The following is an 89,926-nucleotide window of genomic DNA, read 5'->3' as shown; positions in this document are numbered from 1 at the left end:
CGTCTTTTGGGTTGGTAGCGGGGAGGGGGGGAGGGGAAGGGGTGGTGGAGGGGGAGTTTGGTTGGCGGCCCCACAGGAGAAAAGGGGGCCCCCCCCCCCCCGCGGGGTGGCCCGAGCCTCGTTTCGTCATGCCCTCTGCTTGCTGCGTACGCGTCTGCCGAGCCGTGTGGGGATGCTTCAGGAACCTGCCCCGCCTCGGAGTTCCACAGTCGTTTCCTCTGCAACGGGAGGGCGGAGCGGAAATAACGCAGGCCCCCTCGGTGTTGTGAGGCCGGTTGCCGAGGAAGGGATGTGTCGGAGCTGAGGCTGTTCCGTACGGACACTTTGAATAGCGGCATGACTGAGGTCGTGCCGCGTCTTGCTGCGGTCGAGGCAGATGTGCAGGGCCTGGTCGAGGCGCATATGGAGACGCTGCTGGGGGTTCGGTTCCTGGCGAGCGAGTACAGCACCGGGCCGGTGCACGGCGGTCGGATCGATTCGCTGGGCATCGATGAGAACGGATCACCGGTCGTCGTGGAGTACAAGCGGGGCGTTGACGCCGGGGTCATCAACCAGGGCCTTTTCTATCTCAGTTGGCTGGTGGATCACCGGGCGGAGTTCGAGCACCTGGTCCGCGACCGGCTCGGGGGAACGGCCGCGTCCCAGGTGCTGTGGAGTGGCCCGCGCCTGATCTGTGTCGCCGGTGGCTTCTCGCGCTACGACGTGCATGCCGTGCGCGAGCACCGGCGGGCGATCGACTTGGTCCGCTACCGGTTCTTCGGCAGGGAGTTGCTCGGCCTTGAGACGGTGGCCTCCGTCAGCGGTGGCGTGAAGGTGGCACGTCGGGCGCGCCGCCGGGCGGTGACACGGGCAGCAGCCGATGCCGAGGACACGTCGATGATGGCGCTGGCGAGTGCGGTGGACGAGGTCCTGCTCGGGCTCGGGGACGGCGTGCACCGCGTCCAGCGCAAGCAGTACGCCGCCTACCAGCGGCTGCGGAACTTCGCCTGCCTCATCCCGCCCCAGCGCAGCAAGCTGCTGCTCTACCTGAAGGTGGATCCGAAGGACGTCGACCTGGTCCCGGGGTTCACCCGCAACGTGAGCGGACTTGGCCATCACGGTACCGGTGACCTGGAGGTGCAGCTGCGGTCCGAGGCGGACCTGGAGCGCGCCCTCGACCTGCTCCGGCTTTCCTACGCCGCGGCGTGAAGGGCGCAGCCCCCGTGGGGTGACCGGTCATGGCGCATCGGCGTGTGCTTGCCCCGCCCGCCATGTCAGGCCGAGCACGACCAGGCGCTCGCGCAGGGCGTCGCGCCGTTCCTCCAGGTCCGGTGCGGCGGGCGAGAGCAGGTACACCCCACCGCGGTAGGGACGGAATCCGATGTCCTGCCACCCGCGGGCGATTTTGGCGTTCACGCGGTTCCATTCGGCCTGGCTTCGGAGTTGGGGGCCGCTGAGGTCGCTGACTCCGGGGGCCACGGCCACCGCCCGGCAGCCGGGCATCAGCCGGTGCAGGGCCTCGGCGGCGAGAACAGGGCCCAGACCATGGCCTCGCCAGGGTGGGGACAGGTGCACGGTGTCCATGACGAGCAGCGCGGTGCCGGCGTACGGCAGCAGGTCGCTGACCTCGTCGGTGAGGTTTCCGGTCGCCGGGTCGACCAGCGTCTGGGCGATCTCGTACAGGTCCTCGGACTCTTCCTCCATGGCGGTGTAGGCGGACTGGGCCCGGTCGACGTGCACCCGGTAGAAGGTCATCGACCCGACCAGGAGCTCCGCGCTATCCGCGGCGCAGCCCGCGTCCGCGCACTCGTGGGCAGCCTGCGGGTGCTGGCTGCCGTCGTGCATCTGTTGGTGGTGGAGGACGGAGACGTTCCAACGCTCCAAGGTGTCGCCCTGGGGGCTGCTGCCGAGGCCGTCGTCGTAGGTGATGCGCAGGCGGAGACCGAAGGGGTCACCGGGCGGCTCGGGAGCAGGTGAGTCGATCACCGTGGCAGCCTAGCGACGCCCCGAGGGGAAGCCGGGCATCGGCTGCCAGCCGGTCCATCCGCAGGCGCGCGACGCCACGGAGACTGGCCAGCACGGCACGGGTGACCTGCAAGTGCGGCCCGGTAAGGGCCTGGCGTGCGCCGCCCGGGACTGCTGCACCTCAGCTTCGCCGCTGCGTGCCCAGACCGGCCTCGGCTCCCTGTACCCATGCCCAGTAGTGGGCGAACTGCTCATGGGGGCACTTTCGGGTGTGGAGGCGTGGCCGATGCCCGTCGGACGGCTGGGTGGGTGTCGGCAAGCGGGTAACGGGGATGAGCTTTTGGGTGGGGTGGCGCTCTCTTCTCGGTCGGTGGACAGGAGGTGGCGGTGGAACATCCATGGTCTGGAAATCCGCCGGTTTGGCGAACCGGCGATCCTCGCCTATATTCCGCCTCCCGCCCGGGACGCGACGGAACGGGCATTGACCATGGTGTTGTTGTGGTCCTGTCCGCGTCCGTGGTGCGGTGTGGTGTGACCCGTACGCGCATGTACGGGAGTTGACTTCTGGCGGCCGGTCCCTTGGGTCCCTCAGCGGCCTGCGCCACGGTGCCCGCAACTACTACTGTCGGTTGTTGTTGGCCCCACCCGGTCGAGAACGGAACGTGCACGATGGAAGACGAGCCCTTGGCAGAGTGGGCGAAGCGACGGCACGCCAGGATCGGCCGCCTGCGTGCGGTGGTCGCCGACGACACCGGCCGGCGGGCCACGCACCTCTACCCGGACCGGCCGCGCGCCATCGAGCGGTGGAACGGCCACGCATGGGAGTTGGTCACGGTCGTGCCGAACCTGGCCGAGGCCAAGGGGGTCATGTATCCGGACGTGGCGAAGCCTGCTGCGGCCCAGGCGCCTGCACATCCGGGCGAGGGCACCGGCAGGCACCGGAAACCCCCTGCCGGCTGAGACCGTCAGGCCCCCGAGCGCCGAAGTTCGTACGTGCGAAGCTCCCCCAGCGGCGGACCGCGGTGGGGGAGCTTCTCTGGTTGGCCCGTCCAGCACCCCACACTCACTGGCGGCAGTGGTCTGCTCCGCTTGTACGGGGGCGCTGCCTTATGGGGAGGCTGCCCGGGGCAGGTCAGTGGCGTGCGGGCGTGCGTGTGGTGGGCGCGGGGGGTGGAGCCGGGGCTGGAGCGGGCTGTCTGCTGGGTTCCTTGGTGGGCTGCGGCGTCTGGCGGGTGCCGGTTCCTGTGACGAGTTCTTCGGCGAGGGCGGTGAGGATTTCCGTGGGGGTGGTGCGAGAGGCGGTGAGCGTCCAGGTGGGGTAACGGATGCTGGGGCCGCCCCACAACGTCCAGATGTCGGCTTCGAGGTGCCAGCTGGTGGAGCGGTTGAGCTGGAGGCCCGCTGCGCCGGTGATCTCCCAGGAGTGGCGGTGTTCGTCCGCCGTGTGCTCCCATCCCGCTTGCAGGAGGGGGGAGGTGATGTCGTGGACGGCTTCCTCGTTCACCGGCCGGGGGTCGAGGTCGTTGTCGGCGAGGGCGTCGAGCACGGTGCGCAGGATCGGCTCGGGGGTGTCGGTGGAGAGCGAGAGGCGCCAGAGGCGGTCGGAGACGGGGCTTTCGTAGGCGGCGATGGTCCAGGCGGTGTCGCCCCGGGTGGTTTCGTGTTCGCGTTCGATGCGCAGCGTCTGCTCGTCGTGGACGAGGTGGGTGGTGTTGTCGGACCAGGTGCGCGACTTCGACCACGTGTCGTGCGTGTTGAGGAACTCGTCGAGTGCGTCGTCGTGGTTGCCCGGGTCGGCCGCGTAGGCGGGCACGGCCTCCGGGGCCGGGGCCGGCAGGGAGACCGGGGGCAGCAGAGGGGCTTCCGCGAGGGCCGTCGCTGCTGCCTTCTCTGTGCTGGTGAGTGGGGCGGGGCCGGGCCGGACGGCGTCCTCGTAGAGGCGTAGGAATTCCGTCAGTGCCTCGCGGGGGGTCTCGTAGGTCGCGGTGACGGTACGCAGATGGTTCTGGCCGTGGAGGTGGATGCTCTCGCCGTCGCGGTAGGTACCGGCGGCAACGGTGGTCCATCCGTCGTCGGCGTGGGCGTGGATGATGAGGCGGCCGTCACGGATGTCGTCGTGGATCTTCTGGGCGTCGGCGGAGACCTCTCGTATTTCCTCGCGGTCCAGCCAGCGCATGGGGTGGTCGTGCCAGGTCCATTCGGTATCGATCTCCTCCTGCAGTTCGGAAGTGATCGTCACGCCGAGGTTCTCACCGCGGAGGGCTCGGGCGGCCCGGCTGGCGTAGTGGGCCTCCTCGCTGTCGATGCGGGCCAGGACCATCGTCTGCGCGGCGGCGGCCACGAAGCCGTACTGGTACAGGATCGCGCGGGCGAGGCTGCTGTCGGCACTGGTGGGATCGATGAGGGTGGCGATCACCGCGCTGGAGTGCGTGGGGTGCTTGCTGAGGAGGATGCGGGCTGTCGGGGCGTTGGAGGCCATGCGCTGCTCGATTCGTGGCTGGTGGGCTAGTTGATGTGGTGGTGCCGCATGAAGGCCGCCGGGTCAGTGGAGGGAGGAGGAGTTCCAGGACCGGACGGCTGAGTCCGGCGGCGTGGACGGGCAGCACGGCCGACCAGGGTGAGACCGATGGCGCCAAGGATGGCCAGGGCGATCACTTTGACGGGAGCGGGCAGCTGGGTGGGGAGCAGGACCACGGCGAGGGGCACGAGTGCGCAGGCGAGCGCGATGCGCTGCCGTCGGGGGGCGTGGAAGGGAGTGTGCAGAGGAAGTCTCCCGGGAGGGCTGGGTCATCGGGCGGTGCGGGCGGTGGGCGGTCGTGCCGGGCGGGCGACGGGAGCGCGTGCGGGGGCAGGGCCGGGCGGCGGGGGTGGGTGGTGCAGGTACTGCCAGCGGCGGTGGGTGGCCGTGACGGGGGCGAGGGCGCGGCGGCTGCCGATCAGGAGCTGGTGCACGGTGTTGACCGGGTCACTCGCGTACACGCGGATGTGGTGGGCGGCCAGGCGCGCGGAACGCAGCAGGGACTGCTGGAGGATCTGTTCCGCGCAGTAGACGGGGTCGTCGGGGCTGGGCTGGACCAGGGCCAGCACCGTCTGCGGGGTGACATGGCCGGTGAGGAGGCCCTGGTGTTCGGCCTCGCCGAGTACGGTGATGGGGTCGAGGGGATCGCCCCGGTGGGCCATGGCGGTCAGGCACCGGTACAGCCCACCGTGCAGCGGGTCCGCGAAGTCCTCGGGCCGCAGCGCCCGCAGAGCGGGGAACGCGTCGGGCAGGCGCACCAGTCCCGCCAACAGGCCCTGTTCGTCGGCTAGTTCCTGGTCCGAGGGTGCGTTCTGAGGTGCCCCGGGGAGGGGGGTGCGCGGTGCGGTGCCGGTCGGGGAGCCGATCTGCTGTTGCAGGGCATCCACGTGCACCAGCAGGCGTGCGCACTGCTCCGCGACCGTGGTGGCCGGGGCGGGCAGGCGGGTGTCGGCGGCCGTCTGGGCGAGCTGGTCGGCGTGGGCGTGGAGGCTGCGGCGGACGTGTCCGGTCTGGATCATCCGTGCGTACGCGGCGGCATGGGCGGGTTCGGGGCAGGAGCTGACGAGCCGGTGGAGGTAGGGCAAGGTCAGACCGCGGGCCTGCGCGGCGGCGGTGGTGAACACCTGATTGATCCAGTGCAGGCTCGGCAGCAACGGCGGCGACTCCCCCGCCTGGTGCGGAACGTGGGGGGCGAGTTGCTGGATTGCGGCGAAGAGACTGCCGTGCATGTGGGTGGTGAAGTGCTCGGGGGTGAGGTGGATGCCGGGGGTGAGCGCGGGTTGGATGAGGAGGGCGCCGAGCAGTGCCTGCTCGGCGAAGTCCACCGGCTGCGGGGGCGTTCCGGCGTACGGGACGTCCTCGTCCGGCAGGGGGCGGCTGTGGGGGCGTGCGGACATCAGGCCGCCAGGGTGAAGTCGTCAGCGGTCAAGGTCCGCTCCAGGAGCGGGGCCAGCAGGTGCAGGGCCAGGAGCGGGGGGACCGCGTTGCCGATCTGGCTGAACTGCTGGCCCTTGTTCCCGGCCCACGGGTAGGTGGCGGGGAAGGTCTGCAGGGTGCCGGCCTCGGCGGCGGTGATCCGGATGGGATCCGGCGGTGTGACCGGGTCCTGGTCCGGCTGCGCGGGGGCGGGCTCGGCGATCCAGACGCACTCGTTCGCGCGGTGTCCGAAGAAGAGGGTGCCGGCGGGCTCGTCGCTGCGGCGGGTGGTGGCGTTCGCCTGGTTGTTGCTGCGCAGGGCCCAGGCCCACCGGTGCGCTTCGGCGGTGAAGGTGGGCGCGGGGCGGTCGGCGGGACGGTTGTCGCGGGTGCCCTGCTGGGCGGCCCAGCCCGCCCCCTCCCGCCGTGACCGCAGCACGGCTCCGGAGGGGCGGGGCGTCCAGGTGCCGCGGTCGCGGGCGTCCGACAGCATCTTGCGGGAGCCCGAGGGGAAAGGCTCGGGCCCACCGCCGGGGCCGCCGCCAGCACACACCGTGGGGGTGGGCCGGTCTGTGGCACCCCAGCCCAGCGCCTCGGCCATGGACACCCACCGGGTCCGGCCCGGCCCGAACAGGCTCTCTGGCTCGGCCACCTTCGCGTGGGTGGGCGGCGGCGGCTCGGCGGTCCGGGTGCGCGAGGCGAGCAGGATCGCCCGCCTGCGCGTTTGCGGAACGCCGTAGTCCGCCGCGTTGAGGACGCCCGTCCATGCCGAGTACCCCCAAGAACGCAGGATCGCCGCGTACTGCTTCCACAGCGCGAGGACGTCGGGTACTTCCTCCATCGCCACCCAGTCGGGTTCGCCCTTCGTGTGCAGGGCGTGCAGGTAGCGCATCGGTTCGGCGGCGAGCAGGCTCCGCGGATCGCGGCAGGCGGCGAGGAGTTCGTCCCGGGTATCGCGTCCCTGAGCGAGGTCGGCGACCGCCTGGTGGACGAGCGGCTGGTCGAGCAGGCCGAGCCGCTTGCCAGCCATCGACCATGCCTGACACGGCGGGGACGCTATAAGGCCGTCCACTCGCCCGACGAACGGGTGTGTGGGGTACATCGCCACGTCGGTCCGCACGGTCAACTGGCCTGCTGCCGCACGTGTTTTGCAGGCCCACTGGTCCCATTCCAGGCCCACGTCCCGGATTCCCAGGGCGGACAGTGCGCAACTCCATCCACCGGGGCCCGCGAACAGGTCCAGGATCAAGAGGCCAGCCCGAAGTCCCCGTGCGTCGGCTCGGGGTCGGAGCCGCGGCAGGACCACGGCGAGCATCCGTCCGCGACGCCCAGCTCCAGTTCCCGGGCGTCGGGACGGTCCGGCAACTCCGTTTGCAGAGCGGCCCATTCGGCGGCGGTGACGTGATCGACCGGCGCCTGGTCGAGCGGTACCCGGGAGCGGTGCAGGAACGCCTGGCCCAGCAGAGGATTGCCCGTGGCATTCGCTCTGGCGTTACCGGAGCGGATCGCGGCATCGAAGGCGACGACGTCCTGCCATTCGTCCGGACTGGTGTCGCGGATATTCCGCCACTGCGCATTTCCGTGAAATGGACACCCAAGGCACGATGATTTCGGTGTTTCTGCTAGGCCGACCGAGGAGAGGTATCGGGTACAGTCGTTCCGCGACCAGTTCATATCGGTGATCAGTGGGTGCCGGTTGTGCATGTACTTGACGTCGGCGTCCTTCGCCCGGTGAAATTCGTCCGTGGAAATGCCGATCCACTGCTCGACCCAGATATCCTTCGGGATGCGGGCGGGGTAGGGGTATCCTAGAAGGTCGCGGATCGCCTTCTTGATGGGCTTGACCTTGTACTCGCCAGTACATTGACGCCTGGTCATCCCGGGTCTGCCGTCCTGGTTCAGAACGTAGAGCGGCATGGAAGCGAACCGCTTGTCCGGGTTCAGGGCGTCATCGCGGATGTTGCCTGCTGAGACGCGCAGGATGGGAATTCCGGCGGGCTTCGCTATTTCGCGCTCAAGGCGATCAAGGTGTGCGTAAACCGCTGCGGGTTCCCATCCTGTGTCGGCGAAAATTGCGTAATCGACCTTGGGGAGAATCCCCTCGGCGGACAGGGCGAGCATGGCGCTGGACTGGATACCGGCACCGAGGGATATGGCGCGGAACTGAGGAGAGGAGGGGATAGAGGGTCCTTGCGGTTTGGGCGGCAGCCGGGAAGGAGAGGGGGTTCAGCGCCGTACGGGGGCGGCGCGGGGTGTGGCGGGGGCGGGCAGGGAGCGGGCCTGCGGGGCGCGGTTGGGCGGCGCGGTGGCGGGGCTTGGCCGGCGCACGGTGAGGAGCTGTTGGTCGGTGCCGGAGGGGTCCAGGTCAAGGACGTGGTCGCCCGGCCGCAGTTCGGCGGCGGTGATGCGCAGGAGGTCCTGGGGGAGCGGCGGACCAGTGCGCGGTGTCCAGCCCAGGCTTGTGAGCGTGGCTTCCAGCGAGAGCTGGTGGGCGTTCATCTGGTGGCGCAGGTTGCCGGCCGGGATCTGTGTGTAACGTCCCCAGTCCTCCAGCCCCATGCTCAACCCGAAGGCGTGGTAGGGGACTCCGGCACCGAGGGTGGAGCGCTGCTGGGGTTCTTCGGTGATGGCGCGTTCCGGTTCCCAGCCCTCGGCGATGCGGCGTCGCATCGTGGCGACGGCACAGCCCGCCCGGGGGTCAACTGCCCAGTGGGCGAGCGTCTTTGTTTCCCCGAACGCGGTGACCGGCAGGGCGAAGTGGGGCCCGTCGCCACCCTTTTCCAGGGCTTCTTCGAACGTCAGCTTCGACTTGGTGAGCCGGTTGTAGAGCGTGTGGTACTTGATGCCGCTCTGTTCGGCCCACCCGCGCAGTGTCAGCGTCCGGGCGTTGTAGGTGAACTCCAGGTCCGGCTTGTCGTGCCGGGCCCTGGTGAGGGCGTCCTCGGGATCCCACCCCAGGGCCAGCCGGGTACGCACTGCTTCCCGTTTGACTGCGCACCGTTCGTCTCTGGCCCAGTCCTGGAGGGATTTCGATTCGCCGAAAGCGGTGATCTGCCCGCGGGCGAGTTCCCAGTTGTAGCGGTCGGTCCGCCGCTTCTCGGACCAGGGTTCCCGGCCCTTGGCGCTCAGGGGTGTGGGTGTGGTCATCGGGCACCGGTCCGGTGGGGTGCGGCCGGTACGGGGCGTAGCGGCTGTCCTGGGAGCGGGGCGAGGGGTGCCGGTGGCAGGGTGGCCAGGAGGGAGCGGCCGAGGCTGGTGGCCGCAACGGGCTGTCCGAGGAAGAGGGGGAAGCGGGTGTCGGGGGCGATCAGTCGTTGCCGGGCGAGAACCTCGTAGGCCCTCAGCAGGATCTGCCCGCCGTCCGGTGTGCGGAGGTATCGCCGCCCGGCCGGGTTGTGGTGCAGCGAGGCGCCGCTCTGGGCGATCAGCCGCAGGGCCGCGTGCTGGTAGGGCGTGAGGTGCGGGCTGTTGCCGGTGGCCGGCGCCGATGCGACGAGACGCAGCGGTGCTGCCGCAGAGCGGGCCGGGCCGGTGAGGAGACGGGCGGTGACCCGGCATCCCTCGGCGCAGCCCTCCAGGTGGTCGAGGACCGCCTCGATGCGTCCGTCGAACGGCGGTGCAGTGCTCAGGGGATTGCCGTGGGTCCGGGAGTGCGTGAGCGGGGTGGTGGCGACGTCGACCAGGTGACTGCTGAGGGAGGCCGCTGTGGTGGCCACGATGCTCAGCGCACCCACTGCTCCCTTCTCCTGCACGGTGAGGGCGTCGGGGGCGGGGGCGGCGTGGTGGAGGTCGTGCAGCAGGGTCAGCGTCTCGTCGGTCAGCGCGTGGGCGCCGGTGAGGTGGCGGCGCAGGTCGCCGAGGTACTCCGCGGCATGCGCGGGCGGCAGGTCGTCGAGGAGGGAGTGCAGGGTCTCGAAGCGGAGCGCGAGGTCATGCAGACGCTCAGGTAGGTCAGGGGGCAGGGGCATGGCGGATTCTGTGCGGGGGTGAGGTCAGCGGCGTGGGACGGCGGCCTCGGCTGCCGGTGCGGTGGCGGGCCTGGCGGCGAGGGGTCGCGTCGGCGCCGGTGCGGTCGAGGCCGGGTGGCTGGCCAGTCCGACGAGGTGGGCGCGGCCGGTGCCGGTGACGTGGAGGCGGGTCTGGTCGAGCCAGTCGTACGCGCGGGGGATCGGGAGGGACTCGATGAGCCCTTGTTCGGTGAGCGCGCGGAAGGTCTCGATGGTTATCGGCGTGCGGGAGTCGATGCGCGGGGTGGTACGCGGGTCGCTCAGGGCGACGTGCCCGCGGGCGACGGCCGTCAGGGCGCCGTTCTCCCTCGCGGACAGCGGCAGCGTCTGGGGGCTGAGGTCCTGGATGCCGCGCAGGCGCAGTTCGTGAGCGACAGCGAAGGCGGTCGTGGCGAGGTCTTCGGCGCCGAGCCGGGTCAGCGCGCGGGCAGTGCTGATCGCGGTGCTGTGCGTGGGGGGAGTGCCGGTGGCTTCCAGGGTGCGCTGCAGCCCGTCGAGTTGAGCGGCGGCGAGCTCGGCAAGGTGGGTGAGCTGGCGCAGGCGGGCTGCGGCGTCGCGCGGCACCGTCCGGTGACGGGGCAGGGCGCTCGTGACCTCGTGGAGCAGGTCACGGGTCAGGTGCACGAGGCGTTCGGCGGAGTGGCGGGGGGCGGTCAACTGGTCGGCCCCGTCGGGGGAGGTCAGACGGTGGTCGGCGAGCAGGTCGTTGTGGCGGGTGTAGTCGGCGGCCAGGGCCAGGATGCGCTCGGGCAGGCTCGGCTGCGGCGTCATGTCGAAGAGCTGATGCTCGTCCGGGGCAGTGTCCAAAGGGGCCTTTTCATGAGTGGCGTCAGGGGGGTGCGCGGGGCTGTGGAGGTGGTCAGCGGGCGCGGCTGGCGGCTGGCGCTGGCAGGGGCGCGGCAGGCCGTGTGGCGCTCAGGGAGGTGGTGCGTGTCCGTGCGAAGGAGGCGGCGAGGTCGCGGCGTCCTGCTGCGGTGAGGTGGACACGCTCGTCGCGGAACCAGTCCGGGCAGTCCTCACGCATCACCAGGCCCCGGCTTTCCAGAGCACGGATGGTGCTGATGCTCACCCGGATGTCTTCGCGACGCAGGTAGGGCTTGCCGCTGGTGATGGCGACGTCTCCCCGGGCCACCGCGCGCAGGGTGATGCTCTGGGTGGGAGTGAGGCCGGGCGGCTGGTATCCGGGGACGAAGCCTCGGTTGCGGCGCTCGACGACGTACTGCTCGGCAGCTTCCAGAGCGTCCGGGGCGCCGAGCGCGGTGAGGCTGCCGGCCAGGGTGAAGCGCCTGCCGGCCTCCAGGCGGGCGTCCTTGTGGGTCAGGACGGTCAGGAAGCCGTCGCCGAGTTCGACCGGGAGGCCCTCGACGGTGTGGTCGATGATATCGACGGCGTCGATGAGATGGTCGCCTGCGTCGGTCGCGAGCTGGGCCAGCTGACGCACCCGGGCGTAGACCGCGCGGATCTCGGGACTGTGGTACATCGGCTGGGCGTTGAGGGTGTCCACGATCGCGAGGGCGGATGCCGCCATGTGCTGGGCGGACAGGGCCTGCGCGTTCAGCAGGACGGTGGGAGTGGGCCCGTTGAGGTGGTGGCGCGCGTGGGCGTCGGTGAAGCGGGTGAAGTCGGCTGCCAGGGAGAGGAGTTGTTCGGCTGCTGCAAGGGAGGCGGTGTGCTCAGTCAGCGGGTGGCTCCAGGGCGGGGGCCGGGGTCGGCGGAGCGGGGGAGCTGCGCGAGGGCGTGCTGCAGGTGAGGGTTGAGAGCGGCTCCGCGGACCGGGGTGATCAGGGCGCTGTGCTGGTCCCGTGTGCTGAAGGGGAGGTCACTGAAGGTTCGCTCCACCGGCAGGGTCGAGGCCAGGTGGGAGAAGTAGTTCTGGACGAGACGCTTGGGGGTGTCCTGGGTGAAGGTGGCCAGCGGTGCGTGCTCGAAGTAGACGTGCTCGACCTGCCAGGCGATCTCCTGGTCGGGTGTGTGCTCCAGTCGGCAGTACAGGTCGGGCGAGGTGAGAGTGCCGTTGTCGGCCGACCAGCCGTTCAGGTGGGCGAGCTGGTCCAACGGCAGGTCCGTGATCGGGATGCGCTCGGCGTGACGGGTATCGCCGAGCATCTGAGGTAGCGCTTGGGTGAAGGCGGCGACCGCCTCCAGGGGCGACTGCCTGCTGAACGTCGCTTCCCAGTAGGGCTCGTGGTGGGCCACGTTGACCAGATGGCCGAGATCGTGCAGCGGCGTGACGTCGACGAAGAGGCTGCCGTCCGGGCTGTCGATCTTTACGTGCCCGGTGGCGGCGTCGTACTCGTAGTTCCAGCCGAAGAGGTGGATGAACGGGCCGACCACGTCGGTGAGCCGGTCTCCGGCTCCGGCCATGTACCGCGGCGAGATCAAGACCCGGTCGTTTGGTGCGTACTGGTTCATCGGCGAACTCCTCTAGAGAGTGCGGCCTCCACGGCCGGCAGCGGGGCGATGGCGCTCAGCGGGGAGCGGCGCTCCGTGACAGCGCCGGTGGAGGTGAGGGTGGTGAGGAAACGGGCGACGAGCGGGGCCGGGGTGCCTGCGGTGAAGCGGGCCTCCCAGGCAGGGGCTTGCCCGGTGGCGTCGCCCCGGAAGGCCCACTTGGTATGGATGCCGATCGCCTTTGGTGTGTACCGGAGCGAGGCGCGTTCATCGGGCGAGGTGTACTCGATGCCGTCCGGCGAGCGAGCGGCGGCCCACTGCGCGTCGGTGGCGGCCTCGGGGATGCTGGCGGGCAGGGCGCCGATGCGGTCGGCGAAGCGGCCGTCGCCCTGGAGCTGCGGCAGGGAATAGACCATCAGCCCGAGGGCCTCGACGGGGGTGTGGCGGCTGAACTCGCCGAACCAGTGCGGGATCTGGTGGCGCACCTCCCACCAGGCATGCTCCCTTCGGCGCAGGTCGAGGCGGAACTCCAGCGAACTCTGCGGGCGCAGGACAGACAGGAACCCCTCCGCCTGGGCGGGCTCCCAGCCGAAGTGCTCGATCATCGGGCCGAAGATCTCCCAGGCCCGCGGTACGCCGGCGAAGGAGTCCTCGGGTGCGGGCGGTGTCTGCTTCGGCGGCGCGCACGTCATCGGCGCGCTCCCCGGGGTGGTGCGGCTTTCAGGGCCGGTGGCCGTGTGGGCGCTGTGGTGCGGGTGGTGTGGTGCGCGAGGGCGCGCTCGCCCGCGGGGGTGGTCGTCAGCGTCTGCCCTTCGTACCGGGTGCCGGGGCCTGCGCTGATCAGCTTGCGGGTCAGCAGCTGGGAGACCGCCGCGTTGGTGACCTGGCTGCCGTCCTTGGTCGTGATGAGCATCCGGCCGGAGTCTTCGTCCGACATCTCCCACCGCCCCTCGCCGAGGGAGAGCGCCCGTAGCGCCTGGTGCTGCCCCGGCGTCAGCGACTCCGGAATCGCGGAGCGCGGCTTCGTGTGCGCAGGGTCGAGTTGTTCGATGTCCTGGGCGAGGGTCGAGGCGAGGTAGTGGAACGCGGTGGAGGCCACGTCGATGTGGGAGGCGGCGTTGGCGAGGTGATCGTGGAGCAGGGGTGCGGCGTGCTGGTGGCGGGCGAGGCGGATGGCTGCCTCTCTGCCGATGTTCTGGGGATGTGGCAGGGGTGTGCTGTCGTATGCGTTGTCGCTGATGGCGCGTGCGAGGTCGGTGCCGGCGGCGCTGGCACAGGCGACTCCTCCGGACAGCGCGTCCAGCGCCAGGTCGCTGCCGGGAACCGCTGGGTACGAGCTGCTGGCCAGGGCGGTCAGCGCGTCGAGGGCGCGGACCGTGAGCTGGTGGGAGGTCTGCAGCAGTTCCTCGAATTCCGCGAGCGCGTCGTTACCCGGACGGATGTCGATCTCTTCGAGGGTGATCTGGAAGGCAACCAAGTCGTCGCCGAGCGTGCGGAGTTGCGTGACATGGACGGTCAGTTCGTCGTGTGGCAGGAGGAATCGGTCCTAGGGTCTGGGCGGAGTCGGGGCCGGTCGCCAGCATGCGGAAAAGGGCCAAGCACCGTCGGCCGGCGAAGGGCGGTTCACCGGCGCGAAGGCGCGTTGCTCCTGGATGAGGAGGGGGCACCCGCTGCGAGCCCAGGGGAACGCGGAGCGGGTCGGGCAGGAGGCAGGGAAGCCGACCGCGGCGCGTGCAGGAGGATGCGGGCCTCGGTCAGTGCCGCGTGAGCGTTGGACAGGTGGGTACGCAGGCTGCGCTGCTGATCGATGGAGTCGACCTGCTCCTGGAGGGTGGTCCGGTTGCTGGTGGCCAGCGGCAGGAGTTCGTCGAGTGCCTGGGCATGGTGGGCAACCGCCCGCCCGAGGTGGACAGCTGTGCGGCTCAGCATGGCCGCGGGCGGAAGATCGGGAGTGCCCACGGTGAGCTGGTACTCGACGGCGGCGGCCAGCTGCGCGGTGAGGTGGCTGAGGAGCGCGGTGTGCCGGGTGGCGTGGAACAGCCCGGTGCGGTCGGCTGTCGCGGGGTGCTCGTTCATATCGGCGGTGACCGCATCCAGGGCCGCCCGCGGCAGCATGTCTTCAAGATCAACCGGTTCATACAGGGGCACGGGCACTCCGAGGAATTCTGGGCAGGGCGGGAAGGCCGGTAAGGAGGACGGTCAGGGGCCGGTCAGCTCAACGCCCCTGCACGGCCGGCGACCGGGCGAGCCGGTGGCATCGAGGTCGCCGGCGCAGCATGGTGGTGCTGCACCACGGGCCAGGCCGTGAAGGAAGCCAGCCGGCGGGAAAACTGCTGTGCGACGGAGCGGCAGGTGGTGGCGGCTCTGTGCATCTCCTCCTCGGCGCGCCGAAGTTGATCAGCGCTCGTGGCGGGAGTGGGGTCGGCGTCGTCGTACAGGTAGATCTCGGTGCGGTGGTGGATGGCGAGGTTGCACAGCGTGGCGGCGAGCGAGATCTGCGCGCAGGCACCGACCAGATGCGCCAGGGCCTGAGTGCCGCCCTCCCTCTCGGGAAGCTCGCTGACCGACAGCTCGTGGACCTGACTGGTGCACTGCACAGCCAGCTCATGCAGCCGCAGGCTCATGGGCGTGATCTCGCGCACGGGCTTGGCGATCTCACCCTCCCGGACACGCCGCGCCTCGGCGGACAACTCCTCCAGAGCGAGGACAGCGCCGGACAGCAGGCGCGTGTGTTCGGCCAAGTCGACCATGTGCGGGGACTACCTTCCTTCGGTTGCTCGGGGAGAGCGGATACGGGCGGGGAGGGGATCAGCTGCTGTGCGGGCTGTCGGTCTGCTCCGGGCCGGGGGCCTGCCAGAGGAAGCGGGCGACGTTGTCGTTGCCGTGGCCTGTCCGGGGCCTGGCGGGGGTGTGCCAGCCCCTCCGGGGCGGACGTCGCGCAATCAGCCGCCAGCCCGCGCCCCGCAAGGAGGAACCGCTCTCGCCTTCCTGGGTGAACGTGAGCAGACGCCGGTATCCGAGCGCCTTCGCCGCGCGCCACGAGGCACCGTAGAGAAGCGAGTTGGCGTTGCGTGTGCCATCGGATGCGGTCCGGGTGACTTCGAGGGTGCTTCCGTCGTCGAGGTGGCGTGCCACGGGGCGTCCGACAATGGCCACGGCCCGCAGCACCCCGGAGTCGTCGGCGGCACCGACCGCGAAGATCTGACCCGCGGGTGGCGGATGGTGGCGGTGCCAGGCCCGCACGAAGTCCTTCGCGTCCCGGGAGCGGACGGGCACCAGGTGCAGGCGGGCCTCGCTCATGCGGCCTTCGTGAAGTCGGTCTTCTTCGGCTGGTGTTTCGCCAGCGCCCGCTCGGTGATCGCCTGGGAGGCGCGGGCGGATGCCGCGGACAGTTCGGCGGCGTCCCCTTCGAGGTACCAGGGCCGCAGGTCGAGCATCGCGGCGCGCATACCGGTGGCGAAGGCGAGCGCGGTGCCCTTGGGCAGTGCGCGGATCGCGTCGGCGGGCAGGATCCGCTCCTGGCGCATGGAGATCGAGGTGGACTTCCCCGAGTCGGAGTGCGAGGTCGAGCGGGTCTCGACGTCATGGTCGCCGATCAGCCGGGACAGCTTGTCGGCGAAGTCGGGGTCGTCGATGCCGGAGCCGATGACCTTGATGGTGGAGGCGGACCACATGGCGTCCATGCCCGCGTCCCCCCACACCTTCTGCCCCTGTCGGTACGACTGGAGGATGGTGATCGGGATGATGCCGCGGGAGCCCAGGTGGGAGTAGAGGTCCGGCAGGTCGCTGATCTTGCACACGTTGGCGGCCTCGTCGAGGATCGCGAGCATCGGGGGGTCCAGGCGTCCGCCGGCGCGCTCGGCTTGAGCGGTCGCGGCTCGCATGACGGAGTCGGCGCATGCGGCGATCAGTGCGCTGGCGCCGCCTCCGCCGTCCTTGGAGAGCAGGTACAGCGAGTCGCGACTGGTGACGAAGTCGGCGGGCCGGAACTCCGGGATGCCCTCCTGCGGGGTGACCCAGGCGGCGATTTCGCTGTTGAGCAGGGCGGCGGCGTACTGGCGGGCGGTCTCGTAGATGCCGTCCCGTGTCTCCGGAGGCCCCTCCACGGTCCCCTTCAGCTGGGCTGCGACAGGGCCGAACTTGTGGTCGCGCAGGATGTCGAGCGGGGTGCGGTCGGCCGGGAAGGCGAGCCAGCCCATCACGTCGGTGATCGGGCGCTCGTCGAGCGCTGCGGCCAGGAACAGCTGGCTCAGGATGTTGCTGCCGGCCTTGGACCAGAAGTCCCCCTGCTGGGAGGCGTCCACGGACGCGGCGAGGAAGTGCCCGGCGAGCCGTCCGGCACCGTCGAGGGTCTTGGCGGAGGCGAGCGGATTCCACCACATCGCCCGTTCGGCGTGGGCGATCTGCTGCGGGTCCATGCTCCAGGTCCGTCCCTGGGCGGCACGGGCCTCCAGAGTGGCTGTGTAGGCATCCCCGGAGGCTTTATTGCTGGTCAGGAGCGTGGGTCCAGGGGCGGCGAGCAGGGCGGGGATGGCCAGACAGGTGGTCTTCCCGGACCGCGGCGCCATGATAGCGACCGCTACATCCTCGTAACCCATGCGGACCTCGTGGCGGGTGCCCTGCAGATTGCCCAGCAGGACTCCGGTGTCGGAGGGGGCGAGGTGCTTGGCGTCTTTCAGGCTCGGACGCAGGCTACGAGCCTTCGCGGTGATCTGCGTGGCGAGCAGCGGCCGGATGTCCTTCGCCTTCGCCATCCCGGAGATACGTTTCTGCTTTCCCCCGCCCGCGTTCCCCCGACGTCTCCAGAGCAGAGCACCGAGACCGGCCAGCGCGAGCAGCAAGGTGATCGGCACGATGCGGCCCCCGAACAGCAAGGCGGTGCTGCTGGCGTCAGGCCAGAGCCGATCGGGGTGCAGGAGGGCATCGGTGGGTGCGTACGGGGCGGTGGTGCGTCCGGTGAGCCAGGCGGCGGCGTTCCCGGCGAGCCAGGTGAGGTGGGCCAGGGGAACGGCGACGGCGGCAAGACCCAGGAGCGCCTTGAACGCGATGTCGTAGCCGTCATTGGAGTTGGGTGAGGTGGGCAAACGGGCGGGTCCAGAGGTGTGAAGGGGAGGGACGGGCGGCGGGGGTGGGCTGGTGCCCGGCGCTCAGCGGCGCGGCGTCGCGGGAGGCGGAGGTGGCTTCGGCAAACCCGGCACGGCGGGTGCTGGTGCTGGGGTGTGGAGTTCTCCGAGACGGCGGACGGCGTCTTCGAGTGCCTCGTTATGAGCGAAGAGGTCCTCTGCGGCAGCCAGGAACGTGTTGGTCACGTGCGGGGACGCGCCGTGGCGTTGGGCGTAGTGAGCGGCGGTATCGAGAAGGCCGGCGAGCCCAGCCAGAACGCTGGTGCCCGGGTCGGTGGCGTGACGGAGAAGGAGGGCCGCCTGTTCGGGGAGGACGCCGTCTTCCAGTAGTCGGATCACGGCTCCGACGGTCTGCGTCGCAGCGTCGAGGTCTATCGCGTCAACGGGGCGTGAATGCATGGAACTCCAGGAGCGGAAGTAGGTGGTGGCGGGGCGTTACGGTCGGACTGGGTGGTCGCGCGATGCCGCGATGCCTCGCGGAGGCAGTGAGTACCGCGGTGGGGGTTGCAGCGAAGCCCGTCGGCGCGCTGCAGGTAGGCGTCGTGCCATAGGTGCTTGTTGCTGACGACGTAGCCGATGTGCCCGGTGGTGTCCCAGAGGGCAAGCCCGACGGAGTGCTGGTCTTCTCCGGTCGCGGGGCGGGTATAGGTGCCGGACCAGGAGCCGGGTAGGCGGGTGGTGACCTGCTCGACGAATTCCAGGAGGCTGACGGTGGGGGGCGAGGCATCTGTTCCTTGCGCGGGCCCGGCGGGCCGTGCTGCCGGCCCCGTGCAGGAATGTTTCTGCACGGGACCTCGCAGGTTAGGAATCCGCAGGGCGTGCGACAGGTGGCGTGCTGGGTGGTGACATCAAGCCGGGGCTACCGGCCGGCCTGTGTGACCTTGCCCGTGGACGGTGGCGTGGGTGGTGCAGGTGCTGCAGCGCGCATGCGTGGAGCGGCGGGGACATCGCGGAACGCGGTGTCGATGTCGATGACGGCCTGACCACGGCAGGTCCATTCGTTCAGTGGGTGCCATGCTTCGTCGGTGAACGTGGTGAACCTGTCGTACGCCTGGGAGGCGGGCGGCGCCGAGCCGGGCAAGCCGTCCCGGGTTACGCCGGATTCGCGGTCCAGGAAATCGATCTCGTCCAGTGCCGTGGAGAGCGCGAGCAGGGGTGCGGCCCACCGGTCACAGGCGCGGGGAGGCAGGCGCAGACGCTGTGCCGCGGCTCGGGTGAGGAGCTGGCGGGCGAAGGGGCGGATCTGACAGAACGCGGACCAGGTATCCGTGTCCCGGCGATGGACGCGCCACCCGGTGGCCTCCGGGTCGTGCGGCCAGCCGTCGGGATCGCTGTGTGCGTCACGGTAGGCGTCGCACTGCCGGATGATCTCCTCGCTGCGGCCTAGGTACCAGGCGAGTTGCTGGAGCTGGTGGACATTCGGGCGGGTTGGTGACGTGGTGGTCCGGGGCGCGCCTTCCAGGGTGCTCACCTGGCCTTGACCGGAGAGACGGCGGCGGGGGCGGGCGCGGAGGCGGTGAGGCTGTGGCGGCGCGCGGCGCGCAACCGGGCCGCGGCGGCTTTGACGCGTTCACGGTGTGCGGCAACCGCATTTCTGCCGGTGAGAGCGCTGGGCTCCTTCTCTGCGGTGTAGTGCCCCATGGTGTCGGACCAGCCGCTGCGCAGAAGAGGTTCCGGATTGACCAGCGCGCTGGCGAACCCGGAGAGCAGATGAGCCGGGACGTTGCCGTGCAGCGAGGCCCTCCACACCGGTGGACGTTGCGGTACGTCGACCTCGAAGGACCAGATGACGTGATCGGGAAGGTCCGTAGCGGGATGGTGGCATTCCGCCATGGCCTTCCCGTCGGGCGAGGTGGCTGTGCCGGTTCCGTCGGGCTCTCTGGTGACGTTCCAGCCGGATTCGCTGAGGAGTGACCACACGTCGTGAACCTCATCCTCCGCTGGGGGAGAGACGAGCGCATCGGTGAAGCCGGCCAGGATTTCCGCGGGCACCATGCGGCCGAACGATGCGCTGACGTAGGCCCCTTCGCTGGTGCTGCCGGTGATTCTCCACCAGTCGCTGCTTCCGGAGTACGCGTTGCAGTGCACGTCCCACCGGTGGTCGGGACTTACCAGGTGGACGCTCGGGGCAGCGGGGTCAGAACGATTGGCCCAGCCTGCCGCGACCAGCGCGTGGGTGACGTGCCGGGGATCACCGGAACCTGCCAGGTAGCGGGGCCGGACTTCGTCCAGGACTCGGAAAGAGTGATCGGATTCGAATGCGGCGAGCTGCCGCTCACCTATGGGCATGGCATTCTCCCGCCGTCGGCGACGGTGCAGCGGCGAGGGCTTCGCCGAGAGTTCCGACGGTCCAGTGCAGGGCGTGCAGGTCTTGGAGCGCGATGGTGCCGCTGGAGGATGCCTCGATCGCAGAGGCGGTCTGCTCGTCCCGTGGCCAGGGGATTTGTTCGTGGGTGGCTCGGGCGAAGGCGCGCAGGAGTTCGAACAACCGGATCGGGGCGCCGTGGTCCTCGTCCAGGAGCTGGTCGAGCAGAGGGATCACGTCGCGGAGGTCAGGGCTGCTGCGCAGCTGTGCCGTCAGCCGGACCAGCGTGTCGGTGGTCTGACGGATTTCATCGAGTGTGGGTACGGGGGTGGTGATGGCGGGCCGGGTCATGAACCTCCATTAATTGGTGGTCGGTTGGGGTGCGTGGTTCAGCGGGTGCGCGGAGAGCCTGCTGTTGCCTGTGATGGGTGCGGGGAGCGGCTCTTGCCCGGCGTCGCGACGCCCCAGGCGCCACGGGCCCACGCGGTCGCGGTTCGGGCCGCGTTGATGCGTCGCTGCTGCCAGGCGCTGAGGTCGGCTGGGAGCACGGAGACGGACTGTGCCCGGATGCGGTTGGTGGGAGGAACGTGTCCCCGTGGGCGCATGACGGGCTCGTTGGACGCAAGTTGGGCGGTGAAGGCCGCCACCAGGTGCATGGGGGTGTTGGCGCTGAAGGCTGCGTCCCAGGTGCGGCCGTGCTCGGTCCGCGCGCCGGCCCACCAGTAGGCGTCACCTGGCCCGGTCTCACGCCACTGCAACCAGGCGTTCTTGTCCGGGCTGACTGCGGTGGGGTGCTTCTCCGGAGCGGCCTCCCAGCCCTGTTGTTCCAGAGGAGCCCAGACGTTGGGGGCGTGTGCGGACCGCGGCTGGGTGAGGGCGTCGGTCAGGCCGGCGACGATCTCCACCGGGGTCTGCGGGCTGAGAGCGACCCGCCAGTCCAACGGGCCGCCGGGTGCGTTGCGGCCGGCCACGGTCCATCCGGCGGGGGTGCCGAGCGGGTCGTACACGACGCGGAGGGTGCGTTCGGGGTTGTCGAAGACGAGGGCGTTGCTCTGCTGGGGGGAGGAGTTTGCCCAGCCGGAGACGCGCAGGTATTCCGTGATGTGTCGCAGGTCGCCGCCGCCGGCCAGGTAGCGCGGATGGATGGCGTAGTGCTGCTGGGGAGTCTGGTCAGCAGACCAGTGGGGCTGCTGATGCTTCTTGCTTTTCCTCAACGGGCCTTTCCTGGTGTGTTGTTGCCTGTCTGCCGCCGGACGGGAAGGGCGGTCGAGCGGGGAGTGGCCGGTTGGGTGAGCGACGCGAGCTTGGCGGGTTCGTCCATCAGAGCGACGGTGAGATCGCTGAGCTGCCCGGCCCCGCGGGCGAGGTTGCGCCACAACTCGGGGTGGGGGCCCGTGTCGGTGGTGCGCTCTTGTACGTAGCGGGAGCTGTGGGCGAGGAGTTCGGCGAGGCGCTGCATGATGCCGTCGTTGTCGAGGACCGCGTCCATGATCTGGGAGGCGTCGTCAGGGGAGGAGCGGTCGAGGTAGGTGGCCAGGAGGTCGATCCGCCGGGCGATCTCACGGGCGTGCTGCACGGGGTAGGGCGTGGAGGACGTCATCGGTTCTTTCAGATGAGTGCTGCGGGGACCGGTGCGGTGGCAGGGGGCCGCTGTTGTGGCGCTGCATCTCGTCGAGCACGACGTACGGGCCGGTCGCGAGGGGGATGTCGCGGGTTGTGCTGCCGACCGTGCAGGCACGTATGTAGCGACGGAGCAGGAAGCGTGCGAGGCGTGGGCCGCGGGAGGGCTTCATCGGCGGAGGCGGGGGACAGCGATACGGGCGGCCTTCAGCGTGAGCGGGGGACGGGGAGTGCACCGGGGGTACGGGCAACTCGTCTAGCGGGTGCGGGCGACGGCAGGGGCCGACGGTGCCACGCGGGAGGACGCGGTGGCGGTCAGCCCGGTGCGGGGTGCTGGGTGGCTCAGGGAGACCGAGATGCCGTGGGCGGCCAGTTGCGCTCCGGCTTTGCGCATGGCCCGTGCCTGCTGAAAGGTGTCGTCGCCGGACAGGGCATAGACGTCCTCGTCCTCGTTGTGCACGAAGCCGACACTCTCCAGGACGGCGGCGGCCTCGGCGCTGGTCACTGTCGCGGAGAGTTCGCCCGCGCTGCCCCAGGCCATTGCGACGTGCTCGGCTGTCGCGCCGGTGGGCGCGGCCAGGCGGTCGAGGTTGGCCCGGACCTGGGCGAGGGCGGTGTCGTACCGGGGCAGCAGATTGGTGAACAGCTCAACGGCCGCGCGGTAGGGGTGGTCGGGGACGGCGATCCCGTCCGGCTCGCGCACCCCGCGGAAGGCGGCCGGATCGAGGCCGTGGGGGGCCATCGCCGCGGCGAGGAACTCGTCCTGTTCGCCGGGGCGCTCGATGACGTACAGGCGGGCTTCGCCGTTGGTGAGGACGGCGCTGTGCTGCGGTGTCTGGCGGGCCAGAGCGTCGACAACCAGGTTCATGTCCCACACGTCGTCGGTGAGCGGTGTGTGGTCCGGGTGGGTGCTCAGGTACGGGTGGTACTCACTGGTCCAGTCGCCGGGCAGGGCGTCGGCGAGCGCAGTGGCGAAGCCTTCGAGGTCGCGGAAGTCGGAGTCGGGTTCGTGGGAGGCGGGCATGGGGTCCTTGGGTGAAGTCAGCGGCGGGGGCCGGGAGCGGGGAGGGGCGGCGGGCAGGGGCAGGCGGCGGACTTCTCCCGTTCGTGCGGGCCGACCTGCTCTGGGCATGTGCTGCGATGGGGATGCGCCTCGTGGCGGTCGGCGAGTTCGGTCCGCAGGCGCTGGAGGCCGGAGCGGATGAAACCGACGTGGTCTCGCAGGAGACGGAGCGAGTCTGCGCGGGTGGTGCTGCCGTCGAGGTCCTGGACGAAGTCGGCCGTGGCGGACAGGGCCTCGGTCACGCCGGAAAGGACGCCGTCGTGGGTGGCTACCAGCTCGGCGAGTGTGTCGGCTACGTCCTCAGTCTGGGGAGCGGTACGGATGTCCTGGGCCAGGTGCAGCACGGAGGCGCCGAGGGGCAAGTAATACGGTTCGCGGAACGCGGTGGCGAAGGGCTCGTCGCACGCGACGTGGTAGCCGACGGCCTGCAGTCGGGCCACCGCCCGTTGGGCGAGGCGGACCTCCTCGGCGAGGTCGAGCCCCGTAGGCAGGCGGTGATACAGGTCATGGGCCCGCGCGATGGGGAGGAACCCGGTGCGCTCCAGAATGCTGTGGGCTTCCGGATCACCGCCACGAGCGAGGACCTCGTCAGAGTGTGTGTCGCGGCGCAGTTCCAGGACGCGGTCGGCAAGTGGCACGGGGGCAGGGGGCTTTCTGGCTCAGCGTGTACGCCCGGCAGGCGCAGTGGGGGAAGAGGGGGGAAGCGCGTGGCGCGGCGCGGTGTTTGGCGCGGAGGGCTCCAAGGTTTCGGCGAGGTCGTCGAGGACCTGCTGGAGGCTGTGCAGGCGGCGGTCCACCCACTCCAGCCGGTCCCGCACGTCGGTCGACCGGTTCCCGACACGTGTGGCGACGTCGGTGAGGCAGGCGCGGGCCAGGGCCAGCGGGCCGCAGCCTTCCGCTGCCACCGAGCGCAGTTCGCGAGCCGCTTCGTGGAGGGGGGAAGGACCGTCGGCGGATGCGGTGCTCGGCACCGTCAGTGGAGTTCCGGGGGCGCGGCCAGTGGGCAGCAGGCCGAGGTCGACCTCGATTCGTCGTGCCTCGTTGGCCAGGTGCTTCGGGAGGGAGGCGTCCTGCTTCAGCCAGGTGCCGTCTGTGCGGATCAAGTTGGCGAGGAGATCGAGACTGTTGTGGCTCGTCTGCACAGCGACCCAGCGGCAGCTGCGCGAGACCTGGTCGGAGTGGAGGCCGGCGGCGCCGGCCATGCGGTGTGCGACCTGGACCCACTCGTCGGAGACCAGCGTTCGATCGCGCGGGTTGAGCTGGAGAGTCAGGTGGAAGAGCGGAGCGTACTCACCGGCATCAGCGGCGGCGAGTGGGAACTCCCAGTTCTGATCGTCCAGGTGCTCAGCCCACTGGGCGATGGTCCACAGCGCCGGATCTTCATCGAGGGATACCTCACGCGTGTACCGGTCCAAGTGGGGCCAGTAGGCCACCACGGCCTCGCCGGCCCGCAGATTCTTTGATGGAGGAGGACGGCGATCGAGAGGCAGGGCGGCCAGGCTGTCGGCCGCAAAAGAGCCTCGCGGACGTATGAGCGCGATCACGGCGTCTCCTTCCGCGGTCGGTCAGAGGTCCGTGTCCTTCGGGATGGGTACGGGGGCAGTTGGCATGAGCGTCCCGGGTGGTCGGGAGGGTGAGGAGGAACGGTTCTCCTAGCGAACAGGGCGTGCGGGCTGTGCGAGGGACGGGGGCGCTGCGGGGCGGCCGGGCGGTTGCACCGCTGGCCGGGCCTGTGGTGCGGCGATCTGTCCGGCGGCGGTGGCGAGCTCCTGCTGGATGTTGTGCAGGCGGCGGGCCAGCAGCTCCAACTGGTGTGCCGTGGCGTGACCATGGGCTCCAGGCTGGCGTGCCAGCCGGTGAGCGCTGTGCTCGATGAGACCGCGGACGGTAGCCAGGGGGCCGGCGTCCTCGTCGGCGAGCTGGGCCAGCACCCCGGCCACAGGCGGTACATCCGCCCTGGGCGGCGCCACGGACACGGCGGGCTCGGCCGCAACAACTTCCTGCTCAGCCAGCGGGGAGATGAGCCGCAGGTCGAGCTCGATCTGGCGTGCCTCGTCGCAGAGCCGCGGGCCGAGGTCGAGTGGCCGGTACTGCCAGGTGCCGTCCTCGCGAATCGCGTTGGCGATCAGGTCCAGGCGTCCGGGCTGGGCGGTGACGGCGATCCACCGGCAGCCGTCTTCGTCCCCGGGGGTCTCGATGTCGGCGGCGCGGGCCAAGCGGTGCCCGACCTCGGCCCACTGGGCGGCGGTGAGTTCACGGTCGTCGGCGTGGAGTTGGAACCGGTAGTGCAGAACGGCTCGCCGGTCCCCCTGGGGGCTGAAGGTGGCGCGGTGGGCGCGGAGCGGTTCGTTGAGATGCTCGGCCCACTGGACGGAGGTCCAGATCTCGTTCCAGTCGTCTGCGGCGAGGTGGCGGTCGAGTCCGGGCCAGTGCGCGACGACGGTGTCCTCGGTGGTCAGGCCCTCCCGATGGGACACGGGACGTCCCAGCGCCAGGCTGAGTGGGTGCGCAGCAGCACCGGACCGGTCGTGGATGTAGGAGATCACTGGGGCGCCCCTGTGGTGCCGGTGAGCTGGGCGACGGCCGTGATCAGGGTGCGTTCCCGGACGAGGTCGGTGTGCACGGCGACGTCGCCGGGCGGCAGTTCCTCCAGGGCACGGTCGATCGTGGCCAGCGCCTGGTCGTGGCGGCCCAGGTCCCGCAGCGCGCCGGCCTTGCGGAGTAGGGCGATGGGGTCGGTGTCGGCCTGGAACGGGGGTCGCTCCAGCAGGTCGAGCATGCGCTGTGCGCGATCCGGGAGGCCCTGGCCGAGCCATAGGCCGTGCAGCAGGACGTGCAGGGTCTTGGGGTGGTCGTCCGCTTCGTCCAGGACCTGCTGCATCAACTCCAGCCCGGACGTACGGGACTTGCCGATCTGGGCGAAGGCGTGCAGGGCCCGGCTGTAGCAGTCCAGCGTGCTGCTGACTTGCCGGGGCATGGCCCGGACCAGGGCATCGATGCTCAGGCACCGAAGATCGTAACGAAGGGTCCCCAGGTAGACGTGCCGGTACGTCCGGGCGGTCATCGGCGGAAGGTGGGGCAGGGTGAGCTGAGCCGAGGGCATGACGACCAGGGCGCTGCGCCCGCGCGCGCGGGCCTGCCAGGCGACGTCGGCGCACACCTCCGCCGATTCCCGCCAGGTGGCGCCGACTTCGGTCAGCAGACTCGCCAGGGTGCGCGGCCAGTGGGCCGATGCCACGTCCGCGAGGGTAGTGGTGCGTACCTGGTTCAGGACGGCGGCACGGGCGTTGGCGTGTTGCGCGGTGACGCTCATCGGCTGCTCCGCGCGTCGTCGACGTGGACGATCTGGTGGAGGTGGGTGAGGCTGTACCAGCCGCAGTCGAGCCAGGAGTTGTCGTCGACGAACTTCTTCGTCAGGTACTCCTCCATGCCGCGCAGGTAAGTGAGGCAGTCCGCGCAGCGCCGGGAGAGGTGGACCATGTAGCGGGGGTGGGCGGTGACGAAGGTGCGGTCGCCTCCGTTCGGATCGCGCAGCCGCCAGCCGTCCTCGTTGGTGGGGGTGTGCCAGGAGGGGACGACGACTCCGTACGCGTCGCCCCACACCTCCCCGCCGGCTATCCCCTTGAGGATCACGACCTGGTCGCCGGGACGGAAATGGCCGTGGGTGATGTCCCGGATCGGGGTGAGTACGTCGTCGGGGACGTACGGCGGGCGGGAGGGGGCGTCGGGTTCGGGCACAGCTTGGTCCTTCCTCGTACGGCGCCAGGTGGCGGCGGGGAGGGTCCAAGAGTCTGGAGAATTCCCTTTTTCGCGAACCGGGGATGATGGGGTATAAAGCGCCCGTCTACCGAACGGGTTCTCCGTTCCATGGTCGTCGTCGGTGGCCGCGTCGAGGAGTTCGGGGAGGTCGCTGCCCCCGGTTTCGCGCTGGTCGATCCACCATCCGGCCCGGGTGACGGTGCGGGCCTTTTCTTCCAGTGCCGCTCGGCCCACTCGGGGCCGGTCAGCTCTCGGTCGTCGGGGTGGAGTCGGACGTCAAGATGGAGGATCGCCCCCCCCGGTCATCCTTCGGGCTGGCCGGGAACGGATGCTGCAGCAGGGGGTCGACGAGGTGCCCGGCCCACTCGGCGGACGTCCAGGTCTCCTGCTCGTCATCCACGGTGAAGAGGCCGAGGCCCGGCCAGTGGGCGACGACGGTGTGCTCCGTCAGACCCTCGTCCGCCGATACCGAGCGGCCCAGGGCCTCGCCGAGCGGGTCGTGCGGGGCGTGGGTGCGGGGGTGAAGGCGCGGTATCACTTGCTGGTCCGGGTGTCGTCGACGTGGACGAGCTGGTCGAGGGCGGTCAGGCTGTACCAGCCGCAGTCGATCTGCTGGTCCCCGGTGAGGGGCGGCAGCAGCAGGTCCTCCAGGGCGCGCAGGTAGATCGTGCAGTCCGCGCATCTGCGGGGGGTGTGCACGAGGTAGCGGGGGTGCGCGGTGATGTAGGTGTGCTGGCCGCCGTCCGGGTTGCGCACCCGCCAGCCGTCCTCCTCTGTGGGCGTGTGCCAGGACGGGGTCACCACGGTCATCGGGTCGCCGTAGAGCTCTCCGCCGACGACGCCCTTGATGACGACGACCGTGTCGCGGGGCTTGAAGTACTCGTGGGTGACGCGGCGGGCGGGGGTGACGGTGTCCGTGGGAATGTACGGCGGACGGGAGCGGGGCGAGATTTCGGGCACAGCGGGACCTTCCACGAACGGGGCGCGGGACGTTGGGGGGATTACTTCAATCCTCCGGAGAATCCCTGCTTTCCGAAATCAGGGATTCCGCGCTATAAGGGGCGGACGTGGGAGTTCCACGAACTCCATACAGCAGGTCAGGGCAGCTGCATGGTCGAGGAGAGGAAGAATCTCGGTATCCGAGAGCGAGACCATTTTCACCGGTGGCTATGTCAGCGGTTCTTCGCAGTGGACGTGGCCACGTTGGGCAGCGCCGGGGGAAGAGGGGCTACGGGTGTGGAGCGTTGCCCGGGTCCGGGGGCGCTGGCTGATTTGGTGCTCACCGCAGTTTGCAGGCGAGCGCGGGGCATCAGTTTGGTTGCCTCCGAGTAGAGCTCAGTGGTAGTAGCTGCGAGTATCTCGTCGACGGCCTCACAGCAGCGGGAAAGGGAATCCCTGACCAGTTGTCCAGGCTGGTCCAAGTCCGCTCGCATTGCGCGGTACTGGGGGACGTCGATGCAGTGGTAGGACGCGACTTCGGCCTGCATCCGCCCGAATTCAGTCAAGGCTTCGCCCAATGGGGCAAGGGTGGCGCTGTACACCACGACGGTCTTCCGAGCGTCCGCGGTGACCACATCGGCTTCGAAGCAGCCGCGGATCTCGTCGCGGACGGTGGTGGTGATCTTGCTCAGGGTGGAGATGTGCCTGAGCAGTTCGGTTGTGCTGAGGCTGGTGGAACGATCAGTCAGGGAAGGAAGTTGAAATCGGAAACGATCGATCCTGGTTGCCAGGTCATACAGGGCCAGGGCGTGGCTTTTGGAGGTCATCGGAAGGGGTTCTCGTTCCCGAGGTCATTGACTGTTGTTGCATCGAGAAGTTCGGGCAGGTCAGTGCCTGCTGCCTCCCGCTGGTCGATCCACCATCCGGCACGCAGGACGGTGCGGATTCTCTCCTCGGTCAGCGCCCAGTCGCCGTCGTCCCAGGTTCCCTCGACGACGAGCGAGGTGTACGCCGCGACCACCAACTCGTGGCGGCACCGTTCGCCCCACGGGGCCGCCCGCGCCGACCCTTCGAGCGGCGGCATGTCGTACTGGACAGCCCAGTCGGCAGCGGCCTGCTGCTCTTCGGCGCGCTTGGCAGCCAGCCATTCCTGCGTGGGCACCGTGGTGCGCTCGCGGGAGGCCCGCCAGCAGTCGGTGCAGTCCTGAGTGGAGAGCCAGCGGGCAAAGGAGGCCCGCTTGTCGGCGGGGCGGCTTGAAAGATCACGCTCGTCGGCGTGCCCACATGCATGGTCGATAGACCAGACGGTCTGAACTGCCACGTGGTTGTTCCTGCTTTCTGTCTTCTGTGTTGTCTCAGCGTGTTCTGCGGATGGCGTCTGTGGCCGCCGTGGCGATGGCGGCGGGAGCGCTGGAGGGTTGGGGAAGGTGCAGCAAGGTGGTCCCCGGCAAGTGGCGGGACTCCGCGGTGAGGGTGAGCTGGAGTACGGCGCAGCCGGTGGTCGTGAGCTGCTTGACGCGGGTGACGGCTTGAGCGGTTTCGTAGCCGGTGTACCGGGCGTCGGTGACGATCACGAGGAGGCGGCCGGCGCCGGGGCGGCTGAGGTCGAGGCCGTGGTTGAGTGCGTCGATGGCGTCGGCCAAGTTGTGGCTGCCGCCGTTGGCAGCGAAAAGGGTCACTCGCTCGGGTGCTCGGTGGGTGGGTCGGGTCAATGAGGTCAGGTGCTCGTCGTAGGCGATGGTGGCAGTACGTGAGTCGGGGTCGGTCAGGGCGGCTGCGCGTGCCACGATCCAGGCAGCGGACGCGACGGGCGCGCAGGCGGCACGCATGGAGCCGGAGACGTCGACGGCGATACCCACACGCAGCGGTGGGGTGGGGGAGTTCCGGCGACGCACGGTGGTGAACGGTTCCGCGGTGGGGACCGACCCGGCCGCGCGCTGGGCATCGCGGGCGAGGGCCGCGCGCATGTTGAGGCGGCCGGGCGGGGTGGGGCTGGTGGTCCGCTCCTCGGTCCGCTCGCGGTAGGCGGCGGCACGCAGGGCACGGCTCAGGCGAGCTGCGGCACTCTGCTCGGCGGCGGTGGGCCTGCGGGTGCCGGTGACCGGGTTGTCGCGGGGTGCCGGTTTGCCGTCGGGGGTCACGGTGCCGCCGCTGGGGTTGAAGACAGACCTCGCGGTGGCGGCAGCCTGGCGTCGCCGACTAGCTTGCTGGGCACGGTCGTTGGCCTGTGTCCTTGACCGGGTGGCCAGGGCGCTTGCCGCTGCGGCCTGCGCCGCGAGGTCGGCGGCGTCGGTGGCTGCCGTACTGTCCATGACGACCTTCACGGCGCCGGACAGCAGATCGGTGAGGTTCTCCGGCACGGGCCGGGCAGGGGCCGCAGCGTCCAGAGCGTCGCACCAATTTTGGCCGTGCGCGAGCATGGTCGTGGTGTCGTGGTCGGCGCACTGGTGGGCTGCGGTCCAGATGCGGGTGAGCGTGCCGAACAGGTCTGCGCCCAGCACCTTTGCGCACAGATCGGCGACGGCCCGGGTCTCGCCGGCGTCCAGGATGCCGACGTCACGGCGGCCGAGGATCAGGGCCGCCACGGCGGCGGCCTGCTCGATGCCCTGAACGGTGGGGCGGGCGATGTCGGGCATGACCAGGGTGCGGGCACTGGTGCGCAGGTACGTGCGGTCCGTGGGCCGCCTGACCAGGTGTGCACCTTCGGCGCGGCTCTCCTCCAGCAGGAGCGCGGCCTCGACGGCACGGGGGTTCGCTCCGGCAGGCTCCGTCCAGATGGAGTGGGCCGCGTGCGCGGCCTCGTGGACGAACACCCCCCAGGCGGCGGGATACCGCTCCTCGTCGCCCACGATCCGTGGATGGATCTCGCGGGGCTTCAGCGGGGCGAAGAGTCGGGCGTCGAACTCGACCTCGCCCAGCATGGGGAAGTAAGCGGCCGGTGCGCCGCTGCGCGTGCCGGGGCGGCAGGTGACGACGAGGTCCTGGCGGCCGGAGAGGGCGACTAGTCGGTCGCCGAGTTCGGCTCCCACGCGCAGCCACGCGGCCGGGGAGGAACGGGGTTGCGCGGGCGGGGCGCCGTCGTCGTCCCAGCGCGCGAGGTCGGCGTCGTCGTCCGGCGCGGTGACGGGGGACTGGACGTGGTGGTGGGCGCTCATCGCGAGCGGCCCCGGTGTGCAGAGCCGGTGATGCCCAGGGGCTGCCGGACGGCCGAGGCCGAGGCGGAGAGCTGCTTCCCGAGCGTGAGAGGTGCGATCTTCTTGACGCCGACAGTCTTGATGACGGCGGCGGCGACGGCGTCGCGGTCCTCTTCAGGGGCGATGCCGACGAGGTTCGCGAGCGCGGCGTTGGTGCCGAGGACAGCCTCGGTCCGCTGGTAACTGAGCAGTTCCCGCAGTTGAGGGGCCCAACCCAGCTCGCCGAGTTCGACTTGGCGAGCAAGGTGCCGGGCGACCCGGACCACTCGGGCGTCGATCTTCAGCGCCAGGGCGAGGTCGTAGTCCGTGCCGATCTGGATCTGCACGCTGAACCGGGACGACAGCGCCTCCGTCAACACCGCCCCGTGGACGCCGGGATTGTGGCCCGCCACCACGTAGAAGCCCTCCTCAGCCTTGATCGTCTCGCCCTTGTGGGCCTTGACCTGGATCTGCCTGCGCCCGTCCATCGCGGGATACAGCGCCGCCAGCACCATCGGCGAGATCAGGGTCGCATCGTCGATCAGCAGGGCGCGGCCTTCGGTCATCGCGGTGACCAGCGGCCCGTACTGGAAGACGTAGCCTCCGCTGTCGGCCTGTGTGTACTCGCCGATCAGGTCGCCGACCGTGGTGTCGCCGTCACCGGCGACGGTGAGCAGGTCCGGGAACGCGGCCTCGACCAGACTCGTCTTGCCGGTGCCCGGAGGGCCGTAGAGCAGCACCGGCACGTCGGCGTCCCGCAAGCGGTTCAGCGCCTCGACGTCGGGCAGGTCGGCCAGCTCCCGGGGGTGGTAAAGCTGGCCTCCCGCGCGGCGGATCGGGCCGGTCTGCCGGGGCTGGGTCGCTGCGGGAATGGTCGTGCGGGCCTTGGCCGCCTGGGCACGGGGAGCGTGGGTGCCCGGCGGGCTGATCACAGCGGTCTGCGCGGCTGTGGCGGTCTTCGCGTTCGCACGGAACTCCGGTTGTCCAGATCCGTCTTGGTCGGCCTCGCCGCGTCGCACCAGGGTGTGGGCCGCGTTGCGGACGGCACCGTGGGAGTGGCCCAGCTGCCTGGCCATGTCCCCGATGGTGAGCGCGTCCGCCGGCCGGTCGGCCAGCAAGCGAGCGACCTTGGCCCGTAGTTCGCCGCCCTTGGTGCGCGCTGGATTTGCAGGCGTTGCGGGTGTGGGCAAAAACGAGGCCCCTTCAACAGGTTTGGGTGTGGGCGGGGTTGGTGACGCGCTGGAGAGACCGGCCGTTCTCGGAGCGGGTCACGGACTGTGCCGACATCGGCGACCGGGCCAACCGGGGCGTACCGTCGGCGCTCACCGGCCGACCGAAAGCCCGGTCCAGGTGCACGGGATGCCCGGCGACGAGCAGCTCGGTGGCTGCCGAGCAGGCCCGTGCGTCCGCTCCGCCCCGGGTTCCGTCGCTCGGCAGGCGCAGCCCGGCGTCTCGTCGAAGCCCGACTGGAGCAGGATCCGCCGGGCGGCGGCGTTGTAGCCGGTGGTGGTGATCTCGCCAGTGATGGTGTGCCGGATCGTCATGAACGGCTCTGCTGGTTCGGGCAAGACGGATCTCCTATCGGTGGTGGCGGGAAATCGGTGGTGTGTTGCCGACATGCTCCAGGGCAGGGTCAGCGCGCGTGGTGCGTCGTGCCCGTACCCAGAGCAAGGGATTCGCCGAGGTAGGTCAGCACCGCGTTCGGAGGGCGGTAGGTACGGGATCGGGCCTGGTCGCCATCGGCATCGTTGACGGGGTGCTGGTCCAGGGCGAGCAGGGCCGGGCCGGTGTGGGCGATCTGGAGCTCGACCATCCGAATCTCGTGGCCGAGGCGGCATAGCCGCTCGGCGAATGGGGCTGCCTGAGGGTCCTGCAAGTCGACGAGGCGGAAAGCGGCGGCCTCCAGGAGATCGGCGAGCGGATCGAGCACGCTCGCGTGATCGCCGACCAGGCCGGAGAGGGCGTGGCCCAACTCCTGCTGGTTCATGACACCGATGTCTTCCGCCCAGCCGGACATGTTGTCGGAGACGGTCTGCGCGGAGACGACCTGGTGAGTGGAGGTGGGGTTGGCCGAGTCGATCGAGATATCGAGGATGACGTCGTACCCGGCGTCGCGCAGGAGTCCGGCCACCTGGGTGGTGCGGGTCCTCTGGTCCTCGGGGTCGAGGTCGCTGGGCAGGATGGCGCTGTGAGGGCCGTGCAGGGCGAAGCCCGCCTCGGTGAGCAGGTGCTGGGCGAGCTCGGTGAGGTCACCGAATGCTGTGATGCCGCTGGTGGGACGGCGGAGGAGGGTCACGTGGGGCATGGGTTCCTAAAGGGACTGGGCGAGAACTAGAGGCAGGCGGTTCGGAGGGGGGTGGTGCGCCGATGGCGTCCGCGGCGACGGGAGGCTCCGGGTACTGCCACGGAGCGGCGGGAGCCGAGGAGGACAACGAGCGTGGCTGTCGCGCCCAGCGCCGGGAGAAACCCACCGAGGACGCCTTGTTGGGCCACGTTCCCGGCGACGGCGGTGCCGGCGGCCTGTCCCACGCCCACGGCGGCGATCAGCCAGGCGTATGCCTCGGTGAGGCTTCCGGCGTGTGCGAGCCCATCCACCGTCAGAAAGGCATTGGTGATCGTCGCGGTGAGGAACAGGCCGGGCAGTACGGTGAGAGCGACTGCAGCGGTGGGGCTGGCAGCCCAGGCCAACGGTGCCCAGCCAAGAGCGAAGGCCGTGGCCGCACAAAGAAGTTGGGCGGTGACGGACCCAGGCCAGGCGCGTCGTCCGTAGATGATGCCGCCCAGCAGGCTGCCCACAGACAGGGCGGCCGGGATCACTCCCGACAGCACGTCGATGCGGTAGTCGGCAGCCTGGGAGACGGCCCAGACGTTGAGCGTCCCCAGCGCCCATCCGGTGCCTGCCATGGCCACGAACAGGCGGCGCAGTCCCTGGTGGCGGAGTGGGCCGAGAAGCCCTGTGCGGGTGGCAGGTACGGGCTTCCACTGGCGTGAGGGGCGAGCGGTCACGACCAGGGCGGCGCCGAGGAGGCCGAGACCGGCGCTGGCGGCGACCGCGGTCTCCGGGCCGGTGGTGGCGCACAACACGGCGACGAGCGGTGGCCCGGCGACAAAGATCATCCCCTGGGAGCCGGTGTCCAGGGCGAGGGCTGCCCGCCGCTGTGCCGGGTCGGGGAGCACGACGGGCCACAGGGCACGAAGGTTGGCCTCCAGCGGCGGCGTACTCAAACCGGCAACCGCGACAGTGGCCACCGTCAGTACGGACGAGGTGGTGGCTGGGGCCAGGGGCAGAGTCAGTAGGCATCCCGTCGTCACCAGAACGGACAGGGTGGTGACGAGGCCCTGCCCGTGCCGGTCAACGAGCCGGCCGAGCAAGGGCTGGCCGATTGCCGAGGTGAGCCCGTACAGGGCGCACAGCATGCCGCCCTGGGCGAGAGTGCCGCCCCGTCCCGTGATCAGCAGCATGATGGCGACCGGCACCATGCCGGTGGGCAGCCGACCTATCAGGGTTCCGGCCAGCAGCCGGGCAACGTGCCGCTGGGCCAGCACCGGGCGGCGGCTGGGGGCTGGCGAGGGCAGGGAAGACGACACGAGAGGGGATCTTTCGAGACGGGGCGGCGCGCAGTGGGAGCTGTGAGGGGCAGGTGCTGGAGCCGGGTGGACGGGGCTGGGCTAGCGGTGTTGAGCGGGTGCTGAAGTACGGGGCGGAGCTGTGGCCGGAGGGGCGGTCGCGGCCGGGCGCTCGCGAGTCCGAGGCCGGGGGATGCGGTGTGGTGGCAGGACCGCGACGGTTCCTCCCAGGTCTTCGGCCGCCTCCTGGACCTCCTGGGTGAGGAAGTCGATCTGACGGCCGAGTGCGGTGAGCCTCCCGCCGATCTGCTGGCCCTGCACCGTCTCCAGCGCTGATGCGAACTTGCCTGCTGAGTCCAGCAGTTCACGGAGTCGAATCATGGGACCGGCGTCGTAGCCGCGATGGGTGGCATGGAGCAGGGCCTCGGAGACGTCGCCTGCGGCTCGGGCCTCGTACACGTCACGCAGCAGCTCCTGCAGCGCAATCTCGGGCGCTGGTTCCGGCCGGTTGAATCGAGAGGCATTCGGGTGGAACACGCCGGGTGGGACCGGCGGAGGCAGATCCTGCCCGGCGGCGTAGGCGTCTGTGTAGTGTCCGAGCACGTACCAGCCAGGGGCGTCCGGATCACCGGACAGGGCGACCACCGTCGAGTCATCGCCTTCGGCGAGATAGGCCAGGGTGATCGACCGGCCGTCGGCGGCGTACCACGATTCGATGAGGTCCAACTCGCCGCGCTGCTGGGCAGTCTGTGCTCTGTCCGTCCAGTCCAGGCGTTCATCGCCCGACAGTGGGATCCCCGGTCGGCGGTGTTGCGCGGCGAGGTCTGCCGCTATGTATCCGTGGTCCGCCCAAGCGGTGAGGTGAGGCCACAGCTCCTGGTGCCGCTCGTGTTCGGCGGTGGGTCCGGGGATGACGGGCAGGTCGAGGACCTGGCGGATCGCGGCGGCTGAGGAGGCGAGGTGGGCGAGCACCGCCCGCCAACCGGCGGCGAGCCGGGCGGGTGTCCGCTCGGTGATCGCCAGGTGCGCGGCGCCCAGCAACTCCTCGGCATACGGGGCGAGGTGTACGGCATAAGCCTCGACGGCCTCGGTCGTTCGACAGGCGTGGGCTGCTGCGGCGGCAGTCGGGTGCACGGTGCGCCCGTAGCGGTCGCGGGCGGCATCCAGCGCGGCTTCGGCCCGGCGATCGATGATCGCCATTTGCAACCGGAAGTCGCGTGCTGCGTCGGCGAGACCGGACGCTGTCCGTGCGCGGGTGCCGGGGATCTGGATCATGCCGGCATCGGAGTCGGCATCGTCGCTCATCGGGACCGTCCGGTTCCCGCAGCGGTGAGGTGAACGGTCGGTGCGTACGACGGCTTCGGCGGGATCGGCCGGACCGCGGTCGTGGCTGTTGTCCCGAGGGGGCGGTTGTGTTGGGGAGAGCGGACGGCAGCCGCACGGGCCGTACGTTGTCGCTCGTACGGCTGGCCGGCAGGGCCGAGGTGGGCTTCGAGGGCCAGGTCGGCCTGCACGGTCAGGCCCTGGCCGCGCAGATCGCGGATGGCCTGGCGGGCGCGGCGTGCGCCGTCCTGCGCGGGACTGGTGAGCCGGTAGAGGCCGGGTTCGTCCGGTACGGCCTCGAACCCCTCATTGCTCAGGTACCACTGGGCAAGGTGTGCAGAGATGCGGTGGGTGTGGGAGGCGACGTACCCGTGGCTGGGATGGCTGCCAAAGTGAAAGTGGGAGAGGGAAGGGCCGGACAGAGGGGAAAACCTTTCTGCCCATTCAAGGGCGGGTAGCGGGTGGGAGTGCCCCCGCCCGTGTCAGGGTCGGCGGGCTTGGCACGGGCGGGGGTGGGAACTCAGGCGCGGCGCGCTGGTGCCCGGCTGGGGGAGGGCGCGGCAGTGGCGGCGGCTGTCGCTGTGAGCGAGGTTGCGCGCGGAGGAGCTATGGCCGGCGGCGGGCCCTCGGGTGACCACAGCTGTGGCACGTCGATGATGCGAGAACGGGGATCGGTGTTCCAGTCCACCACCGGTCCGCGCTCGTACTCGGAGAGGGCGATCACTTCGAGGCCATGCGGGTGCAGCACATACGCCCACTCCAGCCCGCCTGCCGTCTGCTCCGTGAGCAGCTCGGGCTCTACAGGGGTGCCGTCGGAGTTGCGCAGGTAGTCGAACTGCCGACTGGGGTGCGGGTCGTCTCCGACCATCTCCTTACGCAAGGACTCGGGGGCACCGTCGAGGAGGTCGGTGCCCAGGGCGGACCAACCGAACGGAGCGTCGTCGACCAGATGCTTGGCGAGGGCATTGTGGTCTCGGTGGTAGGTGTGCTGGAAGGCGGCCAGAAGCAGTCGGGCGTGGTGGGAGGGGTAGCCGTCGAAGTGGACGTACACCCCGGCGAATCCGGTGTCGGTGGGGCGGGCGATGACAGAACGTGTGGACAGGGAGGTCCTCCGGTGGTTGAGGGGGTGGTGCGGGGTCACCGGGAACGGCCGTGCGTGGTTGCCGCCGGCGGGAGCGGCAGCACCTTCCCGGGTCGCTGAGGGCCGGTTGTTCGGGGAGGGGTATGGGGGCCGAGTCCGCGCATTCTTGCGGCGGCGGTATGTAGCTCTTCGTTGATCTCCCGGAGGGACACGGCGGCGGCTTCGAAGTCGGCGCCGAGGTCGAAGCCCTCGTCGTGCTCGGAGGCTTGGGCCTGCTCGCCTGCGGCTTCGAAGAAGTCGGCGAGCCGTTCCAGCAGGCCATCCGTGGGCTCGGTGACCTGGTCGGTGAGCACGGCGGCTTCTTCGTAGGAGGTACTGCCACGAAGGAGGTCGGCGAGAAGGAGGATCTGGCGGCCGTAGGCGTACCGTCCGGCGGGGTCGCTCGGGGTCAGGGGTGCGGCCTGCGGGCGGGAAGTCATCGTGGGCGGTTCTTCGCGGTGATGACCGGTGACTGGGGGACGTGGGCCGGCGTTGGCGTGGGGGAGACCGAAGGTGTCGTTGCGGCGCCGCGCCGGTGGTAGTTGTCTTGCAGGTGGGTGCGGGCTTGGTGGTAGAGGCGCCCGTCCAGGGAGAGCAGGGTTTGCGCGGCCTGCCGGTAGGTGTCTGCCGCGCCCTGGTCGCCGCGCGAGGCGCACCAGGCAGCGGAGGCGTCAAGGATTTCGGCGAGTTCGGAGAGCGTGCCCTGTTCGTACGGGCCGCCGAAGGTGCCTTCGAGGACAGAGAGGAACTGCGCCACGTCCTCGGCCTCCGTGAGGCGTTCGCGCCACGCGGCGAGGCTGGCGGCGGGACGGTCGAGATGGGTGGCGTCGCGGAACGCCTGTGCGTCACGGCGAGCGCAGCGCCACAGATCGTCCTCGGTCGTGCTGTTGGTCTTGTGGGCGTAGATCTGTTCGCCGCTGCGGCCGACGTTGTTGTAGAGCTCGAAGTCGGGGTGGGTGATGGGGTCCTCGAAGCCGTGGGGGAGGGGGTGGTCAGGGGCTAGGCACGGTGCGGGATGCTGCAAGGGGGCGCGGCGGCAGAGATCGGGCGGCGGTCGGGCGCGGGCGCGAAATGGCAGCAGCATCGACCTGACGGATGATTACGGGTTCAGCCACGGGGCAGGGCAGCTTGGCTCTGGAGTACGGAGCGCAGGCTGATCCCGTACTGCCAGGCATGCTCACGAGCCGCCCTTTCTAGCTGGTCGTACGTGGGCTCCCGCGTGAGCTGTCCTTGGTGCTTGCGGTATCGGTAGACCGGCACCGGCAGCAGGATGCCGGGGGCGAGACAGGTGACGGCGGTGGCCATGTAGTCCTCGCCCTGGACGAGGCCGCCCATCGGGGCTGCCCGGACGAGATCGGTGCGCGCGAGGATTGTGGTGGGCCCGATCGGGATGGTGTCGGTGGGCTTCGTCCAGTACGTCCACACGTTGCCGGCCTCGTGCCGACCGGGCGGCGTGGGACAGCGCCACAGGGTGGTCGAGCCGTCCGGGTGCAGGTCCTCGCTCCACCCCGCGCACCAGCCGACCCCGGTCAACTCCAGGGTGCTGAGCCGCAGGGACATGGCCTCGGGGGCGAACTCGTCGTCATCGTCGGCCCAGTTGACGAACTCGGTGCGTACCTCGTTCAAGCCGAGATTCCTGGCGCAGGCGGCGCCGACCGGGCGGGGCAGTGCGAGGACACGTACCCGCGGATCGCTGGCGAGCGGGGCGGGCAGGAGGGCGGGGTCGGCGCCGTCCAGGGCGATCACGATCTCGCAGGGAACGGACTGCTGGGTGAGGCTGGCGTGCATGGCGGTCAGGTAGTCGAGCCGGTCCTCGCGGAGGCGGGTGGCGATGACGACCGTGATCGGGGGCGTGCTGTGGAGAGACAGGGGGGCTCCGGAGAGTGGGCAGGGGACCTAGCGGCGGGTGGTGGACCGGGAGGGTTTCGCCTTCGCTGCGGGCGGTGTGGGGGACGTCTGCTGCGGGTTGGTGGGGGCGGGCGTGCTGGCGTGGGGGGTGAGGAGTGTGTGCCTGGGGTCGGGGGAGTCCGGGGGATTGAGCTGGCTGTAGGCGTGGATCAGGGATTCGAGGTGTTCGACGGCGTCGCCGTGGCGGGCGGCCAGGATGTCGATCTGCGTGCCCTGGTTCTGCAGAATGCCGAGGGAATTGATCGGTGCCTTGCTGGTGACGGCACGGGAGAGGCTGGTGGCCGCCTCCTGGGCATCCGAGACGAGCCGTTTGTGGATGAAGTCCAGGTTGCGTGCGGCGTTTACCACGAGTCGGGCGAGCAGGTCCTCGGCGCTGCTGGCGGGGTGCCGGAAGTAGATTTCCCGGGTGGGGACGCCGAGGAGATCCAACACCCTTTGGGATACGACCGCGTGGGGCGGAGGCGGGCTGGCGGAGGAGGTCATCGGGCACTTACAGAGGGCTGGGGAATCTGGGACCTTCCGGGATCAAGGACGGGGGCTGGGCTGCCTGTTCGTGTGCGGGATCTGCGGTGTGCACTGGACGGAGTAGCGGTGAGCGATCGGCCCCAGCGGGTCAGCGCAAGACACGGCTGGAAGCGGCGGTGGCGCTCATAGGTGAGCCGGTCAGGCGGGCGGCAGAAGGTGTGGCAGCGTGAGGTGTTGGGGTACGGGGAGCAAGCGTGGAGGATTGCGGTGCCGGCCAGGTGGCCAGGTAGGGACGTACCCAGGGAGTGATGTCACGGTGGTCGCGGACCAGCGGGGTGGGGGCGGTGACGGCACTGTGGAAGGCGTCCACCAGGACGTGCGGCACGGTGGCGCCGAAGGACGCGACCCAGCGCTCCCGGCCGGTCGGCTCGCCGGCCGTGAAGAACCAGCCTGGCGTGGACGCCGTCGGCTGTTCCGTCTGGTGCGATGCGGGGGCGGCGTAGTAGGCCAAGGCATCGGGGGAGAGTGCGGATGCGATGCCGGTGGCACGCCACCCGGGAGGGGCGGGGAGGTTGTTCACCGGGAACGGTCTGTCCGTAGAGGGGAACAGGCAGTCCGGCTTCTTCGCCAGGGTGCGCGCCAGCGTGGTGGTGAGCGAGGTCAGGAACTCGGTGGGGATTTGGCTGTGCAGTGCGACGCGCCATCGTGCCGGGGCAAGGGGATGCGAGCGGGCCGCGATCTGGATGCACTCCTCGGTGGGAGCGGCTTCGGGGAGCCAGCCGACCTGAACACGTAGACAGGGACTGGTGAAGAGGGTGATGTCGTATCCGTCGTCGGCCACGGTCCAGCCGTGGTCGGTCAACGGCGCCGTGAAGGCCCCGAAGTGGTCGTCGATCGTTCCGGCCAGGTAGCCAGGTGCGACCAGGACGTCGGGATTGGCAGGGGCGTCTATTCGGATCTCCATGGGGCCAGGAGGCCACTGTGTCTGGCCTGCGTGGGACCGGGTGTGGCCTGGGGGAGCACTTCATCACGCAGGCGGTGGCGCGGGGGTCAGTGGCGGCGTGAGGGTGCTGTCGTGGCCGGTGGCGCGGCGGGCACGAGCAGGCGTGCGGCGGCGGGTGGGAGCAGCCCGAGTTCGGTGAGCCGTTGGTCGAGGGCTGCGACCATGCGCCAGGCGATGCCGCCATTCCTTTCCTCGGGGCGCCAGGGTTCGTGGGGGTCCGCCGGGGGAGACGAGTCGTACAGCAGCTCGTACAGTTCGTGGTCGTCGTCGTGGAGGCGCGTGACGACCCACCCCTCCGGGTCCCCGATCACACGCTCGTCTTCCGGGGGCGTCTCCGACGGCGCGATGAACAGGTGGCTGCCATCGGGGAGCGAGACGCGCACGACGTATTCACTCAGCCCGAATTGGACGTTGCACACCAGGCCGCGCTGGCGCAGTGGCGTAGTGATGTGCGCGTGCCGACGCCACAGCTCCTGCCACCCCGGGTCGTGAACGTAGCGGTGGTCGGGGAGCGGTGCGAGGGGCAGCGGGGAAGTAGACGCAAGGGGCTCCCCGACCTTCTTCGGTGAGGGGGTTACCGCGGAGGTCAACGGCTGTGGGCGCGTGAGGGCGCGGTACGTTGCGGGTCTGGCGGTGGGGTGTGCTGTGGGGCGTGCTGCGCTGCCAGGCTTAGAGGCGTGGCCGAAGCGATGCCCCTGGCGAGGCCGAGGCCGGCGGCATGTTCGTTGAGGAAGCCGTCGAGTGCGTCGAAGACGCCGTCGACCTTGACGTATCCCCGGACGCCGAAGCCGTTGTTGTGGCGGGGAGAGCCGTTCGGGGCGAACTCGCCGTCGATGTACCAGCGGTACTCGCCAATGAGCCGGGACATGTGGTGCACGGTGGGTCGGTCGCCCGGCTGGGCGCGGGTTTCCAGGCGGGCGTACAGGCCTTCGCGGGTGTCGCCGAACAGCCCGGGGTCTTGGCGGTACTGCATGTCGTGGACGGATGCGAAGAGGGTGAAGGTCCACGTGCCTTCGTGTATTTCGATCTTGGCGGGTGTGGTGTCGGTCATGGGTCCTTGGGGTGGAGAGGGACGGCCTACGCCTCGTCGAAGGAGAGGTCGTCGAGCGTTCCCTGCTGGTAGTGGAAGACCACCTCTTCGAGCTGGGAGAGCCGCGCGCAGGAGGGGTTCTCGCGGAAGGCGTCGGTGCGGTCGAGGGCGTACTGCTGCTTGTCGGCTTCGGCGCTGATGACGCGGACGGTGTTCCGCGATGAGACGAGGGCCCACTGGGTTGTATCCGTTGGTGTGGCGTCCTTCATCCACACCCAGATCCCCTTGCCCAGCTTGAGCATGCTTCGGGGGTGGTAGAGCCCGCCGGTCTTGTGGTGACGGCGTGGGCTGCGGCGCTCGCCGAAGTCCCGGATCATGGCCTGGGCCGCCTTGTAGTTGGCGGCTTCGCGGAGGTCCTCGTCATGACGGAGGCGGTCGCAGACCGCGATACGCAGATCTGCCGTGTTGATGCGCCCGATGTCGGAGGTAACTTCCTCGGCGGCTTCGAGGACGATCTTCCGCAGTTCAGGATCAAAGGAGTTGCTCACGGAAGGTCGCGCTCCTTCCAGGCCACTGCCATTTCGGACAGTGCCGTTGTGGCGTGCTCGATGACCTCTCGCGTCACGGCACGGCCGGGCGGGGCGATGTCGGGGTCGTACTGGTCGAAGGTGCGGCTGCCCCGGATTTGGGCGAGCGATGGCAGGATCTCGCAGAGGAGCTGGGTGGCCACCCTGCGCTGGCGTAGGTCCTCCTCGACTCGGGCCTTCCGCTCGGCCCAGGCGCCCCGCAGGGTTAGTTCCCCTTCGATGACGCGGTCGGCGAGCTGGGGATCTTCTTCGCGCAGCCGGGTGAGCTGGACTTCTGCGGAATTGGCCTTGGCTTTGTTCTCCTTGGCCGTCTCGTAAGCCTCTTTGAGTCCCATGGCACCGCTGATGACCGGGTCGACCAGGTCGGGTGCGTGCTGTAGGACGGTGCTCGCGCGGCCCATCACGGCCAGGGCTACTCCGAGCTGTTCCCCGAGGGAACGCGCGGTGTGTTCCTCGGGGGAACAGCCTCCTTGTTCCCCGAGGGAACGGGCCTTGACGGTGATCATTGCGGCCTGGCCTTTGGTCAGGCTGCGTCGGCGGAGGTTGACGGATAGGACGTAGACGTCGGAAGCGGCACCTTCGTAGGTGACGAAGACGGGTTCGATGGCGGCGCGTTCGCATGCGCTGAGCCTGCCGCGGCCGTCGAGGATGCGGCCTTGCCGATCGAGAACGATGGGCTGCAGGAGCCCGTTCTCCTGTATGTCGCAAGTGAGGGCGTCCAGTTCCTCCTCGTCGAGCAGTGGGAGGAGCAGCGCTGTGGGATGGGATTCGATGGGTGGCTCCGGGGACGATTAGTGGGTGGCGGCCACTGATGTGGGGCGTTCGATGGTTAATGCATGCGGGCATCCGTGTCGAACAGCAGTGCCTCTTGCGAATGGAGGGTGTGCTGGACGATGAAAGAGCGACCCGCGACTTTCCACAGCCCTCTGCCGCGGTTGAGGTGGGAGATGGCCGAGGCTTCGACGCTGGTCAGGCCCAGGAGCGTTGACGCTGCGGTCAACTGGTCGGTCTCCTGGCGGTAGATGATGCGAGTGGAGCAGTCCGCGAGGAGACCTTCGGCGAGGGCCCGACTCCGGGACCCTTCGTCGCCTGCGGCGAGCAGGTCCGACAGGCGGTGGATCACCATCAGGTTCGCGATGCCCAGCCCGCGGCTCAGTTTCCATTGGGACTGCATGCGCTGAAGCAGTCCCGGGTGGCGCATGAGCCTCCATGCTTCGTCATAGATGATCCAGCGCCGCCCGCCGGCAGGGTCGGTGAGGGCCGACTCCATCCAGGCCGAGGCACAGGTCATGGCGAGGACCAGGCCCATGTCGTCGCCGGACCCGCCGAGGCGGGAGAGGTCGATGGTGAGCATCGGGGCGTGCGGGTCGAATGCGGCGGTGCTGGGGGCGTCGAACATTCCGGCGAGGTCCCCGTGGACAAGGCGGCGCAGGGCGTGGGCGAGGTCGCGCGCGGCGTCGCTGAGGAGTCCGGACATCGCACCGCCGGCGACGTTGAGCTGGTCCGGGTTGTTGAGGGTGGCGGCCACGTCGCCGAGCAGCGGGGGGCGGGCGGTGGCTGCGGCCCGGGTAACGGCCGCGTCCAGGGCGACGTCCAGGGCGGTGTGTTCCATCGGCAGCAGGTCCCGTCCGAGGACGGTGCGGGCCAGGGAGCCGAGCAAGAGCAAGCGACGCTTGCGGATCTCGCCCGCCCAGGCGTCTTCGGAGGCTGAGGCGGGACGGGGGGCGGCATCCAGGGGGTTCAGCCTTCCCGGCAGGCCGGGGCCCAGGGCGATGGAGGTACCGCCGAGGGCGGCGGCGACCGGAGTCCACTCGCCCTTGGGGTCGCACGGGACGTAGACGCGGTAATTGAAGGCCACCGACCGCAGCGCGAAGGACTTGGCCAACGCCGACTTGCCCTGCCCGATCACCCCGGCCAGCAGGACGTTCGGATTGGTGAAGCCTTCGATCTTTCCGTACAGCTCGAACGGGTCGAAGCAGAAGGACGCTTCGGCGTGGACGTCGCGGCCGATGTAGATGCCCTCGGCGCCGAGGCCACCCTCGGCGAGGAAGGGGTACGCGCCGGAAGCGGTGGCGGTGGTCATGCGGTGCGCGGGAAATTTGATCTTGTTGCCGCGTGCGGAGGCAGGTCCGGGGCGACCGGCCAGTGGGTATGCGGGGCGGGGCATTTCCGCTTCGGCCGCGTGGCCCTCCGCGTGGGAAGAGGTCGCTTCGGCGTGGGCCTTGGCGGTGGCCTCGGCGAGCTGTCGGCGGGCGGCCCGGCGGGACTCGCGGTCGGCACCGTGCGGGGTGAAAAGCGGGCTGGCGGACGCGCGGCGGGCGCGGCGGTTGGGTCGGCGGGTCATTGTGGGGGCTCGTTTCGGCGGTGTGTTCCTCTCACCGCGTGCAGCTGGTGGGGTGCCCGCCGTGGGGCGCGGAGTTCAGATCCGCGGGGGTGGTCTTGCGGCGGATGCTGTGGACGGCGGCGAGGTGGCGCTGGCAGATCGTCAGCATCGGTGGGCCCTCGGGGAGCCGCTCGGGGTGACAGTCCGAGTCGGCGGTCTGGGGCGAGGGGAGGCTGTGGAACGCGCTGTGTACGGCCTCGGCCGCCTGCCACGTCCGCATGTGCGCGGTGGCCAGCTGCCGTTCGGCGGCAGGATGCAGGGCCCTCGTCGTGTCCGCGAGCTGGTCGAGCAGCCGGTGCAGTCCCGTGAGGTGGGTGTGGAGGGTGTCGAGGTGGATGCGGTCGACGGTCCGGGGAGCGAGCGGTGCGCCGGCGGTGACAGCGGTGGTGTGGTGGCGCAGTCCTGCGGTGGCGGCGCGCAGGTAGGGGTACGCCTCGTCGGCGGGGGAAGGCGTGGGCAACGGGGCGGGAGTCCTTTCTGCCCTGGGGCAGACGGTGGGGTGGCCACGGGTCAGTGAGCGCGCCGGGGCGCGTTCGTGGAGGGAACTGCAGGGGGAATGCCGGGACTGGTGCGTGCTGGGGGCGGAGCGGGGGAGGAGCGGGCCTGCTCGTCGCGTAGGTCCCGGTACGTGCCGGGGGCTCGTGTGCCAGGGTGGCTCGTCCGCAGGTCCACGTACGGTTCGCGGTCGGACCCGTTCTCGCCGAACCGCTCGTCTCGCAACCATTGCCGGTACGAGGGAAGGGACACGAGGGTACGAACGGCGTCGTCGAGGCTGGTCGCATTGACGACGAACAGGTTCCAGTCGTCCACTTCGTCGTGCGCCGACCCCGCAACCATGAGGGTGTGGGCGCGGAGCGGGGGATCGGCGACGAGCTGCTCCAGCCGCTGTACCAGGGTGTCCAGTGCATCGCTGGCTTCGACAGCGGTTTCGCGGCGGGTCTCCTCGAAGTCCGCCATCTGTTCCCAGATCGGTTCGCCGTCGGCGTCGCGGTACTGATTGAGCCGACTGCGGTGGCTGCCCTGCATCTCCCGGAGGGGCGGGAGGAGCGCCAGCACTTCGTCGAAGAGCCGCGGGACGGCGGAGAGGGGCGGGTTGGGGGTCACAGGGCGGTCCTTGCGAGGGGCAGGGCGGCGAGGCCGAAGGCTTCGGCCTGCTGGTAGGTGAGGCGGCGCAGGTCGACCTGGGCGGTGCCGGCGGCGGTCTCGATCTGCGCGCACGCGGTGTCCAGGAGGGTGTCGGTCCCGGCGGAGACGGTGAGTAGGCCGGTCAGCGCGACGTCGGAGTGCCCGGAGATCAGCTGTCGCTCGCGGAGCTTGACGTCCGCGTACTCGACGCTGTCGGCCTCGGAGTCCACCTGTCCACGCCGGGCGCGCTCGCTGGCGTCGGCGATGATCGACGCCTTCTGCCGCTGCACGTCGCGCAGTGCCGCCTCGATGCCCTGGGGAACATAGATAAGGGAGAGGGAGCGTCTGACGCCCGGGGTGAACATCAGCCCGTGCAGGAACCCTGGGCTCGTTTCGGTGCGCGGCCAGTTCTCGATCCAGTAAGTGGCGTGCCGGGCGGAGTCGGTGACCACCCGGTCCGTCTCTTCGATCTGGACCACCGGGCCTGCGGCAGCAGGGTCGGCTTCCGCCCGTCCGTTCTGCGACCACTGCTGGAGATTGCCCAGGGCCTTGGGATCGTAGGCGGTGCGGATGACGGCGGCGATCTCGCGGGTGGTGAGCCAGCCAGTCACGGTCAGCCCGGCGCTGCGGGCGGCCTGGGTGACGGACGTCGTGGTCTGAGCCATGACGGTGAAGGCTCCGGGGAGGCCGCCGCCGGCCTGCTGGATGAGGCGCTTCGCTGCCTTCAGGTCCAGGGCAATGGCCAGGTAGGTCTCGTGGGGTGCGGCAGCCGGACCGGCGGAGGCGACGAGTTCGGTATAGATCTGTCCGGCGACCGGGGTCTCGGGCCGGCCGTGCTGGGCCCAGTGGCGGGCGAGGGTGTCGCCGTTGTCGGGGACGGTGCGCTCCAGGACCTGGACGGTGGCGACATGGCCGGTGCGGGCGATGCCCGCCAGGGCACGCCCCCACCCCGCGACGTTCTGGTTCTGGGTGTGCGGGTCGAGCAGGGCATACGCGCGGGCGGAGACGCGGGCGATGGCGGTCAGGGTCTGATTGTGCGGATCGTGGACGGCGGCGGCCACCGATCCGGCGGGGACGACGGCCCGCAGCGAGGCGGTGCTGCCCGGCAGGTGCAGCAGTCCGTCCTGGCGGGGGCGGGAGACGGGCCGGGCCAGCCACCGGGTCTGTCCGGTGCGGCGCCGGTGGGAGTGGCGCAGGGCGATGGGCGCCCAGTCGATCAGTGAGCGGCCCTGGCGGCGGATGGCCACGAGGGCGGCGACCGCCGCCCACAGCGGGGTCAGGAGGAGTGCGCCGAGGAGGCCGGTGCTGACGACCGTGGCCAGGAGAAGTGCCAGCGCGCCGGAGACAAGGAGGAGTTGGGGGAGGGAGAGGCCGAGGAGGATGCCGCGCCGTGAGCGGTGCGGGAATTTGACGGTGAGGGGGGCGACGGAGAGTTGGGACAAGGAACCGTTCCGGGGAGTGCGGGGCGGCGGGCGGGGCGGGGCACACCGGCGGGTACGTGGGGGTGTGCCCCGCCCCGGGGGAGGGGTGGATCAGTTGCCGGTCGGAGACGGCGGCTGCGTGGCGGGGCCGCTGGCATTGGCTGTGGGCTGGCCGGGCGGTGCACCCTGGGGCGGAGGAGTGGCGGTGTCGGCGGAGGACAGCCACTCGCTTCCCTGATCGGCGGAGCCGGTGGTGCCGCCGGGCTGGCCGCTGGTGTCCTGGCCGGTCTCGGTGGGCGGGGGCTGGACGGCCTGTTCGACTCCGTCCTTGCCCAGGGAGGGGAAGTTGCTGCCCTGGGGCGAGATGTCGCCGGGCAGACCGCCCTGTACCGAGTCGGTGCCTTCCATTGCGGCGCCTGCGGCAGGTGCTCCGGCGCCGCCGCTTCCGGCGGTCATCGCGGCGGAGGCGGCCTTGCGGGCGGCGGTTTCCGCGTGCTGCTTGACGATCTGTGCGCCCGCGCCACCGGCACGGTGCAGGGACTCACCGTCGGAGGACTCGCTAGCCCAGTGCACGAACTTGAACGCGGCGAAGGGACACAGCAACACCATCACCATGATCACGACACCGGCGAGGACGTCGGACAGGGCGCCGACTCCGTCCTTCACCTGGGTGTTGCTCAGGGCGGAGAGGCCGAGCACGAGGACGACGGTCATCAGGAGCTTGCTGGCCACCAGGACGGCAGTGGCTTCGATCCAGCCGCGCCGCCAGCGGCGGGTGGCTTCCCAGCCTCCGCCCGCCGCGGCGAAGATCGCGAGGGTGACGAGGATGACGATGCCGACCTTGCGCACCATCATCACGCACCAGTACAGGACGCCGCCGATGGTGGCTCCGAGGGCGGCGAGTACGGGGACCATCCAGCCGAGGGGGGCGAGGGCGCCGATCGCCCCGACCTTGATCATGCGGCGTACGGCGTCTTCGATGTTGGTTCCCGCGGCCTTGAACAAGCCTTCCGACAGTGCGTCGACGACTTCGACCGCGACGGTGGTCAGGGCGATGGCCGAGAACGCGAACAGGACGCCGGAGACGGTGCCGGTAAGGGCCTGGGAGAGTGCCTGGCCATCTCGGCGGATCGCGGCGCGGACCAACTGCGCGCAGAAGCTCGCGACGAGCAGGGTCAGTCCGATGGGCAGGAGCAGGTTGTAATTCTGGACGAACCAACCGGCGTTGAGGTCGACCTGGGTGGTCTTGTTGACCGCTTCGGCGGCGAGGTCGGCTGCCGCGGCGGCCAGTTCGCCGCACGACTTCACGATCCAGTTGCCGATGCCCTCGATGATCGTACCGCCGGGGTCCGTGGCGAAGTTGATGGCGTCGGCGGCGTCGCAGATCTGGCCCGCGACGGGGATGTCACAGAAGCCCACTGAAGGGGTACCTCCCTATCTGTTGTTCAGGGGCCGGATCACGGCGCGACACGGGGAGCGAGGGCGGCCAGGGTGCAGTCCTGGGAGGGCCGGCATTGCACGGCGAGGGTGACCGAGCGGTCTTCCGCCCCGCCTCCGCCGTTCGCCCAGGTGATTTCCTGCTTGCCGGTGACGGTGACGGCGTAGATGTACGCCTTGGTCAGCGCGGCCGGGTTGTCGGCCAGGGCGGTCTTGAACGCCGACGGGAAGTGCGACTCGGTGATCTTCGCGGTGGCGTGCTGCTGGTTGTCGGCGAGGCGCCCCCACAGCAGTGGGTCGGGGACCTGGGAGGAGACCGACGGCCAGTCGGCGTACTGGGCTTCCTTGGTCATCCACGCCTGCATCGCGGCGAGTTGCTGGTCGCGGGTGGTGCGGCGGGAGTCGTAGGACCACAACATCCCGGCGGCGGCCTTCGCGTAGGTGAGGGGGTCGGAGATCTGTGGCGGCGGGGCTACCGATCCGGCGCCCGGGGAGGGCTTCGGGGCGATCTGGGACGGAGCGGCACTGGCCGTGGCAGTGGGGGAAGCAGGGCTCCGGTCCTGTTCGCTTCGGCCGGTGAAGACGGCGGCCAGCGCCGCGAGTGCTACGAGGGCGGCCACGGTAAGCGCGACGACGAGGATGCGCCGGTTGGCCGACCAGTCGGCGCCGAAGCGGGATGGCTTCCTGCGGGAACGATTCATCAGGTCAGGTCACCTGGGTTCCCAGGTTGGAGAAGAACGCGACAATTCCATTCGCCGCGCCCAGGCCGAGCGCGGCGCCGGCGCTGACCATGAAGCCCTTCTTGCCGTTGGCCTCGGCCTGGTGGCCGCCACTGTGGTGGCCCCAGGCCCAGACACCGAGGGAGACGGCCATCGCGCCGACCACGGCCACGATGCCGAACAGATTGATGCTGTTGACGACCTTGGTCAGGACGCCCAGGCCGGGCAGGCCGCCCTCGGCAGGCTTGACCTGCGGGTCGTACGCGAGAACGGACAGGGGGATGAGTGACAGCAGGGGTATGGCGGAACTCCTAGCAGCCGCAGCCCGGTTGGGGTGCTGCGGAAGGAAGAGGGGAATCCGGGCGGTGTCCGGGGAGGGGAGCGGACGTGCCGGTAGAGGAAAGTGGCGTCAGAGGACGCGGCGGACGGCGAGAATGCGCCAGTCCTTGACCTGCTCGATGCGGGTGGGGCGCCCAGTGCGCGGCGAGTTGATCACCAGGCCGGCCCCCATGTAGAGGCCGACGTGTTCGGGCCGGGAGGCGGTGCCGCGGGAGAACAACAGGTCGCCGGGCTGGAGGTGCGCCGGGGAGACGGCCTTGCCCTCGTTGACCTGTGTGTACGTGGTGCGGGTGAGGGGGATTCCGGCGTGCGCGTATGCCTGCTGGACCAGCGAGGAGCAGTCGCAGCGGCCCATCGGGTCCGGGCCGCGCGGGTTGGTGCAGTGACCACCCCACTGGTACATGGTGCCGAGCTGGCCCATGGCCCACCGCAGCGCCGTACGAGCCGCCGCCGGGGCATCCGGGGGGATCTTGTACCCGGCCGGGACGGCTCCGTCGGGGATCTTCCCGGCGAACGTGCCGGCCTTCTTGCCGACCTTCCCCGTCGTGCCGGGCGCGCAGTCCGCGCCGTCAGCCGTGGTGTCGGACAGTGCGAGGGCCTTCTGCAGGGCCCTGGCCAGCGGCTCCCAGCGTGCGTACGCCGAGGGGTAGGCGGACTTCTGGACCGCCTGGGCGGCCTGGGCGACGGTGAGCTGTTCCCAGCCGGGCACCTTGAGGAGCGCGGCATAGAACCGCTTCGCTGCGTGGGCGGGGTCGCGGACCTGCTCGGCGGTGCCCCAGCCCTGGCTGGGGCGCTGCTGGAACAGGCCGAGCGAGTCCAGGTGCCCGGAGCCGAGGTTGCGCAGGCCGGACTCCTGCAATGCGGTGGCCAGTGCGACGGCTTGACCGCGGGCCGGGACCTTCATGGTGTTGCCGGTGGTGACGATGGTGCGGGCGTGCGGCAGCTGCTCGGCGGGCCGCTCCAGACCCGGCACGAGCCCGTCCGTAGCGGAGCGGCCGAGGGCCTTGGCGACCTGCGCGGTGAGGGCCTCGGAGTCGAGGTCACCCGGTGCGCAGGTCGCGGACGGGCCGCCCGAGGAGGAGACGCTGGCTGCAGCCATCACGGGGAGGCCGACGAGCAGGGCGAGGAACAGGCAGAGGACGCCGACGACTGCGGCGGCAACGGCCTTCACCCGCTATGGCCTCCCGGGCGGTGAAGCGGCGTCGGAGGCCGGGGCAGGGCTGGCGAAAGGTGCATGGGAGGTCCTTCGAAGTGCGTTCCGGCCGCGCGGTGCAGGGTGCGAAGGCTGCGGTGGCCGGTGGTGGGTGTGTGAATGCCGGGGAGCGAAAGACGGGTTGCCGCCCGTCTCCGTCCAGGGGGCAGGTGTGTCAGGACAGAGCGAACCTCCAGAGAGGCAAGGGGGAGGGATGAACCGTCGGCGAGGAGTGCCGTGCGGTTCCCAAACGGTAGGGCACGATCCCCGGTTGGCGAAATAGTTGGCTGCAGCCCAGTAATCCCAAGGGATTTGCTGGCTATGCGGGCCAACCGGGGATCGTGCCCTACAGTTTTGCCTTCCCCTCGCACACCTTTGGCCGTGCCGCCACCGGCTTTGCCCTGCCCGCATTCGGCCAGGTGTCTTTTCACCGTGTACGAGGCGGAGCGCAACCCACTCCCATTCCCGACCCGATCTGGGGACCCCTTTTGCCGTTTTCCCTCCACCAGGGCGACGCCCTGACCGTGCTGTCCGGACTGCCGGACAACTGCGTCGACACCGTCATCACCGACCCGCCGTACAACTCTGGCGGGCGGACCGCGAAGGAACGCACCAGCCGCAGCGCCAAGCAGAAATACACCTCCGCCGACGCCAACACCAAGAATGTTCTGCCGGACTTCACGGGCGAGAACATGGACCAGCGGTCGTACGGGTTCTGGCTGACACAGATCATGACCGAAGCCCACCGGGCCACGAAGACCGGCGGCATGGCGCTGCTGTTCACCGACTGGCGTCAGTTGCCTGTTACCTCGGATGCGATCCAGGCGGCCGGCTGGCTCTGGCGCGGCGTGCTCGCCTGGCACAAGCCGCAGGCCAGGCCGCAGAAGGGCCGGTTCACCCAGAACTGCGAGTTCATTGTCTGGGCCTCCAACGGGCCGATCGACGCCGCCCGCAACCCGGTCTATCTGCCGGGTCTTTACACCGCCTCGCAGCCCAGCGGCAAGGACCGCAAGCACATCACGCAGAAGCCCCTGTCGGTGATGCGGGAGCTGGTGCAGATCGCACCGCCGGGCGGCACTGTGCTCGACTTCTGCACCGGCAGCGGCAGTACCGGAGTTGCGGCGCTGCTGGAAGGCCGCGACTTCATCGGCATCGAGAAGACACCGGAGTACACGGAAGTCGCCGCCGACCGGCTTGCCGAAGCCCAGCAGCAGGTTCTCACTCAGGCGGACTTCACTCTGTCCGCCTGAACCCGCCTGCACACCGGATCGAACGAGCCGCTGCCATGAGCGGCCGTTGTGCGGTGCGCGGGTCTTTATAGCCGACGATCCCCGGTTCGCCAAACCGGGGATCGTACGGATTGTTGTCGTCGCATTCCTCATTCACTGTCTGCGGCTACAAGGAGACCTGCATGCCCGATCCCGCAAACCCCTATGACGAGGGCGAATTGGACCCAGTCCGTGTTCCGGATGCCGGATTGGAAAGTGTCGAGGCGACCGTCCGGAAGCTCCTCGACCGCTCCAAGGAACAGGCCCGTCAGCTCGACCACCTCTCCGCCCTGCCCGCAGCGCCGCTGTCTCCGTTCGCCGGCTTCCCGATGGCGGGACCGCCGCAGCCCGCTCCGCCGGAGCCGCGGCCCATCCTGGAACTGGAGGGCCAGGAGTACGAGTCCGAGCTGGATTCGCTTTCCGACTGGGTGGACGACTTCCTCATGGCGGTCTACGGCGCCGAGGTGACGACAGCGGCACCGTGGTGCGAGCAGTGGCAGGAGCACGACGATGTCGTGGCCTGGCTGCACGCCCTGTGGATGGCCTACCAGCAGCACAAAGACCCCGAAGCCGGGCTGTCGGGTCTGCTCGTGTGGCATCGCGACTGCTTGACCCACGCCATGGCCGCCGTGCGCGGACCGGGCGGCCCGTTGGCCGCGTGCATGACCGACCCGGACCGTCCCGCGCACCGCCTGCTGCCCGGCCCCAGGGGATCCACCCGTTCGACCTCCGCCGCGCCGTCGCCAACCGGCGCCGCCGGTGAACCAGAGGCGGCGGAGTGAGCGACATGCCGGCCTTCGGCCTCGCCTTCGACCCCAGGGCCCTCACCGATCTCCTCCAGGCCCCCTCCGACATCCGCGACCTGGCCCTCGCCCAACTCCAGGACGTCGTCCGCGCGGACCTCTCCGGCAGCAAGCTCACCGGCGACCTGACCGGGTTCCGCAAGCTCTACGTCGACCATCGCGCCGAATGGCGCACCGTCTACGCCCGGCGCCCGGCCCCGCCGACCTCCGTCCGCCCCGCCGAGATCTACGTGGTGGCGATGCGCCCGAAGGCCCGCAACGACGTCTACGAGACCGCCATGGCCCGGCTCGGCATGGCAACCCGTCCGGTCAGCGTCCGCACCCATGCCGCCCGCGCCGTCTCACCGCAACTGGCCGCACAGCGGCCCGTCCCGAGACCGGCACCGCCTGCCATCCGCTACGGCCTGCCCACTCCCGCCTCCCTTACCATCCCGCTGAAGGACCGTTCCCGATGACGATGTTCCCCACCTTCCTCGACCGCCTCGCCGCTGTGCTGCTGACCACCACGCCACAGCAGGAGAACCCCCGCCACCGGGCGCTGCTCGACACGTACATCAGCGTGCAGCTCCTCGACCAGGAGCTTCTCGGCCTGGCCGACCCCGGCCGGGCCCCGACAGACCCGGTGGACCACCTCGACGCCCTCATCGACCTGATTGAGGAGCGACTTGCCGCAGGCGGCGAACTGGCCCGGCTCCTGTCGACCGAGTGCTGCTGCGCGGAGGAAGTCGCCCAGGAACTGGACGAAGAAGAGGACCAGGAGGACTGCCGGTCCTGCCCCGGTGCGTACGCGGCGCCGACCACGATTGTCGACGCCGTGCTGGAAGCGTTCGCCGAGCGCGGCGACCCAGACGCCATGTCCTCCGCGGACCTCGTGGCGGCGCTGCGCGAACTGCCGGGAGTGGCCGAAGGGCGCTGGCGCTACAGCGATCTCACCCAGGCCCGCCTTGCCCAGCTCCTGGCCCCGTACGAGATCACCACCCGCGACACCACGCTCCCCGACGGTCGCCGCCGCAAGTCCTACCGCCGTGCCGCAGTGCACGCCACCCTCCAGGGCCGAGGCTGCTGAACTCCTCCTTCACGGACTGCACCCCGCGGTCAGGCGTCCTCCACTTCCTGCCCCCGCGCCCGCATCGCCCCGCCCAGGCCGACCGAGCCGCTGGCGCTAGCCCCCGCACCCCCACCTTCAGGAGCCTTCCCCATCCCTCCGATCAACGTTTCCCGGCTCGCTCTCCCGGCCGCCGTCGCCAGCCTGTGCGCAGTCCTCTCTGCCTGCGGCACCAACGCCCCCGAACCGGCCCCTAACCCGGCCCCCTCCAAGCCCGCGGCCCCGGTCATCCAGGAGCCGCCGGCCCTCAGCCCGGAACAGGCACGAAGCATCGTCGCCCGCCACACCGAGACCTCGCGCAAGGCGTACATGTCGCTCGACAAGGCCCTGGTCGACACCGTTGAGGACGGCCCGCTCCGCACGCAGTCGCTCGCGCGGATCAAGGGGAACCAGGGGGTGCCCGCGCTGGAACGCCCCCCGCATCCAATGCCGGTCAGCCCACCCGCCGCCCAGCTCTACATCCCGCGCATCGCCCCGCACACGGAATTCGCCACGAACGGCACGCCGCGCTGGTTCGCCGCCGCGACCACCGTAGGCACGGACGTGTGGTTCACGGTCTACGCAGAGCGGCCCGCGCAGCAGCAGTGGAAGGCTGTCAGCACCGTCCTGCTCGGCAACCAGCCACTGCCGACGATCGCCCTGGACGGGGACGGCTTCGTTACGGCTGTCAACGCAAATGGTTTGCCCACCAAGCCGGACACCCTGAAGGCCGCTGTGATCGACAACTACGCCACGGGCGGGCAGCAGAGCGCGAAGAAGGTCTTCTCTCCGACTGCCGCGAGCCAGCGCCAGGCCAAGATCCACGCGACTGCGGGCAAGGGCTACGGCGACAAGGCCCGCACCACCTTCGCGGGAGTCGCGTCCACCGATCCGACGTACGCGCTGCGCACCGCTGACGGCGGCACCCTCGTCCTCTTCTCCCACACCCATGCCCAGACCGACACGGTCACCCAGCCGGGGCTGGGGCTCATCCCCAAGAAGCGCGATTACCCGTGGATCGGGACCGCACCGCGTCCCGCTATCCAGTACACCTTCCTGTGCGCCGACGCGGCCACCGTGCCGCGCGGAAGCGGACCGGCCCAGCTCCTTGACACCAGCTGTGCCCGGACCGACGTATCCGGGCCCGGCACCCGGGTCTGAGCACCAGACCGAAATCCCAGCAGCAAGGAGCAGCACCCCTGCCCACACCGTCCTTCCTCGCCCGCCCCACCGGCACGTGGCGGGTGACCGAAGCCGACGGGCACCTCCTTCAGGCGCTGCACCGAGCATGTTCGCCCGCTGGCCTGCACCGCCGCTGGGGACGTACCCACGTCGCCTCCCGCGACGTCGCACAGCTGCTGGCGCACACGGACTGCTGGATCACCCGGGACACCGCCGACGGCACCCCCACCGCCCTCCTCTGCCTCGGGCCCGTCACTCGGGAGCCCGGCGTCGTCGATCTGGGACTCCAGGTCGCCGACGCCCGGCAGAGGCAAGGGATCGGGACCGCCCTCGTCCACTACGCCGCGGCCCGTGCCCACGCGCACGGCGCACACACCCTCACCGCTTACACCGAGGCATCGAACCGGCCGATGCTCCGCCTCCTGGCGAGCATCGGCCCCGCCCAGCACACCCGCCACGGCACCCACCTCGACGTCCGCGTCCCTCTCGGCGCCCCGGCCGCCAGGGGAGGAACGCCGCCCGCATAAGGAGCTCGTACTTGCCGCCCACCACTGAGCCGTCCCGCACAGCGCTGACCGGGCTCGATCACCGCATCGAGGCAGCCGCGAACCGTACCGTCGACCAGCTGTGGACCTACCGCGACAACGGGCTGCTCGATGAGGATCAGGCCCAACTGGTCGATGCCCACCGCCGTCTCGCCCAGGCTGAAAAGGAAGTGACCTTCTTCCGGACCCGGCTGCACACCCTTGCCTCCGGCGCCTACCCCGTGGACGAGGCCCTGTTCGCGGGGATCGGCCGCACGCTCACGGCGCTGGCGGAAGCCGCCGGTATCCGCGACGACCGCGTGGCTGAGGTGGTGGCACTGCTGGAACCAGTCGAGGCACATGCCCACGCCCGAACACCTCGTGGCGAGCCGGATCTGGACGCTCCGGACCTGGCCGTGCTCCTGGAGGTCAGCCGCGGGGCCAAGTTGTACGAGCACCTGCTCACCCAGCAGTTGTCCGTCGTGACCGGCTCGACCCGCATTCCCTACAGCAAGTTCCAGCGCCTTGAGGAGGCCGGGCTGCTTACCCGCGACACCTCCCACCCCGTCCACGCCGGGCAGCGGGTCACTGTCACAGACGCCGGCCGCAGGGCCTTGGCAGGCACTCGCAGCGACAGCCCCGCTGTCCCTCTGCCTGCCGCACGGCCGGGTGCCTGGCCCGGATCACCTCCCTCGCGGCGCTGACACCACACCCCCCGACTACCTGTCCACACGACTGAAAGCACCGATGCCCCGACACGAGGAAGTGAATTTCCGGCTCGACGGATACGAGGCCGTCACGCCGCAGATCGAAGACAGCTTCTGGACGCACATCGGCATTGAGCAGCCCGAGCTCACGATGCTGGCCGAACATCACACTGAGGACAACCGGCACAGCTACTACGTCCTCCACAACGAGGCGGTGACCTGGGGAATCCCAGGGCAGCCCCAGATCGTGGCGCTGCATCTGGAACGCGATGGTGTGGCAGGGACGTTCCGGTTCACGCACAAGGAATTGCCGCTGCCCGCCATGGCCCAGGCGTGGGTGATCGCCCGCGGCTGCCCGTCGGACGCCATCCGGTTGCGTCCCGACATGGGCACCGTCCCCGCCGACGAGGCGACCCGGTCTCTGGAACAGCGCCTGCTGTTCGACGCCAACCACTTCACGGTGCTGAACAGCTACACCCACGACGGTCTCGATCAGCCGCTGACTGTCGTGCTCCTGCGGGCGAAGGCCGCGCAGGTGTCCTTGCCTTTCCGGGTCCTGGTGGAGAACGTCGACATGTCCGCAGGGACGTACACGCTGCGGGAAGGCGGCTTCGACACCTGGGAAGCAGCCGCTGACTGGATGGACGAGCGTCTCGAAGGCGGCGACACGGTGCTGCCCCACTCGCCTCCGGTGGTCCGTCCCCCGGCCTCGCCGGTCGAACCGGCGCGCCCCGCCGGGAGTAAGCCCCCGGGCATCCGGCGGCGCTGAACTCCCTTTTAGAGGCCGCTGTATCGCCCGTGCGGCACGCCTCAAGGCGGCGGGCGGGGCGGGAATATAGCAGCCGATTCCCGGTTCGCGAAAAAGGGAAATCTCCGGAGTCTGGGAATCAGGCCGAACGCCCCCTGGGCGGGCTCTCCTTTGCATCCCCGCATTGCTGTTCCGGAGGACAACACCCGTGTACACCTCGCGTCTTGCCGCGTTTGCCGCGCTCCTGGCCACCCTGATCGCACCGGTCGTTCCAGCAGCTCAGCCGAGTTCGCTGCCCACTGCCACGGCAGCTCCGGCCCGGATCGCAGTTCCGGACCGCGAATGAGACCCCTTCGAGCGGCTCCTGCGGGGAGTGCAACCAGAACCCGGCACATGCGGCACAGCCGCCCCTCCCCGAATACATCGGCTGGAATCCAGCGGAAAGGAATTCCGACATGCCTGACGACGACATCGTGGGCGTCCTGACCCAACAGGTCGAGGCGCGGTTCGAGATGAGCATCGACGACCTGAGCCACGCCGTACAGGCGGCACCCCAGGCGCACCCCGAAGCCGAAGAGGTGGTCCGCTGGCACGGCCTTCTCGTCGCATCCCAGAAGGACTTGGAGACGGGCGAGGACGCCCTCATCGCAGTCCTTGGCCAGAGCCCTGGCGAGCTCGACGACCCGGCCATGCACCTCGCTCATCAGGTGAACGCATTGGTCGCCTCCCGGGACGGCAGGGCCCTGGTGCTGAAGTTCCTTCTTGACTCCGACGCGCCCGGAAAGGGTGCCCCGGGTGTCTGGCGCGGCGCCACTCCGCAGGCCCGGCGCTCCGTATCCGCCCAGTCCGGGCCGCTCACGCTGCCGAGCCTCCCGGCTGCGGCGGCCCGGGGGGCGGCCCGACAGTGAGGGCAGGTCAGAGCAGTTCGCGTGACCGGCAGATCGAAGTGGCCTTCGGCGCACCACTGCACACGCTGCACCAACGAGTCTGCCGGCTGCAGGTACCCGAGGGCCTGCCCCAGGCCCTGGAAGCCCGGCAGTTCCTGGCTTTCGTCGAGGAGCGCATCACCCTGGTGCGCGATCGGCTCCACCGGGCGACCGCGCCCGAGGCCGCCATCGGCGACCTCTCGTACGACGCCATGAGGTTCGACACCAGCCTCCTGGAAGCGCTGCTTGAGGCCCACGCGAAGGCGCTCTCCTCGCTCGACGAGCACCTGCCCCGCGCGCCTGGGCGCCCCGAAACGCCGGTAAGCCGGGTGCGGTTCTCCCAACCCCGGGCCATCGCCCGCTCCCCCCAGGAGGCGCCACCACGGACACGCTGACGACCCGAGGAACCTGATTGACCACCCCTGTGACCTCCCAGGAACTGGGCAACCGAATCGTCGACCTGTACGGGCAGCCGCTGCCCGTCCTCACCTCACACGCCGCCGCAGTCCCGCACAACACCATGCTGGGCGCCCTGCTCGCCGGACATGCGGAACTGCAACTCGCCGAGCGCAACATCGACTTCCAGCGTGACGCATTTCGCCGGCACACCGACCCGGAGCGCAGCACCGAAGCCGTTGACGCCCGCCACCTCTTCGACTGCGCCAGGCGCATCGGCGAATCCGTGGCCGTCCGCGACACCCTCTGCACCCTCCTGAGCGCCGTTCTGCAGAGCCTGCACCGCACACCTGCACCCGACGTTCCGACGGCGGCTCCCGCTCTGTCGTCCCTACCGGCTGCCCCGGCCCCGCCCGCTGCCCGTACGCGCTGAATCCCGCTTCCCCCCTCGTTATCCCTGTTGAGGAGACATCCCCTTGGCCACCACCGGTCCGACCAGCACCACCGATCTGTCCCGCGTCTGCGAGAGCCTCGACATGATCAAGGCCCGCTGGAGCGTGTGGGTCCTGATGACGCTCGCAGCCCAGCCGCTGCGCTACACGGAGATCAAGCCGCGCCTGCCGTGGCTGAACGACGGAACCCTCCACCCCCGCCTGCGCCACCTCACCGAGGACGGTCTCGTCGAGCGCACCTCCTACGGGCGCCGTCACGTCACCTACGGGCTCACCACGCGCGGCAGGGAGCTGATGCCGGTCCTGAAGATGATCGCCGCCTGGGGTGACACGCATCTGGAGAAGGACTTCGTCCGTTCCCCGGCCACCGGACTGGACGAACCGGTACCCATGGCACCGGCGCAGAACATCGAGGACACCCTGCTCCTGATCACGCCGCGCCACGCCACTCCCCTCCTGTGGGCGCTGCGCGAACGGGGGGCCTCCAGCGCCAAGTCCCTGGCTGCCGTGGCCATGCCGGGCCTGACCTGGCACAACGTCTACCCGCTGCTGGACCGCCTGCGCAACGACGGCCTCGTCACGGCCCAGGGCTCCGAGTTCACCCTGTCCACCAGCGGCAGTTCGTTGGCCCCGGCGTACCGGGCGCTGTCGGCCTGGGCGAACGCCCGCCCGCCCGCGGAAGCCGCCACCCACCGCGTCTGGGGAGAAGCACAGGCACTCCCCCCGTCGCAGGCGGAGCCCGGCACCTGGCTCACCAACCCGACCAAGGCGGCACCCACCCCCCTCACGCCCCAGGACCACGCCCAGTCGGCCCAATGGCGGGGATCGGAGATCTTCTCGCACCAGATACCGGCCCGCCCGCTCGCCGCCCCTGCAGCAGGGCCCCGCCGATGAACACCCCCCTTGCCACAGGCCAGTTCGTCCGCACCGTCACCACGCTTTCCCACGCCGGACTGATCCGCCTGGTCAGCGAAATCGACGACAACGGACCGCTGCCCCGACGCGGTCTCACTCGTACCTTCCCCGATCTCGCCCGGCATCTGACAGGGCACGCCGTACGCACCGCCCACCGCCAGCACCTGGTGGAAGACGCAGTCCACGACGAGCGCCCCAGCCACCAGCTCACCGCCGCAGGGGCCGAACTGGCGGACCTCTACGACGCCGCCGCCCGCTGGGCACGCACCCACCACTATCCCCAGCGCGGCAGTTCTTTCGTGCTGCGTGTCCAGGCGGCCCTCGCGCTCCTGGCCCAGCAGCAGGTGCGCGACGTCCTGGCCTCGGCCTCCCACGGCCCTGACGCCGCGGCCCAACGCTTGGTGGACCTCGGGATCCTGCCGAACCGCGCCGCGCTCGCCCAGCTGTCGGAACCATGGACCCTGCTCTCCCGGTGGCTTCGCACCTACACCGATGCGCTCGCCGCGAGGACACGATCCGGCACGGCAAGCCGGTCCACAGGTAAGGAGGCGCGGGCGGCGTGAGATCCCGCACCGGGCCTCTGCATGCCCGACGCCCGGCTCTGAGCCCGCTGCGCGGGGTTTACCTCCCCCGTACTGCGGACGCAGTCGCTTTCTCGCTCACCACGTACGGCATCCCGCTGTTGGTGCTCGCCCTCACCCGCTCCGCCAGCCTGACCGGGCTCGCGTTCGTTTTGGAGTGGGTACCGCGGCTGTGTGCGTTCGGGGCTGCGGGTGCCATGGTCGACCGCTACGGGGCCAACCGTGTGTTCCGCTGGGCGTCGGTCGCGCGAGCGGTGGTCACCCTGGCCGCTGCAGGGGTCCTGCCCAGCCTGCCGGACGGCCCGACCATGACCGTCGCGGTCATGATCCTCGCCGCCAGCACGGGCATGCTGACCGAGTTCAGCTTCATCGCGGCCGAGACGGCGGGAGCCACAGTCAGCCGCTCTGTCGGCGGCACAGCCCACCGGGTGCAGTCGGTGCTGCTCGGCATCGACCAGACAGCCACCCTGGCCGGCCCTGCTCTGGGCGGGCTGCTCCTCGAAGGGGTGGGCCCGTCCGGAATGCTGGCCGCCATCGCCTTCTTCTCGCTGCTCGGCGCCGCCATCGCACCGTGGCACCGCGAGTATCTCGGCACGGAGAAGCCGGTACCGGCCCTGCAGAGCCTGCGTGTTGGCTGGGCCACCGTGCGCGCCCTGCCGACCCTGTCCTGGCTGGTGGCCGGCCTCGCGGTCAGCAACCTCGCGATCGGCACCCTCCAGGCGGCCACCCCCGTCATCGTCGTGCAGACCCTGGGCCACTCCAGTGCCTCGGTAGGACTCATCTGGTCGGTCGCCGCCGCGGCCTCCCTGCTCGCCGTTGCCGTCTGCCGCCTCGCGATCGACAGGTTCGGCATGTGGCCAGTTGGTGCCGTCGCCGCGACCGTCGCCTGCGCGGCCTGCCTAGCCGTCGCCGGAGCCGACACCTACTCCACCTACCTCACGCTCGTCGCCGTACTGCTGGCGGGCGAGGGCGGCTTGACGGTCGTGTTGCGCACCCTGCGCTCCCAGCTCATCCCCGCAGGTGTCTTAGGCAGCACTCTTTCCCTGACCATCCTGCTGCTCCTCCTGCCCTTCCCAGCGGCCGGAGCCGTGGTGGCCCTCACTCCACCGGAATCCCTCGGCCACGTCCTGCTCGGACTCGCAGTCCTTCAGGCCCTGGCTCTGGCTACGACCTTCAGCAAGATCCGCAGCCACCCCCTCGTACGCCGTACCTCCGAGGCAGCCGTCGCCTGACGCGCCGCTCACCTCTGTTTCGTCCTCATTCCCCCCTTCTAGGAGTTCTGTTGTCCGCACGCCGTGTCGTTCTGGTCATCTCGCCGTCCGAGGAGGGCGTTGAGGGATACAGGTCGTATTGCATGGCCCACGTCGCCGACGCCTACGACGTCGTTCTGATCACTGGTGAACAGCCCACCTGGGAGCAGGAGTTCATCTCCGACTTCGAAATCGCGGACCCTCTCGACGAGCAGGCCCTCGCCGTGGCCGGGCAGGCGCTTGCCGCACGCCACCAGGTCGCAGGAGTGATCACCTGGACCGAGGACTACCTCGTCCAGACCGCCCGCCTCGCTGCCGTACTCGGCCTGCCGACCAGCAGGCCGGAGTCGATGCTTGCCGCCCGTGACAAGGCCACTGCCCGCCGCCTGTTCGCGCGCCACCAGGTGCCCTCGGCCGATTTCGCGGCGGCTACCTCTCTGGTGGAAGCCGCAGTCGCCGCCGAGACGATCGGCTACCCAGTCGTTCTCAAGCCCGCGGCGGGCATGGCCAGCATCGGAGTGATCCGCGTCAACGCGGCGGAGGAACTCCCCAGCGCCTTCGAGACCGCTTTCGCCGAGGCCGGCCACGCCGTCGAGAGCACCAAGGTCTTGATCGAGGCGTACTTGGACGGGCCGGAAGTCTCGGTCGAGTGCGTCACCCACCACGGCCGCACCACCGTGATTGCCGTGACCCGCAAGGAACTGGGGGCCGAGCCGCACTTCGAGGAGGTGGCGCACTCCGTCGATGCCGGTGACCCGCTGCTCGCCACGGTGGCGCCGGTGGCCACGGCGGCGGTCAAGGCCCTGGGCATTGACGAGGGAATCCAGCATGTGGAGATGCGGCTGGTCAACGGTCGACCGCACCTGATCGAGGTCAACGGCCGGGTCGGCGGCGACATGATCGGCCACCTGGTGCACCTGGCCACCGGCGTTTCCCTGCCCCGCGCCGCCGCGGACATCGCCTGCGGATTCGCCCCTGAGCTCACCGCTACCCGCGCCGAGGCCGCCGCGATCCGCCTGCTCTACCCGGACACCAGTGGCACCCTCAGCATCCGCGAGCTTCCTGGTCGGCCGACCGACCGCGCTCCCTGGCTCGACCGCCTCCACTGGCAGCGCCAGGTCGGCGACCAGATGCTGCTCCCGCAGGACGGGGGCACGCTGGACACCGCCCGCATCGGCTTCGTGATCGCTATCGGCTCCACCGGAGCTCAGGCCCAGGCCCGCGCGAGCGAGGCACAGCGCAGCCTCGCCATCCACGTCACCCCCGCGCCCGACCACTCGGCGTCCGTCACCACGGCCTCTTCGTCCTAGCCCTAGGCATGTCCCGTTCCTTGATCCTTTTCCCCATCATGGAGCCCGCATGACCGACGCCCCATCCACAATGAACGCGGACACGAACGTCTACGTCTCCCCCCGCTATCTCGCGGGCGAAGGTGACCCCGCTTCGGCTCTCCGCAACGCCTGGCAGCCCCTGCTCGACGCCGAGTGGGCTTTCTACGAGAAGCCCGACGGGCCTCAGCGGCTGTGCTCCAGCCCGTGCCAGCGTGTCCGTACCGGCCACCAGTACCCGGCGACCGGCCCATGGTTCACCACCGTGCAAAGCGATCCTTTCGCTCCTTCCCTCTGGACCGCACGCTGGAGCACAGGCACCCCTCAAGAACTGCTCCACGCCTTCCATCAGGCACTCCTGACCTCTTACGGCGCGGACAGCTTCCTCTTTCCCGCCAAGCCGGCCGACTGGTCAAAGGAGATTTACCTTCCCCTCCTGAACAGCGGCTGGGCACACGATGCCAAGTGGTGGGAGCAGAAGTTCACCTCCCCCGACGGCGAGGCCGTGTTGAGGAATGGGACCGGCAACCTGACGCAGTGGGAGCTGAATGTCGGTCCGTCACGCTCCGGATGGTCGGCCGTCTTCGACCGCACTCCCGTGCACCTCATCGCGGCGTTCACCACCGCCGTCGCCGATACCGCCCCGCTGCTGCGTACTGCAGGCCAGGTGCCGGGGCAGTACCACCCGCACGTCACCGCAACACTCGCCTCGGCAGCCTCACACCCCACACCGAGCCGACCCGCCTTGCCGCCGTCCACCCCTCGGCCGGGTGTGAGCCGCTCACGTTGACCTCACCCCAGGAAGTCCCCCTGTCTATGACAGAACCCGACACGATCGACGGCGACGTCTACGTTTCCCCGCGCCACCTGGCCGGAACCACCGGCACCGGCGACCCGGCTCTCGTCCCCCTCCGCGCCCTGGGCTGGGAACTGACCCGCGACGAGGCCGCCAACGTCTACCTCGCCTCCCCCGACAACAAGGTCCGCGTGGGCTACCTCCCCGAGGGTGACGACGACGGCCTCTGGCGCATCAACGCCTACGAGGATGCGTTCGCCGAGCCGGTCTGGGGCGTCTGCTTTAACGACCAGGCGCCCACAGAGTTCGTCACGGCCTTCACCACCGCCCTCGCCCAGGCGTACACCGACGGCCCCGGCGCCTACCTCTACCGTCGGCACCAGCCGGCGCGTACCGCACTGACGCCGCTACGTGACCAGGGGTGGACGGAGGAGCGTGGCTGGTCGGAGTCATTCGACTCCACCGGCTTCGTCTTCACCTCGCCCGACGGCAGAGCACGGCTGGACCACCCCGTCGGCTACCTGAGCCACCATCACGAGCTGACCACCCTCGACGCCCGCTGGTGCCTGACAGGCGGCGCCGGGTATGCCCGTTGGTACGCCACCGCATCCACCAACACCCCCATCCCCCTGGTCACCGCCATCACGGAAGCCGTCGCCGACCCTGCACCCCTGCCCCGATGGCGGGAGAGCATGTCGCCCTACCTGCGCGCCGCCGCTCACCTCACCCCCGTAACCCCGCCGGCCCCCACCCCGCTCGACCTACGCCGACTCACCGCCCGCAGACCTCCGTCGCTCGCCGCACGCAGCATCCCCCGCTGGAGCACCAGCAGCCTTCCACGCCCTGCAGCCGCCGTCCCGGCCGGGCCACGCAGGTAACTCAACCACCCCCTCGATTCCGGAGCCGCCGTGCCGTTGCACGCCCAGCAGTTCTTCACCGACCACCTCACGCTCCCCTTCGAGACCACCGTCGTCGGTGACACCTGCTACGCCGTCCCCGAGCCCGCCTCGCCCCTGCGTCTGCGCATCGACTTCGCCCCCTCCATCCGCCAGAACGAGTACGACGGGCTGCGCCTCCGGGTCATCCACCCCGACCAAGGCACCCTCGATACCGCCCTGCTGCCCTTCGCCGAACACGGCACCTTCACCCGCCGCGACGCGGCCCGCGAGCTCCGACCTGGCCAGGACGGATACGCCCGCATCCGAGACTGGCATCCCCAGAGGGCCGAACCGCCGTGGCAGGGAGCCGAGGTCAGCGGGCTACGTCGCTCCGTCGAGCAGTACGCCCGCATCTGGTTCCCCAGCCCGAACGCCACGGCCGCACCGCCGCTCACCGCTCGTCAAGCCGCAGCGGTGTACGCCAACGGCGCACGCCTCCGCACCCGCTGACCTCGTACCAAGCCCAGCGGGAGCCCTGATCGTGCAGGCCGCCGGCCTCCCGTCCTACGACTAAGCCCTCTGCCAGGGCGTGGCCACCATTGGCCCAATGCCCCTCGACACCCAGGCACGCCACCTACGGGTGGCTGTCTGCCGTGATGCCGCAACCGTCCCGCCCCGCCCTTCACGAACCCGGCGCTCGAAGACCGCGGTGCCGTCATCCCGGTCGGCGCCACGGCGTAGTCGGTGATCCCGCTCTTCCACTTATCGCTCACCTTCCCGGCACGACCGCCCCGTTCAGTTGCTCCAGGAGTTCTCATTTCTCTGTGTCCCCGCCCGGCCCGTCGTACGTCGACGACCGCCTTGACCGTCCTTGCCGCAGTCACCGGCGCCCTGGCCTGGGCGCCTGCGGCCTCGGCCAGTGCGCCGGACCCCGTGACCCCCACTCCCGCCCCGCCGGCCCTGCGCACGATGCCGGAGTCCGGCAGCCTGAAGATCCTCAAGAAGGACCCGAGCGGGGCCACCCTCGCCGGAGCGTCCTTCAGTGTGCTCGACATGAACGGGAAGCTGATCGCGTCCGGCAGGACCGGTGCGGACGGCTACCTACTCTTCCCAGATCTGTCTGCCGGTATCTACCGGCTGAAGGAAATCGCCAGCGGCAGCACGGTGCACGACGTCGTCGCCGACCAGGACGTGGTTATCACCTCAGCCAAGGAACTACCCCTGACGATCGTCGACCCCTTCAAGCCGGGCGAGGTCATCGTGAAGAAGACCGACAAACGCACCGGCGCACCACTGGCCGGAGCCGTCATCAACCTCGTGCCGAAGAACGGTAAGGGCAACCCGCTCACCCTGACCACCGGCAAGGACGGCACGGCCAAGGCCCAGCTCCCCGTTGCCGCCCGCACCGGCAACACATACACCGCCACCGAGACCAAGGCGCCCGCCGGCTACGAACGCGACGCTAAGCCGGTCACACTCACCGTCAAGCCAGGCGTGTCCGTCACGGCCACCTTCGCCAACACGGCCACGGAGAAGCCAACGCCCACACCGGAGCCGACAAAGCCCGGCACAACCACACCGATCAAGCCCCCGGTGCAGCCCACCGAAACCCCGGACACTCATCCGCCGGCCACGCCTGCGCCGACCACGAAGAAGACCGTGCCGGACAAGCCCGCCCCGGCGCCGGAGGGTGCCCTCGCACATACCGGCGCGGATGCAACCGTGTGGATCGCCGGTGGGGCCGGACTCCTGCTCGCCGCAGGTGGCGGAGCGGTGATCGCCGCACGCCGTCGCACCACCGGCGCAACCGAGCCCGACCAGACCGAAGCGAACTAACCCCCGCCCGCCCCCATCGACCCCCAAGCCCCCGAACTCCCCACGGAGTTCGGGGGCTTCTTGCGTTCATAGCCTGAGATCGCGCGGCCGGGCCCTCCTGGCGGTGCGTACAAAACGGCGAGAAGGCGTCACCTTTCCGCCAGTTCGCCCGGGGCAGACAGGAAAGATCCCCAAAGGACTGGCCAAGGGGGGCGAGAGCATGTCAACGTAAACGCCTTCCCGGAAAACACCAGGTCAGAGAGGTGATGCCTGTGACCGTGGAGGTCGCTCCCTACGGATTCGCTACAACCACCGAGGCGCGCGAGGCGCATACATGGCAGCTCGGCAGCGGTGAACCCACCCACGTCACCGACCTGTTCAGCGCCAAGTTGTTCCACATGATCGTGGACGACCGCCGAGACGTGCACATCAGCTCCCACGACGGCCGGCTCTACGTCGGCTACTACCCGCACGGCCGCTACGGAGCACACAACGAAGGCTGGAAAATCGTGGTCACCGGCACCGTGCACTTGCAGGGCTACAGCATCACCTTCGGCACCGCGACCCCCGCATCGGTCGTCGCAGCAGCCGTGACTGCAGTGCTCGACGGCGCGCGGCCCGCGTGAACGCCTGCCCATCGAAACACCACGGCGCCTCCCGCCCGTGAGTAGTCGCCCCGACGCAAGGAGAACCTCATGGATGATCCGCTTCTCTCGGAGATGACCGTCGGTGACGCGCTCGACCAGCTCTCCGTTTACGACCGCGATGCCCCGTTTCGGATGGCCATCAACCCGTTCTTTCCCATGGCCCACCGCCCTGCCGAAGTTGTCGCCGCACCGGACGAGACGGGGCGGCTGGTGGTCTTCCTGGCGGAGGCTGCCGACGGGGAGCAGCTTGGATATCTGCCTCCCAGTGTTGCCGTCCAGCTCACGTGGCAGCGTCCGGTCGAACCGCCCACGCCTCCGCGCACCCGCCGACGTGCAACCTAGGCCCACCCGCACAAGCACCCCCACCACGCCAACGGAGGCGACCTGAACTTCCACCACTCCTTCGAACCTCCCGCCCCCAACTCCCGGCCGTCCGCATTTCCTGTGGTGCCACGGCACTTGGCCGGTGACGACGGCACTTCCGCCGACCAGGTCGCCGACAGGCTCTCCTCGGTCGGCTGGATGAACTGGACGATCGCCCGCGGAACCGAGGGCGCCGCCCGCAGCTCCGTGATCTACATCAGCGCCAGCGCACTGTGCGCAGCGGAGTGGGTCCTGGCCGACGCCCCTTTGGGGCTGGGTGAACTGCCGGTAGCCTGGCAGGTATCGGCCCGTTCCGACGTCTTCAGTTCGGCACCCGAGTGGACCGCCTACTTCACCACGGGTGTGCCGTACGAGGCGGTCGCGGACTTCCTTCTCGCGCTCGATGCCCGGCCCGATCCCGTGACCGGCTTCGACGACCCGGAGGCAGTGCTCACCGCGCTGACCGGAAACGGCTGGATACGCGACATCGACCAGCCACGTACGAGTGCCACTGATACGTCGTTCGTCGCCCGGTTCGCCCTGGCCCCACTGCCGGACCTTCTCCAGGGCACCGACCCCGAGCCGGGGCAGCCGGGGTGGCAGGCGTGGGCGGAGCCGGTGCTCGGCGCCCCGTACGTATGGTGCGCGGCCTTCACTACCGCCACACCGCACGACTTGGTCGCCGCCTTCGCATCCGCTCTCGCCTCGCCGGCCCCGGTCTGGCGGCGAGCGCTCCCCGAGGGGGTCGAGGGCTGGCTCACCCTGGGGCCGCCGCGTTGATGTCCGCGCGTCCGGCTGCGGGACACAGCGCCGAGCACCTGCCGACTGCCCTGTTCGACTTCCCTGTTGCCCCTGGCCCCTCACCGAGTCCTGGTGGCCGGACTGGACCGGCAGCCTCGTCCAGCGACCCGGGACGACCCATCGATGACGACATCGACCGCTGGACATACCTGGGCACCCACCAGCCGAGCTGGCTGGCGCGGGACGAATTCGCCCAACAGTGTGTCCCGCTCTGTGTCTCGCATCGCCGGCTCGTCACCCGCAGGACCCTGCCGCGCGCCCGGACCCCATGGATGCTCGACTCCGGGGCATTCACCGAATTGAACCTGTACGGGCAGTGGACGGTCGCACCACAGGCGTACGCGATGGCCGTGCGCCGGTACCACGACGAGATCGGGCTGATGGATGTCGCAGCGATCCAGGACTGGATGTGCGAGGACGAGATCTTGCGCAGCACTGGCCTGACCGTCCGCGACCACCAGGTCAAGACCGTCGCGAGCTTCCTGAATCTCCTGCATCTCGACGCGGACCTGCCATGGATGCCGGTCCTCCAGGGCCACACGCTCGACGACTACCAGCGTTGCGCGGACCTTTACGCTGACGTGGGCGTCGACCTCACGCTGGAAAAGGTGGTCGGCCTCGGCTCGGTGTGCCGCCGCCAGCGCACCGCCGAGGTGGTACGCATCGTCGAAGCCCTGTCGGCCAGGGGCATTCGACTCCACGGGTTCGGGGTCAAGACGACCGGGCTGCGCCAGATCGGCCACCGGCTCTACAGCTCCGACTCCCTCGCCTGGTCCCTCAACGCAACCAAGCAACCACCCATGCCCGGGTGCACCACCCACCAGACCTGCAGCAACTGCCCACGCTTCGCACTGTCATGGCGTCACCGGATGCTCAACTCCCTTCGGGACTGGCAGCAGCTGCTCGTCCCCGCCGGGGTGACGGATATCCGGCATGAGCCTGTCTGACTCCATGGCCGGACTCCCGCCGAGTACGTAGAAGGCCCCGCCCCCATCCGCTTGTATGCGGGTGGGGGCGGGGCCTTCGTGCGTGGAAGCGGGGTGTCCTCAGTGCCCGACGCGCTTGAGGCTTTCGGAGAGGGTGGCATCACGGTGGATCATGGGTCCGGAGTGCCGGTTGAACCACGCGGTATCCAGTTCGGGTTGCACGGCTTCGTGGCCTGCCGGGCAGCGAAGCCACACCGCATCGCGGTAGTGCATGACGACCCAGCCTCGGTACGAGCCGCACTGGGCGCACGCGTGGACGTCGCCGTCGAGGACGAGCGGCCCCTTCCAGGCGAACAGCATCCCCGCGATCTTGGTGCGGGAGGGGGCAATCAGGTCGGGAGGAAGGAAGTCGTCGACCACCGGTGCCGTCGGCAGCTCGGCCGGAACCGGCGCAGCCTGGGCGGGCAGGAAATCGGGCAGGGGCGGCGCCTGGTTCCGCAGCTCCTGGACCTGTGCCGCCCAACCGTCCTGGAGGCGCTGGTCTTCGCGGGCCTGTCTGCGTGCACGTATCGGGTGGAACACGTTCGTCTCCCTCTCCTTGGCCTTGGGTGCCACCATGACAGTGCCGCAACCGGTTGACCAGCGGCAACTTGCGAACTTCAGAGTGCCTTTGGCGTCTGGTGCCGCCCGTGCGGCCGGTCGGGCGAGGCCGCAGAACGGGCGTTTGGACGAATGGCGGTGAGCGGTTCGGCGGGTGCGTCCGCGGGCAGATCGGCGAGGCGGCGCAGCCGCCATACCAGGACGTCGCTGACTGAATCCGCGCTCGCCAACTCCCGCCGGCCGACAGCTTCGGCCAGCAGGGCGGCGGGTTCGAGCCCGGCGGCCTCGACTTCGGCGAGCGTGGCGGCCAGAGCTGCCCAGCCGGACTCGCGCAGGATTGCCTCGGCCAACTCCGGGACCGCGTTGCGAAGATGGGCGGCCTGGCGTTGGCGCAGTGGTGCGGGCAGACGGCGGCCTCGATGGGCGAGCGCGGCCAGCGTGGGTCCAGCTGCCTCCCGGTAGGCGGCACGCAGGTGTTCGGCGGCCTGCTGGGCGGCAGCGGCTTGCTGGGCGTGTCCCTTGCGGGCGTGCCAATGGCCAGCGGCGACAACTAGGAAGATCGCCATGTCAATCAGCATGGCGGTGCTGGCCGCGTCTTCCCCCCGGCCCAGGGCGAGGCCGCCCCGGACGAGGTCGCGGGCAGCCCGGCGCAGGCCCCAGTCGTGCCCGCGTACGGCCCTGACGTGGGAACGGGAGGCCCGTTCGTACGCGGCGGCGGCCTCGCGCAGGGCGGTGCGGGTGTGGGCGGCGGACGTCTTGGCGAGGGCGTCGAGTACTTCCCCGGTCGCCGCGATCTGGCCGGCGATTACCGCGTCGTCGCCCTGGTCGAGGACGAGGATGGCCTGCCATGTCGTTCCGGAGGCTCGGCGTCGCGCCGTTGCCGGGTCTGGCCGTGAACGTGTCGGGCGCTCGCCCGTAGGGGAGTTGACGGTCTCGGCGAGAGGAGAGTCGGGGTTGGCCCAGCGGTGTTGCAGCCGGGGTAGGGAGAGATCCGGGGAAAGTTTGGAGCCGGGGTAGTAGATGGGCTGGCCGTCTTTGTTGCGGTCGTCGGTGAGGGCGACCTTGTAACCGAGGAGGTCACCGGAAGGGGCGACGCGCTTCTGCACGAGGAGTCCGGCGGCGTCGAGCTTGGCGAAGAACTCGGTCTCGCCAAGGGTCCCGGCGGCTGCGCGGCGTACGGTCTCGCGCAGTTCCTCGCGAGCGGTGCGGTGGCGCCCCTGGCGTTGGGCCTTGTGCCGTTCGGCACTGGTGGGTCTCGTCGCGGCGGTGCCATCCCCGGGGTTGACTCGCTGCAGGTTGTATTCGACTTCGAGGAGACGGGCCTCGGCCTGGGCGCGTTTACCGGAGCGGTGGTGGTTGGGGCGGCGGCCGTCTTCGCGGACCAGGGTGGCCACGATGTGGATGTGGTCATCGGCATGGCGCACGGCCGCCCAGCGGCAGCCCGCTCCGTCGCCGGGATCGATGCCGGTCGCGGCCACCATGCGGCGAGCGATCTTTCCCCATTCCTCGTCGGTCAGGATGCGGTCCGCGGCGGCATTGCGTACGGACAGATGCCATACGTGCGTCTCAGGACGTTGTGCGGCGGGGAGCAGGTGCAGGGGCTGGTCGAGAAGTTGCTGGAGATCTCGCTCTGTGGCTTCGGGGTCACGGCCGGGGTCGGGGGCCATACCGTCGAATGAGGCGACGAGGTGCGGGTCGACGTGTTCCTCGTGGGTGCCCTTGCCGTAGAGGTATTTGATCAAGCCGAGGGTGTCACTGCCCTGCTTGTGGACCTGGGGGATCAAGCGGGATCTTGCTCCTGTGGGTTGGCGACTCGGTCGGCTGCTCGTCTCACCGCTTCGGCCGCGCGTTTGATGTCGGCGACGACAGACGTCAGATAGGGCACTTCACCACCGGAGTTGAGGGCCTTGGCAGCCTGGTTGAGGTTGCTGCCCGCCCAGCCGAGCTGGCGGCGAATGGCGAACAGCTCAGTGAGCACGTCGCGTTCGGTGGCGATGGCCACGGCGGTACGGGACTGGTCGCGGGCCATGGCCAGGCCGGCGTACGCGAGAAATCCCGCCGTGCTCATGCCCACGGCATCGGCACCGGCTTGGATGAGCGCGTACTCGGGTCCGTTGAGACGGACGCTGTGGGCGCGACGTTGCTTCTTGTCGCGCGGGCGTGATCTTCCCTTGGGCCGCCCGGACCGGGAGGTTCCTGGCTGCGATCCGCCCTCGGTCGCAGCCTCCCCGACCAGCGCCCCCTGGCGCTGGTCGGGCCCCGTCACCCCTGGGACGGGGCCTGGTTCGGACACTCCCCCAGCGGGGGAGTGTCCGAACCTCCATCTTGCTCCCGTACCCACCGACGAGGCGTCACCACCCTCCGGCTGGTGGGGGGCGGGTTCATGGACGCGCGTCATCGGATGCGGGCCCCTTCCGTGCGGGCGGTGCGCTGGATTTCGGCAGCGAGAGCGAGCAGGTCTGCCGGCCCAGTGAGCACGCCGACGGGGGAGCCGGGGGAGTGCTGGACGAGCCACTGGCCGGTCGGGGTGCGAAGGGCGGTGTGCAGGAGACGTCGGCGGACCAGTACTTCGGCCCAGGCGTCGGCCTCGGCGGCGGACACCGCGCGGGTACGGGGGTGGTGGGGCACGGGGGAGGACTCCGGTCGAAGGGGCGGCGGTCCGGCCGTGTGCCGGGCCGCCGCGTCGGTTACGTGCAGGAGGCGGACAAGTGAGCTGCGCTTACGGATGGTTCATCCGCATTCGCGGCATCTTTCGTAGTGCCGGGCGAGGGACTTCGCCATCCGCTGCTTGGCGCCGAGCGCGATCCGGGCGGATGCCTTCGCGGCGGGGGTGTCCTGGTGCGCCTGGGCGTGGGTGCCCAGGTAGCGGATCTCTTGTTCGAAGCCGGATTTGATGAGGCCGAATCGGTGGCAGGTGGTCATCGTGCGGTGCTCCTCTTGGGGGTGCGGTTGCTGGTCTCGTTGCGCAGGCGGCCGAGGATCGGTGTGAGCCGTTCGTTGCGGAGGGCGATGTCCTGGTCCCGCAGGATTTCTCGCAGTTGTGTGCGGGTGATGGATTCGTTGCGGTCCCGGGTCAGCAGAGCGGGGACGTGGGGACGGACCCGGGCGAGGATCTGGTTGTCCGAGAGCCGTGGTGCCGTCCCCTTCCCCTGGCGGGTGGGGGACCGCCGCGTGGCCTGCGGAGGCTTCGGGACGCTGGGGTGCCGGGGACCGGTAGTGCTCTGCGCCTCAGCGGCGTTCGGCTCGGTTCGGTCCCCGTTCCCGTTCAGGGGCTCGCCGCCGGGGACCGGGCGGGGGCGGGCCGGTTGGGGACCGGTCCCCGGGGCGGTCCGGGCGTGTTCGTCAGCGGCGTTGGCCCCGGGGACCGTGCCTCCCCCGTCCCAGGGACCGGGTGTGGGGACCGGTCCCGGCGCGGGGCGGGGCGCTTTTCCCGGGCTGGGGACCGTCCCCGGGGGATCTTGCGGGGACGGGACGGTGCGGGACCGGTCCCCACCGTGGCCAGTGGTGTCGTCGGGGACCGAGCGGCGGTCCCCAGTTCGCGCAGTCGAAGCGTGGTCCCTGCCTGCTGGCGACGGTGCCGTCCCGGCGGGACGGTCCCCGGTCCCCGATCCGATTCGGTCCCCGTCTCGTTTGGGGACCGGTCCCCGGTCGCCGGTGGCAGGGACGGTGGGGACGGTCCCCCGCACCGGCCGTCCCCCGTCCCCGGTCCCCGCCTGCTGGGCGGGACCGGTCCCCGGGTCGGGGACCGTGCTCAAGTCCGGGACCGGGTGAAGCCAGCGCGTACGCCGGTCCCCGGTGTCCTGCGGGGTACTCCGGGGGACCGCTCCGTGGTCCCCGCTTGCGATGTCCCGTTCGGTCCCGGTCCCCGGAGTGACGGGCGGGTGGTGGCGGGTGATGATGATGTACAGGTGGACGGCGCCGGCCAGAGCGAGCGGAGCCAGGGTGGAGAGGACGGCTACGACTGTGTCCCCGAGCTGGAGCCCGTCGTGTTCTCGCTGCTGGTTGAGACGGACCGCGTGCAGGGAGTTGGCCCAGATGCTCGCCACGGTGGCGGTCCCGAAGAGCGTCCAGACGTAGATCCGGGCGCGGATGGGGGCGTGGGACAGGACCAGGAGCGCGCGTACTCCGTAGGCGATGAACCCGTCGATCACGAAGGGGAACAAGTAGGTCAGGGGGCCTCGGACGTGGATGGCTTCTGCCATCTGCTGCAGGGCGTCGTACGACAGGGCGCAGCCTGCGATGCCGAGCACGATGATGGCGGCACGGTCCCAGCCGGTGACGACGCGGGCGCCGGTGGGTGATGCGGGGGCGGGGGTTTCCGTCATGCAGCCTCTCCGAGTTCGGCGATCAGCTTCGTGGTGTGCACGTGGCCGGGAACGGGCGTATGCGCTGCCTTCTTCGTCTTCTTGGCGGTGTTCGTGTTCCGGTTCCGGCCGTCGTTCTTGCTGCCCTTGGCCGGGGTGGCGGCATTGGCCTGCTCGTAGAGGTCCCAGTACCGGTCGCGGTCCGTAATGTCCTTGGCGGCTTCGCGCAGTTGGTCACGGGCGTAGTCGAGATCGAGCCGCAGCGTGTAGGCGATGCGCTCGGCGCTCCAGCCGCGGGCGGCGGCGTGCCGGATGGCGGTGTCCTTCTCCGGTTTGGTCAGGTGGACGTCGCGGCCGGTGAAGACCGCGCGTACCCGGTTGTAGTCGAGGCGCTGGTCGCGCCTCTTCTGCCAGGGCTTGCGTTCGGCGTAGGTCAGCCCGCCCCAGATGCCGGCCTTGATGTCGTGGTCGAGGGCATAGTCGAAGCACGCCTGGCGGACCGGGCACCGCCCGCAGATCGACTTCGCTTCGGCCTTTTCCGCGTGGTCGCGGGGCAGGGGGTGGAACAGGGCGTCCGCCTCGTCGGGCCCCAGACCGGCGCACATGCCGCGTGCCTGCCAGCTGTGGTCGGCGATACCCCGCAGCGTCGGCGTCGGGGTCGTGTTGGTGGTGATCAAGCGCATGAGTGGTCTCCGGGTACGCCTCGGCGGCCGGTCGGCGGGCAGCACGGCACCAGGGCAGGCTGGCGGGCGCGGGCGGCGACGGCGGGGAGGCGGAGCGAGGGCGGCAGCGGGCTGCGGCAAAAGGGGAGCTGCAGGGGCTGGGGCGCGGTCAGCGGCGCTGGAAGCGCCTGTCCGGGCCGGTGAATTCGACGACCGAGCACATGCCTGACAGCCGGGACAGGATCCGGTCGCCGACCTGCTCGCGGAGCACCTTGCGGCGCGGGTCCATCTCCTGGGTGCGCAGTGGCGGAAGGTTGCTGGTGATCAGCGTCGGCAGGCGGTGCTCGTCGCGCCAGGCCAGCAGGCGGAAGACCAGGTCCTCACGCCACTCCGAGGCTTTCCCGGCTCCCAGGTCGTCCAGCAGAAGCAGCGGGATCCTCATGAGGTCGCGCAGCAGCCATTCCACGTCGATGCCGGGGCGCGGGCTCATCTGCGCGTAGAGGTCGATCACCTTGATGGCCTGCCAGCGCACTGCGCACCCGGCTGCGGTCAGCGAGCGGATCGCCCCGTACGCCTGGTGGGTCTTGCCGACCCCGGTGTCGCCCCAGAGCAGCAGCGAGGGCCCGTGCGCGAGGACCCGGCGCCCGCCGCTTCCGTGGTGCGGCTGGAGAGCGTTGGTGTGCGGGAGCTCGGCACTGGCGGCGATGGTCCGCACCCACTGGGCGACGTCGGGGTGGGAGGCGACGGCCTCGTGGTAACTGGCTGGGATGCGCCGCTGGGCGGCTTCCAGGGCGGGGATCGGCTCCGGGGTGTCCGGCAGCGGTGCGCTGGTGGGGTCGATCCCCAGCGAGGCAATCTTCGCGGCGAGCCGGGCCTGCAGCCGGTCGGAGACGGCGGGCAGCGGATCGGCGAGGCGGGTGCGGGTCACAGTCGGCCTCCGAAGGTGCCCGTGGGCTCGGTCGGGTTGAAGTACGGGGTGTACGCAGGGCGGGCGCCGGTGGCCCAGGGCGCCGCGCCGGGGGCGGAGGACGGCGGCGAGGCGTTCACGACCTCGTTCACCAGGCTCGGCAGCACACTCGGGTGCAGGCCCTTGTCCCGCAGCCTGCCCATCGCGGTACGGATGTGCTCTGTCTCGAAGCCCTCGTCGAGCAGCGTTTTGATCTTGCGCCCCAGGAGGCCGAGCGTGTCACTCGGCGGGCGGCGGCGGCAGCCGCTGGCGTACTCGGCGACCAGGTCCTTCGCAGAGACCGATCCAGGCAGGGGCTCAGGTCCGGGCGTCTCGCGCCCCGTAGGTACTGATCCAGGATCCAAGATCCTAGATCCAGGACCGGAGTCCTCCCGGAGTCCTCCCGGAGTGTTCCCGGAGCGGACCAGTACAAGCCTCTGACCTGCGAGTTTGCCTGGCTCGGCGGAAGCAGGTCCTGCGTCGCTCCCGGACGCGGCATTCCCGGCGGCGTGGCTCCCCGCCGTCTCGGGCTTGGGGGGCGAATCGGCTGAAAGTGGAGGTTGGAGGGGTCCCGGAGCATTCCCGGAGTCCTCCCGGCGTGCCGGTTCGGGGACTTCCGCGGCGGGGTGCGCGGCCGTGCGCGCGATGCTGGCGCAGGTCGTCGACTGGCACTTGCCGCACAGCTTCGGGCCGTGGTGGCGCGGGCATTTGGGCAGCCGCGAATCCGTGGCCTTGTTGATCTTCTGGTGCTGCTGCCAGGTCGTCACGTGCAGGTACGTGCGCCCGTCGCAGCCGTCGTACCGGCAGATCAGCTTGGCGGCAGCCAGTTCGTCCAGGTCGTGGGCGACATGTGCGGGCGTGTGCTCGGGCCGTAGCGCCCACAGCCGTCCGGCGATGATTGCGGGATGGTCGCGGTGGCGGCCTTCGTCGTCGGCCTGGGTCAGCAGCCCGAAGAACGTTCTCTCTGCCGTCACCGAGCACTCCGCCAAGGACTCCGACTCGAATGCCTCCGGCTTGATGGTGCGAATGCGGGCCATCAGGCAGTACCCCCGCTCCAGCGGAGGTGTCCTCGCGTTGCCGGCACGACCGGCGCGCAACCGGGGGCCGTCGCGCGGGCCGGTTCGTCCGACCTTTCGCGCAGGGGGGTTGACATGCAACACTCTCCTTTGAAGTGCGCCGCGCCGGTGTGCCCGTGCGAAGGGTCGGTGCGGCAGTAGGTGGGTTCCGTGCCCTTGCCGGGGCAGGTCTCCATTCGGTGGCTGGCGTCCGAGAGTTTCCGCTCTCGGACGCCGCTGCTTTTCCGGGCGTCACTCCGCCTGTCGAGGCTTCTTGCCGTGATGCCCATCACTCGCAGGGTCTGCCCTACGAGCGACGATGAACATATGCAGAAGCGCCGGGACAGTCCATACATAGCTCAAGGACTTCTGACAAGACGTCAACTGCTAAGGCGCAACTGATGCGTGAGGACTCTAATCCCACAAAAGCCGACGAGGCGACAGGTATCTGATTCCTGCGCAGTGGCACCTTGAGGGGAATCCAGTTGCGCTGAATTTCGATGCGCGGATTGCCTGGAACATCCTGCTGGCGATGACACTTCCGGACCTTCCGATGGCCGACGAATGGGGCGACGTGATGTATGTCGCTTTGGAAACGTGTCCTGCATCACGCAGCCATATCGCGTCCCCCCTGTAAATACAGGGATGGCGCCTGTGGCCGAAGGGGTGACTCGTGTCGATCTTCGGTGACAGGGAGAACTTTCCACACCAGGGGCAGTGCGTCAACAGGTGTTAGATAACGAAATCCATGGCGTAAAGTGACGTTTATCGAGCGTACGGGAAAAGGATCATGGAAGAAACTGAGGAAGAGGTGCCGGGGTGGGATGCGGATGTGTTCCGCGAGCGCCTCTCGCACCTTCACTACACGGTGCACCCGCCTGGTCGCGGCCCCTATAGCGACAAAGAAGTGGTCGCCCGCATGGCGGAGCGCGGACTGCTGTCGATGAGCCACACGCATTTCTTCAACCTCCGCAAGGGCAAGGCCACCGACCCAAGGATGAGTGAACTTGTGGCTCTGGCAGCGTTCTTCGGGGTTCCCTTGCTGTACTGGTTCAGCGACCAGGTTGCGGAGCGGTCCAACAGGACTCTGGAGGACGTGGGGTTGATGAGGGATGAAGGGATCGAGAGCATCATGCTCCGTCTCTCGGATGTCTCCGAGGATGGCCAGGCAGCGGTCACGGGCCTGCTGGACATGTATCGGAAAAAAGAGGGCCTTCCGGCCGTCAAATAGCCCTAGCGCGGCTGCACTTCATCAAGAATGATCAAGCAGGGGAACTGTAGAATGTGGCCTGCCCGTCGGCGCCAGAAAGACATATTGGCCGAGCTGGACCTGCCGGACGTCCTCAATATTCGCGAACTTGTTGACGAGGTGTCACGTCGCACTGGCCGCACAGTAGTTCTGAAGCCGCGCGAACAGGAAATGGTCGCGGCCTGCGTCGTGCGCAAGAACGTCATCGACGTCTACTTCGACCCACGGGTCGATCCAGAGCTCCTGGACCATGGCCTCGCGCACGAATTTGCGCACCTTCTTCTCAAGCATCACGAGTCCCGGCCAGCATCGGCATTGGGCCCCAAGCACTTCCCGGGCCTGGACCTGGCCACGGTCCAGCTGATGCTGGGTCGGACCGACTACGAGGAGGAAGCGGAGCGCGACGCCGAGCGCCTCGCCTATCTTCTGCAGCGCCGGATCATCGATTACCGGCTGCGCAGCGACGAGTCCTCCGGTGATGAGGTTCAGGACCGGGTCACTCGTACGCTGCTGCGCCGGCGGGAGACCCGAGGATGAAGAACATCGCGCACATCGTCTGCCTGTGCGTGGCGGCGGCGGGTTACCTCTGTCTGCTGCGCGATCTTCCGGTCCGCCGCAAGGACCCAGCCTCCCGCGCGCTGGCGAGCGTTTTCCTGCTCTCGGGGCTGTCGTTCTTCTTCGCCCTCGTCTGGACAGGCCGGGTCGTCGACCAGGCGCTGGGGACCGCGAATGTCACGGTCCCGATGTCCCAGGGGTGTGTACTCGCCCTGCTCGCCTGCCAGCAGGTGGTGCTGACCCACTGGGGCTCGCCGCCGGAGGTCGCCCGGCGGGTGGCACGGCGCTGGATCATCACGGGCGGCGCCGTGGTCGTTGTCCTGTGGCTGGTGTTCCTGCTGTTCTCGCCGACGGTGCAGAGGCTGCGGGATTTCACTCTCTACTATTCGCCCGACGGGGGGCACGCCGTATACCTCACGGTGTACTGCACGGCCTACTCCCTCGGAGAGCTGGCTCTTGCGCACGCGTGCTGGCGCCTGGCCCGCCGAAGTGCCCGCGCATCGGTCCGCAATGGCCTGCGCTTCGTGACCGTCGGCGCTCTCGTCACGCTCGGCTCCAGCGCCGTGCGGCTCGGCAACGTGATCGCCAGCCAGTTCGGCGGCAGCTTCGAGGCGTGGGAGACGCTCGCGTGGATCTGCGGCGACGGCGGTGCCCTGCTCACCTTGGCGGGCTGGCTGATCCCCACAGGCGCCGACCACGCCCAGCATCTGCGCCGCTGGATCCGCCAGCACCGCGTCCATCACGGCCTGCGTCCGCTGTGGCTCGCGTACTACAGCGAGGCCCCGAAGGCCGTGCTGCCGATCGAACAGTCCGACCGCCGGCTTTTCTCCGGCATCGCCATCAAGCTCTACCGGCGCACCATCGAGATCCGCGACGGCCATTACCGGATCCTCCCTTACCTCGATGCACAGGTCAGGGAAGAGAGCGAAGCCCGGCATCGCAAGGCCGGCCTGACCGGCGACGAACTGCTTGCTGCCGTCACCGCCGATCAGATCAGGGCCGGGATCGCTTCCCGTACACGTGGCCTACACCCGGCCCGGACTGTGGGCCTGGCCGACGCCGAGCGACAGTCCAGCCGCCCGCGGGACGACAACGACGCCCTTCTGTCCGTCGCCCGGCACTTCCGCTCCACTGCGGCGCGTGCCGATGTTGTTCGGATTGCCGCATGACAGTGCGAAACGGACACTGGAGGCGTCCGGACCAGCCACCACCCTGGAGTGACCGAGAGGCAAGAGCCGTGCCCCATCAGCACCCGCAGATTCCCGTCACCCTCGACCCCCGGGACCGGATCAGCGACCACAGCCGACGGCAGCTCGGACTGGTACTCGGCGCCGCTGGCGATGGGTGCACGGCATGCGCGGAGAGCCTCCTCGACGGCCTGACCGAGCCGGCGGCCGTCGGGCTTCTGGTGGCGATGGCACGGCGGACTGCAGCTGTGCTGCACGACGGGGCCCTGCCGGACGACCTGACTGGCGGGACGGACGGCCCCGGCCGCGAGTTCCGCTCCTTGGTCCGCGCGATCACCGAGACGGCTGACCCGGCGGCCGTAGCAGTGCAGATGACCGTGGCACAGCGCTGCGAGGCATCACGGACGGCGGCCCACGTCATTGCCGCGTACACCGGCGACGCCTATCAGTCCGCCCGCGACCGGGCCAGAGCCAGCGCGCAGACCCTGCCCGAGGCGTGCCTGGCTCAAGCTGGGCTGATGCACGCCTGGTGGCAGACCCATGACCCCCAGCAAGCGGCCGACGTGCGCGACGGATGGCGGCAAGCGTGCGACCACACAGGCATCCGAGCCGACGCGCTGGACGGGAGGAGCGCTGCCGTGTACGTCCTCGGTGCGGTGCTCCACTCGCTTGCCCGGGAGGCGGGCACCCGCGCTGAGATGATCCACACCCTCCCGTACACCCGCGCCTTGCCCCTTATCCGGGACCGCGAGGCGGTGGTGCGAATCGTGACGGACTTCGTCTCCCCGCCCGCACTGGAAGGCGTGGGCTTCTACGTGAAGCGCCTTGCCATCTACGCACCGGACGCACCGATGTTCGTCGTACTGCGACTCTGGTCGGACCTCATCTGCGCCGCGCACGCAGCGGACTGTACGCGTCAGCGCCCCGGACACGAGTGCACGCTGGCAGACCGTGCGGCGCTCCTTGTCCCCTTTGCCGACGCTGCCTGACCGATCGGCTACCGGGGCACGGGCACGGAACTGGCTACGCCGGTGAGATTCTCAGAGGCTTGGAGGTTGCACCCGCCACGTGACCGTCCCCGAAAGGCGGTCGGCCAGCGCCTCGGCATCGGAGAGGCCGAGGTGGTGCAGCAGTCAGGTCACGAATCGATCGGTGACGATGGGGCGCTGGCTTTGCGTGGCCCGCCCGCCGGCCTCCGTTCTTCGGCAGGTGTCCACCGTGCGCTCGGCGCAGGGTGGGGACGCATGCGGTGGGCTGGCTGGTCAGCCATTCAGCAGCGGTGGGATGCCAGGATCTGCTGGGACTGTGCGTCGGCCGGCGTCAAGGCGTGGGTTCCGCCTCGGACGGCATGGTCCAGGCGCAGAGGCGGCGCTGTCTCTTTCGCTGGCGTGATGATCATCCGGCCAGGCAGCAAGGGGTCGAAGACGATTTGTGCGGCTTGCGGAAACTGATCTTCGCTGGCGTAGGGGCTGTGGTGCAGGCATTGCCCCGGGCCGCCCAGCTCACGATCGAAGCGTGCCATGGGATCCGGGAAAGATCGCTCAGCCACGGGGGCTGCGGAGACGGTGATGCCGGCGAGCACGGCCGTTGCGGCAATCGCGTGCTGCCAGCGAGCCGGGCGGCGGGCGAAGGCGACCTTTGCCGCGGCGAAGACCACGGCCGACGTGACCAGAGGCACGATCAAGATCACGGCGTACGCCGTTGCATGCTCTTCGTGCAGCAGCTGAGAGCGCACGACGAACGCGCTCGTTGCAGCCAGCGCCGCAACGGCTGCCCCTAGGGCGAAGAAGGTCGCAGCGAACGACCCCTCCGCCCGGCGCTCGCCGACCGTGCGTGACGTGGGCATTCGTCGCACTGGCCCCCTTTCCCTCCCACCCAACGGTATTGCATCGACCGGCGCGGGCACGACGAGTCGAACGGTCGGGCGTCCGGATGCGGATCTGCCAGGCCCGGGGCACGGTGGATGCATGCCCAGCCCGCGAATAGTCCGTGGGCAGTGTGCCAGGGGAAGCCGACCGCGAGCGCGTCGCATATGGCGGGGAACGTCTACCAGTGGCCCGGGTGTTGGGCGTCGAGGACTTCCAGGAGGCATTCGGCCCAGGCGCCGTGCCATCGGTGGCTGAGCGTGCCGTCGAGGTCCCACAGCACAGTCCCGCTCACCACAGGTCCAGGGCTTCCAGGAGCACGGGTGCGCTGGGCAGCGGGGCGGTTGCCATTGCGGTGAGAAGGTTCTCGGGAACGTCCGCCTTCGTGGCCAGGGTGATCATCTCGCGCCAGCGGCGGACCTGCTTCCACTGTGCTGCCCAGGCCGGGCGCAGGTCGTCGGCGGGAATGTTCTCCAGTCGGCGCCCGCCGGCCAGGAGACGGGCGGCGGTCTTGGGGCCGACGCCGCGCACCCCGGCGATGCCGTCCGAGGGGTCGCCGGTCAACGCTCTGAAGTCCGGCCATTGCTCGGCGCGTACCCCGTAGCGGGGCTCGATGTGCTCGCCCGAGGTGTAGCGGAGGTCCTCGCGCATCCCAGTGTTCAGCAGACGGACGTACGGGTCGGCGAGGAGCTGGATGAAGTCCTTGTCGGCGCTCATGATGTCCACCCGCCGCCCGGTGGCGCGGGCGCGGGCGGCGAGGGTGGCGACGACGTCGTCGGCCTCACAGCTGTCGTGCTCAATCCACCGCACCCCGCTGTCGTCGAGACCGGCTTTCACGTAGGCGACGGATTCCATCATCCCCGGGTCGGGCGCCGGGCGATGGGCCTTGTAGGTGCTGTCCTGCGATGTGCGTTTGTCGGTACCGGTCTCGGAGTCGAAGGCGACGAAGATCTCGTAGCCGGTCGCGTGCTGGGCCTGGGCCTTGCGTAGCAGGGCGGCGAACCCGAAGACCCCCGTACGGTCCAGAGTCTTGTCCCGGGTGAGGACGCGCGCGGCGAATCCGAACCAGGCCCGGTGCAGCAGGTTGTGTCCGTCGACGAGGAGCAGGGGCACGGTCATGGGGCGGCCTCCAGAGAGTGTGCGTGCTGGTGGGCACCTGTGACCGCGGCGGACGGGCATCCGTGATCGGATGGTCGACGAGTGTAGCCAGCGGCGTCGCGGTCTGCGAGCACCCGCTGGCACACCGCGACGCACGCATGCGGGTCCGCTGTCTCGGTGTGCGCCTGCACCCTGCGGGGACCTGGGAGACCATCAGCGGCGGTCGAGGAGTGCCTAGTGCCGCCCGCGGTCTCCTTGGCGGTGCGGGAACCCAGTCGTCGCCGGAGACAACGGCGCCGTGGCCGTTCGGCCTGTTCCCGCTTTGAGGTGGTTCAGGCTTGGCCGCCTGCCGAGCCAGAAGACGGCGACGGAGGGGTGGTCGAGTCCGGCGGTCGAGCCGTCGTGAGGGAGGAACTCCGTCAGAGCGATCGTGTTTTGTCATGCCGAGACGCACCGCGAATCGACTCCTGTTCAGACCTCCACAGCCAATTGAGGAGCGGGCAGCCCCGGGTGCTCGCGGTATGCACCAGCAGGGGGGGGGCACTGAATCGAGCATCGAGACCCCCGTTGGAGATCGATGCGCCTGTCTCCGAGGACGCCGCCTTGGTGCGCGGGAATTCCGCTTCGGTTGGGCGCTCACCTACCGGCAGGCCCATAGTGAGGTGGGTACGCCGCTGAAGAAGACAGCGAGTACCGACGTTGTCTTGCGTTCCAACCCGTGAAGGCCGCAAGAATGATGGTGGACGGAACTCTGTTGATCCTGCACGGCCTTGGGGAGGGTGTCGGTGGTCAGGTCTGACGCGTGGGAATCGGCCGACCCCCTGGTCGCCCTGTATCCCGGTGCCCGGGTGGGGGCGGCACGCGTGGACGCTCACGTGGAGGACGGCCGCCGCGAGGGCGAGGGCCTGTCGGTACATATCACGCGGTACCCGGCGCACTACCCGGAATCGGCAATCTCCCTCGTCCCGCCGATGGCGCCCGGGGTGCACGAGGCCATCCCCCCGGGGCAACTCCCTGCGAGCCTCGACCTGTTTCGGACAGTGTTGGTGCCCCCGCCGGCGGGGGTTTGGCGAGAGGCCATTCCACCGTCGTGGAGCCCAGCGATGCGTGACCGGTACGAGTCGAGCATCCGCGCGCGCGAGCAATGGGCCCATGGGGCTGAGTCTCTTGTGGGGATGGCATTGCCGGATTACCCCGAAGAGCTGGCGCTGGACGACCTGATGACCCGCCACCACGAGGTGGTGGTGGCCGCCGTGCTGTCTGAAGACCCCGGACGGTGCCTGGTCGGAATCCGTCTGCGCGACAACCGGGCCGCACCCAGCGGCTCAGGGGGGTGCAACGGGTACATGTTCACCATGACGTCGACGGACAAAGGGGCGCCGACGGCTCTGTTCGGCCCAGCTGTGCTGGGCTGGGCGTACTGGTGGATGCTGAGCGCTACCGATCTACGGGATGACAGGGTGCTGTGGGCGGAACTCCCTTTGCCACCCGCCGAGATGACGGTTGTGGAGGCATGGGTGCCGTACCGGGTAGAGATCCGAAACGTGGAGCACACACGTTGGCCGCCGGGCCCCTCCCGCCCGGCAGTCGATTGGGACGGCCTTACGTAGCCGGTCAGGGATCACGTACCGTCCCGCCCATGGACATCGGGGAGGACATGCGTCGCGCGACCGATGCCCGCCTGGGCGCAGACGGTCCAGCGCGCGCGCATTCTGCGCTCGTGGTACAGCGCTCCCATGGACCGTGGGCGATGCCACTCCCAGGGAAGGGACACTCGTGACCGCGATGGCCAGGGCAGTGAAGGAAGGGCTGATGGATGGCTGGCGTGTGCCCTTGTCCCGCGTCGTGTACGGTCCGGCGCCGGAGGCCGCCGTTGGCCGGGTTCCGTGCGTATACGTCATGAGCTACCCCTGGTCGGAATGCCACGAGCCCGCGGCCCCGGACGGGTGCGGCGTGTTCTTGGCGGCCTCGGCGTTGCCGCCGCGCGAGGTGGTGCTGGCGCATACGAGGAACTGGCTTCCGGCTGAGAAGGCGCGGCTGTGGGGCGCGTACGAACGACAGGACCGATGGGTACGCACGGGGATGATCGACGACTTGATCGTGCTGCGCAACCCTGCGATGTCCGTGACCGCCCAGCTGGCCAGTGTGCGGGCGGGTGCGCCCTTCTGCGGGGCCATCACACTCGTGGACGGCCGGGGGAGGCCCGAAGCCATCGCCCTGTACCCGTGGGGGGAAATACCATCCTGCCAGGAAATGGTGGTGCGGGTGAACGAGCTGGGAGAGCGCGGGGAGCACCTGCCGCCCGAGGTGTCCACGGCAGCCCTGCAGGCGTGGTACTACGCCTGGGACACCGACGCAGAAGGCCGGCGCAGGATTCGCGAAGGCCCAGGGCCGCACCAGGCCGTGCCCTGGCCGGAGGCGCTGGACATCGTGGGCGAAGGAAAGCCCCGGGTCCGGCTGCGGGTACGGGCGGATGGCCACGCGCCGGAGTCGCTTTGGGAGTTCGCGGCCTCCGCAGCCGATCAGCTTCTGCGGTGGCACGCCTATGGATCTGCCGACCGGATGGAAGAGCCCCGCCACACCCGAGCGGTGGTCCTGCTGGCTGCCGCGATCACCGAGCAGGCGAAGGTGGCGAGCGCTGACAGCGCCCCGGCTACGGCCGTCCGTGCTGTTGTACTCAGCGCAGCGGACCGGCTGGTCGAGCACCACGGAGCGTCGGTGCTGCAGGGGTGCCCGGCAGTGCCGGGCACCGGTCAGGTGGAGCGCGACGACCTGCTGGCGGTCTATGGCAGCAGCGAGTACACCGCCGTCCAGGTCCACGTACGCGAAGCACTGGCAGCCCATGTGGCTGACGCCGACGGGTCAGAGGTCACCATCGAGGGTCGCCGCGGCGCGTTGGTCGCCCGCTCGGATTGAGGCCGAGCCCGAGAAGTCGGGCGGGAAGCGTCGGGCGAAAGATCCAACAGCGCGCCCGAGTTAGTTGCTGCACACGTTGTGTCCCCGCAGGTCGTGTCGCTTTCCAAGCGTGCGCCGAAGGGGTGCGTGTCGCCTCCGCCAAGGTGGCGGGGTGTCGCATCGGATGTCCTCCAAGTTCCACCTATGCGACCAGCGTCACACATGACTGCCGGGGCTAACGGGCTCGGCCGATACGGTCAAGAGGAATGGGCGGGGGCGCCGAGGCGCCTGCGAGAAGAGCGGAAGCGGCTGTAGCGACTTCAGCCCAGATGTCGGCCTCGGTGATCACGTGGAGGGACACGGTTTCGGTGTAGCCGTTGTAGGCCAGCCCGCCATCTGTGACCGTCGTCCAGCCGCGCTCACGCCAGGACCTGACGATGGCCTGCTCCAACTTGCGCGCGTCCCGCCCGAGAGGAAACTGCATCACCTTGCACAGGGTCCAGCCGGTACGGCCGTGCTCGTACAGCCGCTGGTTCTTCGGGCTGTCCTCGCATATGCCGATCTTGGCGGCATCCAGGCGGGGGCTGATCACGAGGTAGAGCAGGGCCGGCCGATTGGGCTTGAATCCGTAGTCGGCACACGAAGCGCACGGCCCGCTCTGGAACCGCATGTTCAGGTTGGGCGTGCAGAAATGGCCCTGGGCAAGGCATAGGCCGGGCCACTTCGTGGTGTCGTTCTCGTAGGCGATCTCGGGCAGCGGATCGTAGCCCCAGGCCCTGGCAATCCGCCGTGCCTCCCGCTCAGTGAACCGCCTCTTCCCGCCGCAGTGTTCGCAGCCACCCTGACCGGAGCGGATATTGTCCAGGCGGGGCTTGTCGACGACGTTCCAACATCGCATGCACCACCCTCGGACCGGCTGCTTGACGTCGTGGATGACCTCCAGGGGGAGGATACGGCCACAGCTGATCATCTCGGCTCGGCGCTCGTTCGCCCGGCGTCGGGCGCGGCAGTGCTGGCAGGCTGAGTCGCCGCGCAGTGCGCGCATCTGGCTCAGGTAGGTGTGGAACGGCCTGCGGCCCGGACACGTTTCGATGAGGCAGCGGACGAGGAACGGGATAGACGTCCGTCCCGGATACTGTTCGACCGGCTCGCAGCCGGCTAAGGCGAGTTCTGTCGTTGCTCCGGCGTGATCGGTCTTCGCCCGCTTGGGTGGTCGGGCGGCGTGGTGCGGCTCAAGGGCATCCAGCGTCACGTAGTCGCTCCGGAGTCCCCGAGGAGGGGAACCGTGGCCAGGGTGTCCCACGTGATCGTCTTCTTCTCCGAGTTGGCGGTGACGTCGACCAGCTCGATGGAGTCGATGCGTAGCGGGGCGTGGCTCGGGCGGACGCGGCGCAGGCGCCGGTGAATCTGGTGGAAGTGATCCATGGAGACCTCGGCCGTGGCGTACGACTCGGTCAGGTGCAGTACCCCGGTCTCGTACGCCGTCGCGTCGGCACCGTAGACGAGCTCGAAGGCGCGAGTGGCGGCGGTCCGTAGTTCGTTCAGCGGCTCGTCCGGTCCAAGATCAAAAAGAATCCCGGTAGCGTACGCCAGAGGGCTGCCGACCGTGATGGTGAACGGGGCGATGGAGCGCATCTGCGTGGTCAACTCGCTGGCAAGCGACTGCCGTTCTACTTCCAGGACATCGTGGGCGGCTTGTGAACTCAGCTGGTAGAGCGTGATGTGGAACCACTCGTCGTCGACGTGGGTCAGGGGGTCGTCCTGGGTGGCCTCGCGGACGCCGCGGACGAGCTCTCCGAGTTCCGGATTGCGGCCGAGATCGACGGTGCAGTACGCGTGGAGCAAGGATGGCGCGCGACCGGCCTCCCATAACCCCTTGCCCTGCTGAAATGTGAACGGCTTCATGACGAGTCAACGTACCGAGGCGGCCTCCACGTCCGGGCACGAACAACGATGTTGGTACCTCGGCGCTGCTCGGTGATGAACGACTTCGGCCGCTCGGCGCCACCCGAGTCCAACCTGACGGTCAGCGGCTATCGCCCAGTGCCGCCCGGGCGGCGGACGGGCCGGTGAAGTCCCTGGCGAGGGCGTCCATGACGACCTCGCCGCAGACCTCACCGAGCCAGTACCCGGCCTCACGCATCGCCCCGACTGTGCGGAATCCGGCCTTCTCGTAGGCGCGGATGCCGGCGGTGTTCGGGGCGAGGACCTTGAGCCAGACCATCCGCAGGTTGGTGATGTGAAACGCGTAATCGAGGGTGAGCCGGGTCGCCGCGGTTCCCAGTCCGCGACCGCGGGCTTCAGCCGCGAGCATGATCACGTACTCGGCGGTCCGTACGGAGTGGTCCGGCAGGAGGGTGGCGACGCCGGCGGGCGTGGGAGTTCCGGTGCTCAGGTCGTAGATGGTGAAGCGGATGTTCTCGCCGCGGAGCTGGTGGGTCATGCCCTCGGTACGGGCTTCGAGGGACTCGGGGCTCTGGCGGCCGTAGCCGACGAGGAGGGTGGGGTCCTGTTCCCAGCGCCAGTACGTTTCGACCAGGTCGGCGCGGTAGGGACCGAGAGCACAGGTGTCGGTGCTGAGCCACAGGGTCGGCTCAGGGCTGGTGCTGATGATGGCCTCCGATGGCGAGGGCGGGCGTGTAGGCGAGCGTCGAGGAGGGCTCGGCGACGGGGGTGCCGTCCTCAGTCTCTACCCAGGCGTGCAGTCGTACGGGGTCCGGCGCGACGCCGTGGCGCCAGGTTACGGACAGCCGCCGCGCCGCGAGGAGGACGACGGTGGCGGCGGACTCTTCCAGGCAGGCAGTTCGGGCTGGGGAATACCAGCAGGCGTGGCGCACGGCGAGGACGGCGGCCGTTGCCTGAGCGGAGGTAGCCGGGCGACAGCACCTTGACGCGGTGGCGTTCACCGCGGTGGTGATGCGCTGCATCGTGTACCGGGCGGGGCCCAAGGTCTTGATCGCAAGGATGGAGGCCAGAGCGGCGGCTGCGGCGGCGCCGTGACGGCGGGGACCTTGAGGGCGGCTGGCCCCGGCGGGGTGCTCGGCTCCTCCCCAGCTCGGCGGCGCGGGTGGGGCCACGACGGGGGCTGACCAGGGTGTCGCGGCGGACTTCGGGATGAGGAATCCGGAGGTCAGGAGATGTGCCACGAGGCCGGCGGGCACTGCGTCCAGGCGGCCGGTGCGGGCGGCTGCCGTCCAGTGAGCCGCCGCGGCGGGGAAGAGGGACTGGACCCGGTTGGAGCGGTAGTCGACAAGGACCATGATGTGGCCGAAGTCCAGGGCCCGGACGTAGCGCGGAGCGGTGACGAAACGGGGGAGGTCATGCACGGGGACGCTCCGATGGTTGTGTTGTCCACTGCGGGTCCTGGGCGGCGTAGTAAGCGTGGAGCCACGCCTCGGCGCTCAGGGCTTGCTCGATCGTGGCCAGGGGCATCGGGATGCCGATGGCGGCCTGACGCAGGTGGCGACGGAAGTGGGCCGGTTCGAGGAGCCCCAGGGCGGCGAGGTGGCCGTCGGCCAGGGCCATAAGGGCGGGCAGGTTGGCGCGCATGCCGGCGTAGTGGTCGCTGTTGAAGCTGCCCTTGGTGCTGCGGTGGGCGACGGCCTCGGGAAGGAGGTCCTGCATCGCGCGGCCGAGGACGGGTTTGTAGGCGTGGACCGCTGGGCGGTGCTCGATCGGGGTGCGTAGGACGGCGTCCATGACGCGCGGGTCGAGGAAGGGGTTGTGCAGGGTGGTGCCGCATGCGGCGGCGAGTTCGGCGTCGGCGGACGCGGTGCGGGCGACCTCGCGGATCTCCTCGATGAGGACGCGCACCGATATGTCCAGGCCCGGGAGAGGGTCTTCGGTGTCGATTGCCTCGGCCGCCGCGTCCAGCAGGAGCCGTCGGGCCGCGGGCGTGGCCCAAGGGGGCTGGGGCGGGGTCGTGAACCAGCAGATGTTGCCTCGGCCGTCCTCCCGGCGCGTCGCCCCGGCGAGGTGACGACTCAGGTCCTGGAGTCCGTCGCGGCGGCTGCTCCGTGCCAGGGCCGCGGCGTCGCGCAGGAGCGGGGTGAGGGAGGTGTGCCGAAGCCGTGCCCAGCCGAGGGTTTCGCCCACTGTGCGCCGCCACTCGCGATGACGCACGAGGTCGGCGAGGTGCGCGGGCGGCTGGAACAGGACGCTGTCGCCGCCGTCCCCGGTCAAATGAGTTCGGTTGCCCAGGTGTTGGCGCATCCAGTCGAGCTGCCCGACCAGGCGGGCGCGGGTGAGGGTCGAGGGCGCGGGCTCTCCGGTCGCAGGGACCGCGGTGATCTCGGTGTACGGCAAGTGTTCGGCGGTCAGCGGCAGGAGATGGTGGCGGATCCGGTGGCGGTGTGCGTCGGCGGCCAGGCGCGCGTATCTGAGGTCCGCCCCGCTCTCATCGCCCTGCGGGTGGACCGTGATCGCGTTCAGACGTCGGGGGCCTGGCAGTGATGCTGCGGCCAGGACGGCGATCGTGGTGGAGTCCAGTCCCCCCGACAGGTCGCATGACAGGTCCGGGGCGTCCTTCGCTCGCAGGGCGACCGCCTCCGCCAGAGCGGCACGCAGCCGGCGGTGCGGATTGCCCGGGGTCGGATCGGGCCGCCATTGCACAGTGGTCGTGAAGCGGCTGCCGTCAGCGGGGAGTTCGATCCGGCTCCCCGGAGCCAGCTGCTCGATGCCGGTGAAAAAGGTCTTCGCACCGGCCAGGGCCGGTGCCGACGGGGCAAGTACGGAGCAGGCGAGCCGTTGCACGTCTATGGGCGCCTCGACAAGCCGGGCGAGCAGCCGGGTGGAGGTGGACCAGGCCCACCCGCCCTGCCAAGGCGTCGCATAGACAGGCAGCGTGGCGGCCGGATCGGTGTGCAGCAATGCGCGGTCAGGGTGTTCTTCGACGACCGCGTAGACGCCAGGCCAGCGCCAGGCGATGTCGGCTGGCAGCTCGGCGTCGGACAGGGAAGCCAGTTCAAGGTCGGTGGCCCCGCACGCGCCCAGGACCAGGATCCGCCGGTTCCCGCCCCGCGCCACACAGCGTGCCGGGGCATCTCCGATCCGCCAGGACGACGAAGCGCTGCTGATGTACTCGGCGTTCTCAGGCCGTAGGCGTGCATCGTGCGTGGTGCTGAAGCCTCCGAAGAACACGTTTGCCTCGCGGTGAGTCGCAGGGTGCGTGGTGGGGGGGGGGGGGGGGGGGGGCGCCCCCCCCCCCCCCAAAACCGACCTCCTCGACCTTCTCTCCTTTTTCT

Annotated in this window: 102 protein-coding genes and 1 pseudogene; 32 read left to right on the top strand and 71 right to left on the bottom strand. The window is 69.8% G+C overall.

What is annotated here, in order from left to right; genetic code table 11:
* Nucleotides 1-291 precede the first annotated feature (291 nt).
* Nucleotides 292-1,188, top strand: a complete 897-nt coding sequence (locus ACZ5PB_RS05355; protein WP_468687943.1) for a DUF5655 domain-containing protein — start codon at nucleotides 292-294, stop codon at nucleotides 1,186-1,188.
* Nucleotides 1,189-1,215: 27 nt separating this feature from the next.
* Here the strand turns inward: ACZ5PB_RS05355 and ACZ5PB_RS05350 are convergent, their stop codons facing one another.
* On the bottom strand, nucleotides 1,216-1,965 hold the full coding sequence (locus ACZ5PB_RS05350) for a hypothetical protein (RefSeq protein WP_468687941.1): 750 nt from the start codon (nucleotides 1,963-1,965) through the stop codon (nucleotides 1,216-1,218).
* A 648-nt stretch (nucleotides 1,966-2,613) separates the two neighbouring features.
* Here ACZ5PB_RS05350 and ACZ5PB_RS05345 point away from each other — a divergent pair.
* Nucleotides 2,614-2,904: a DUF6087 family protein gene (locus tag ACZ5PB_RS05345; protein ID WP_468687939.1), complete on the top strand. Its 291-nt coding sequence runs from the start codon at nucleotides 2,614-2,616 to the stop codon at nucleotides 2,902-2,904.
* Nucleotides 2,905-3,076: 172 nt separating this feature from the next.
* Here ACZ5PB_RS05345 and ACZ5PB_RS05340 read toward each other — a convergent pair whose 3' ends face one another.
* From ACZ5PB_RS05340 to ACZ5PB_RS05270, 15 genes are all read right to left on the bottom strand, one after another.
* On the bottom strand, nucleotides 3,077-4,423 hold the full coding sequence (locus ACZ5PB_RS05340; RefSeq protein WP_468687938.1) for an SPDY domain-containing protein: 1,347 nt from the start codon (nucleotides 4,421-4,423) through the stop codon (nucleotides 3,077-3,079).
* A gap of 308 nt (nucleotides 4,424-4,731) precedes the next feature.
* Nucleotides 4,732-5,859 (bottom strand): DnaB-like helicase N-terminal domain-containing protein, encoded by a 1,128-nt coding sequence (locus tag ACZ5PB_RS05335; RefSeq protein WP_468687937.1) that lies wholly within the window; start codon nucleotides 5,857-5,859, stop codon nucleotides 4,732-4,734.
* On the bottom strand, nucleotides 5,859-7,127 hold the full coding sequence (locus ACZ5PB_RS05330; RefSeq protein WP_468687936.1) for a DNA cytosine methyltransferase: 1,269 nt from the start codon (nucleotides 7,125-7,127) through the stop codon (nucleotides 5,859-5,861). The genes ACZ5PB_RS05335 and ACZ5PB_RS05330 overlap by 1 nt, the downstream gene beginning before the upstream one ends.
* A complete protein-coding gene (locus ACZ5PB_RS05325; protein ID WP_468687935.1) occupies nucleotides 7,124-7,999 on the bottom strand; it encodes an adenine nucleotide alpha hydrolase family protein in 876 nt (291 codons plus the stop codon). Before ACZ5PB_RS05325 ends, ACZ5PB_RS05330 begins: the two co-directional genes overlap by 4 nt.
* 105 nt (nucleotides 8,000-8,104) lie before the next feature.
* Nucleotides 8,105-9,025 carry a hypothetical protein gene (locus ACZ5PB_RS05320; RefSeq protein ID WP_468687934.1) on the bottom strand — a complete coding sequence of 307 codons (921 nt, stop codon included), beginning with the start codon at nucleotides 9,023-9,025 and terminating at the stop codon, nucleotides 8,105-8,107.
* Complete coding sequence (locus ACZ5PB_RS05315) at nucleotides 9,022-9,846, bottom strand: hypothetical protein (protein ID WP_468687933.1); 825 nt, start codon at nucleotides 9,844-9,846, stop codon at nucleotides 9,022-9,024. Before ACZ5PB_RS05315 ends, ACZ5PB_RS05320 begins: the two co-directional genes overlap by 4 nt.
* A gap of 24 nt (nucleotides 9,847-9,870) precedes the next feature.
* Entirely contained in the window at nucleotides 9,871-10,692 is an 822-nt protein-coding gene (locus ACZ5PB_RS05310) for a hypothetical protein (RefSeq protein ID WP_468687932.1), read from the bottom strand.
* 52 nt (nucleotides 10,693-10,744) lie between these two features.
* The gene (locus tag ACZ5PB_RS05305; protein WP_468687931.1) at nucleotides 10,745-11,413 is read right to left on the bottom strand and encodes a hypothetical protein; all 669 of its coding nucleotides are present in this window, start codon (nucleotides 11,411-11,413) and stop codon (nucleotides 10,745-10,747) included.
* A 149-nt stretch (nucleotides 11,414-11,562) separates the two neighbouring features.
* Complete coding sequence (locus ACZ5PB_RS05300) at nucleotides 11,563-12,297, bottom strand: SPDY domain-containing protein (RefSeq protein WP_468687930.1); 735 nt, start codon at nucleotides 12,295-12,297, stop codon at nucleotides 11,563-11,565.
* Entirely contained in the window at nucleotides 12,294-12,968 is a 675-nt protein-coding gene (locus ACZ5PB_RS05295) for an SPDY domain-containing protein (protein WP_468687929.1), read from the bottom strand. The genes ACZ5PB_RS05300 and ACZ5PB_RS05295 overlap by 4 nt, the downstream gene beginning before the upstream one ends.
* Entirely contained in the window at nucleotides 12,965-13,753 is a 789-nt protein-coding gene (locus ACZ5PB_RS05290; protein WP_468687927.1) for a hypothetical protein, read from the bottom strand. The genes ACZ5PB_RS05295 and ACZ5PB_RS05290 overlap by 4 nt, the downstream gene beginning before the upstream one ends.
* Nucleotides 13,754-13,899: 146 nt before the next feature.
* Complete coding sequence (locus tag ACZ5PB_RS05285) at nucleotides 13,900-14,391, bottom strand: hypothetical protein (RefSeq protein ID WP_468687925.1); 492 nt, start codon at nucleotides 14,389-14,391, stop codon at nucleotides 13,900-13,902.
* Between the two features lie 95 nt (nucleotides 14,392-14,486).
* Nucleotides 14,487-15,026 carry a hypothetical protein gene (locus ACZ5PB_RS05280; RefSeq protein ID WP_468687923.1) on the bottom strand — a complete coding sequence of 180 codons (540 nt, stop codon included), beginning with the start codon at nucleotides 15,024-15,026 and terminating at the stop codon, nucleotides 14,487-14,489.
* Nucleotides 15,027-15,084: 58 nt separating this feature from the next.
* Nucleotides 15,085-15,576 (bottom strand): XF1762 family protein, encoded by a 492-nt coding sequence (locus ACZ5PB_RS05275; RefSeq protein ID WP_468687921.1) that lies wholly within the window; start codon nucleotides 15,574-15,576, stop codon nucleotides 15,085-15,087.
* Complete coding sequence (locus tag ACZ5PB_RS05270; protein WP_468687919.1) at nucleotides 15,573-17,360, bottom strand: type IV secretory system conjugative DNA transfer family protein; 1,788 nt, start codon at nucleotides 17,358-17,360, stop codon at nucleotides 15,573-15,575. The genes ACZ5PB_RS05275 and ACZ5PB_RS05270 overlap by 4 nt, the downstream gene beginning before the upstream one ends.
* A 135-nt stretch (nucleotides 17,361-17,495) precedes the next feature.
* Here ACZ5PB_RS05270 and ACZ5PB_RS05265 point away from each other — a divergent pair, with 135 nt between their 5' ends.
* The gene (locus ACZ5PB_RS05265) at nucleotides 17,496-17,729 is read left to right on the top strand and encodes a hypothetical protein (protein WP_468687918.1); all 234 of its coding nucleotides are present in this window, start codon (nucleotides 17,496-17,498) and stop codon (nucleotides 17,727-17,729) included.
* Nucleotides 17,730-18,258: 529 nt separating this feature from the next.
* Here ACZ5PB_RS05265 and ACZ5PB_RS05260 read toward each other — a convergent pair.
* The 39 genes from ACZ5PB_RS05260 to ACZ5PB_RS05070 all read right to left on the bottom strand — a co-directional run bounded on the left by ACZ5PB_RS05260 (nucleotide 18,259) and on the right by ACZ5PB_RS05070 (nucleotide 49,856).
* Nucleotides 18,259-18,870, bottom strand: coding sequence for a hypothetical protein (locus tag ACZ5PB_RS05260; protein WP_468687917.1), 612 nt, complete (start codon nucleotides 18,868-18,870; stop codon nucleotides 18,259-18,261).
* Nucleotides 18,867-19,688 carry an SPDY domain-containing protein gene (locus tag ACZ5PB_RS05255; RefSeq protein WP_468687916.1) on the bottom strand — a complete coding sequence of 274 codons (822 nt, stop codon included), beginning with the start codon at nucleotides 19,686-19,688 and terminating at the stop codon, nucleotides 18,867-18,869. The genes ACZ5PB_RS05260 and ACZ5PB_RS05255 overlap by 4 nt, the downstream gene beginning before the upstream one ends.
* A complete protein-coding gene (locus tag ACZ5PB_RS05250; protein WP_468687915.1) occupies nucleotides 19,675-20,055 on the bottom strand; it encodes a hypothetical protein in 381 nt (126 codons plus the stop codon). Before ACZ5PB_RS05250 ends, ACZ5PB_RS05255 begins: the two co-directional genes overlap by 14 nt.
* 38 nt (nucleotides 20,056-20,093) lie before the next feature.
* Nucleotides 20,094-20,918 (bottom strand): SPDY domain-containing protein, encoded by an 825-nt coding sequence (locus ACZ5PB_RS05245; RefSeq protein ID WP_468687914.1) that lies wholly within the window; start codon nucleotides 20,916-20,918, stop codon nucleotides 20,094-20,096.
* Entirely contained in the window at nucleotides 20,915-21,304 is a 390-nt protein-coding gene (locus tag ACZ5PB_RS05240) for a hypothetical protein (RefSeq protein WP_468687912.1), read from the bottom strand. The genes ACZ5PB_RS05245 and ACZ5PB_RS05240 overlap by 4 nt, the downstream gene beginning before the upstream one ends.
* 276 nt (nucleotides 21,305-21,580) lie before the next feature.
* Nucleotides 21,581-22,348, bottom strand: coding sequence for a hypothetical protein (locus ACZ5PB_RS05235; protein ID WP_468687911.1), 768 nt, complete (start codon nucleotides 22,346-22,348; stop codon nucleotides 21,581-21,583).
* Between the two features lie 17 nt (nucleotides 22,349-22,365).
* The gene (locus tag ACZ5PB_RS05230; protein WP_468687909.1) at nucleotides 22,366-23,025 is read right to left on the bottom strand and encodes a hypothetical protein; all 660 of its coding nucleotides are present in this window, start codon (nucleotides 23,023-23,025) and stop codon (nucleotides 22,366-22,368) included.
* Between the two features lie 21 nt (nucleotides 23,026-23,046).
* Nucleotides 23,047-23,802, bottom strand: coding sequence for a relaxase/mobilization nuclease (locus ACZ5PB_RS05225; protein ID WP_468687908.1), 756 nt, complete (start codon nucleotides 23,800-23,802; stop codon nucleotides 23,047-23,049).
* Between the two features lie 237 nt (nucleotides 23,803-24,039).
* Entirely contained in the window at nucleotides 24,040-24,864 is an 825-nt protein-coding gene (locus tag ACZ5PB_RS05220; RefSeq protein ID WP_468687907.1) for a relaxase/mobilization nuclease, read from the bottom strand.
* 65 nt (nucleotides 24,865-24,929) lie between these two features.
* Complete coding sequence (locus tag ACZ5PB_RS05215; protein ID WP_468687906.1) at nucleotides 24,930-25,700, bottom strand: hypothetical protein; 771 nt, start codon at nucleotides 25,698-25,700, stop codon at nucleotides 24,930-24,932.
* Nucleotides 25,697-26,125, bottom strand: coding sequence for a hypothetical protein (locus ACZ5PB_RS05210; RefSeq protein WP_468688289.1), 429 nt, complete (start codon nucleotides 26,123-26,125; stop codon nucleotides 25,697-25,699). Before ACZ5PB_RS05210 ends, ACZ5PB_RS05215 begins: the two co-directional genes overlap by 4 nt.
* 265 nt (nucleotides 26,126-26,390) lie before the next feature.
* Complete coding sequence (locus ACZ5PB_RS05205) at nucleotides 26,391-26,684, bottom strand: hypothetical protein (protein ID WP_468687904.1); 294 nt, start codon at nucleotides 26,682-26,684, stop codon at nucleotides 26,391-26,393.
* Entirely contained in the window at nucleotides 26,681-27,106 is a 426-nt protein-coding gene (locus ACZ5PB_RS05200) for a hypothetical protein (RefSeq protein ID WP_468687902.1), read from the bottom strand. Before ACZ5PB_RS05200 ends, ACZ5PB_RS05205 begins: the two co-directional genes overlap by 4 nt.
* Nucleotides 27,107-27,318: 212 nt before the next feature.
* Entirely contained in the window at nucleotides 27,319-27,912 is a 594-nt protein-coding gene (locus tag ACZ5PB_RS05195; RefSeq protein ID WP_468687901.1) for a hypothetical protein, read from the bottom strand.
* Entirely contained in the window at nucleotides 27,909-28,406 is a 498-nt protein-coding gene (locus ACZ5PB_RS05190) for a hypothetical protein (protein WP_468687899.1), read from the bottom strand. The genes ACZ5PB_RS05195 and ACZ5PB_RS05190 overlap by 4 nt, the downstream gene beginning before the upstream one ends.
* Before the next feature lie 34 nt (nucleotides 28,407-28,440).
* On the bottom strand, nucleotides 28,441-30,240 hold the full coding sequence (locus ACZ5PB_RS05185; protein WP_468687898.1) for a vWA domain-containing protein: 1,800 nt from the start codon (nucleotides 30,238-30,240) through the stop codon (nucleotides 28,441-28,443).
* A complete protein-coding gene (locus ACZ5PB_RS05180) occupies nucleotides 30,237-31,334 on the bottom strand; it encodes an AAA family ATPase (RefSeq protein WP_468688288.1) in 1,098 nt (365 codons plus the stop codon). The genes ACZ5PB_RS05185 and ACZ5PB_RS05180 overlap by 4 nt, the downstream gene beginning before the upstream one ends.
* Nucleotides 31,335-31,580: 246 nt before the next feature.
* Entirely contained in the window at nucleotides 31,581-31,802 is a 222-nt protein-coding gene (locus tag ACZ5PB_RS05175) for a hypothetical protein (RefSeq protein ID WP_468688287.1), read from the bottom strand.
* An 89-nt stretch (nucleotides 31,803-31,891) separates the two neighbouring features.
* Nucleotides 31,892-32,563, bottom strand: coding sequence for a hypothetical protein (locus tag ACZ5PB_RS05170; protein WP_468687896.1), 672 nt, complete (start codon nucleotides 32,561-32,563; stop codon nucleotides 31,892-31,894).
* A gap of 26 nt (nucleotides 32,564-32,589) precedes the next feature.
* Nucleotides 32,590-33,846, bottom strand: coding sequence for an MFS transporter (locus ACZ5PB_RS05165; RefSeq protein ID WP_468687895.1), 1,257 nt, complete (start codon nucleotides 33,844-33,846; stop codon nucleotides 32,590-32,592).
* An 81-nt stretch (nucleotides 33,847-33,927) separates the two neighbouring features.
* Nucleotides 33,928-35,130: a hypothetical protein gene (locus tag ACZ5PB_RS05160; RefSeq protein WP_468687893.1), complete on the bottom strand. Its 1,203-nt coding sequence runs from the start codon at nucleotides 35,128-35,130 to the stop codon at nucleotides 33,928-33,930.
* A gap of 538 nt (nucleotides 35,131-35,668) precedes the next feature.
* The gene (locus ACZ5PB_RS05155) at nucleotides 35,669-36,289 is read right to left on the bottom strand and encodes a hypothetical protein (RefSeq protein WP_468687891.1); all 621 of its coding nucleotides are present in this window, start codon (nucleotides 36,287-36,289) and stop codon (nucleotides 35,669-35,671) included.
* Nucleotides 36,286-36,708, bottom strand: a complete 423-nt coding sequence (locus ACZ5PB_RS05150; RefSeq protein WP_468687888.1) for a hypothetical protein — start codon at nucleotides 36,706-36,708, stop codon at nucleotides 36,286-36,288. The genes ACZ5PB_RS05155 and ACZ5PB_RS05150 overlap by 4 nt, the downstream gene beginning before the upstream one ends.
* Nucleotides 36,705-37,352, bottom strand: coding sequence for a hypothetical protein (locus ACZ5PB_RS05145; RefSeq protein ID WP_468687886.1), 648 nt, complete (start codon nucleotides 37,350-37,352; stop codon nucleotides 36,705-36,707). Before ACZ5PB_RS05145 ends, ACZ5PB_RS05150 begins: the two co-directional genes overlap by 4 nt.
* Nucleotides 37,353-37,375: 23 nt before the next feature.
* On the bottom strand, nucleotides 37,376-38,113 hold the full coding sequence (locus ACZ5PB_RS05140) for a glycosyltransferase family 2 protein (RefSeq protein ID WP_468688286.1): 738 nt from the start codon (nucleotides 38,111-38,113) through the stop codon (nucleotides 37,376-37,378).
* A gap of 51 nt (nucleotides 38,114-38,164) precedes the next feature.
* Nucleotides 38,165-38,608, bottom strand: coding sequence for a hypothetical protein (locus ACZ5PB_RS05135; RefSeq protein ID WP_468687884.1), 444 nt, complete (start codon nucleotides 38,606-38,608; stop codon nucleotides 38,165-38,167).
* A 181-nt stretch (nucleotides 38,609-38,789) separates the two neighbouring features.
* Nucleotides 38,790-39,605, bottom strand: coding sequence for an SPDY domain-containing protein (locus tag ACZ5PB_RS05130; RefSeq protein ID WP_468687882.1), 816 nt, complete (start codon nucleotides 39,603-39,605; stop codon nucleotides 38,790-38,792).
* Nucleotides 39,606-39,691: 86 nt separating this feature from the next.
* On the bottom strand, nucleotides 39,692-40,027 hold the full coding sequence (locus tag ACZ5PB_RS05125; protein WP_468687881.1) for a hypothetical protein: 336 nt from the start codon (nucleotides 40,025-40,027) through the stop codon (nucleotides 39,692-39,694).
* 203 nt (nucleotides 40,028-40,230) lie between these two features.
* Nucleotides 40,231-40,695: a hypothetical protein gene (locus ACZ5PB_RS05120; protein WP_468687878.1), complete on the bottom strand. Its 465-nt coding sequence runs from the start codon at nucleotides 40,693-40,695 to the stop codon at nucleotides 40,231-40,233.
* A 26-nt stretch (nucleotides 40,696-40,721) separates the two neighbouring features.
* Nucleotides 40,722-41,222 (bottom strand): hypothetical protein, encoded by a 501-nt coding sequence (locus ACZ5PB_RS05115; protein ID WP_468687877.1) that lies wholly within the window; start codon nucleotides 41,220-41,222, stop codon nucleotides 40,722-40,724.
* Nucleotides 41,219-41,767 carry a hypothetical protein gene (locus tag ACZ5PB_RS05110; protein ID WP_468687876.1) on the bottom strand — a complete coding sequence of 183 codons (549 nt, stop codon included), beginning with the start codon at nucleotides 41,765-41,767 and terminating at the stop codon, nucleotides 41,219-41,221. The genes ACZ5PB_RS05115 and ACZ5PB_RS05110 overlap by 4 nt, the downstream gene beginning before the upstream one ends.
* A gap of 323 nt (nucleotides 41,768-42,090) precedes the next feature.
* The gene (locus ACZ5PB_RS05105) at nucleotides 42,091-43,605 is read right to left on the bottom strand and encodes an ATP-binding protein (protein ID WP_468687875.1); all 1,515 of its coding nucleotides are present in this window, start codon (nucleotides 43,603-43,605) and stop codon (nucleotides 42,091-42,093) included.
* A 31-nt stretch (nucleotides 43,606-43,636) separates the two neighbouring features.
* Nucleotides 43,637-44,104 (bottom strand): DUF6238 family protein, encoded by a 468-nt coding sequence (locus ACZ5PB_RS05100; RefSeq protein WP_468687874.1) that lies wholly within the window; start codon nucleotides 44,102-44,104, stop codon nucleotides 43,637-43,639.
* A gap of 50 nt (nucleotides 44,105-44,154) precedes the next feature.
* Entirely contained in the window at nucleotides 44,155-44,748 is a 594-nt protein-coding gene (locus ACZ5PB_RS05095) for a hypothetical protein (RefSeq protein ID WP_468687872.1), read from the bottom strand.
* Nucleotides 44,745-46,211, bottom strand: coding sequence for an SCO6880 family protein (locus ACZ5PB_RS05090; RefSeq protein WP_468687871.1), 1,467 nt, complete (start codon nucleotides 46,209-46,211; stop codon nucleotides 44,745-44,747). The genes ACZ5PB_RS05095 and ACZ5PB_RS05090 overlap by 4 nt, the downstream gene beginning before the upstream one ends.
* A 90-nt stretch (nucleotides 46,212-46,301) precedes the next feature.
* A complete protein-coding gene (locus ACZ5PB_RS05085; protein WP_468687868.1) occupies nucleotides 46,302-47,609 on the bottom strand; it encodes an SCO6881 family protein in 1,308 nt (435 codons plus the stop codon).
* Between the two features lie 38 nt (nucleotides 47,610-47,647).
* Nucleotides 47,648-48,328 (bottom strand): hypothetical protein, encoded by a 681-nt coding sequence (locus ACZ5PB_RS05080; protein ID WP_468687867.1) that lies wholly within the window; start codon nucleotides 48,326-48,328, stop codon nucleotides 47,648-47,650.
* Between the two features lie 4 nt (nucleotides 48,329-48,332).
* The gene (locus tag ACZ5PB_RS05075; RefSeq protein WP_468688284.1) at nucleotides 48,333-48,641 is read right to left on the bottom strand and encodes a DUF6112 family protein; all 309 of its coding nucleotides are present in this window, start codon (nucleotides 48,639-48,641) and stop codon (nucleotides 48,333-48,335) included.
* Between the two features lie 114 nt (nucleotides 48,642-48,755).
* The gene (locus ACZ5PB_RS05070; protein ID WP_468687866.1) at nucleotides 48,756-49,856 is read right to left on the bottom strand and encodes a C40 family peptidase; all 1,101 of its coding nucleotides are present in this window, start codon (nucleotides 49,854-49,856) and stop codon (nucleotides 48,756-48,758) included.
* Between the two features lie 509 nt (nucleotides 49,857-50,365).
* Between ACZ5PB_RS05070 and ACZ5PB_RS05065 the strand changes: the two genes are divergently transcribed.
* From ACZ5PB_RS05065 to ACZ5PB_RS04955, 23 genes are all read left to right on the top strand, one after another.
* Nucleotides 50,366-51,127, top strand: a complete 762-nt coding sequence (locus ACZ5PB_RS05065; protein WP_468688282.1) for a DNA-methyltransferase — start codon at nucleotides 50,366-50,368, stop codon at nucleotides 51,125-51,127.
* A gap of 161 nt (nucleotides 51,128-51,288) precedes the next feature.
* Nucleotides 51,289-51,927 carry a DUF4913 domain-containing protein gene (locus tag ACZ5PB_RS05060; protein ID WP_468687865.1) on the top strand — a complete coding sequence of 213 codons (639 nt, stop codon included), beginning with the start codon at nucleotides 51,289-51,291 and terminating at the stop codon, nucleotides 51,925-51,927.
* Between the two features lie 5 nt (nucleotides 51,928-51,932).
* Nucleotides 51,933-52,403, top strand: coding sequence for a hypothetical protein (locus ACZ5PB_RS05055; RefSeq protein WP_468688281.1), 471 nt, complete (start codon nucleotides 51,933-51,935; stop codon nucleotides 52,401-52,403).
* Nucleotides 52,400-53,014, top strand: coding sequence for a DUF3631 domain-containing protein (locus ACZ5PB_RS05050; RefSeq protein ID WP_468687863.1), 615 nt, complete (start codon nucleotides 52,400-52,402; stop codon nucleotides 53,012-53,014). Before ACZ5PB_RS05055 ends, ACZ5PB_RS05050 begins: the two co-directional genes overlap by 4 nt.
* 63 nt (nucleotides 53,015-53,077) lie before the next feature.
* Nucleotides 53,078-54,193, top strand: a complete 1,116-nt coding sequence (locus tag ACZ5PB_RS05045) for a DUF8094 domain-containing protein (RefSeq protein WP_468688280.1) — start codon at nucleotides 53,078-53,080, stop codon at nucleotides 54,191-54,193.
* 83 nt (nucleotides 54,194-54,276) lie between these two features.
* Nucleotides 54,277-54,741, top strand: a complete 465-nt coding sequence (locus ACZ5PB_RS05040; protein ID WP_468687862.1) for a GNAT family N-acetyltransferase — start codon at nucleotides 54,277-54,279, stop codon at nucleotides 54,739-54,741.
* Between the two features lie 11 nt (nucleotides 54,742-54,752).
* Complete coding sequence (locus ACZ5PB_RS05035) at nucleotides 54,753-55,442, top strand: hypothetical protein (RefSeq protein ID WP_468687860.1); 690 nt, start codon at nucleotides 54,753-54,755, stop codon at nucleotides 55,440-55,442.
* A 43-nt stretch (nucleotides 55,443-55,485) separates the two neighbouring features.
* Nucleotides 55,486-56,214, top strand: a complete 729-nt coding sequence (locus tag ACZ5PB_RS05030) for a hypothetical protein (protein ID WP_468687859.1) — start codon at nucleotides 55,486-55,488, stop codon at nucleotides 56,212-56,214.
* 434 nt (nucleotides 56,215-56,648) lie between these two features.
* The gene (locus ACZ5PB_RS05025; RefSeq protein ID WP_468687857.1) at nucleotides 56,649-57,101 is read left to right on the top strand and encodes a hypothetical protein; all 453 of its coding nucleotides are present in this window, start codon (nucleotides 56,649-56,651) and stop codon (nucleotides 57,099-57,101) included.
* Nucleotides 57,098-57,514, top strand: coding sequence for a hypothetical protein (locus ACZ5PB_RS05020; RefSeq protein WP_468687856.1), 417 nt, complete (start codon nucleotides 57,098-57,100; stop codon nucleotides 57,512-57,514). The genes ACZ5PB_RS05025 and ACZ5PB_RS05020 overlap by 4 nt, the downstream gene beginning before the upstream one ends.
* A 17-nt stretch (nucleotides 57,515-57,531) precedes the next feature.
* Entirely contained in the window at nucleotides 57,532-57,948 is a 417-nt protein-coding gene (locus ACZ5PB_RS05015) for a hypothetical protein (protein WP_468687855.1), read from the top strand.
* 43 nt (nucleotides 57,949-57,991) lie between these two features.
* Nucleotides 57,992-58,861 (top strand): winged helix-turn-helix transcriptional regulator, encoded by an 870-nt coding sequence (locus ACZ5PB_RS05010; protein WP_468687854.1) that lies wholly within the window; start codon nucleotides 57,992-57,994, stop codon nucleotides 58,859-58,861.
* Entirely contained in the window at nucleotides 58,858-59,445 is a 588-nt protein-coding gene (locus tag ACZ5PB_RS05005) for a hypothetical protein (RefSeq protein WP_468687853.1), read from the top strand. The genes ACZ5PB_RS05010 and ACZ5PB_RS05005 overlap by 4 nt, the downstream gene beginning before the upstream one ends.
* Nucleotides 59,442-60,695, top strand: a complete 1,254-nt coding sequence (locus ACZ5PB_RS05000) for an MFS transporter (protein ID WP_468687852.1) — start codon at nucleotides 59,442-59,444, stop codon at nucleotides 60,693-60,695. Before ACZ5PB_RS05005 ends, ACZ5PB_RS05000 begins: the two co-directional genes overlap by 4 nt.
* A 122-nt stretch (nucleotides 60,696-60,817) precedes the next feature.
* Nucleotides 60,818-62,023, top strand: a complete 1,206-nt coding sequence (locus ACZ5PB_RS04995) for an ATP-grasp domain-containing protein (RefSeq protein WP_468687851.1) — start codon at nucleotides 60,818-60,820, stop codon at nucleotides 62,021-62,023.
* A 49-nt stretch (nucleotides 62,024-62,072) separates the two neighbouring features.
* Nucleotides 62,073-62,831 carry an SPDY domain-containing protein gene (locus ACZ5PB_RS04990; RefSeq protein WP_468687849.1) on the top strand — a complete coding sequence of 253 codons (759 nt, stop codon included), beginning with the start codon at nucleotides 62,073-62,075 and terminating at the stop codon, nucleotides 62,829-62,831.
* 26 nt (nucleotides 62,832-62,857) lie between these two features.
* Complete coding sequence (locus ACZ5PB_RS04985; RefSeq protein ID WP_468687847.1) at nucleotides 62,858-63,715, top strand: SPDY domain-containing protein; 858 nt, start codon at nucleotides 62,858-62,860, stop codon at nucleotides 63,713-63,715.
* A gap of 30 nt (nucleotides 63,716-63,745) precedes the next feature.
* Complete coding sequence (locus tag ACZ5PB_RS04980) at nucleotides 63,746-64,225, top strand: hypothetical protein (protein ID WP_468687845.1); 480 nt, start codon at nucleotides 63,746-63,748, stop codon at nucleotides 64,223-64,225.
* A gap of 351 nt (nucleotides 64,226-64,576) precedes the next feature.
* Nucleotides 64,577-65,551 (top strand): MSCRAMM family protein, encoded by a 975-nt coding sequence (locus ACZ5PB_RS04975; protein ID WP_468687843.1) that lies wholly within the window; start codon nucleotides 64,577-64,579, stop codon nucleotides 65,549-65,551.
* A gap of 245 nt (nucleotides 65,552-65,796) precedes the next feature.
* Complete coding sequence (locus tag ACZ5PB_RS04970; protein ID WP_468687842.1) at nucleotides 65,797-66,156, top strand: DUF317 domain-containing protein; 360 nt, start codon at nucleotides 65,797-65,799, stop codon at nucleotides 66,154-66,156.
* A gap of 69 nt (nucleotides 66,157-66,225) precedes the next feature.
* Nucleotides 66,226-66,519, top strand: coding sequence for a hypothetical protein (locus tag ACZ5PB_RS04965; protein ID WP_468687839.1), 294 nt, complete (start codon nucleotides 66,226-66,228; stop codon nucleotides 66,517-66,519).
* Between the two features lie 117 nt (nucleotides 66,520-66,636).
* On the top strand, nucleotides 66,637-67,320 hold the full coding sequence (locus ACZ5PB_RS04960; protein ID WP_468687838.1) for an SPDY domain-containing protein: 684 nt from the start codon (nucleotides 66,637-66,639) through the stop codon (nucleotides 67,318-67,320).
* Nucleotides 67,320-68,288 (top strand): deazapurine DNA modification protein DpdA family protein, encoded by a 969-nt coding sequence (locus ACZ5PB_RS04955; RefSeq protein ID WP_468687835.1) that lies wholly within the window; start codon nucleotides 67,320-67,322, stop codon nucleotides 68,286-68,288. The genes ACZ5PB_RS04960 and ACZ5PB_RS04955 overlap by 1 nt, the downstream gene beginning before the upstream one ends.
* 99 nt (nucleotides 68,289-68,387) lie before the next feature.
* Here the strand turns inward: ACZ5PB_RS04955 and ACZ5PB_RS04950 are convergent, their stop codons facing one another.
* From ACZ5PB_RS04950 to ACZ5PB_RS04910, 9 genes and pseudogenes are all read right to left on the bottom strand, one after another.
* Nucleotides 68,388-68,849: a hypothetical protein gene (locus ACZ5PB_RS04950; RefSeq protein ID WP_468687833.1), complete on the bottom strand. Its 462-nt coding sequence runs from the start codon at nucleotides 68,847-68,849 to the stop codon at nucleotides 68,388-68,390.
* A 77-nt stretch (nucleotides 68,850-68,926) separates the two neighbouring features.
* The gene (locus ACZ5PB_RS04945) at nucleotides 68,927-70,651 is read right to left on the bottom strand and encodes a relaxase/mobilization nuclease domain-containing protein (RefSeq protein ID WP_468687831.1); all 1,725 of its coding nucleotides are present in this window, start codon (nucleotides 70,649-70,651) and stop codon (nucleotides 68,927-68,929) included.
* A complete protein-coding gene (locus ACZ5PB_RS04940) occupies nucleotides 70,648-71,133 on the bottom strand; it encodes a mobilization protein (RefSeq protein WP_468687829.1) in 486 nt (161 codons plus the stop codon). The genes ACZ5PB_RS04945 and ACZ5PB_RS04940 overlap by 4 nt, the downstream gene beginning before the upstream one ends.
* Before the next feature lie 128 nt (nucleotides 71,134-71,261).
* Nucleotides 71,262-71,495: a hypothetical protein gene (locus ACZ5PB_RS04935; protein WP_468687828.1), complete on the bottom strand. Its 234-nt coding sequence runs from the start codon at nucleotides 71,493-71,495 to the stop codon at nucleotides 71,262-71,264.
* Between the two features lie 102 nt (nucleotides 71,496-71,597).
* Nucleotides 71,598-71,789 (bottom strand): hypothetical protein, encoded by a 192-nt coding sequence (locus ACZ5PB_RS04930; RefSeq protein ID WP_468687826.1) that lies wholly within the window; start codon nucleotides 71,787-71,789, stop codon nucleotides 71,598-71,600.
* Nucleotides 71,790-72,741: 952 nt separating this feature from the next.
* Nucleotides 72,742-73,192 (bottom strand): annotated as a pseudogene (locus ACZ5PB_RS04925) (DUF2637 domain-containing protein); the annotation flags it as partial.
* Nucleotides 73,189-73,854 carry a WhiB family transcriptional regulator gene (locus ACZ5PB_RS04920; protein ID WP_468687823.1) on the bottom strand — a complete coding sequence of 222 codons (666 nt, stop codon included), beginning with the start codon at nucleotides 73,852-73,854 and terminating at the stop codon, nucleotides 73,189-73,191. The pseudogene ACZ5PB_RS04925 and the gene ACZ5PB_RS04920, both read right to left, overlap by 4 nt.
* Before the next feature lie 148 nt (nucleotides 73,855-74,002).
* The gene (locus tag ACZ5PB_RS04915; RefSeq protein ID WP_468687822.1) at nucleotides 74,003-74,761 is read right to left on the bottom strand and encodes an ATP-binding protein; all 759 of its coding nucleotides are present in this window, start codon (nucleotides 74,759-74,761) and stop codon (nucleotides 74,003-74,005) included.
* Nucleotides 74,758-75,816 carry a hypothetical protein gene (locus ACZ5PB_RS04910; protein WP_468687821.1) on the bottom strand — a complete coding sequence of 353 codons (1,059 nt, stop codon included), beginning with the start codon at nucleotides 75,814-75,816 and terminating at the stop codon, nucleotides 74,758-74,760. Before ACZ5PB_RS04910 ends, ACZ5PB_RS04915 begins: the two co-directional genes overlap by 4 nt.
* Before the next feature lie 808 nt (nucleotides 75,817-76,624).
* On the opposite strand from ACZ5PB_RS04910, the gene ACZ5PB_RS04905 reads away from it, so the two are divergent.
* The 4 genes from ACZ5PB_RS04905 (at nucleotide 76,625) to ACZ5PB_RS04890 (ending at nucleotide 79,814) form a co-directional block, all read left to right on the top strand.
* The gene (locus tag ACZ5PB_RS04905; protein WP_468687819.1) at nucleotides 76,625-77,065 is read left to right on the top strand and encodes a hypothetical protein; all 441 of its coding nucleotides are present in this window, start codon (nucleotides 76,625-76,627) and stop codon (nucleotides 77,063-77,065) included.
* Nucleotides 77,066-77,149: 84 nt separating this feature from the next.
* Nucleotides 77,150-77,620 carry a hypothetical protein gene (locus ACZ5PB_RS04900; RefSeq protein WP_468687818.1) on the top strand — a complete coding sequence of 157 codons (471 nt, stop codon included), beginning with the start codon at nucleotides 77,150-77,152 and terminating at the stop codon, nucleotides 77,618-77,620.
* The gene (locus ACZ5PB_RS04895) at nucleotides 77,617-78,807 is read left to right on the top strand and encodes an MAB_1171c family putative transporter (protein ID WP_468687816.1); all 1,191 of its coding nucleotides are present in this window, start codon (nucleotides 77,617-77,619) and stop codon (nucleotides 78,805-78,807) included. Before ACZ5PB_RS04900 ends, ACZ5PB_RS04895 begins: the two co-directional genes overlap by 4 nt.
* Before the next feature lie 68 nt (nucleotides 78,808-78,875).
* Nucleotides 78,876-79,814, top strand: a complete 939-nt coding sequence (locus ACZ5PB_RS04890; RefSeq protein WP_468687813.1) for a hypothetical protein — start codon at nucleotides 78,876-78,878, stop codon at nucleotides 79,812-79,814.
* Between the two features lie 281 nt (nucleotides 79,815-80,095).
* Here the strand turns inward: ACZ5PB_RS04890 and ACZ5PB_RS04885 are convergent, their stop codons facing one another.
* Together ACZ5PB_RS04885 and ACZ5PB_RS04880 are read right to left on the bottom strand one after the other, a co-directional pair.
* Nucleotides 80,096-80,671, bottom strand: a complete 576-nt coding sequence (locus ACZ5PB_RS04885; protein ID WP_468687812.1) for a hypothetical protein — start codon at nucleotides 80,669-80,671, stop codon at nucleotides 80,096-80,098.
* A 310-nt stretch (nucleotides 80,672-80,981) separates the two neighbouring features.
* A complete protein-coding gene (locus tag ACZ5PB_RS04880; RefSeq protein ID WP_468687810.1) occupies nucleotides 80,982-81,809 on the bottom strand; it encodes a 5'-3' exonuclease in 828 nt (275 codons plus the stop codon).
* Between the two features lie 1,082 nt (nucleotides 81,810-82,891).
* Here ACZ5PB_RS04880 and ACZ5PB_RS04875 point away from each other — a divergent pair.
* Entirely contained in the window at nucleotides 82,892-83,398 is a 507-nt protein-coding gene (locus ACZ5PB_RS04875; protein WP_468687808.1) for a hypothetical protein, read from the top strand.
* A 166-nt stretch (nucleotides 83,399-83,564) separates the two neighbouring features.
* On the top strand, nucleotides 83,565-84,704 hold the full coding sequence (locus tag ACZ5PB_RS04870; protein ID WP_468687806.1) for a hypothetical protein: 1,140 nt from the start codon (nucleotides 83,565-83,567) through the stop codon (nucleotides 84,702-84,704).
* Nucleotides 84,705-84,918: 214 nt separating this feature from the next.
* Here the strand turns inward: ACZ5PB_RS04870 and ACZ5PB_RS04865 are convergent, their stop codons facing one another.
* The 5 genes from ACZ5PB_RS04865 to ACZ5PB_RS04845 form a co-directional block, all read right to left on the bottom strand.
* Complete coding sequence (locus tag ACZ5PB_RS04865) at nucleotides 84,919-85,935, bottom strand: hypothetical protein (RefSeq protein WP_468687805.1); 1,017 nt, start codon at nucleotides 85,933-85,935, stop codon at nucleotides 84,919-84,921.
* Nucleotides 85,932-86,588, bottom strand: a complete 657-nt coding sequence (locus ACZ5PB_RS04860; RefSeq protein ID WP_468687804.1) for a 2'-5' RNA ligase family protein — start codon at nucleotides 86,586-86,588, stop codon at nucleotides 85,932-85,934. Before ACZ5PB_RS04860 ends, ACZ5PB_RS04865 begins: the two co-directional genes overlap by 4 nt.
* A gap of 121 nt (nucleotides 86,589-86,709) precedes the next feature.
* Complete coding sequence (locus ACZ5PB_RS04855; protein WP_468688279.1) at nucleotides 86,710-87,270, bottom strand: GNAT family N-acetyltransferase; 561 nt, start codon at nucleotides 87,268-87,270, stop codon at nucleotides 86,710-86,712.
* Between the two features lie 7 nt (nucleotides 87,271-87,277).
* On the bottom strand, nucleotides 87,278-88,009 hold the full coding sequence (locus tag ACZ5PB_RS04850; protein WP_468687803.1) for a lasso peptide biosynthesis B2 protein: 732 nt from the start codon (nucleotides 88,007-88,009) through the stop codon (nucleotides 87,278-87,280).
* A complete protein-coding gene (locus ACZ5PB_RS04845; RefSeq protein WP_468687801.1) occupies nucleotides 88,002-89,822 on the bottom strand; it encodes an albusnodin/ikarugamycin family macrolactam cyclase in 1,821 nt (606 codons plus the stop codon). Before ACZ5PB_RS04845 ends, ACZ5PB_RS04850 begins: the two co-directional genes overlap by 8 nt.
* Nucleotides 89,823-89,926: the final 104 nt, after the last annotated feature.

This window comes from Streptomyces sp. NPDC032721, from assembly GCF_055579625.1.
This window is presented reverse-complemented; position numbering and strand designations above follow the sequence as displayed.

What these genes read in the sequence shown, in the direction of transcription:
- ACZ5PB_RS05345 (WP_468687939.1), top strand. Translation starts at nt 2,614, where the DNA reads ATGGAAGACGAGCCCTTGGCAGAGTGGGCGAAGCGACGGCACGCCAGG.
- ACZ5PB_RS05340 (WP_468687938.1), bottom strand. Translation starts at nt 4,423, where the DNA reads ATGGCCTCCAACGCCCCGACAGCCCGCATCCTCCTCAGCAAGCACCCC.
- ACZ5PB_RS05335 (WP_468687937.1), bottom strand. Translation starts at nt 5,859, where the DNA reads ATGTCCGCACGCCCCCACAGCCGCCCCCTGCCGGACGAGGACGTCCCG.
- ACZ5PB_RS05325 (WP_468687935.1), bottom strand. Translation starts at nt 7,999, where the DNA reads ATGCTCGCCCTGTCCGCCGAGGGGATTCTCCCCAAGGTCGATTACGCA.
- ACZ5PB_RS05320 (WP_468687934.1), bottom strand. Translation starts at nt 9,025, where the DNA reads ATGACCACACCCACACCCCTGAGCGCCAAGGGCCGGGAACCCTGGTCC.
- ACZ5PB_RS05315 (WP_468687933.1), bottom strand. Translation starts at nt 9,846, where the DNA reads ATGCCCCTGCCCCCTGACCTACCTGAGCGTCTGCATGACCTCGCGCTC.
- ACZ5PB_RS05305 (WP_468687931.1), bottom strand. Translation starts at nt 11,413, where the DNA reads ATGGCGGCATCCGCCCTCGCGATCGTGGACACCCTCAACGCCCAGCCG.
- ACZ5PB_RS05300 (WP_468687930.1), bottom strand. Translation starts at nt 12,297, where the DNA reads ATGAACCAGTACGCACCAAACGACCGGGTCTTGATCTCGCCGCGGTAC.
- ACZ5PB_RS05295 (WP_468687929.1), bottom strand. Translation starts at nt 12,968, where the DNA reads ATGACGTGCGCGCCGCCGAAGCAGACACCGCCCGCACCCGAGGACTCC.
- ACZ5PB_RS05285 (WP_468687925.1), bottom strand. Translation starts at nt 14,391, where the DNA reads ATGCTGCCGCGGGCGGCCCTGGATGCGGTCACCGCCGATATGAACGAG.
- ACZ5PB_RS05280 (WP_468687923.1), bottom strand. Translation starts at nt 15,026, where the DNA reads ATGGTCGACTTGGCCGAACACACGCGCCTGCTGTCCGGCGCTGTCCTC.
- ACZ5PB_RS05275 (WP_468687921.1), bottom strand. Translation starts at nt 15,576, where the DNA reads ATGAGCGAGGCCCGCCTGCACCTGGTGCCCGTCCGCTCCCGGGACGCG.
- ACZ5PB_RS05255 (WP_468687916.1), bottom strand. Translation starts at nt 19,688, where the DNA reads ATGCCCATAGGTGAGCGGCAGCTCGCCGCATTCGAATCCGATCACTCT.
- ACZ5PB_RS05250 (WP_468687915.1), bottom strand. Translation starts at nt 20,055, where the DNA reads ATGACCCGGCCCGCCATCACCACCCCCGTACCCACACTCGATGAAATC.
- ACZ5PB_RS05240 (WP_468687912.1), bottom strand. Translation starts at nt 21,304, where the DNA reads ATGACGTCCTCCACGCCCTACCCCGTGCAGCACGCCCGTGAGATCGCC.
- ACZ5PB_RS05235 (WP_468687911.1), bottom strand. Translation starts at nt 22,348, where the DNA reads ATGCCCGCCTCCCACGAACCCGACTCCGACTTCCGCGACCTCGAAGGC.
- ACZ5PB_RS05215 (WP_468687906.1), bottom strand. Translation starts at nt 25,700, where the DNA reads ATGAGCGTCACCGCGCAACACGCCAACGCCCGTGCCGCCGTCCTGAAC.
- ACZ5PB_RS05195 (WP_468687901.1), bottom strand. Translation starts at nt 27,912, where the DNA reads ATGACCTCCAAAAGCCACGCCCTGGCCCTGTATGACCTGGCAACCAGG.
- ACZ5PB_RS05185 (WP_468687898.1), bottom strand. Translation starts at nt 30,240, where the DNA reads ATGAGCGCCCACCACCACGTCCAGTCCCCCGTCACCGCGCCGGACGAC.
- ACZ5PB_RS05180 (WP_468688288.1), bottom strand. Translation starts at nt 31,334, where the DNA reads ATGGCCAGGCAGCTGGGCCACTCCCACGGTGCCGTCCGCAACGCGGCC.
- ACZ5PB_RS05175 (WP_468688287.1), bottom strand. Translation starts at nt 31,802, where the DNA reads ATGACGATCCGGCACACCATCACTGGCGAGATCACCACCACCGGCTAC.
- ACZ5PB_RS05170 (WP_468687896.1), bottom strand. Translation starts at nt 32,563, where the DNA reads ATGCCCCACGTGACCCTCCTCCGCCGTCCCACCAGCGGCATCACAGCA.
- ACZ5PB_RS05160 (WP_468687893.1), bottom strand. Translation starts at nt 35,130, where the DNA reads ATGAGCGACGATGCCGACTCCGATGCCGGCATGATCCAGATCCCCGGC.
- ACZ5PB_RS05150 (WP_468687888.1), bottom strand. Translation starts at nt 36,708, where the DNA reads ATGACTTCCCGCCCGCAGGCCGCACCCCTGACCCCGAGCGACCCCGCC.
- ACZ5PB_RS05145 (WP_468687886.1), bottom strand. Translation starts at nt 37,352, where the DNA reads ATGCTGCTGCCATTTCGCGCCCGCGCCCGACCGCCGCCCGATCTCTGC.
- ACZ5PB_RS05130 (WP_468687882.1), bottom strand. Translation starts at nt 39,605, where the DNA reads ATGGAGATCCGAATAGACGCCCCTGCCAATCCCGACGTCCTGGTCGCA.
- ACZ5PB_RS05120 (WP_468687878.1), bottom strand. Translation starts at nt 40,695, where the DNA reads ATGACCGACACCACACCCGCCAAGATCGAAATACACGAAGGCACGTGG.
- ACZ5PB_RS05110 (WP_468687876.1), bottom strand. Translation starts at nt 41,767, where the DNA reads ATGATCACCGTCAAGGCCCGTTCCCTCGGGGAACAAGGAGGCTGTTCC.
- ACZ5PB_RS05105 (WP_468687875.1), bottom strand. Translation starts at nt 43,605, where the DNA reads ATGACCCGCCGACCCAACCGCCGCGCCCGCCGCGCGTCCGCCAGCCCG.
- ACZ5PB_RS05080 (WP_468687867.1), bottom strand. Translation starts at nt 48,328, where the DNA reads ATGAATCGTTCCCGCAGGAAGCCATCCCGCTTCGGCGCCGACTGGTCG.
- ACZ5PB_RS05060 (WP_468687865.1), top strand. Translation starts at nt 51,289, where the DNA reads ATGCCCGATCCCGCAAACCCCTATGACGAGGGCGAATTGGACCCAGTC.
- ACZ5PB_RS05055 (WP_468688281.1), top strand. Translation starts at nt 51,933, where the DNA reads ATGCCGGCCTTCGGCCTCGCCTTCGACCCCAGGGCCCTCACCGATCTC.
- ACZ5PB_RS05050 (WP_468687863.1), top strand. Translation starts at nt 52,400, where the DNA reads ATGACGATGTTCCCCACCTTCCTCGACCGCCTCGCCGCTGTGCTGCTG.
- ACZ5PB_RS05030 (WP_468687859.1), top strand. Translation starts at nt 55,486, where the DNA reads ATGCCCCGACACGAGGAAGTGAATTTCCGGCTCGACGGATACGAGGCC.
- ACZ5PB_RS05025 (WP_468687857.1), top strand. Translation starts at nt 56,649, where the DNA reads ATGCCTGACGACGACATCGTGGGCGTCCTGACCCAACAGGTCGAGGCG.
- ACZ5PB_RS05005 (WP_468687853.1), top strand. Translation starts at nt 58,858, where the DNA reads ATGAACACCCCCCTTGCCACAGGCCAGTTCGTCCGCACCGTCACCACG.
- ACZ5PB_RS04995 (WP_468687851.1), top strand. Translation starts at nt 60,818, where the DNA reads ATGGCCCACGTCGCCGACGCCTACGACGTCGTTCTGATCACTGGTGAA.
- ACZ5PB_RS04990 (WP_468687849.1), top strand. Translation starts at nt 62,073, where the DNA reads ATGACCGACGCCCCATCCACAATGAACGCGGACACGAACGTCTACGTC.
- ACZ5PB_RS04985 (WP_468687847.1), top strand. Translation starts at nt 62,858, where the DNA reads ATGACAGAACCCGACACGATCGACGGCGACGTCTACGTTTCCCCGCGC.
- ACZ5PB_RS04970 (WP_468687842.1), top strand. Translation starts at nt 65,797, where the DNA reads ATGCCTGTGACCGTGGAGGTCGCTCCCTACGGATTCGCTACAACCACC.
- ACZ5PB_RS04965 (WP_468687839.1), top strand. Translation starts at nt 66,226, where the DNA reads ATGGATGATCCGCTTCTCTCGGAGATGACCGTCGGTGACGCGCTCGAC.
- ACZ5PB_RS04955 (WP_468687835.1), top strand. Translation starts at nt 67,320, where the DNA reads ATGTCCGCGCGTCCGGCTGCGGGACACAGCGCCGAGCACCTGCCGACT.
- ACZ5PB_RS04930 (WP_468687826.1), bottom strand. Translation starts at nt 71,789, where the DNA reads ATGACCACCTGCCACCGATTCGGCCTCATCAAATCCGGCTTCGAACAA.
- ACZ5PB_RS04920 (WP_468687823.1), bottom strand. Translation starts at nt 73,854, where the DNA reads ATGCGCTTGATCACCACCAACACGACCCCGACGCCGACGCTGCGGGGT.
- ACZ5PB_RS04910 (WP_468687821.1), bottom strand. Translation starts at nt 75,816, where the DNA reads ATGGCCCGCATTCGCACCATCAAGCCGGAGGCATTCGAGTCGGAGTCC.
- ACZ5PB_RS04905 (WP_468687819.1), top strand. Translation starts at nt 76,625, where the DNA reads ATGGAAGAAACTGAGGAAGAGGTGCCGGGGTGGGATGCGGATGTGTTC.
- ACZ5PB_RS04895 (WP_468687816.1), top strand. Translation starts at nt 77,617, where the DNA reads ATGAAGAACATCGCGCACATCGTCTGCCTGTGCGTGGCGGCGGCGGGT.
- ACZ5PB_RS04885 (WP_468687812.1), bottom strand. Translation starts at nt 80,671, where the DNA reads ATGCCCACGTCACGCACGGTCGGCGAGCGCCGGGCGGAGGGGTCGTTC.
- ACZ5PB_RS04880 (WP_468687810.1), bottom strand. Translation starts at nt 81,809, where the DNA reads ATGACCGTGCCCCTGCTCCTCGTCGACGGACACAACCTGCTGCACCGG.
- ACZ5PB_RS04875 (WP_468687808.1), top strand. Translation starts at nt 82,892, where the DNA reads ATGCGTGACCGGTACGAGTCGAGCATCCGCGCGCGCGAGCAATGGGCC.
- ACZ5PB_RS04860 (WP_468687804.1), bottom strand. Translation starts at nt 86,588, where the DNA reads ATGAAGCCGTTCACATTTCAGCAGGGCAAGGGGTTATGGGAGGCCGGT.